We start from the raw sequence: 115343 nt of genomic DNA, 5'->3' as shown, positions 1-115343 counted from the left end.
GATGTGCCGCGCCGACGATCCGGCCCGCAGGGCCAGCTCCAGCTGGCTCACCCGCCGCTGCTCCCGCCAGCCGCGCAGCAGCGGACCCACCCCCTTGTCCGCGGCGGAAGCGGCTGCCGGGGCCGGGACCGGGGCGCCGCGCACGGCACCGGGGGAGCGGCCGGCGGATCCCCCGGCGGCGGACGCGGACGCGGCGGTGGTCATGCCCCCGACCGTAGCCGACGCGCCACCGGTGGGCCGACGCGCCGGCCCGCGGCCGATCGGTGGCACCGCCCCTCGCGTCATCCGTCCGGGGCCCTCCTGACCAGGGACGGGAGCCCCGGTCTGTGGGACGCTGAGGACGCTGAGGAGATCCGGACACCAGGGCCGGACGCCAGGGAAGGAACGCCGTCATGCCTCTCGAACCGCTGTCGCAGAAGGACGTCGAGGACCGGCTCACGGAGCTGCCCGGCTGGTCCCTGGACGGCGACAGCATCAGCCGCACCTACCGGCTCGGCTCGCACTTCGCCGCCGCCGCGCTGGTCGTGCACATCGCCCAGGTGCAGGACGAACTGGACCACCACTCCGACCTCACGCTCGGCTACCGGACCGTCGTCCTCACCGTGCACACGCACAGCGTGGGCGGCGCCGTCACCGAGAAGGACTTCGAGCTGGCCGTCCGGGTCGAACGGCTCGCCGCCGGGCACGGCGCGAGCTGAGCACACCGGTGTTCGACTACGACGAGGAAGCCGAGCGGTACGACGCGTCGCGCGGTGGCGAACCGCGGGCGGCCGCGGCCGCGGCCGCCGTACTGGGGCTGATACCCGAAGGCGCGGCCACCCTCCTGGACGTGGCCTGCGGCACCGGCACCGTGACCCGCCGGCTCGCGGCGGCCGACCTCGACGTGACAGGGGTCGACGCGGCGTGCGGCATGCTGCGCCAGGCCGCCGCACGGGTGCCGGGCCGGGTCGTGCTCGCCGACATCCGCCAACTCCCTTTCCCGCCCGCCTCGTTCGACGCCGTCTCGGCGATCTGGCTGCTGCACCTCCTGGACGACGCCGAACGGGTCGTCGCCGAGGCGGCCCGGGTGCTGCGCCCCGGCGGTGTCTTCGTCACGACCGTCGACAAGGCCGCCTCGCACGACGTGGGCAGCGACATCGACGCCGTGATGGCGCCGCGCCCCCGCCGCGCCGCCCGCGACCGCCCGGACCTGGTGGCCTCGTACGCCGCCCGGTACGCGCTGCTCCCCGCCGGAGCTGCGAGCTTCCGCGGCCGCGGTCAGGGCCGGACCCCGTCCCGGGCGGCGGCCGACGTACGCCGCGGCTGGTACACCCTGCTGCCGCCGGGCGAGCCGCTCACCGAGCGGCTCGCGGTCCGCCTGGAGCACCTCCCGGACCAGCACGTCCCGCGTGCTGAACCGGAGTTCAAGGTGCGGGCGTTCCGGAAGCCGGGGCCGGCCGACGGGTGAGGTCCATGACCCGGTCGGTCACCCGGCCCCTTTCCGCGCCTGGTCGGGCACGTCCGTGGCGCTCACGCGCGGTCTCCCGTCGTGCCCTCGGGCAGGCGGTCGGCGAGGTAGGCGTCGAGGCAGGGGGCGTCGGGCGCGAGCATGTGCCGTACCCAGGCGTCGCGTTCGTGCAGGATCGGCGGCAGCTCCCAGACGCAGCCGATCCACGGCCGCTCCAGGACGACGAAGTGCGTGGGCACGCGGTCCGGGCAGCCGAGCACGGGCTGGCCCGCCGCGGCGGCCCGGAAGTGCAGGACGTTGTCCCACACCCAGCTGTACGCGTTGAGGTACGCGCCGTCGTCGCCGCCCCGGTGCAGCACGACGAACGTGGCGGGCGGGGTGCCGTCCGCCTCCGGAAGCAGCTCCGGCAGCATCGCGTACGCCGCCTCCTCGACGTCGGGCGCGATACCGGCCGGGTCGGCGGTGACGTGGTAGCGCTTGATCCGCCGGCCCGCGACCTCGACGGGCGGCGGCACGGTCAGCAGTTTCTCCTCGAAAGCCATGAGGGGACGCTAAGCCCGCTCCACTGACACCTTCTGTCAGTGGAGCCTGTCATGGTGTCGGGATGAAATCGGCCCGCCTCGTCTCCATCCTGCTGCTGCTCCAGACCCGGGGCCGGATGACGGCCGCCGCCCTCGCGGCCGAGCTGGAGGTCTCGGTGCGCACGGTCTACCGGGACGTCGAGGCGCTGGGCGCGGCCGGGGTCCCGCTGTACGGGGACGCCGGGCACGCGGGGGGCTACCGGCTCCTCGACGGCTACCGCACCCGCCTGACCGGCCTCACCGTGGGCGAGACCGAGGCGCTGTTCCTGGCGGGTGCGCCCGGCCCCGCCGCCGAACTCGGGCTCGGCCCGCTGCTGGCCGCCGCCCAGCTCAAGGTGCGCGCCGCCCTGCCGCGGGAGCTGCGCGCGCACGCCGACCGGATCAGCGGCCGCTTCCACCTGGACGCGCCCGGCTGGTACGCCGACGCCGGCGGCGAAGCCACCGCGTACCTCCCGGCCGTGGCCGACGCCGTCTGGAACAGCAGGGTGCTGCACGTGCTGTACCGCCGCTGGCGCGAGCCGACCGACGTGCGGCGCCGCCTCGAACCGTACGGGCTGGTCCTGAAGGCCGGCCGCTGGTACGTGGTCGCGGGCCCGGGGCCGCGTACCTTCCGGGTCGACCAGATCCTCGCACTGGACACATCCGACGAGGAGTTCGCCCGGCCGGACGGATTCGACCTCGGCGCGTACTGGACCGGGTACCAGCGGGACTTCCACGACCGCCTGCACCGGGCCGAAGCGGTGGTCCGGCTCGCTCCCGGCGTCCGGCTCACCGGAGCGGCGGGTGAGGCGGTGCGGGCCGACGGCGTGACGACCGAAGGGGGTTGGGTCCGGGCCACGGTGCCCATCGAGTCCGTCGAGCACGCCCACGCCGAGTTCCTGCGGCTCGGTACGGACATCGAAGTGCTGGAACCCGCGGAACTGCGGACCCGGATCGCGGCCACGGCCGCGGCGCTGGCCCGCACGTACGGAACATAGAGAGCGCTTGCTGAAGGTCGGCAACTCCCGTGTCCGCGGCGGCGACTGAGAGGGCAGAACCCGTCTGCCCCTCCCAGGGAGGTATCCCACCGTGCAGCACCCGCATCGCAGACGCAGCAGGACCCGCCTCCTCCTGTCCACCGCGCTCGTCGGCGTCCTCGCCGCCGCCGGGCTCACCACGCTCACCGCCACGCCGGCCCGGGCCGCGACCGCGCGCCAGGCCGAGAAGCTCGACCGGGGCGTCGTCAGCGTCCACACCGACGCGGGCAACCTGGTCAGCTGGCGCTGGCTCGGCACCGACCCGAACGACGTGTCGTTCAACGTGTACCGGGCGGGTACGAAGGTCAATTCGGCCCCGGTCACCGGCTCGACGAACTACTTCCACTCCGGCGGGCCCGCCCAGGCCGACTACACGGTCCGCGCGGTCGTGGGCGGCGTCGAGCAGAGCGACTCCGTGCACGCGATCCAGTTCCGCACCGGGTACAAGGACGTCCCGATCACCCCGCCCGCCGGTGGCACGAGCCCCGACGGCGTGGCGTACACCTACGAGGCCAACGACGCCTCGGTCGGTGACCTCGACGGCGACGGCGCGCTCGACTTCGTCCTGAAGTGGCAGCCCACCAACGCCAAGGACAACTCGCAGTCCGGCTACACCGGCAACACGATCATCGACGGCGTCAAGCTCGACGGCACCCGGCTGTGGCGCATCGACCTCGGGCGCAACATCCGCTCGGGCGCCCACTACACGCAGTTCCAGGTGTACGACTACGACGGCGACGGCAAGGCCGAGGTGGCCGCGAAGACCGCCGACGCCACGGTCGACGGGACGGGCGCCGTCATCGGCACCTCCTCCGCCGACCACCGCAACTCCAGCGGCTACGTCCTGACCGGGCCGGAGTACCTGACCATGTTCAACGGTCAGACGGGCAAGGCGATGGGGACGGTGGACTACGTCCCGGCGCGCGGCACGGTCTCCTCGTGGGGCGACTCGTACGGCAACCGCGTGGACCGGTTCCTGGCCGGCACCGCCTATCTGGACGGCGCCCGGCCCTCGCTGATCATGGCGCGCGGCTACTACACGCGCTCGGTGATCGCGGCCTGGGACTGGCGGGGCGGGGCGTTCACCCGGCGGTGGACCTTCGACACCAACGCGTCGACCAACACGGGTAAGGGTTTCGACGGCCAGGGCTCGCACAGCCTCTCCGTCGGGGACGTCGACAACGACGGCAAGGACGAGATCGTCTACGGGGCGATGGCCGTCGACGACAACGGCAACGGCCTGTGGACCACGAAGACCGGGCACGGCGACGCCCAGCACCTGGGCGACCTCGACCCGGGGACCTCGGGCCTCGAGTACTTCAAGGTCTCCGAATCCGCCTCCCAGCCCGCCGAGCTGTACATCAACCCCGCGAGCGGCGCGATCCGCTGGCAGCTCGCCGCCTGCTGCGACAACGGCAGGGGAGTGGCCGGGGACGTCTACGCGGGCAACGACGGCGCGGAGGTGTGGTCCGCCTCCGACACGAACATCCGTGACGAGGCCGGCGCCGCCAAGGGCCGTGAACCGTCCTCCGTCAACTTCCTCTCCTGGTGGGACGGGGACACCACGCGCGAACTCCTCGACGGCACCCACATCGACAAGTACGGCACGTCGTCCGACACCCGCCTGCTGACGGGCGCCTCGGTCCACTCCAACAACGGCACCAAGGCGACCCCGGCCCTCTCGGGCGACCTCTTCGGGGACTGGCGCGAGGAGGTGGTCTGGGCGACCGGCGACAACACGGCACTGCGCATCTACTCGACCCCGACGGAAACCACCACGCGCATCACGACCCTGCTCCACGACACGATGTACCGCACGGGCATCGCGTGGCAGAACACCGCCTACAACCAGCCCCCGCACCCGAGCTTCTACCTGGGCAGCGGCATGCCGACGGCCCCGAGGCCGACGATCTACACACCCTGACCCGCGAAAACGCACATCGCCGCGTCGAGGAGCGGCCGCCCGCGCAGCGGACGGCCGCTCCACGCCGTGGAAACGGCAGAGACACCTTCGGTGTGTCTACGAACAGTTCTCCTCGAACTTGACCGCGGTCAGCGTCACCGGCCGGCCGTTCAGGGAGACCCCCGCGGCCGGCTTCTGGGAACACACCTTCCAGTTCGACTCCATCAGCACCCAGCGGTCCTCCGGCAGCGCGTCCTCGACGGTGACGGATGTGCCCGGGTCGAGAGCCGCCCGTGCCGCCTTCACCGACGTGCCCGCGAAGTCCGGCATCCTGCCGCCCGCCGCGGCCGGCGGCTTCTCGTCCTTCGCGGGACAGTTCTCCTCCCACTTCACCGCGCCGAGATCGAGACCGGTGTCTGTTGCCCTGGAGGCGCCGGCCCGGACGTTCTGGCTGCACACCTTCCAGTTCCGGTCGAAAGCCTGCATCCGATCCCTGCCGAGGGAGTCGTGCGAGGTGAGCCCGTGGAAACCCACGTCCTGGGCCCGGTCCTGCGCGGACTGCAACCCCATGCCCACGAAGTCCGGAACGGTCGCCTTCCTGTTCGCGGCCCCCGCCGGTCTGCCGTCCTTCACGACCTTGTCGTCCCTGCCCGGTTCCGCTTCGGCGCTCGCCGTGACGGTCACGGTGGCCTGCGGCGGGGACGACGACGCGCTTGCGCGCCCAGCCTTCCGGCCGGGGTGGCACGGGTGGCTGTGGCGGCAGTCCCCACTGCGGCTGTGGTGACTTGGTTGTGATCTAAACCAACAAAGGGGCGATGCCGGACACAGTGCCGTCGGACGCATCGAGGAGGGCGCGGGCCCCATGCGGCCCGCGCCCTCCCGTTCGTCCGGCCCGGGTGTGTCAGGTCACCGAGCAGGACTGGTCCGCCCGCTGGAACGCCGTCGGTTTTCCGTTCGCGCCGGACCAGCTGCCCGTGAAACCGAAGCTCACGGACGAGCCCGCCGCCACGTTCGCGTTCCAGTTCACGTTCTTCGCCGTGACCGCCGCTCCGGACTGCGTGGGCTCGGCGTTCCACGCCTGGGTGACGCTCTGGCCGTCGGCGAAGGACCAGGTGAGCGCCCAGCCCGTCCAGGCGGCCGAGCCGGTGTTGGTCAGCCGGACGTCCGCCTGGAAGCCGCCCGACCACTGGTTCGTGATCTTGTACGTGACCGCGCAGGCACCGGTCGGCGTCGGGTCCGTACCGCCGCCGCCGTCCCCGCCGCCGGTGCCGGACGAGTCGCCGTAGACGACCCCGCGCCCGTTCGTCGACACGTACACGCGCCCGTAGACGCGCGGGTCGCCGGTGATGGCCGCACCCGTCCAGCCCCACTGGTGGGCGTCGTCGTTGATACGGGTCCAGGTCGCGCCCTTGTCCGTGGAGCGGAAGATCCCGCGTACGCCGCCGATCTTCGCGCTCGTGTAGAGCGTCTGGTACGAGGCGCCGGCCGCCGCCTTGCCGAAGCCGATCGTGTCGGCCTGCTCGACGCCCGGCAGCTTGGTGAAGGTCGCGCCGGAGTCCGCGGAGTGCCACAGCCCGTACGCGCCGTCGCTCGCCCCGCCCGCGAGCCAGACGTCACCCTTCGTGCCGGGCAGCGCCTTGAAGCGGACGCTGTCGCCGCTCGGCAGTCCGGTCGCGGAGGAGGCGGTGAAGGTCGCCCCGCCGTCCGAACTCACGTAGAACTTGCCCGACTTGAAGCCGTAGAAGGTCTTCGGGTCGACCCGGTCCGACTCCACGACCGCGCCGGCCGGGATGCCGCTCGACGCCGACCAGGACGTGCCGAACCCGGTCGCGTAGTGCACACCCGCGCCCTCCGGACTCCACACGAACCGGCTTCCGTCGGAGGCCGAGGCGACCGTGCCGCCGCCGCTCACGCCCGAAGGGTCGGTGCCCGCGAACCAGTTGGCGCCGTTGTCCGTCGAGAACGCCACGTGCGGCCCCGAGTCCAGATTGCCGGCCCGCACCACGACGCCCGGGTTCGACTCCGCGAAGTCGAGGCTCGTCGTGGTGGTGAAGTTCGGCGAGGTGAACATCATCGAGGGGACCTTGGTGAGGTCCGTGTGCCGGAAGCCGCCGATGTCACCGAGGGCGCTCAGGAGTTGGGCGCCGCCGGACGGGGGAGCGGCCAGGTCGTTGACCGCCGTCTCCTCCAGCCCCTGCACCATCGGCTTGATGGTGAACTGGCCGCCGCTGTCCCACTGGCCGAGGTTCTCCGTCCCGTAGACCGTCGCACCCGTCCCGTACATCATCCGGGCCGAGTCGAACGGATCGATCTCCAACGCCTCGGTCATCCAGCCCAGTTTGGGCGTCTGCTCCGGCGGCGACGGATTCGCGCCCCACGTCAGCCAGGGCGAGGACGACACGTCCATGGTGTAGCGGTTCGAGCGGTCGGGGTACGACGTGTAGTCCCAGGCCTTCGTCCAGGTGCCGCCGCTGTCGGTCGAGCGGAAGATCTGCGTGTCCGGCCACCAGGAGCTGTACGCCGTCGCCATCACCGTCCCCGGCTTCTGCCGGTCGACCGTCAGCCCGCTGAAGCCGTAGTAGGTGTCGGCCTCCGCGACCGGGCTGATGTCCGTCCAGGCGCCGGTCGCCGTCGCGTACCGCCACAGCCGGCCCTTGCCGCCGTCGTACGGTCCTCCCTTGTCGCTGTACGCGAGGTACAGGTAGCCGTTCCGCGCGTCCAGGACGCCCTTGTGGGCCAGGTGTCCGGTGGGCTGCCCGGCCAGCCGCGACCAGGTCACGCCCGCGTCGGTCGAGCGGTAGACCGCGTTGTCCTTGTCGGCGACCCCGACATAGACGACGCGGGTGGCGTCCGTGCCGGTGGCGGTCGACTCGTCGAAGGTGACCCAGGCGATGCCCTGGTTGTCGGAGGTGTACCCGCTCGTGTCGGTCGGATCCTGCACGTAGTTCCCGGCGTTGGGGAAGCTCGTCACCTGCGACCAGGAGGCCCCCGAGTCCGTGGACCGCCACAGCCCCTTGCCGCTCGGCGCGCCCAGGTACAGGACGCTGTTCCTGTGCGGGTCGACCGCGAGCCGCTCACCCATGCCGCGCCCCGGCATGTTGCCGCCCAGCTTGAACGGCAGGTCGGCCTTCTGCCAGGTCGCGCCCCGGTCGGCGGACCTCAGCACGGCCCCGTTGCCGGGGTCCCAGCTGTTCGTGTACGTGCCGACGGCGGCGTACACCTTGCTGGGCGCCACCGGGTCGGAGGCGAGGCTCACCACCCCGGTGTGCCCCCAGCGGTCCCAGCCGACCGAGTCGAGCAGCGGCGTCCAGCTCTTCGACGCCTGCTGCCAGCGGTAGGCACCGCCGATGTCGGTGCGGGCGTAGGCGAGGTTCTTCTCGGACCGGTTGAACACGATGCCGGGCACGAAGCCGCCCCCGTCGATGCGGGCGTTCTTCCAGGTGTACGTGTCGGCGGCGACGGCCGCCGCCGGAGCCGCCTTCCCGACGGCGGGCTGTGCGGCCTGCGCGGCCAGTGCGGGCGGCGTACCGGCCAGCAGCCCGGCGGCGAGCCCGAGCACGGCGGTCAGGACGGGGGTTCTTCGCACGGTGACCCTCTCCTTGCGTGGGGGGGGAGGTAGTGGGGGGAGACGCGAAAGGCCGGGCGGCCCCCAGTGCGGGTGGGGACCGCCCACGGCACGTGCTGTCACTGCCCGAGCCCCGTCTCTGTTAGGGGCGCGAGGAACTGCGCGACCAGCCACGACCAAGCCGCAGCCGACGTACCGACCTTCCCGCGGAGCGACATGCGGGGGCTATTCGAGAAGCTCCGCGTACGCGCCCATGGCGAGCGCGATGTCCGCCTGGGCCCAGAACCGGTGGTACGTGAAGGAGGGCGCGGCCCCGCCCGCCAGGTACGACTCGATCTTCGACCAGGCGGGGTCGTCCTCGTAGAACGACCGGATCGAGTCGAACGTCGACGACGCGTTGACGGCGTCCCCGTTCGGCATCGTGCCGGACCAGCCGCTCGGGACGTACACGGCGTCGTCGAAGCGGTTGTAGTCGGAGCGGGTCTCCGGGACGGCGACGCCCAGCGCGTCCTGGTCGTTCGTCCACATGCCGTCCAGCAGCGCCTTCGCCGTGGTCCCCGCCTCGGTGTCCCCGGACCGGTCGGCGTAGTACGTCAGGGTCTTGGCGTACGCGGCCGCCACCCCGACGTCGTTCGTGTAGTCGGCCACGGTGACGTGAAGTCCCGTGTTGGCACCGGGAGTCGACGCGTTCCAGGTGTCGGGCTTGCCCGACCACTGGAGCGTGTTGGGGATCCGGAAGGAGCCGTCCGGGTTGACCGTGGTCTTCGACAGCGCCCAGTCGACCCACTTGTCGAGGACGAGCTTGGCGTCCGCGTCACCCGTCTGCTGGTAGTACTCGGCGACCCGCTCCATCGACCACGCCTGGAAGCCGAACCACTGGTTGGACGGCGGGTCGTGGTAGACGGGCTTCTCGTCGTAGAACATGCCGTAGAAGGTCGGCGTCCCGGACGGCGGCGTCGCGTAACGGCCCTGCCAGCTGTTGGTCGCGCCGCCCGCGATGGCCCCCTCACTGGACTGCAGCCAGCGGTAGAACTCCAGCTGCCGGTCCAGGGACTTGGCCCAGTCCGCCTGTCCTGTCGCCGACTTGGGCTTCAGGTCGGCGTACGAACTGAGCGCGTAGGCGGCCAGGGGGTTCTGGTAGCCGCCGTGCGTGTGGCTGGAGCCGATGCGCCAGGCCCAGCCGGCCGAGGCGTCGGTGGCGCCGCCCCACGCGTAGTACCAGTTCAGCAGGTAGTGCGAGGAGTCCTTGCCGGTGCCCGCCGGGCAGGTCGTCGGCCCCACGCAGTTGCCGATCTTCTTGAAGTACTTGTCGTACATCGAGTAGCGGAGGTAGTCGCCCATCTTGGCGGCCTTGCCGACGGTCGCCGACACCTCGGAACCCTTGCCCTGCGCCTCGGCCCAGACGTCCGCCCAGTACGCGGCCTGCACGGCACGCGCGTCGGCGTCGGGGGCGTTGGTGAACTTCCACTGCTTGGCGTACGAGGCGTCCTTGGTGAACAGGTCCAGGTAGCCGTTGGTGCCGCCGTACTTGAAGGCGTCGCAGGTCGGCTGCGGCACCGTCTCCCACACCGACTCCTGCACACCGCGCTGGAAGGTGTTGATGTAGGACGGCCCGGTGTCGGCCGGACCCGCCTCGCACTTGCCCGGCGCGTTGCCGTAGCCGTAGACGTTGTCCACGTCCTGCAGCCAGTGCATGCCGTACACGTCGTCCGTGCCGTACGCGCTCTTCAGCTCGGCGGCGATCGGGTCCGGGCCGACGGAGACACCCGAGTCGAGCTGCGACGGATACTCGTTCGGAGTGTCCAGCTCGGGCGCGTACGTGGCCGGCTTCGAGGCGTTGTAGAAGGAGTTGGTCGGCTGGTCGGCGTGGGTGGGGATCATGAACTTCTCCATGATGTCCCAGGCGCCGTTGAACTTCGTCCAGTCGCCCGTCACCTTGCCGTACATGGCCTGCAGCCACAGCAGGTAGCTGTACGCCTCCGAGGTCGTCTCATGGCCGTGGTCGGGCGCCTCGACGATCAGTGTCTCCACCGAGTGGTACGGGATGCCCTCCGGCGAGAAGTAGCCGTTCGCCGGATTGGTGATCTTCCCGTAGAGATCCAGGAAGCGGGCGTCGTACTCCTTCGACGCGGCCAGCTGCGTGACGGTGACCGCGGCCTTGGCGTGCCCGGTGGCCGTCGACTCGAAGACGGCCGAACCGGTGCCGGAGGCGGCGGCCGTGACGGTCACCTTCTGCGCCGTGTTCCAGTTCGAGGAGGTGAAGGTGAGCGATGCCCCGCCGGTGACGGACAGCCCCGTGTTGCCGCTCGCGCGAGCGGTCGCCACGGTCACGTTCGCCGACGGCTGGGTGGAGAGCTTCACGTCGTACGTGCCCGCCTTGCCCTGCTGGACGCCGAGTTGCGTCGGCGACACCACCACGGCGGGACCCGAGGCGACCGTGATGCCGACCGGGGTGGACTCCGCCGACGCGCCCAGGCTGTCGTACGCCTTCGCGAGCAGCGAATGACTGCCCACGGTCAAGCCGGTGGCCGAGAGCGAGTAGGGCGAGCTGGTGTCGGTGCCCAGCAGGGTCGTGTCGTCGTAGAACTCGACCTTGCTCACCGTCGCGCCGTCCGCCGCCGCGGCGGTCGCGGCCAGCGGGACCGCGGTGCCCTGCGAGTAGACGGCGCCCGCGGCGGGGCTGGTCAGCACCGTGATCGGCGGCTGGTGGGCGCCGGCGCAGGTCGTGCCGTTGATCGCGAACGAGGCGGGTGCGGCGTTGGTGCCGCTGTACGTGAACTGGGCGCCGGTCGTCACAGCGGCGCCGGCCGCGATCGTCCCGTTCCAGGACGCGTTCCGTGCCGTGACCGTCTTGCCCGACTGCGACCAGGTGCCGCTCCAGCCGCTGCTGAGCTGCTGGTTGCCCGCATAGGCATAGGTCAGGGTCCAGCCGCTGATCGCCTCCGCGCCGCGGTTGGTGAGAGTGAGCTCGGCGGTGAAACCGGAACCCCAGTCGTTCGTCCTGTAGTCGACGCTGCACTGAACAGCCGCCGCCTGTGCAGGAGTTGTACCGGTCGTCAGCATGGCCAGCGGAAGCGCGAGGGCCGCCACCACGGCGGTCCACATCCGCCGCGCACGGCGGTTGTGTCTGGGTGCCATGTTCTGGTTCCTCTCCTTGCGGCTCGGAGACGGGGGAGGGGCAACAAGCCTTGAACCAGTGGGAGCGCTCCCATACTGGGGAGAGGGGTGCGGGGGGTCAAGGTGCTTGAAGAGTCGAAATGATTCGATAGATCAACAGTGCGGCCCCTCTGTCGCTCCTCACCACTTGGCGCTACCTTCGTCCGCACCAGTGGGAGCGGTTCCACCAGTCGACGCGTCCGTCACGGCGCGACCGAACTGCAAGGAGTCCGCTCATGCGACACCCCCCGCGTTCACCTCTTTCCGTGGCCGGCGCCGCCGTACTCCTTCACCGGCCGCGTCATGACGTGCTTCGACGTGCGCCTCTCTTCGCCCGGACCGGCTCCGGAACACCTGGGACAGCACCACCTCCCGGCCGGTCCTGAACCTCCTCACGACGGCACACCCACGTCGTTCGGCATCGGGCCGCGTGTGCTCTGCGCGCCCTCGACGGATAGGACATCGTGCACATGAGCCGTACCAGAACCGCATTCCTCGCTGCCCTGGCGCTGGTCGCCGGGACCGCGGGCGCCGCCGTCGCGGCGATCCCCCCGGACGCCGGCGCGGTCGCCGCCGTCCCCTGCACCGTGGAGTACAAGGTGCAGAACCAGTGGGACACCGGCTTCACCACCTCGGTGACGGTCACCAACAACAGCGCGGCCAAGTCGAGCTGGGCCGTGAAGTGGTCGTACGCCGGGAACCAGAAGGTCGCCAGTGGCTGGAACGCGAAGTTCAGCCAGAGCGGGGCCGCGGTCACCGCCGCCAACGAGGGCTACAACGGCACGCTGGGGACCGGCGCCTCGGTCAGTTTCGGCTTCAACGGCACCTACAGCGGCACCAACGCGCTGCCCACCGCCTTCACCCTCGACGGAGTGACCTGCAACGTCGACGGAGGCACCGACCCCACCGACCCCACCGATCCCACCGACCCTGGAACGGGCAGCAGGGTGGACAACCCGTACGCCGGCGCCAAGGTGTACGTGAACCCGGAGTGGAAGGCGAAGGCCGCGGCCGAGACCGGCGGCAGCCGGATCGCCAACCAGCCCACCGGCGTGTGGCTCGACCGGATCGCCGCGATCAACGGCGTGAACGGCGGCATGGGTCTGCGCGCCCACCTGGACGCGGCGCTGGCCCAGAAGGGCTCGGACCAGCTGGTCGTCCAGCTGGTGATCTACAATCTGCCCGGCCGTGACTGCGCCGCACTGGCGTCCAACGGCGAGCTCGGCCCGACGGAGATCGACAAGTACAAGACCCAGTACATCGACCCGATCGCGGCGATCCTCAAGGACACCAAGTACGCGGGTCTGCGCATCGTCACCACCGTCGAGATCGACTCGCTGCCGAACCTCGTCACCAACGTCTCGCCGCGGGCCACCGCCACGCCCAACTGCGACACGATGAAGGCGAACGGCAACTACGTCAAGGGCGTCGGCTACGCGCTGAACAAGCTCGGCGACGTGCCCAACGTCTACAACTACGTGGACGCCGGACACCACGGCTGGCTCGGCTGGGACGACAACTTCGCGCCGTCCGCCGCGCTCTTCAAGGAGGCCGCCTCCGCCGAGGGCGCGACCGTCGCGGACGTGCACGGCTTCATCGTGAACACCGCCAACTACAGCGCCACGAAGGAGGCGTACTTCACGGTCAACGACTCGGTGAACGGGGCCTCGGTCCGTACGTCGAAGTGGATCGACTGGAACCGGTACGTCGACGAGCAGTCGTACGCGCAGGCCATGCGCAACCAGCTGGTCTCCATCGGCTTCCCCTCCGGGATCGGCATGCTGATCGACACCTCCCGCAACGGGTGGGGCGGCACGGCGCGGCCCACCGCCGCCGGGCCGACGACCAGCGTGGACACGTACGTCGACGGCGGGCGCTACGACCGGCGCATCCACCTCGGCAACTGGTGCAACCAGTCGGGCGCGGGCCTCGGCGAGCGGCCGCAGGCGGCGCCGGCGGCCGGGATCGACGCCTACGTGTGGATGAAGCCGCCGGGTGAGTCGGACGGGTCGAGCACCGCCATCGCCAACGACGAGGGCAAGGGCTTCGACCGGATGTGCGACCCGACGTACACCGGCAACCCGCGGAACAACAACAACATGTCCGGTGCGCTGGCGAACGCGCCGCTGTCCGGGCACTGGTTCTCCGCGCAGTTCCAGGAGCTCATGAAGAACGCGTATCCGGCTCTGTGACCTTCGCTCCTCGCACGGTCACCTGAAAGACGAATGAATGCGCCGTTCCCCGCGTCCCCGGCAAGGGGCGCGGGGAACTGTTGCCGTTTCCGCAAGGCGAGTGGCTGTTTCCGGGAGGTGCGATGCAGGCTGGACGCACCCGAACGAGAGGCTCACAGCCATGGCGCACGATCACGATCACGATCACGATCACGGTGGTCACACCCACATCGACTTCGCCGAGATGCTTCCCCTGCTGGAGCAGGAGGCCGAGTTGTTCACCCCGCTCTACGCGCAGGCGGCGGGGTGGCTGAAGGAACTGCGGACCGATCCGGAACTGATCGTGGACGCGGGCAGCGGTCCCGGCGTCATCTCCTGCCTGCTCGCCGATACGTTCCCGACGGCCCGGGTCGTCGCCGTGGACGGGGCCGGGCCCCTCCTGGAGGCGGCCGGTGCCCGGGCCGGCCGCCTCGGGCTCGGCGACCGCTTCAGCACACTGGAGGCCGAGCTGGGTGACGGGCTCGGCGACCTGGAGTACCCGGCCGACCTCCTGTGGGCCAGCCGCTCCCTGCACCACGTCGGTGACCAGCGCGGTGCCCTCGCCGGTTTCGCCGACCGGCTCGCGCCGGGCGGGACCCTCGCCCTGCTGGAGGGCGGCCTGCCCTCGCGGTACCTCCCGCGGGTCGTCGGCGTCGGCCGTCCGGGTCTGCAGGCCCGGCTGGACGCGGTCCAGGAGGAGTGGTTCGCCCGGATGCGGGCCGGGCTGCCCGGCGCCGTCGCCGAGGACGTCGAGGACTGGCCGGCCCTGCTGACCGCGGTCGGACTGCGCCACACCGGCACCCGCACCTTCCTGCTCGACCTGCCCGCCCCCGTCTCCGACGAGGCCCGCGCGTTCGTCGCCACCTCGCTGCGGCACCGCCGGGACGGCCTCGCGGAGGGGCTCGACGCCGACGACCTCGCCACCCTCGACCGGCTCCTCGACCCGGACGACAAGGTGAGCGTGCACCACCGGCCGGACGTGTTCGTACTGACCGCGCTGACGGTGCATGTCGGGGTGAAGCCCTGAACTGCGCGCCGTACAGCACCTGTTGACATCGAGTGTGCTCCAAGTGATGGACTCCGGGCACTTCGTCGCCCACGGTCCGTCCGTGGGGGCACACGACTGTCAACAGGGGGACCACATGACCGACTCACCGGTCGCACTCGTCACCGGCGGCGGCAGCGGCATCGGAGCGGCGGTGGCCCGGCAGCTGCTCGACGCCGGGCACCGGGTCACGGTGACCGGCCGCGGGGAGGAACGACTGCGGGGATTCGCCGAACAACTGGGCAAGCCGGAAGGGCTGTTGACCTTTCCGGGTGACGCGGCCGACTACGACCACGTCCGGGCCGCGGTCGAGGCGACGGTGGAGAGGTTCGGGCGGCTCGACACCGTGGTCGCCAACGCCGGATACGCCACGCACGACACCGTCGCCGAGGGCGATCCGGCCGGCTGGCGCGACATGGTGCTGACCAACGTGCTCGGGCCCGCGCTGCTCGTCCGCGCGTCGATCGGACAGCTGAAGGAGACCCGGGGGCGGATCGTGCTCGTCGGCAGCGTGGCCGGGCACATCCACGGCCCCGGCAACATCTACGGGGCGACCAAGTGGGCCGTCACCGGGCTCGCCGAGAACACCCGCCGCCAGGTCACCGAGTACGGCGTGGGCGTGACGCTCATCTCCCCCGGCCGGACGCAGACCCCGTTCTGGGACAGCTACGGCAGCCTGCCGCCCGGCCGTCTGCTCACCGCGGACCAGATCGCGCAGTCGGTGGTCTGGGCGATCCGGCAGCCGGACGGGGTCGACATCAACACCGTGGTCGTACGGCCGACCGGCCAGCCGGTCTGACCGGCCGCCGCAGCGGGTTCAGCCGCCGCGCAGGAACCGCCCCGATGAGGTGCGCGGGGCCGGTGTCCCCGACCACCGCGTACCGCAGCCTGTCCTGGTGGATCACCGCGGCCACGCTGCCGCCCCGGACGCCGGAGTCCGCGTAGTTCCACACGCGGCCGGGAGGGGGCGCGACGATGCAGGGCGGCTTCTGCGAGTTCAGCGCCCTGCCGTCGGACTGCGGGAAGGCGGTCCGGTCCTGGAACCACGGATCGGTGCGGCGGTTGCACCGGGCGGTGACCTGGCCGTCGCAGTCGATGTCCAGGTCGGCCTTCCGCAAGACCGCGCCCTTCCTGCCGCACACGGCGACGGTGGCCCGCTTTCCGGCGTCGGTGCGGTACCGGCCCCTGGAGACCTGTGAGCACCCGGTCGGCTCGATCGGCAGGGCCGCGGCGGCGAGCAGGGCGGCGCCGCCGCCGACCGCGGCGAGGGCCGGGGTCCGCATGCGCATGTGAGGCTCCTCCGGTGGATTCGTCGCGGTACGTTTCCCGCCGGATTCACCCGCGATGCACCGGTACGCCGGATCGGGCGAACGCGACGGAGCCGCCGTCCGTGTCGATCGGGCGGCGGCTCCGTCAGGCCGTACGGTGCGCGGTCGGCCGGTCAGTCGTTGACCGTCGCCGGGTCGGAGCCCAGCCGGCGGTCCTCGTTCAGGGCGCTGATCGCGGCGATGTCCTCGTCGTCGAGCGTGAAGCCGAAGACGTCGATGTTCTCCTTGATCCGGGACGGGGTCACGGACTTGGGGATCACCACGTTGCCCAGCTGGAGGTGCCAGCGCAGCACGATCTGGGCCGGCGTGCGGCCGTGCTTCCGGGCGATGGCCACGAGCGCCGGGACCTCCAGGAGGCCCTTGCCCTGGCCCAGCGGGGACCAGGCCTCGGTGGCGATGCCCTTCTCCGCGTGGTAGGCGCGGACCGCGGCCTGCTGGAGGTGCGGGTGCAGCTCGATCTGGTTGACGGCCGGGACGACGGAGGTCGCGTCGATCAGCCTGTCCAGGTACTCCGGGTGGAAGTTGGAGACACCGATGGACTTGGCGCGGCCGTCCGCGTAGATCTTCTCGAAGGCCTTGTACGTGTCGATGTACTTGTCCTTGGCCGGTACCGGCCAGTGGATGAGGTACAGGTCGACGTAGTCGAGGCCCAGCTTGTCCAGGGACTCGTCGAAGGCGCGCAGCGTGGAGTCGTAGCCCTGCTCCGCGTTCCAGAGCTTGGTGGTGACGAAGAGGTCCTCGCGGGCGACGCCGGAGGAGGCGAGGCCCTTGCCGGTGCCCGCTTCGTTGCCGTAGATCGCGGCGGTGTCGATGCTGCGGTACCCGGCCTCCAGCGCGGTGGCGACGGCTCGCTCCGCCTCGTCGTCCGGCACCTGCCAGACACCGAAGCCCAGCTGGGGCATCTCGACGCCGTTGTTCAGGATGATCGGGGGGACCTTGCTCACGAGCGGTTGATCCTTAGGTCGTCGGTGTGTGTCGGATGACCCCATCCTCAACGATCACGAGGCGTCGTGCATTCCTGTTCCGTGGGTTCGCTGCGCGAAGGGGGGGCGCGCCGAGGAGTACCCCCGCCGGGCCCGTCCGAACCACCGACCTCGTCCGTCGGGCGCGGGAGCGCATGACGTGCGGGGCCGCATGACGTGCGGGAACGCGTCACGCGCGGTACAGCGCCTCGACCTCCGTCGCGTACGCGTTCTCGATCGCCTTGCGCTTGAGCTTCAGGGAAGGCGTCAGCAGGCCGTGTTCCTCGGTGAACTGGTGGGCCAGTATCCGGAACGTGCGGATCGACTCGGCCTGCGAGACCAGGGTGTTCGCGGCCACCACGGCCCGTCGCACCTCGGTCTCCAGGTCGGGGTCGCGCACCAGCTCCGAGGGGGTGAGGCGGGACTTGCCCCGCATCTGCAGCCAGTGCTCGACGGCCTCCCCGTCGAGCGTGACGAGCGCCGCGATGTACGGCCGGTCGTTGCCGACGACGATGCACTGCGCGACCAGCGGATGGTCGCGCACCCGCTCCTCCAGGACCCCCGGCGAGACGCTCTTTCCGCCGGAGGTCACCAGGATCTCCTTCTTGCGCCCGGTGATGGTGAGGTAGCCGTCCTCGTCGAGCGACCCCAGGTCGCCGGTGGCGAGCCAGCCGTCCTGCAGGGCCGCGTCGGTGGCCTTGGTGTCGTTGAGATAGCCCTGGAAGACGTTGTCGCCGCGCAGCCACACCTCGCCGTCGTCCGCGATGTGCACGGTCGTGCCCGGGATGGGCTGACCGACGGTCCCGTACCGGGTGCGCTCGGGCGGGTTGGCGGTCGCGGCGGCCGTGGACTCGGTGAGCCCGTACCCCTCGTAGATCTGCACACCGGCGCCCGCGAAGAACAGGCCGAGTCGCCGGTCCATCGCGGAGCCGCCGGACATGGCGTGCCGCACGCGCCCGCCCATCGCGGCCCGGATCTTGGAGTAGACGAGTTTGTCGAAGAGCTGGTGCTGCATGCGCAGCGCGGCCGACGGGCCGGGTCCGGTGTCCCACGCCTTCGCCTCCACCGCGTCCGCGTAGCGCACCGCGACCTCGACGGCCTTCTCGAACGGGGCCTCCTTGCCCTCCTTCTCGGCCTTGCGGCGGGCCGCGTTGAAGACCTTCTCGAAGATGTACGGCACGGCCAGGAAGAACGTCGGCCGGAACGCGGCCAGGTCGGGCAGCAGGGCCGCCGCGCTGAGCTGCGGCTGATGGCCGAACTTGACCTTCCCGCGGACCGCGGCGACCTGCACCATCCGGCCGAAGACATGCGCGAGCGGCAGGAACAGCAGGGTGGCCGCCTCGTCACCGCGCCTGGAGTGGAAGAGCGGCTCCCAGCGCCCGATCGCCGTGTCCGTCTCGAACATGAAGTTGGCGTGCGACAGGACGCACCCCTTGGGACGGCCGGTGGTGCCGGACGTGTAGATGATCGTCGCCGTCGACTCCGGGGTGACCGCGCGCCGGTGCCGGTGCACCACCTCGTCGTCGATGTGCCCGCCGGCCTCGTACAACTCCTGCACGGCGCCCGCGTCGAGCTGCCACAGCTTGTGCATCGCCGGCAGCCGGTCGATGACGGTGGCGACGGTCATCGCGTGGTCCTCGTGCTCCACCATCGCGGCCGACACCTGCGCGTCGTGCAGCATCCAGAAGACCTGCTCGGCCGAGGAGGTCGAGTAGATCGGCACGACCTGCGCGCCGATGGACCACAGCGCGTAGTCGAAGAGGGTCCACTCGTAGCGCGTACGGGACATGATCGCGACGCGGTCGCCGAACCGGATGCCGTGGGCGAGCAGCCCCTTCGCCAGTGCCAGGACCTCGTCACGGAACTCGGCGGACGTCACGTCCCGCCAGGTGCCGGACTCGTCCTTGCGCCCCAGCGCGACGCGCAGCGGGTCCTCCTGGGCATACTCGAACACGGCATCGGCCAGACCGCCCACCGGCGGTGCCGACGCCAGGGGAGGGTTGGTGAACTCGCTCAATCCCGCTCCTCGTGTGCTCCGCAGCGCCGTGAAAGCTACCCCACGCGGAGCCGCCGCGGGAGGGGCGGCGAACCGTCCGCGAGTCGGGCGTCCGCGCTGGTCAACCCTGTAAATCCGGCCACAAGGGGGAAGGCCGGGACAGAATCCTTACTCATCCGTAAGTTTCGGTGCCGTAATCTCCACGGAATCTGTACGACCCGCTTACGCCGCCCCGCCGGCCCCTCAGCGGGTGCGGTGCAGCCGGTCGCCGGACGACAGGATCGAGGCCGCCAGCGCGTCCGCCGCGCCCCGCGCCGCCGTGTGGCGTCTGCCGTGGACCAGCACGAACTCCACCTCGCCCAGCTCCGGCAGGCCCGCCCGGTCGGGCACCCGCACGAGCCCCGGCGGGATCAGGTCCCGCGCGTGGGCCATCACCCCGAGCCCGGCACGGGCCGCCGCGATCAGACCGTTCAGGCTGCCGCTCGTGCACGCGATGCGCCACGGCCGGCCCTGGCGCTCCAGCGCCTCCAGGGCGAGGGCCCGCGAGATGCCGGGCGGCGGGTAGACGATCAGCGGGACCGGCCGGTCGGGGTCCAGGCGCAGCCGCTCCGCCCCGATCCAGACCATGCGGTCGTACCGGACCAGCTCGCCGCGCGGGTCCTCCGGGCGGCGCTTGGCCAGCACCAGGTCCAGCTTTCCGTCGGTCAGCTGTTCGTGCAGGGTGCCCGAGAGCTCGACCGTCAGCTCCAGGTCGACCTCCGGATGGTCGTGGCGGAAACCCTCCAGGACCTCGGTGAGGCGGGTCAGGACGAAGTCCTCCGAGGCACCGAACCGCAGCCGGCCGCGCAGCCGCGTCCCGCGGAAGAACGCCGCGGCCTGCTCGTGCGCCTCCAGGATCCGGCGCGCGAACCCGAGCATCGCCTCGCCGTCCTCCGTCAGCTCCACGGAGTGGGTGTCGCGGGTGAACAGCTGCCGGCCCGCGCCGGCCTCCAGACGGCGCACGTGCTGGCTGACCGTGGACTGGCGCAGCCCGAGCCGCCGGGCCGCCTGCGTGAAGCTCAGCGTTTGGGCGACGGCCAGGAAGGTACGCAGCTGCGAAGGGTCGTACACGGGCCCGAGGCTACCGCGTCATCACGTCTCGTGATGACAGTCAGAGCGGTATGACGGATTCCCGATCAAGGCCTCGAGGAGGACGATGGAGAGGGCACGCGCCATCGCACGCATCACCGCACCCCCCGTCGAACGACCCAGCTGCAGACCGAGTCAGTGACAAAGATGTCCGCGACGAAGACTGAGCGAACCGAGACTCAGCAACGGAGCACCGTGAAACGCCTCAAGTGGCCGTCCTGGATGCCGATCGACCCGTACATCCTGCTGCTGCTCGGGACGGTGGGCCTCGCCGCCCTCCTGCCCGCCCGGGGAACCGGCGCCGAGGTCGCGTCCGGCGCCTCCACCGCCGCGATCGCCTTCCTCTTCCTCCTCTACGGGGCACGGCTGTCCACCCGCGAGGCGATGGACGGCGTGCGGCACTGGCGCCTGCACCTCACGGTCCTGGCCTGCACGTTCGTGGTGTTCCCGCTGCTGGGCCTGGCGACCCGCGGGCTCGAACCGGTGTTCCTGGACCACTCGCTCCACACCGGGCTGCTCTTCCTCACCCTCGTGCCCTCGACGGTCCAGTCCTCGATCGCCTTCACCTCCATGGCCCGCGGCAACGTGCCCGCTGCGATCTGCGCCGGCTCCTTCTCCTCCCTGGTGGGCATCGTGCTCACCCCGCTGCTCGCCGCGGCGCTGCTCGGCGGCAGCGGGGGCGGTTTCTCCGCGGACTCCCTCGTCAAGATCGTGCTCCAGCTCCTCGTGCCGTTCCTGGCCGGACAGCTGCTGCGCCGCTGGATCGGCGGCTTCGTCGCACGCCACAAGAGGGTCCTCGGTCTCGTCGACCGCGGCTCGATCCTGCTGGTCGTCTACACGGCCTTCAGCGAGGGCATGGTGGAGGGCATCTGGCACCAGGTCAGCCCGCTGCGCCTGGGCGGTCTGCTGGCCGTCGAAGCCGTCCTGCTCGCGATCATGCTCGCGCTGACCTGGTACGGCTCGAAGGCCCTGCGGTTCGGCCGGGAGGACCGCATCGCCATCCAGTTCGCCGGCTCGAAGAAGTCCCTGGCGTCCGGCCTGCCCATGGCCAGCGTGCTCTTCGGCGCCCAGGCCTCGCTGGCCGTGCTGCCGCTGATGCTGTTCCACCAGATGCAGCTGATGGTCTGCGCGGTCATCGCCAAGCGCCGCGCCCGCGACCCCGAGGCGGCGGAACCGTCCCTCACCCCGGACCCAGCCGCAGCCTCACGAATCTCGGTCGGTACAGGGACACGTTCCGACTGAGGTTCGCCTGCGCCGTCACCCCGCCGTCCGCGTCCAGCCAGTTCACGTCGTAGCTCAGCACCAGCCCGTCCCCGCCCGTCGCGTCCGTGCCGATCGCGGGATGGAGCTGCGGGTTGTACGCCGCCACACCCGCCCGCCGCTCCGGCAGCGGCGGGCTGAAGTCCTCGCCCGGCCCGTGCCAGGGCCCGGTGGGGGAGCAGGCCCAGTACGAGGTGACGGTCGTCAGCCCCTCGGCCCCGGCCGCCATCGTGAACAGGACGTACGTCCCGCCGTCCCGGACCACGGTGAACGCGCTGCCCACCCCGGTACGCCCGCCCCGCCCGCCGTCCCCCAGCACGGGCCGCATGTGCGAGGGGATGCTCCACCGCTCGCCGTCCCAGTACCGCCACGCGGCCGGGTCGGCGAGCCGCCCCCGAGGCACGCGCGCGACGTACGCGTTCGACGCCGGCCGGGCGGCGGCCCGCGCGTCGTCACCCCCGAAGACGTACGTCCAGTCGTCGTCGTGAGTCAGCGCGGTCGTACCGAAGAGGACCCGTCGCGACGGGTCCTGGACCCCCTGCTGGTCGAGGATCCGCGTGATGCCCTCCGGCCGCAGCCCGGGCAGCGACAGCGTGGCGACCTCGGTGGCGGTGGGAATTCCGTAGATCCAGGGGTACGCGCCGGTCGTACGCGTCCACAGCACGACCCGCACCACCTGCTCGGACGAGCCGGGGGAACGGGGCTCGACCCGGGCCGCCACCGGCCAGCGCCACTGCCCGGGCGCCGGGTCCGCGAACAGCGGCGCGGGCAGGGTGCGCCGCAGACGCCCGTCCTCCATGACCACGGCCGAGTTGCGCACCAGCGGGGCCGTCGTGTCCCGCCAGGCGTAGGACTCGCCCGCCGGGTTGGGCGGACGGTGCACCTGGCCGAGGTAGGTGTCCGAGAACAGCCAGAGCACCCGTCCGTCCGGCAGCCGCACCGAGTGCGTACCGTCGCCGCCGGTCCAGTCGTCGGCCCGCGAGGCGTCGTCCCCGTACCGTGCGAACTCGTCCGTGACGTCCGCCTGCGTGGTCCACGACGCGACCGTACGGGCGCGGCAGGCATCCTTCCCGCTGTCGTCGCCGGGGACGGCGACGAGCAGCACCGCCCCGAGGACCAGGGCCAGGAGCAGACCGGCCCCGGTCCCCGCGCGCTGTCGTGCTCGTGCGTCGTCGGGCACGCCCGGGACGTTAGTGGCTCGCGCGCACCCGGTCCATGGGCAGCCACAGGACGGTGTCCGGTGTCACCGGCCCGGCCGGGGCCCGCTCCGCGGCCAGTTCGTCGTCGCCCAGCGCCCGGTCGTGCACCCGGACGTCGTCGATGGCGCCGGTGAAGTGGGCGCGGCTGTCGAGCTTCTGGCCGACGTGCACCCCGAACGGCGAGTTCCGGCTCACTGACCCCGGTACGTCGGCCGCCGTGCCGGCCGCGGTCCCGTCGACGAACAGCGCCAGCCGTCCCGCGCCCCGGCGCAGCGCCAGGTGGTGCCACCGCCCGTCGTTGTACGCGCCGTCCGTGCGCACGGACGCGGACCGCGGGGCGCCCGCGCCGTCCCGGACGGTGATCAGGCCCTGCAGCCGGTCGTCCGCGGGCTCGCCGCGCAGCCACACCTGCGGCTGGGTGGTGCCGACCCCGCCCATCCACAGCAACGGCTGCTCGCCCGTCGTCGCCGTGTAGCGGAACCACAGCGACGCCGTGAAGTCCGCGGCCCCGAGCCGCAGCCCGGCGCGGTACGGCAGGCGTACGGCGTCGTCGGCGCCGTCGAAGGCGAGGGCGCCGCCGTGCACGCCGTCCGTCCGCTTCGCCCCGCCGAGGACCGCGGCGCGGGGCGCGCCGGGGGCGAGGTCGGCGGTGGTCGGGTCCGGGCCGCGGCGGGGCGCGAGCCGGTCCTCGGTGAACCGCGCGAAGCGGATCTCGTCGCGCGCGTCCACCGCGCCGCCCTCGTACAGCAGGCCGATCGTGTCGCCGCCGATGCCCACCAGGTCCGAGTAGCCGGACCAGTCGGTGGTGACCACCGTGCCGCGGTCGACGCTGTCCCAGGTGCGCCCGCCGTCGTACGAGGAGCGGATCATCATCGTGCGGCGGCGGTCGGGGTCACCCGGGCAGGCGAGCAGCAGCCGGTCGCCCAGGCGCAGCGTGGAGCCCTGGACCTGGGGCGTGTAGAGGTCGGGCAGGGCGCGGAACGGCGCGGCGAAGCTCTCGCCGCCGTCGGTGCTGAACGCCTGGCTGCGGTGGCCGAGGTCGGTGCCGTCCTGCTCGCGCCCGCTGACGAGGACCGTGCCGTCGGCCCGCTCGGTCACGGTCACCTCGGACGGCTTCTGCCGGAACGTGCCGTCGGCCGCTGTCGGGTACGAGTCGGTCGCCCCGATCCGCCAGTGGTCGCCGCCGTCGTCGCTGACGACGAGCGCCGCGTGGTTGGCACCGACGCGGCTGCCGTCCCAGGTCTCGGTGTTGACGCCGAGGACCAGCCGGCCCGCGTGCCGGCCGCGGGTCAGCTGGATGCCGTGCACCGGGCCGGTCGCGTACCAGGAGTTCCAGTGCGCGGGCAGGATCTCGTCGCTGAGGTCGCGCGGCGCGGACCAGGTGCGGCCGTCGTCGTCGCTGTGCTGCAGGTGCGGGGTGCGGTCGCACGGGACGGCGCAGTTGCCGCCGTCGGTACGGCCCGTGTTGTACGTCTCGGCCAGCACGATCCGGCCCGTCCCGCGGTCCACGACCGGGGCGGGGTTGCCGTGGGTGTCGCCGGCGCCCTCGTTGATCACCTGGAGCGGGCCCCAGGTGCGGCCGCCGTCGGCGGAGCGCTTGAGCACGAGGTCTATGTCGCCGGCGTCGCTGCAGTCGTTCACCCGGCCCTCGGCGAACGCCAGCAGCGTGCCCTTCGTCGTCCGGACGACGGCCGGGATCCGGAAGCAGGCGTACCCGGGGTCCTGGGAGGCCTTGAAGAGCACCTGCTGCTCGAAGGCGGCGGCACCGGCGCTCCCGTCGGATGCGGGCGCGGAGGCGGAGGGGGAGGCGGGCCGGGCGTGGCCGGTGCCCGGCAGCGCGAGCAGCGCGGTGGTGGTGAGGACCGCCGTCAGCGCGGCGGTGACGGCGGTCCTCCCCGGCCTGTGCCGTCCGGCCGGGCCGGGGATGCGGGGGTGTGCGCGAAGGCTCGACGGCATGGTGCGACCTGCCCTTCATGCGTCCTGACATCCGGACATCCCATGTCCGGTGTGCGCGCGACAGACGGTACTGGGCTCCCAGGCACCTCACAAGAAGCGCGCACGGCCGTGGCGCGAGAACTTCACCCGTGGCGGCATCGCTACGGAGGGGCCCCTCCGGCGCAGGGGGCGCTCCCCGCCGGATCGGGGCCCCGCCGTCGTGTCGCGGGGAGACCGGTCAGCCCTGGGCGGCCGCGGCCTGCAGGGCGATGCGGTGCTCGCCCGCGTACACGTTCATGGAGGCGCCGCGGAGGAAGCCGACCAGGGTCAGGTTCGACTCGGCGGCCAGGTCGACCGCCAGCGAGGACGGCGCCGAGACCGCGGCGAGCACCGGGATACCGGCCATCACCGCCTTCTGGGCCAGCTCGAAGGAGGCGCGCCCCGAGACCAGCAGCACCGTGCGGGAGAGCGGCAGGGTGCCGTTCTGCAGGGCGCGGCCGATCAGTTTGTCGACCGCGTTGTGCCGGCCCACGTCCTCGCGGATGTCGACGAGTTCGCCGTCCTCGGTGAACAGGGCCGCCGCGTGCAGACCCCCGGTCCGGTCGAACACGCGCTGCGCCGCGCGCAGCCGGTCGGGGAGGCTCGCGAGCAGTTCGGGTTCGAGCCGTACCGGGGGAGTCGTGTCGCCGTGCGTGTCGTCGATCGGCCAGCGGGCCGTCGTGCGGACCGCGTCCAGGCTCGCCTTGCCGCACAGCCCGCAGGACGACGTCGTGTACACGTTGCGTTCGAGCGTGATGTCCGGCATGACGAGGCCGGGCGCCGTGCGCACGTCGACGATGTTGTAGGTATTGGAGCCGTCCACCGTCGCGCCCGCGCAGTAGACGATGTTCCGCAGCTCGTCGGCCCGGCCGAGAACCCCCTCGCTGACCAGGAAGCCCGCCGCGAGCGCGAAGTCGTCGCCCGGGGTGCGCATCGTGATCGCGAGGGGTTTCCCGTTGAGCCTGATCTCCAGTGGTTCCTCGGCGACGAGCGTGTCCGGACGGGCGGAGACCGCCCCGTCGCGGATGCGGATCACCTTGCGTCGTTCCGTGACTCGTCCCATGTCCTGATCAGTCCCGGTTCTGTACGTGCTGGTAGCCGAAGCGGCCCTTGATGCAGAGGTTGCCGTGGGTCACCGGGTTGTCGTGCGGTGAGGTGACCTTGACGATCTCATTGTCCTGTACGTGCAGGGTGAGGTTGCAGCCCACTCCGCAGTAGGCGCACACCGTGGTGGTCCCGGTCTGCGCCGACTCGTCCCACGTACCCGCCGCACGCATGTCGAACTCCGATTTGAACGAAAGCGCACCCGTCGGGCACACCTCGATGCAGTTGCCGCAGTACACGCACGCCGATTCGGTGAGCGGCCCGTCGTGCTCGACGGCGATGCGGGCGTCGAAACCACGTCCGGTGACCGAGATGGCGAAGCTGTTCTGCCACTGGTCGCCGCAGGCGTCCACGCACTTGTAGCAGAGGATGCATTTGCCGTAGTCCCGCACGTAGAGGTCGTTGTCGACCCTCGGCTCCTCGTCGACGCGGGCCGCGTCGGGGCCGAAGCGGTCGGGCTTCGCCTCGTACTCCTTCAGCCAGCCGGCCACCTCCGGGGTGGTGGAGAGGTCGACGGAGGACGCGAGGAGCTCCAGGACGACCTTGCGGCTGTGCCGGGTCCGCTCGGTGTCCGTGCGCACCTCCATGCCCGCCTCGGCCTTGCGGGAGCAGGCCGGGACCAGGGTGCGCGCGCCCTCCACCTCGACCACGCACACCCGGCAGGCGTTCTTCGGGGTCAGGGTGTCGCCCTGGCACAGGGTCGGGACGTCCTTGCCCGCCGACCGGCAGGCGTCGAGGAGCGTCGTGCCCTCCGGTGCCCGCACGGGCTCACCGTCGAGGGTGAACTCCAGCAGTCGGCGGGGGATCCCCAGCGTTGTCACGGTCATTCGTACGCCCCCAGGCGGTCGATGGCGGATTCCACGGCGTTCCACGCGGTCTGGCCCAGACCGCAGATCGAGGCGTCCTTCATGGCCCGGCCCACCTCCCGCAGCAGCGTGATGTCGGCCGCCGCGTCCGCGCCGGTCCGCTCGACGATGCGGTGCAGGGCCTCCTCCTGGCGCATGGTCCCGACCCGGCACGGCACGCACTGCCCGCACGACTCGTCCCGGAAGAACTCGGCGATCCGCAGCAGCAGGCGCGGCAGCGGCACCGTGTCGTCGAAGGCCAGCACGACCCCGGAGCCGAGCGTCGTGCCGGCCGCCCGCGTGCCTTCGAAGGTGAGCGGGATGTCCAGCTCGTCGGGCCGTACGAAGCCGCCGGCCGCGCCGCCCAGCAGGACCGCGCGCAGGCCGCCGCGTACGCCCGCCAGGTCCAGGAGTTCGCCGAGCGTCGCGCCGAAGGGCAGCTCGTAGATCCCGGGCCGGTCCACGCTGCCCGACACGCAGAACAGCTTCGGCCCGGTGGAGGCGCCGGAGCCGATCGCCGCGTACGCCGAGGCCCCGCCGGTGAGGATCGGCAGGACGTTGACCAGCGTCTCGACGTTGTTCTCGGCGGTCGGCTTGCCGAACAGACCCTTCTCCACGGGGAAGGGCGGTTTCGACCGCGGCTCTCCTCTGTACCCCTCGATGGAGGCGAAGAGGGCAGTCTCCTCACCGCAGATGTACGCGCCCGCGCCGCGCCGGATCTCGATGTCGAAGGCGTACCCCTGGCCGAGGACGTCGTCCCCGAGCAGTCCGCGCGCCCGTGCCTGTCCGACGGCGTGCTCCATGCGGCGCAGGGCCCGCGGGTACTCGCCGCGCAGGTAGAGGTAGCCCTTGTGCGCCCCGACCGCGTACGCCGCGATCGTCATCGCCTCCACCAGGGAGTACGGGTCGCCCTCCATGACCACGCGGTCCTTGAAGGTGCCGGGCTCGGACTCGTCGGCGTTGCACACCAGGTAGTGCGGGTGGTCGGGCTGGGACGCCGTGGCCTGCCATTTGCGGCCGGTGGGGAAGGCGGCGCCGCCGCGCCCGACCAGGCCCGCGTCGGTGACCTCGCGGATGACCCCGGCGGGGCCGATCGCGAAGGCCTGGCGCAGGGCCGTGTAACCGCCGTGCGCCCGGTAGTCGTCGAGCGACGCCGGATCGACCACGCCGACCCGGCCCAGCAGCATCAGGGAGGGGTCCCCGGCCTGCGGGACCGCCAGCGCGGCGGAGGGCTCCTCGGGCGCCGAGCCGGGCGAGCTCGCCGCGAGCACGGCCCGCTCGACGGTCGCGGGCGCCGACACGGCCGTACGCACCGGATCGCCCGCCTTGACGGCGAGCGCGGCCGGAGCCCGTTCGCACAGGCCGAGGCAGGGGCTGCGCTCGACGCCGACGCCGCTGCCGAGGCCGAGGCGGGCCTCGACCCCGGCGCACAGCTCCGAGGCGCCGGCCGCCGCGCACGCCAGGTCCGTGCACACCTGCAGGACCGTCGCCGGGCGCGGCTTCACCGAGAACATCGCGTAGAAGGTGGCGACCCCGTACGCCTCCGCCGGCGGCACCGTCAGCCGCCGGCACAGGTAGTCGAGGGCGCCCTCGCTGATCCAGCCGATCCGGTCGTTGACGGCGTGCAGCCCCGGCAACAGCAGGTCACGGCGTTCCCGGGCCGCCCGCCCGCCGCGTGCCCACCGGAGATCGGCGTCGCTGCGGTCGGCGCCCTCCCACGAGGACTCCGGAGGACCGAGCAGCGCGTCGACCGCCGCCCGTTCCTCGTCCGTCGGCTTGCTGTCACCGAAGTGCAGGTCCACTTGACATCACCTCACTTGAAGAGCGACCGGCAGTTTTTCGATCCGGATCGCCGACGCCTTGAACTCCGCCGTCCCCGCGATCGGGCAGTTCGCCTCGATCGTCAGCTGGTTGGTGTCCACCTCGTCGGGAAAGTGCATGGTCATGAACGCGAGGCCGGGCCGCAGCGCGGTGTCGACCCACACCGGGGCCGTCACCGAGCCGCGCCGCGAGGAGACCTGTACCTGCTCGCCGACCGTCACGCCGTAGCGCTCCGCGTCCTCCGGGCACAGCTCGACGAACTCGCCGCGCCGCAGCGGCGAGGCGAAACTGCCGCTCTGCACCCCGGTGTTGTAGGAGTCGAGCCGCCGCCCGGTGGTCAGCCGGATCGGGTACTCCTCGTCCGTCAGGTCGACGGGCGGGTCGTGCTGGACGAGTCCGAAGGGCGCGGGACGGCCCCGGGCGGCCGGATCGGACTCCCACAGCCTGCCGTGCAGGTAGGTCGGTTCGATCCGGTCCGTCTGCGGGCAGGGCCACTGGATGCCCTGGTGCTCCGCCAGCCGCTCGTACGTCATGCCGTAGTGGTCCGGGGACACCGACCGCAGCTCGTTCCAGACGGCCTCGGAGTCCGCGTACTTCCACTCGTGGCCGAGGCGGGAGGCCAGGTCGCAGAGGATGTCGATGTCCTCGCGGGCCTCACCGGGCGGGGTGACCGCCCGGCGCACCCGCTGAACACGCCGCTCGCTGTTGGTCGTCGTGCCCTCGGTCTCGGCCCAGCCGGCGGTCGCGGGCAGGACGACGTCCGCCAGCTCGGCGGTCTTTGTCAGGAAGATGTCCTGGACGACGAGGAAGTCGAGCTCCCCCAGACGGCGTACGGCCTGTCCGCTGTCGGCCTCCGACTGCGCCGGGTTCTCCCCGATGCAGTAGACGGCCTTGAGCGTGCCCTCCTCCATGGCCTCGAACATCTCCGTCAGGTTCAGCCCGTGGTGCGGCTGGATGACGGTGTCCCACGCGGACTCGAACTTCAGCCGGGTGCCCGGGTCGAGGATGTCCTGGAAGCCGGGCAGCCGGTTCGGGATGGCGCCCATGTCGCCGCCGCCCTGCACGTTGTTCTGCCCGCGCAGGGGCTGCAGCCCCGAGCCGAAGCGCCCGACATGGCCCGTCAGGAGGGAGAGGTTGATGAGCGCGCGGACGTTGTCCGTGCCGTTGTGGTGCTCGGTGATGCCGAGTGTCCAGCACAGCTGGGCGCGCTCGGCGCGGGCGTAGGCGTGCGCCAGGTCCCGTATCGCGGCGGCCGGTACGCCCGTCACCTTCTCCGCGAGGGACAGCGTCCACGGCTCGACGAGCTGCTTGTACTCCTCGAAGCCGGTGGTGGCCCGCTCGACGAACGCCTCGTTCGCGAGTCCCGCCCGGATGATCTCCCGGCCGATCGCGTGCGCCATCGGGATGTCCGTGCCGACGTTCAGCCCGAGCCAGCTCTCGGCCCACTCGGCCGTGGAGGTGCGGCGCGGGTCGACCGCGTACATCCGGGCGCCGTTCCTGATCCCCTTCAGGACGTGCTGGAAGAAGATCGGGTGCGCGAAGCGGGCGTTGGAGCCCCACATGACGACGAGGTCGGTGTGCTCGACCTCGGCGTACGAGGAGGTGCCGCCGCCCGAGCCGAAGGCCGCGGACAGGCCCGCCACGCTGGGCGCGTGACAGGTGCGGTTGCAGGAGTCGACGTTGTTGGTGCCCATGACCACGCGGGCGAACTTCTGCGCCACGTAGTTCATCTCGTTGGTCGCGCGGGCGCAGGAGAACAGGCCGAACGCGCCGCGCGCCGCGCCGAGGCCCCGGGCGACCCGGTCCAGGGCCTCGTCCCAGCCGGCGCGCCGGAAGGGCTCGTCACGGGAGTCGCGGACCAGCGGATACTGAAGCCGCTTGTACGTCCTGGGGGTTCGGTCTCGCTTCCTCATGCTGCGTTCCTCAGATTCTGCATGGTGCTCCTCATGCGGCGGTCCTCAGGGCGAGCAGGTCCGAGATGGCGTGGACGGTGCGGAGCGTGGGCACCGGGACGTCGGTGATCTCCGCGAGTTCGACGACGGCGGCGAGCAGCACGTCGAGTTCGAGCGGTTTGCCGCGCTCCAGGTCCTGGAGCGTGGAGGTGCGGTGGTCGCCGACACGCTCCGCGCCGGCCAGGCGCCGCTCGATGGAGACGCCCACCCGGCAGCCCAGGGCCTCGGCGACCGCGAGCGTCTCGGTCATCATGATCTCGATGACCCGGCGGGTGCCGCCGTGCAGGCACATCTGCCGCATGGTGGCGCGGGCCAGGGCGCTGATGGGGTTGAAGGAGATGTTGCCGAGCAGCTTGAGCCAGATGTCGTTGCGCAGGTCCGTCTCCACCGGGCACTTGAGCCCGCCGGCCACCATGGCCCCGCCGAACGCGGTGCAGCGCGCCGAGACCGTCCGGTCGGGCTCGCCGATGGAGAACCGGGTGCCTTCGAGGTGGCGGACCACTCCCGGTCCCGCCAGCTCGGTGGCCGCGTAGACGACGCAGCCGATGGCCCGGGAGGGCGCGATCACCGCACTGACCGCGCCGCCGGGGTCCACGCTCTCGACGCGGTGGCCGTCGTGCGGGCCGCCGTGCCGGTGGAAGTACCACCAGGGGATGCCGTTCTGGGCGGCGATCACCGCGGTGCCGTCGTGGAGCAGGGGCTCGATGAGCGGCCCGCACGCCGCGTACGAGTTGGCCTTCAGGCCCAGGAGGACGAAGTCGACCGGGCCGACCTCGGCCGGGTCGTCGGTGGCGTGGGTCCGGGCGGTGAAGTCACCGCGCGGACTGAGCACGCGCACTCCGTGCTGCCTCATGGCCGCGAGATGCGGTCCACGGGCGATGAGGTGCACATCGGCACCCGCGCGGTGCAGCGCGGCTCCGACGTAGGCGCCGATCGCACCGGCGCCGAGAACTGCGACCTTCACTTGAGGGCTCCGTTCGGTCGAGGGTACCGAGGAGACGCTGAGCAGCGTTGAACCATGGCGAACTGTGTCGACTGAATATTGTCTACAGTATGGGAGTTGGGGCAGCAAGGGTTCGCGCAGCACCTGGAACGTGCGGGCCGCCGGGCCGCAGTTCCGCCGGCGCCGGCCCGGAACTCGCTGAGGGTCGCCTTCCGAACACCCCCGGTACAGGTGCGCAGTTCGGCCGCGGATACCGTTCGTCGGCCGGAAACGACCGTTCACCGCACCCCGCATACCGTTCACCGCATACGGTCGACGAGTCGGGGTGGCCCGCCTTCCCAACCGGACCACCGCTTCCTATCGTCCGGATCATGAGTCCCCCCATAGCCCCACCGGGCTGGAGCCGCTGGCTGGTCCCGCCCGCGGCCCTGTCGGTCCACCTCTCCATCGGCCAGGCGTACGCCTGGTCCGTGTTCAAACCGTCCCTGGAGTCCGCGCTCGACCTCAGCGGCACCCAGAGCGCGTTGCCCTTCCAGCTCGGCATCGTGATGCTCGGCCTGTCCGCCGCGTTCGGCGGCACGCTGGTGGAGCGCAACGGGCCGCGCTGGGCGATGACGGTCGCCCTGGTCTGCTTCTCCTCGGGCTTCCTGCTCGCCGCCCTCGGCGCCGCCACCGAGCAGTACTGGCTGATCGTGTTCGGCTACGGCTTCGTGGGCGGCATCGGCCTCGGCATCGGGTACATCTCGCCCGTCTCCACGCTCATCAAGTGGTTCCCGGACCGGCCCGGCATGGCCACCGGCATCGCCATCATGGGCTTCGGCGGCGGCGCGCTGATCGCCTCGCCGTGGTCCGCGCAGATGCTCGACTCCTTCGGCTCGGACAGCTCGGGCATCGCGCTGGCCTTCCTCGTGCACGGACTGACGTACGCCGTCTTCATGTCGCTCGGTGTGCTGCTGGTGCGCGTCCCGCGGCCCGCGAAGACCGCGGCCGACGGCACCCCGGCCCCGCTGGAGGGTGTGCAGGTCTCCGCGAACAGCGCCGTGCGCACCCCGCAGTTCTGGCTCCTGTGGATCGTGCTCTGCATGAACGTGACCGCGGGCATCGGCATCCTGGAGAAGGCCGCACCGATGATCACGGACTTCTTCGCGGACACCTCGGCACCCGTCACGGTGTCGGCGGCGGCCGGCTTCGTCGCGCTGCTCTCGGCCGCCAACATGGCGGGCCGCATCGGCTGGTCCTCCACGTCCGACCTGATCGGGCGCAAGAACATCTACCGCGTCTACCTGGGCGTCGGCGCGCTGATGTACGCGCTCATCGCCTGGGTCGGGGACTCCTCCAAGCCGGTGTTCATCATCGCCGCGCTGGTGATCCTCTCCTTCTACGGAGGCGGCTTCGCGACCGTCCCCGCCTACCTGAAGGACCTCTTCGGCACCTACCAGGTCGGCGCCATCCACGGACGGCTGCTCACCGCCTGGTCCACGGCCGGGGTCCTCGGCCCCCTGATCGTCAACTGGATCGCGGACCGGCAGGAGGAGGCCGGGAAGTCCGGGGCGTCCCTGTACGGACTGTCACTGGTCATCATGATCGGCCTGCTCGCGGTCGGCTTCGTCGCCAACGAACTCGTCCGGCCCGTCGACGCCCGCCATCACGTCCCCGCCCGGAAGGAGGCCGCCGATGTCCACGAAGGACAGCAGTCCGCCTGACAGTGCCCTGCCGGACGGGCCGGTGCCCGACCGCCGCCCTTTGATCGTGTTCGCCTGGGTCTGGGTGGGTGCTCCGCTGGCCTATGGTCTGTACGAACTCGTGCGCAAAGCCACCCAGCTGTTCACGGGGTGATCGCGCCGCGGCCGCCCGAACGCCCGCAGGGTAGGTGTTCGGGCGTCCGAAGGCCTGACGGAAGCCGACAAGGGTGAACCGCCATTCCTGTGACTTTACGTGTCCCCGTACCCGTGGGTATCTGCACAGACTGGTGAGTCCCGCTACCCAGGCAACCAGGGGGACCGCCCATGAACGGCTCACGTATCACCGCCGTCGGCCACTACCAGCCCGCCAGGGTCCTCACCAACGAGGACCTGGCGGAGCTGGTCGACACCAGCGACGAGTGGATCACGAGCCGGGTGGGCATCCGTACGCGCCACATCGCCGGACCCGACGAACCCGTCGACGAGCTGGCCGCGCACGCCGCCGCCAAGGCCCTGGCGGCCGCGGGCCTCACCCCCGAGGACATCGACCTCGTCCTGGTGGCCACCTCCACCGCCGTCGACCGCTCGCCCAACATGGCCGCCCGGGTCGCCGCCCGCCTCGGCATCCCGTCGCCGGCCGTCATGGACCTCAACGTGGTCTGCGCGGGCTTCACCCACGCGCTGGCCACCGCCGACCACGCCGTACGGGCCGGTGGCGCGACCCGGGTCCTGGTGATCGGCGCCGACAAGATGTCCGACGTGGCCGACTGGACGGACCGTACGACCTGCGTGCTCGTCGGGGACGGCGCGGGGGCCGCGGTCGTCGAGGCGGCCGAGGAGAGTGCCATCGGGCCCGTGCTCTGGGGTTCGGTGCCCGGGATGGGGAACGCGGTACGCATCGAGGGCACCCCCGCGCGGTTCGCCCAGGAGGGCCAGAGCGTCTACCGGTGGGCCACCACCAAGCTGCCCGCCATCGCCCGCAAGGCCTGCGAGCGGGCCGGGCTCGCGCCCGAGGACCTCGCCGCCGTCGTGCTGCACCAGGCGAACCTGCGGATCATCGAGCCCCTCGCCGAGAAGATCGGCGCCGTGAACGCCGTCGTCGCCCGCGATGTCGTCGAGTCCGGCAACACCTCCGCCGCGAGCATCCCGATCGCCCTGTCCAAGCTCGTCGAACGCGGCGAGATCACCGCCGGCGACCGCGTGCTCCTCTTCGGCTTCGGCGGAAACCTGTCGTACGCGGGGCAGGTCATCCACTGCCCATGACCTGCGGTTTCGACGAAGTGTGACGAGGTCGACGCCCCCTCGGCCTGGCCATTGTGCGCCGTAGACTGTAGACGAAAGACAATTGATACTGGCTGTCAGGCCGCCGTGCCGCCGGTGCGCGAGCCGCCGCCCAGGAGGGGGACCGCGATGTTGTCGACCGGACTGCCGCAGGGGTCGGTGCCGAAGCTCGAACGGCCGGGCCCGCTCAGGGACCGCGTCTACGAGGCCCTGCTCGAACTGATCACCACGCGGTCCCTCCAGCCCGGCCAGCACCTCGTCGAGAGCGAACTGGCCGGGCACCTCGGCGTCTCCCGGCAGCCCGTGCGCGAGGCACTGCAGCGGCTGAACACCGAAGGCTGGGTCGATCTGCGGCCCGCGCAGGGCGCGTTCGTGCACGAGCCGACCGAGGCGGAGGCGGACCAGCTCCTCACCGTGCGCACGCTCCTGGAGGCCGAGGCCGCCCGGCTCGCGGCGGCCAACACGGGCACCTCGGGCATCGCCGTCCTGGAGGAGCTGTGCGCCCGGGGCGAGGAGGCGGTCGGCGCCGACGACGTGGACGCCGCGGTCGCGACCAACGCCCGCTTCCACGCCAAGGTCATGGAGCTCGCGGGCAACACGGTCCTGGCCGAGCTGGCCGCGCAGGTCGACCGGCGCGTGCGCTGGTACTACACACCGGTCGCCCGGCAGCGCGGCCGGCAGTCCTGGATCGAGCACCGCGACCTGATCGCTGCGATCTCGGCGCGCGACGAACAGCGCGCGACCGAGGTCATGCGCGCCCACACGGAGCACACCCGCGCGACGTACCACGCCCGCCCCCGCGACTGAGCCCCCGAAGGGGCGCGGGGAACCGCGCGGCCCGCCACGACGCACCCGCGGACGGCGAACCGGACGGCCGGGCGGGCCCCGCCCGCCCAAGGCGCCGCCGCACCTTCCTTTGTCCTCTCAGTGGAAAAAGTCGTGGGTAAATCCTGCGCAACTTCTTCCCAGGTTCGGCAGCCACTGCTACGTTCCCCTCGAAAGCAACGACAGCGGTGCCGATGAGGCGGGGAGGGGCTCGTGAGACGTATGACTGCGCGACCTGGGAACGCCCATCAGGCGCGGCTGCTCACACTGCTGCGTGACGGCGGCCCCAACTCACGGGCGCAGCTGGGGGACCAGGTGGACCTCTCGCGGTCCAAGCTGGCCGTGGAGGTCGAACGGCTCCTGGAGACGGGCCTCGTGGTGGCCGACGGCCTCGCCGCCTCGCGCGGCGGGCGCCGGTCCCACAACATCCGGCTCGCTCCCGCGCTGCGCTTCCTGGGCGTCGACATCGGGGCCACCTCGATAGACGTCGCCGTCACCAACGCCGAGCTGGAGGTGCTGGGACACATCAACCAGCCCATGGACGTACGCGAGGGACCCGTCGCGGTCTTCGAGCAAGTACTCGCCATGGCCGCGAAACTGAAGGCATCCGGGCTCGCGGAGGGTTTCGACGGCGCCGGCATCGGGGTACCCGGACCGGTCCGCTTCCCCGAGGGCGTCCCGGTCGCCCCGCCGATCATGCCGGGCTGGGACGGGTTCCCGGTGCGCGAGGCGCTGAGCCAGGACCTCGGCTGCCCCGTCATGGTCGACAACGACGTGAACCTGATGGCGATGGGGGAGCAGCACGCGGGCGTGGCCCGCTCCGTGGGCGACTTCCTCTGCGTCAAGATCGGCACCGGTATCGGCTGCGGGATCGTCGTCGGCGGTGAGGTCTACCGCGGTACGACGGGCAGCGCGGGCGACATCGGCCACATCCAGGCCGTGCCGGACGGCCGCCCGTGCGCGTGCGGCAACCGGGGCTGCCTGGAGGCCCACTTCAGCGGGGCCGCGCTGGCCCGCGACGCCACGGACGCCGCCCACCAGGGGCTTTCCCAGGAACTCGCGGCACGACTGGAGGCGGCGGGCGCCCTGAGCGCCGTCGACGTCGCCGCCGCCGCTGCCGCGGGTGACGCCACCGCGCTCGACCTGATCCGCGAGGGCGGCACCCGTACCGGCCAGGTCATCGCCGGACTCGTCAGCTTCTTCAACCCGGGCCTGGTGGTGATCGGCGGCGGGGTGACCGGCCTCGGCCACACCCTGCTCGCCGCGATCCGCACCCAGGTCTACCGCCAGTCGCTGCCCCTCGCGACCGGCAACCTCCCCATCGTGCTGGGGGAGTTGGGTCCCACCGCCGGAGTCATCGGCGCGGCCCGGCTCATCAGCGACCACCTGTTCTCACCCGCGTGACGCCCGCCTCCGCAGCCGCACCCACGCCACTCCTCCGACCCGCCCCGGCAAGCACCCCGTCCTGAGCCGCCCCACCGCACCTGCCCGCACGGCCGCTGCGGCACCTCACACCCGCACACCGGGCTTCCGCCCCCGCCTCTACTCCGCCCTGCCCTGAAACCGGCCCGCACGCCGACCGGCCACACGCCGAGGGGAACCGTCATGGCACCAGAACCACCCCTTCTCACGATGTCCGGCATCACCAAGTCGTTCCCCGGTGTCCGGGCCCTCGACGGCGTCGACCTCGACGTCCTGCCCGGTGAGGTGCACTGCCTCCTCGGCCAGAACGGCGCCGGAAAGTCCACGCTCATCAAGGTCCTGGCCGGCGCCCACCAGCCGGACGACGGCAGCATCGGCTGGCGCGGCGAGCGGGTCACGCTCCGCTCGCCGATCGCCGCCATGCGCCTGGGCATCGCCACCATCTACCAGGAACTCGACCTGGTGGAAGGCCTGTCGGTGGCCGAGAACGTCTACCTCGGCCATGAACCGACGTCCGCCGGATTCGTCGTACGCGGGAAGGAAGCACGCGCCTCGACCACCGCGCTCCTCAAGCGACTCGGCCACCCCGAGATCGATCCCGCCCGGCTGGTCGGCGAACTGTCCGCCGCCCACCAGCAGATCGTCTCCATGGCCCGGGCGCTCTCCCACGACGTCCGCCTCATCGTGATGGACGAACCGTCCGCGGCCCTCGACCCGGACGAGGTCGACAACCTCTTCCGCATCGTCGGGGACCTCACCGCCGAGGGCGTCGCCGTCGTCTACATCTCGCACCGCCTGGAGGAGATCCGCCGCATCGGCGACCGGGTCACGGTGCTGAAGGACGGCCGCGCGGTGGCGAACGGCCTGCCGGCGAAGTCGACGCCCACCCGTGAGGTCGTCGCGCTGATGACGGGCCGCAACGTCGAGTACGTCTTCCCGCCGCGACCGGGGCACCAGGACCTGCCCGAGCCGGTGCTGGAGGTCCAAGGCCTGTCGCGGCACGGCGAGTTCGAGGCACTCGACCTCACCCTGCGCCCCGGCGAGATCGTCGGCCTCGCGGGACTCGTCGGCTCCGGCCGCTCCGAGATCCTGGAGACCATCTACGGCGCCCGCAGACCGACTGCCGGACAGGTCCGCGTCGACGGCAGGCAGCTGAAGCCGGGCAGCGTCCGGGCCGCCGTCGCCGCCGGCCTCGGGCTCGCCCCCGAGGAGCGCAAGGCACAGGCCCTGCTGATGCTGGAGTCCGTCACCCGCAACGTCTCCGTGTCCTCCATGTCCCGCTTCAGTTACGGCGGTTGGCTGGACCGGAACGCCGAACGGGACGCGGCGCGCAAGGCGACCCGCGAGCTGTCGCTGCGCCCCGACAACCCGTCCGCCCTCATCCGCACGCTCTCCGGCGGCAACCAGCAGAAGGCGGTCCTGGCCCGCTGGCTGCTGCGCGGCTGCCGGGTGCTGCTGCTCGACGAACCGACCCGCGGCGTCGACGTCGGCGCCCGCGCCGAGCTGTACGCCGTCATCCGCCGCCTCGCCGACGACGGCCTGGCCGTGCTCATGGTCTCCAGCGAAGTACCCGAGGTCCTCGGCCTCGCCGACCGCGTCCTGGTGCTCCGGGAAGGCCGGGTCGTCCACACGGCGCCCGCCCAGGAGCTCGACGAACACCGCGTACTCGACCTCGTCATGGAAGGAAGCCCGGCGTCATGACGCAGCCCGTGTCCCCGCCCAGGGACGACACCCCGAAGCTGTCACCGCAGGTGGAACCCAGTCCGTGGCAGGTGGTCGTGGCCCGCGCCGACGTCCGCACCCTGTCACTGCTCGGGGTGCTCGCCGCCCTGATCCTCATCGGAGGCATCACCAGGCCCGACGAGTTCCTCGACACCCGCAACCTCCAACTCGTCCTCACCCAGGCCTCGGTGATCGGCGTCGTCACCGTCGGGATGACCTTCGTCATCACCTCCGGCGGCATCGACCTGTCCGTCGGCGCGATCGTGGCGCTCGCCTCCGTGTGGGCGACCACCGTCGCCACCCAGGAGTACGGCTTCGTGGGTGTCCTGTTCACCGCGGTGCTCGTCGGCGTCGGCTGCGGCCTGGTGAACGGGCTGCTGATCGCCTACGGCGCCATGGTGCCGTTCATCGCGACCCTCGCCATGCTCGCCTCGGCCCGCGGCCTCGCCCTGCAGATCACCGACGGCAACACCCAGGTCGTCACCATCGACGGCATCCTCGACCTCGGCGAGCGGGACTCCTACATCCTCGGTGTCCCGCCGCTGGTCCTGATGTTCGCGGTCGTGACGATCATCGGCTGGCTCGTGCTGAACCGCACCACCTTCGGCCGGCGCACGGTGGCCGTCGGCGGCAACGCGGAGGCGACCCGGCTCGCCGGCATCGACGTACGCCGCCAGCGCCTCTACCTCTACCTGCTCTCCGGACTGTGCTGCGGCATCGCGGCCTTCATGCTGATCATCCTGTCCGGCTCGGGCCAGAACACCAACGGCAACCTGTACGAACTCGACGCCATCGCCGCCGCGATCATCGGCGGCACCCTGCTCACCGGCGGGCGCGGCACCATCACCGGTTCGGTGCTCGGGGTCCTGATCTTCACCACGATCACGAACATCTTCGCCCTGAACAACCTGCAGAGCGACGTCCAGCAGATCGCCAAGGGCGCGATCATCGTCGCCGCGGTGCTCGTCCAGCGCCGCACCGCGAACACCACGTAGAGCCGCACGCGCAGGACCCGCGCAGTACGCGAAGCAGTACCCCCCGCACGACCCGGGGGACACGCCTTGAGGAAAGGGACCACCCACATGCCAGAGCTCACGAGCCGCAGAGGACTGCTCTTCGGCACCGCCGCCGTCTCGGCCGGCGTCCTGCTCACCGGTTGCACCAGCAACGAGTCCGACGACGAGCCGGCCTCCAACGACCAGCCCGCCGCCGACGACAAGAAGGGCAAGCAGGTCACCATCGGCTTCGCCGGCCCGCAGGCCGACCACGGCTGGCTCAACGCGATCAACGACAACGCGAAGAACCGCGCCAAGAAGTACGAGGACGTGACGCTGGAGATCACCGAGGGCTCCAACGACACCGCGGCCCAGATCGGCCAGATAGAGACGCTGATCAACAAGAAGGTCGACGTCCTGGTGATCCTGCCGGCCGACGGCAAGGCCCTCACCCAGGTCGGCCTCAAGGCCATGCGGGCCGGCATCCCGGTGGTCAACCTCGACCGCGTCTTCAACTCCCCGCAGGCGTACCGCTGCTGGATCGGCGGCGACAACTTCGGCATGGGTCTCAACGCCGGGCACTACATCGGCGAGCAGCTCAAGGACAAGAAGAACGCCAAGGTCATCGAACTGGCCGGACTCGACAACCTGGAACTCACCAAGCAGCGCACGGCCGGCTTCGACGCGGCGCTCAAGAACTACCCGAACATCAAGAAGGTGGCCCGCCAGGCCGCCGACTTCACCGTCGAGTCGGGACAGGCCAAGATGTCCCAGCTGCTGCAGGCCCAGTCGAAGTTCGACGCGCTGTGGAACCACGACGACGACCAGGGGGTCGGCGCCCTGCGCGCCATCGAGCAGGCCGGACGGGACGACTTCCTGATGGTCGGCGGGGCGGGCGCGCTGTCCGCCATGCAGGCCATCGAGGCGGGCAACAGCGTCCTCAAGGCCACCGTCCTCTACCCGCCCACCATGGCCGCCTCCGCGATCGACCTCGCCCGCGCGCTCGGTCAGGGCAAGGGGGTCGGCGGCCTCGCGGAGTTCGAGATCCCCTCGTCGCTGACGCTCTACTCGGCGGTCGTGGACAAGGAGAACGTCAAGACGTACCTGCCCACCGGCTTCAAGTAGGCCGTGCGCCTGTTCTTTCAGGGGCGCCCGGCAGGAGCGCCCCCCACCGCGCCACGACGAAGAGGAGGACCTCCCGATGGGACAGCCGCAGCAGCCCGACGAGGCACAGGCCGGGGCACAGGCCGAAGCGGTGGCCGCACGGCCCCCGCTGGGCGTGGGCATGGTCGGATACGCGTTCATGGGCGCCGCCCACTCCCAGGGGTGGCGTACCGCGGGCCGCGTCTTCGACCTGCCGCTCCGGCCCGTCCTCGCCGCCGTCTGCGGCCGTGACGCGGGAGCCGTACGGGTGGCGGCCGACCGGCTCGGCTGGGCGGCCGCCGAGACCGACTGGCGGGCCCTGATCGCCCGCGACGACGTCGACCTCGTCGACGTCTGCACCCCCGGCGACAGCCACGCCGAGATCGCCATCGCCGCGCTCGCCGCGGGCAAGCACGTGCTGTGCGAGAAGCCCCTCGCCAACACGGTCGAGGAGGCCGAGGCGATGGCCGAGGCCGCCGAGGCCGCCGCCGCCCGCGGCCAGGTGGCGATGGTGGGCTTCAACTACCGCCGGCTGCCCGCCACTTCGCTGGCCCGGCGGATGGTCGCCGAGGGCCGTGTCGGCGCCCTGCGCCACGTACGGGTGACATACCTCCAGGACTGGCTGGTCGACCGCGACTTCCCGCTGACCTGGCGGCTGCGCAAGGAGACGGCCGGCTCGGGGGCGCTCGGCGACCTGGGCGCCCACATCGTCGACCTCGCGCAGTACCTGGCGGGGGAGCCGGTGACCGGGGTGTCCGCCCTCACCGAGACCTTCGTACGGGAGCGGCCGCTGCTCTCCGGTGCCTCCAGCGGCCTCTCGGCGTCCGGCGGCGGCGAGCTCGGGGCCGTCACGGTCGACGACGCGGCCCTGTTCACCGGACGGTTCGCCTCGGGAGCCCTCGCCTCCTTCGAGGCCACCCGGTTCGCGACCGGCCGCAAGAACTCCCTGCGTATCGAACTCAACGGCGAGAAGGGCTCGCTGGCCTTCGACCTGGAACGCCTCAACGAACTCCACTACCACGACGGCACCGAACCCGGCACGCACGCCGGCTTCCGCCGCATCCTCGTCACCGAACCCGACCACCCCTACCTGGACGCCTGGTGGCCGCCGGGCCACGGCCTGGGCTACGAGCACACCTTCGTGCACCAGGCCCGCGACCTGGTCCACGCCGTCGCGGAGGGCGGGCGGCCGCTGCCCTCCTTCGCCGACGGACTGCAGGTGCAGCGCGTCCTCGCCGCGGTCGAGGAGAGCGCCGAGAAGAACTCCGTCTTCACCCCCATAGCCAGCTGAGGAAGGCCAGTCCCCATGCCGCGCACCTTCACGCTGTTCACCGGCCAGTGGGCCGACCTGCCCCTCGAAGAGGTCTGCCGCCTCGCCCGCGACTTCGGATACGAAGGACTCGAACTCGCCTGCTGGGGAGACCACTTCGAGGTCGACAAGGCCCTCGCGGACCCCGCGTACCTGGACTCCCGGCGGGAGCTGCTCGACAAGTACGGCCTCAAGTGCTGGGCCATCTCCAACCACCTGGTCGGCCAGGCCGTCTGCGACGCCATCATCGACGAGCGCCACCGGGCGATCCTGCCCGCGCGCATCTGGGGCGACGGCGAGGCGGAGGGCGTACGGCAGCGGGCGGCGGCCGAGATCGCCGACACCGCGCGCGCCGCGGCGGCCTTCGGCGTCGACACCGTCATCGGCTTCACCGGCTCCGCGATCTGGCACCTGGTGGCGATGTTCCCGCCAGCCCCCGAGTCGATGATCGAGCGCGGCTACGAGGACTTCGCCACGCGCTGGAACCCCATCCTCGACGTGTTCGACGCCGAGGGCGTGCGGTTCGCCCACGAGGTCCACCCCAGCGAGATCGCGTACGACTACTGGACGACGCGGCGCGCGCTGGACGCGGTCGGCAACCGGCCCGCCTTCGGGCTGAACTTCGACCCCTCGCACTTCGTGTGGCAGGACCTCGACCCGGTCGGCTTCCTGTGGGACTTCCGCGACCGGATCTACCACGTCGACTGCAAGGAGGCGCGCAAGCGGCTCGACGGCCGCAACGGCCGCCTCGGCTCGCACCTCCCGTGGGGCGACCCGCGCCGCGGCTGGGACTTCGTGTCCGCGGGCCACGGCGACGTCCCCTGGGAGGACGTCTTCCGGATGCTGCGCTCCATCGACTACCGGGGACCGATCTCGGTCGAGTGGGAGGACGCGGGCATGGACCGCCTCCAGGGCGCACCCGAGGCACTCGCCCGTCTGAAGGCCTTCGACTTCGAACCGCCGACCGCCTCCTTCGACGCGGCCTTCGGCGGCAACGACTAGCCATCCCCCGCACAGAGTTCCTTCCGGGGTGACGGCGCACCCCGGCGTATCGCACCCGCATGAACCACCAGCCCCATCACTGGAGGCACCCGTGCACGCGAACGACCCCACCAGCACCGACAGAACCGAGAGCACCGGAGCCGAGAGCACCGCGACGGGGAGCCACCGAGGCCGCCCGAAGGCACGGCTGCGCAAGACGCTCGCCCTGCTCACCGGCGCACTCCTCGCCGGCGCCTCACTCACCCTCGCCACACCCCCGGCGGGTGCGGCCACCGCGGACCCGGGCGCGGCCCCCGCCGCACCGGCCGCCGCGGAGGACTTCCAGCAGGTCACCCTCGCCAAGGGCGAGCCGGAGACCGGCGAGCCCATGTCGCTGGCCGTCCTCCCGGACCGCTCGGTGCTGCACACCTCGCGCGACGGCGAGCTGCGGATCACCGACAGCGCGGGCAACACCCGCCTCGCCGGCAAGCTCGACGTCTACTCGCACGACGAGGAAGGCCTGCAGGGCGTCGGCATCGACCCCGGCTTCGCCGACAACCGCTTCATCTACCTCTACTACGCCCCGCCGCTGGACACCCCGGCGGGCGACGCCCCCGAGACGGGCACCGCGGCCGACTTCGCGCCCTTCGACGGCGTCAACCGCCTCTCCCGCTTCGTCCTGAACGAGGACGGCACCCTCGACAACGCCAGCGAGAAGAAGGTCCTCGACGTCCCGGCGACCCGCGGCATCTGCTGCCACGTCGGCGGCGACATCGACTTCGACGCGGACGGCAACCTCTACCTGTCGACCGGTGACGACTCCAACCCGTTCCAGTCGGACGGCTACGCGCCCATCGACGAGCGCGCCGGCCGCAACCCCGTCTTCGACGCCCAGCGCACCTCCGGCAACACCAACGACCTGCGCGGCAAGATCCTGCGCGTCAAGGTGAACGCCGACGCCTCGTACTCGATCCCGGAGGGCAACCTCTTCGCGCCGGGCACGGACCGGACGCGCCCCGAGATCTACGCGATGGGCTTCCGCAACCCGTTCCGCTTCAGCGTCGACAAGAAGACCGGCATCCTCTACGTCGGCGACTACGGCCCGGACGCCGGCGCCGCCGACCCCGCGCGCGGCCCCGCCGGACAGGTCGAGTTCGCCCGCGTCACCAAGCCCGGCAACTTCGGCTGGCCGTACTGCACGGGCGACAACGACGCCTACGTGGACTACGACTTCGCGACGAAGACCTCGGGTGCCTCCTTCGACTGCTCCGCGCCGAAGAACACCTCGCCGAACAACACCGGTCTCACCGACCTGCCCCCGGCCCAGGCCGCCTGGATCCCGTACGACGGCGCGTCCGTGCCCGAGTTCGGCACCGGCTCCGAGTCCCCGATGGGCGGTCCGGTCTACCACTACGACGCCGCGCTCGACTCGCCGGTCAAGTTCCCCGAGGCGTACGACGGGGACTTCTTCGCCGGTGAGTTCGGCCGCCAGTGGATCAAGCGGATCTCGGCGGACGGCGACGGTACCGTGCGGTCCATCGCCGACGTGCCGTGGACCGGCACCCAGATCATGGACATGGCCTTCGGGCCGGACGGCGCGCTCTACGTCCTCGACTACGGCCTGGCCTGGTTCGGCGGCGACGAGAACTCCGCCCTCTACCGCATCGAGAACGCGACCGACGGCCACTCGCCCGTGGCGCAGGCCGCCGCCGACAAGACGTCCGGACAGGCGCCGCTGAAGGTCAAGTTCTCCTCGGCCGGCTCCACGGACGCCGACGGCGACTCCCTCACGTACAGCTGGGACTTCGGTGACGGCGGTACGTCGACGTCGGCCAACCCGACGCACCGGTACAGGACGAACGGCACCTACACCGCGACCCTGACGGCGAAGGACCCCGACGGCCGCACCGGCAGCTCCAGCGTGCAGATCGTCGTCGGCAACACCGCCCCCAAGGTGACGCTCCAACTCCCCGAGGACGGGCAGCTGTTCGCCTTCGGTGAGGCGGTGCCCTTCAAGGTGAGGGTGACCGACCCGGAGGACCGCACCATCGACTGCGCCAAGGTGAAGGTCACCTTCGTCCTCGGCCACGACAGCCACGGCCACCCGGTCACCTCGGCGAACGGCTGCTCCGGCACCATCCAGACCAGCGCCGACGGCGGCCACGACGAGGACGCCAACATCTTCGGAGTCTTCGACGCGGAGTACACCGACGGCGGTGGCGGCGGCCAGCAGGCCCTCACCACCCACGACCAGTCCGTCGTCCAGCCCAAGCACCGCCAGGCCGAGCACTTCGGCAAGTCCGCGGGCGTGACCATCACGGAGCGGGCCGGCGCGCACGGCGCGAAGACCGTCGGTGACATCAACAACAAGGACTGGATCTCCTTCGAGCCGTACGTCCTGAGCAACGCCACGAAGCTCACGGCACGCGTCTCCTCCGCCGGCACGGGCGGCAGGCTCGAAGTCCGCGCGGGCTCGCCCACCGGACGCCTCCTGGGCAGCGCGACCGTCCCGGTCACCGGCGGCTGGGAGACCTTCCAGGACGTCACCGCCTCCCTGTCCAAGGCGCCGCGCGGCACGACCACGCTCTACCTCGTCTTCAAGGGACGCGGCACCGGGGCCCTGTACGACGTGGACGACTTCACCTTCACGACCCGCTGACCCGCCGATCCGCTGATCCGCCGAGGGAGGTCTTTCATGCGAGCAACTGGCCGTACCGTGACCGCGGTGGCCGGCGCCGCCCTGCTCATCGGGTGTGTGTCGGGGCCGGCGGCGTCGAACGGGCCGAAGCCGAAGGGGCATCCGGCCGGCGACCGGGTCCTGGTGTTCTCCGAGACCGCCGGATTCCGGCACGACTCCATCCCGGAGGGCATCGCCGCGGTGAAGGCACTCGGGGCCGGACACGGCTTCGCGGTCGACGCCACCGAGGACTCGCGCGCCTTCTCCGCGCGAAACCTCGCCCGGTACGACGCCGTGGTGTTCCTCTCCACGACCGGGGACGTCCTCACCAACGGGCAGCAGAAGGCGTTCGAGCGGTACATCGGGCACGGCGGCGGTTACGTGGGCATCCACGCGGCCGCCGACACCGAGTACGACTGGGAGTTCTACGGCGGCCTGGCCGGCGCCTACTTCCAGTCGCACCCGGCGATCCAGCCCGCCCGCGTCGAGGTCGAGGACCGGGCCCACCCGGCCACCTCGCACCTCGGGGAGTCCTGGAACCGCACGGACGAGTGGTACAACTACCGCTCCAACCCGCGGGACCGGGCCCATGTGCTGGCCTCGCTCGACGAGTCGTCGTACACCGGCGGCACGATGAGCGGCGACCACCCGATCGCCTGGTGCCAGGAGTACAAGGGCGGCCGTTCCTTCTACACGGGCAGCGGCCACACCAAGGAGTCGTACGCCGATCCCGCCTTCCGGCAGCACCTGCTGGGCGGCATCCGCTGGGCCGTCGGTGACACACAGGCCGACTGCCGTCCGGAGAAGGGCTACACGCCGCTCTTCGACGGGAGTGCCGAGTCACTGGCGGACTGGAAGCAGGCGGGACCGGGTTCGTTCTCGCTCTCGGACGACGGGACACTCACGTCGTCCGGCGGCCTGGGCATGCTCTGGTACGGCGCCTCCGAGTTCAACTCGTACTCGCTGAAGCTCGACTGGAGGATGGCGAGTGCCTCCGGTGACGACAACTCCGGTGTCTTCGTGGGCTTCCCGGCCTCCGACGACCCCTGGTCGGCCGTCGACAACGGGTACGAGATCCAGATCGACGCGACCGACGCCCCCGACCGCACCACTGGGGCCGTGTACAGCTTCCGGTCCGCCGACATCGAGAAGCGCGACCGTGCGCTGAACCCGCCGGGGGAGTGGAACACGTACGAGATCCGCGTGGAGGGCGAACGCCTCCGCGTCCGGCTCAACGGCGTGAAGGTCAACGACTACACCAACACCGATCCGGCACGCAGCCTGCGGGACGGTCACGTCGGCATCCAGAACCACGGTGCCGAGGACCGGGTCTCCTTCCGTGACGTCCGGATCAGGCAACTGCCGGCGCGAGCCGCCGCGCAGGGCGATTGAGCGACGGCGGGCGGGGGACGCCGGACCCCCGCCCGCCGTCTTGTCCCCTCCACCCCTCCGGCACCGTCCCTGCCGTATCTTTCCCGGATTTTCCACCGTTCCCGGACCGCGTACGACCGCGCCTCCGGTTCGCGTACGAGTTCGCGCGTCAGTTCGCGTATGAGAGGGAGGCCGCCCATGTCCGCCGAACCGTCCGTTTCCCCTTCTCGGGTCGGAGTGTGGCTGATCGGAGCGAGGGGCTCCGTCGCCACGACCGCCGTCGCGGGCTGCGCGGCCGTCACGGCCGGGCTCCATCCGCCGACCGGCATGGTGACCGAGACCGGCGTCTTCCGGGACGCCGGCCTGCCCCCGCTGTCCTCGCTCGTCTTCGGCGGACACGACGTGGTCGACTGCCCGCTGCCGAAACGGGCCGAGTCCCTCGCCGCCGGTGGCGTCCTGCCGCACGACCTGCCGTCCGCCGTGAGCGCCGAACTGGCCGCCGCCGACCGGGAGATCAGGATCGGCGGCCCGCTGCGCGGCGACACCCGCAGCGAGGACGAACTGGTCGAGGACCTGGCCCGCGACCTCCGAGACTTCGTCCGCCGGGGCGCCCTGGACCGGGCCGTCGTGGTGAACGTGGCCTCCACGGAACCCGTCCCCGAGGGCACCGCCCTCCCTGCCAGCTCCCTGTACGCGGCCGCCGCACTGCGGGCGGGCTGCCCGTACGTCAACTTCACCCCCTCCGCGGGTCTGCACCACCCCCGGCTCGCGACGGAAGCCGCCGCATCCGGGCTGCCGTACGCCGGCCGCGACGGCAAGACCGGCCAGACCCTGCTGCGGTCGGTCCTGGGCCCGATGTTCGCGCAGCGCGCCCTGGCGGTCCGCGCCTGGTCCGGTACGAACCTGCTGGGCGGCGGTGACGGCGCAGCCCTCGCCGACCCGGCCGCCGCCGCCGCCAAGAACGCCGGCAAGGAACGCGCCCTCGCCGACACCCTCGGCACGGTCCCCGAGGGCGAGACCCACATCGACGACGTCCCGGCCCTCGGCGACTGGAAGACCGCCTGGGACCACATCGCCTTCGACGGCTTCCTCGGCACCCGGATGGTCCTGCAGACGACCTGGCAGGGCTGCGACTCCTCGCTGGCCGCCCCCCTGATCCTGGACCTGGCCCGCCTGGTGGCCCGCGCCCATGAGGCCGGCCTGTCCGGCCCGCTGTCCGGACTCGGCTTCTACTTCAAGGACCCGGTGGGGGACGGGCCGGCCGCCCTGGGCGAGCAGTACGCCGCCCTGGTCGACCTGGCGGGGCGGCTGCGGGCACCGGCCCGCCTCCGGGACGCGGAAGATTTCGCCGGGGAGCGCCGATGAGCACGCCGAACGGTTGGGGCGGCCTGAACGGCTTGGCCGCGCTGAGCGGGTTGATACGGGCAGAGCGGCGCGGGTCGCCCCGGCGGCGCCGGGGGCCTGCGGCGCGGGTGGCGCGGACCTCCGGGGCGGAAGCATCACCGGAGGGCACGGCGCGGCCGTCACGACCGCAGCCGCCGCGACCGGGACCGGGACCGGCGTCACGCGCGGCGGGCTCCCGACTCCGTGCCTGGGCCGAACTCCTACGTGTCCCAGCCCTGTTCACGGTCCCCGGTGACGCGCTCGCGGGCGCTGCCGCCGCCGGGGTCCGCCCGAACTCCCGCACCCTGCTCGCCATCGGCTCCTCCCTCTGCCTGTACGAGGCCGGTATGGCCCTCAACGACTGGGCCGACCGCGCGGAGGACGCTGTGGACCGCCCGCACCGCCCCCTTCCCTCCGGCCGCATCGGACCGGCCGCCGCACTGGTGGCCGCCGGAGGCCTGACGGCGGCGGGCCTGGCCCTGGCCTCCCGGGCGGGCCGCGGGCCACTCGCGGTGGCCGGCGCCCTGGCCGCCACGGTCTGGTCGTACGACCTGGTCCTCAAGCGCACGCCCGCCGGCCCCGTGGCGATGGCGGCGGCCCGGGGCCTGGACCTCCTCCTCGGCTCGGCGGCCTCCGGCGGTGACACCCGCAAGGCCGTGCCGTCGGCCCTGACCCTGGCCGCCCACACCCTGGCCGTCACCACGGTCTCCCGCCAGGAGACCCAGGGCGGCTCACCCTTGGCCCCACTGGCCGCCCTGGCCACGACAACGGCCCTGACCTGGTCGTTGACACGGGACACCGGGCCACGCGACACCGGGCCACGCGACACCCGGACACGCGGCACCCGGTCACGTGACACCGGGCCACGCGGCACCCGGACGAGGGACCTGCAACCGGGCCTCGCTCCCGAGCCGGTCGTCTCAAGACCCTCCGCCCTCCGAGCGGCCTCATCCTTCAGACCTCCCGACTCCAGGGCGGCCCCCTTCGGGGAGCCTGCGCGCAGAAGAATCACCCTGGACATCGCCACCCTGAGCGGAGCGCTCACCGCCCTCTACGCCGTGACCTCCGCCCGCCCCCTCCTCCACGCCGCCCTCAACCCGTCGCCCCCGCTCACCCAGCGGGCCGTCGGCGGCGGCATCCGAGCCATGATCCCGCTCCAGGCGGCCCTCGCCGCGCGGTCCGGAGCCCCCGTCACCGCCTTGCTGACAGCGGCCCTCGCACCGGCCGCCCGCCGGTTCGGCCGGAAGGTGAGCGTGACATGAACCCCCAGCCGAGCCCGCACGCCGCCCGACCTGCCCCCCACCCCCTCCGCTTCTCCTACGGCACCAACGGTCTGACCGATCTGCGCCTGGACGACGCCCTCTCCCTCCTCGCCGACCTCGGCTACGACGGCGTGGGGCTGACCCTCGACCACATGCACCTCGACCCGTTCGCCCCCGATCTCGCGGCCCGCACGAGCCGGATCGCCCGCAGACTGGACGAACTCGGCCTGGGCGTCACCCTAGAGACCGGCGCCCGCTACATACTCGACCCGAGGCGCAAGCACGGCCCGTCCCTCCTCGACCCGGACCCGGACCGACGGGCCCGGCGCGTCGACCTCCTCGTCCGCGCCGTCCGGATCGCGGAGGAACTCGGCGCCCACGCGGTGCACTGCTTCAGCGGCATCCTCCCGAAGGAGACGGCCGAGGTGGTCGGCGCGCCCGGCGCGGAGGACCCGGGCGGTGACCCGGGCGGTGACCCGGGCGCGGGCGAGGGCCCGGGCGGGGATCCGGGCGCGGGCGAGGGCCCGGGCGGGGATCCGGACGGGACGGTGGCTCGGGACGCCGCCTGGAAACGTCTGGCCGAAGCCCTCACCCCCGTCCTCGACGCGGCCACCGCCGCCGGCATCCCCCTCGCCGTCGAACCCGAGCCCGGTCACCTCCTCGCCACCCTCGACGACTTCCACCGCCTGCGCACCACCCTCGGCAGCCCGGACGCCCTCGGGCTCACCCTCGACATCGGCCACTGCCAGTGCCTCGAACCGCGCTCACCCGCCGACTGCGTACGCGAGGCCGCGCCCTGGCTGCGGCACGTCCAGATCGAGGACATGCGCCGCGGTGTCCATGAACACCTGCCCTTCGGCGACGGGGAGATCGACTTCCCGCCCGTACTCGAAGCCCTCGCCACCACCGGCTACCGGGGTCTGGTCTCCGTCGAACTGCCTCGCCACTCCCACGCCGGTCCGCACTTCGCCCAGGAGTCCCTCCCGTTCCTCCGGCACGCCGCCTCCGCCACCGTCCCCCAGGACACCCCCCGACCGGCCGTCCCCGGTGAGGACCCCGCCGCCTCCGAAGGGAGAACCCCGTGAACGACCTCCACGACGCCCCCGGCACCGCCCGCACAGCTCCCGCCTCCGCGATGGAGACCCCGCCCGTCCTCACCACCCTTCACACCCGTCTGAACTCCGCTCTCGGCGGTGCCGCCCGGGCCTGGCTGGACCAGGCCCTCGACGAGGCGGCCGCCCACCCCGGCACCCACGGCCCCCTCCCCGTGTGGGAGCTGCGGATCGCCGAGGCGGGTCGCCGCTGCGGACCCGAGCACGCGGAGGCGGCCCGCGTCCTGCTCCTGCACGCGGCCCGGGCCGACGCCCCGACCCTCGCCCGCGTCTACCGCCACGGCACGGCCGACGAACGCCGCGCCGTCCTGGGGGCACTGCCCCACCTCGTGGACGGCCCGGAGGCCCTGCCGGTCGTCGAGGACGCCCTGCGCACCAACGACACCCGGCTGGTGGCCGCCGCCGTCGGGCCCTACGCCGCCCGGCACCTGGACGCCCACAACTGGCGGCACGCCGTCCTGAAGTGTCTGTTCACCGGCGTCCCCGTGGACTCCGTGGCCGACCTGCCGCGCCGTGCCCGCGCCGACACCGAACTGGCCCGCATGCTCGGCGGCTACGCCGACGAGCGCCGGGCCGCCGACCGCCCCGTCCCCCGTGACCTGTACCGCGTCCTGGCCCTCACCGGCCACCCGGCCACCCCCACCGGAGCCGACGCGCCGGACGATCCGACCGCCCCTGGCAGCACGGGCGGAACAAGCGGAACGGACGGCACGCACGGCCCCGACGGCAAGGAGTCCTGATGCGCATCTTCGACCCCCACATCCACATGACGTCACGGACCACCGACGACTACGAGGCCATGCACGCGGCCGGCGTCCGCGCCGTCGTCGAACCCGCCTTCTGGCTGGGACAGCCCCGCACCTCTCCCGCCTCCTTCTTCGACTACTTCGACGCCCTCCTCGGCTGGGAACCCTTCCGCGCGGCCCAGTACGGCATCGCCCACCACTGCACCATCGCCCTCAACCCCAAAGAGGCCAACGACCCGCGCTGCGTCCCCGTCCTCGACGAACTGCCCCGGTATCTCGTCAAGGACCACGTGGTGGCCGTCGGCGAGATCGGCTACGACTCGATGACACCCGCCGAGGACACCGCCCTGGCCGCACAGCTCCAGCTCGCCGCCGAGCACGGGCTGCCCGCGCTGGTCCACACACCCCACCGCGACAAGCTGGCGGGCCTGCGCCGCACCCTGGACGTGGTCCGCGAGTCCGCGCTGCCCCTGGACCACGTCCTGATCGACCACCTCAACGAGACCACGGTCAAGGAGGCCAAGGACGGCGGCTGCTGGCTCGGCTTCTCGGTCTATCCGGACACCAAGATGGACGAGGAACGGATGGTCGCGGTCCTGCAGGAGTACGGGCCGGAGAAGGTACTGGTCAACTCCGCGGCCGACTGGGGCAAGAGCGACCCGCTCAAGACCCGCAAGGTCGCCGACGCCCTCCTGAAGGCCGGTTTCACCGAGGACGACGTCGACCGGGTGCTGTGGCGCAACCCCGTCGCCTTCTACGGCCTCAGCGGCCGCCTCGACCTCGACGTCGCCGGCACGGACGCCACCCACGAGGGCAACTCCGTCCTCCGCGGCGTCCCGAAGACCGCGACCGCGACCACGGAGGCGTGACCGATGCGCTTCCGGCACCCTGACGGCTCCACCGTCCACCTCGCCTACTGCACCAACGTGCACCCCGCCGAGACCCTGGACGGCGTCCGCGCCCAGCTCCGCGACCACTGCGAACCGGTACGCAGACGGCTCGGCCGCGACCGGCTCGGCATCGGCCTGTGGCTCGCCAAGGACGCCGCCCGCGCCCTCGTCACCGACCCGTCCGCCCTCCGCGGCCTGCGCACGGAACTCGACCGCCGGGGCCTCGAGGTCGTCACCCTCAACGGCTTCCCGTACGAGGGCTTCGGCGCCGAGGAGGTCAAGTACCGCGTCTACAAGCCGGACTGGGCCGACCCCGAGCGGCTCGACCACACCACCGCCCTCGCCCGCCTCCTCGCCGGACTGCTCCCCGACGACATCACCGAGGGCACCATCTCCACGCTCCCGCTCGCCTGGCGCACCGGGTACGACGACGTCCGCGCCGCCCGGGCCCACGCGGCCCTGCGCACCCTCGCCGAACGCCTCGACGCACTGGAGGAGCTGACCGGACGCTCCATCCGCGTCGGCCTGGAACCGGAACCCGGCTGCACCGTCGAGACCACGGCCGACGCCATCGCCCCGCTCACCGCCATCGCCCGTGACCGCATCGGCATCTGCGTCGACACCTGCCACCTCGCCACCTCCTTCGAAGACCCGCACACCGCCCTGGACCGGCTGGCCGCCGCCGGGATTCCCGTCGTCAAGTCCCAGCTGTCGGCCGCCCTGCACGCCGAACACCCCCACCTCCCCGAAGTCCGCGAGGCCCTCGCCGCCTTCGACGAACCCCGCTTCCTGCACCAGACCCGCACCCTCACCGCCGCCGGACTCCGCGGCACCGACGACCTCGGCGAGGCCATCGAGGAGGACACCCTGCCCGACGCCTCTCCGTGGCGCGCCCACTTCCACGTGCCGCTGCACGCGGCCCCCGCGCCACCCCTCACCTCCACGCTGCCCGTGCTCAAGGACACGCTGGCCCGGCTGGTCGGCGGCCCGCACCCGCTCACCCGCCATCTCGAGGTCGAGACCTACACCTGGCAGGCCCTGCCCCCGGAGCTGCGCCCTCGCGCACGGGCCCAACTCGCCGACGGCATCGCCGCCGAACTCACCCTCGCCCGGGACCTGTTGACGGACCTCGGCCTGAAGGAGCTGCCGTGAGCACCCCCGAGACCCCGGCCGAGACCTCCGCCGAGGCGCCGGCCCCGGCCCCCGCCGAGCCCGCCACCGCCGACGGCCCCGCGTCCCCCACCCCTCTCCTCGTCCTGGACGTGGTCGGCCTCACCCCCCGTCTCCTCGACCACATGCCGCACCTCAAGACGCTCGCCCGGTCCGGCTCACAGGCCCACCTCGGGACCGTCCTGCCCGCCGTCACCTGCGCCGCCCAGTCCACCTTCCTGACCGGCACCCACCCTTCCGAACACGGCATCGTCGGCAACGGCTGGTACTTCCGCGACCTCGGTGACGTCCTCCTGTGGCGCCAGCACAACGGCCTGGTGTCCGGGGACAAGCTCTGGGACGCCGCCCGACGCGCCCACCCCGGCTACACGGTCGCCAACATCTGCTGGTGGTACGCCATGGGCGCCGACACCGACTACACCGTCACCCCCCGTCCCGTCTACTACGCCGACGGCCGCAAGGAACCCGACTGCTACACCCGGCCCCCGGCCCTGCACGACGAACTCACCGAGAAACTCGGCACATTCCCGCTCTTCCACTTCTGGGGACCCGGCGCCGACCTCGTCTCCAGCCAGTGGATCATCGACGCCACCCGTCACGTCATCGCCACCCGCCGCCCGGACCTGGCCCTGTGCTACCTCCCTCATCTCGACTACGACCTGCAGCGCTTCGGCCCCGACGACCCGCGCTCCCTGAAAGCGGCCGCCGACCTGGACAGGGCCATGGCCCCCCTGCTCGACGACGCCCGCGCGGAAGGCCGTACCGTCGTCGCCCTGTCCGAGTACGGCATCACCCGCGCGGACCGCCCCGTCGACATCAACCGCGCACTGCGCCGCGCCGGACTCCTCGAGGTGCACACACAGGACGGCATGGAGTACCTCGACCCGATGGCCTCACGTGCCTTCGCCGTCGCCGACCACCAGATCGCCCATGTCTACGTACGCCGCCCCGAGGACCTGGAGGCCACGAGGGCGGCGCTCGCCGATCTGCCCGGCATCGAGCAACTCCTCGACGACGAGGGCAAGAAGGCCCACCATCTCGACCACCCGCGCTCCGGCGAACTCGTCGCCGTCGCGGAACCCGACGCCTGGTTCACGTACTACTACTGGCTCGACGACGCCCGCGCGCCCGACTTCGCGCAGCTCGTGGAGATCCACCGCAAACCCGGCTACGACCCGGTCGAACTCTTCATGGACCCGCTCGACCCGTACGTCAAGGTCAAGGCCGCGGGCGCACTGGCCCGCAAGAAGCTCGGCATGCGCTACCGCATGGCGGTCGTGCCCCTCGATCCCTCACCTATCCGAGGCAGCCACGGCCGCCTCCCCCTGAGCGACGACGAAGGTCCGCTCATCATCTGCTCCACCCCCCGCGCCGTCGGTGACCGGGTCGCGGCCACTGATGTGAAATCCCTGTTGCTCGACCTGGCCGGCCTCGGGTGACAGCACCCGGGACCGGCCGGACGGGCGATCACGAAAAGTGAACCACACGGCACCGACAGTGTGCCCGGCCTGTGGACAACCCCGCACGACACGGCACCCGCCGAGGCCGGACACCTACCGCACCCGGTCGGACACCTACCCGAAAGAGAGACACCGTGACCGCGTTCAACGACGAATCCGGAACCGGCGACGCCCTGCGTCGCACCCTCGGCGTCAACCGCCGCAGCTTCCTCAGCACCTGCACGGCCGTCGCCGCCGGCGCGGTCGCCGCCCCGGTGCTCGGCGCCTCACCCGCCCTGGCGCAGGACCGGGGCAGAGGTCACGGTCACGGCCACGACCACGGCCGGGGCCACGTCCTCGTCCCGCCGGGCAAGCGCGGCATCATCCTCTACACCGTCCGCGACGCCACGGCACGCGACCCGCTCGCCTCGGACCTGCCCTCCGGCTTCCGCGAGGTCTTCAAGCAGCTGGCCCGCCACGGATACCGCCAGGTGGAGTTCGCCGGCTACAACCAGCACGCCAACGCGCCCGGCGGCGCCAGCCTGGAGTCGGCCGCGGGCGCCAAGCTGCTCCGCTCCTGGCTCGACGACTACGGACTGCGCGCCCAGGGCAACCACGGTTTCATACCGCCCTCCTGGCCGCTGAGCAGCACCGACCTGGACACCTTCAAGAAGCACCTGGAGATCGCCAACATCCTCGGCATGGACCACATGGGCACCGGCGGCGACCCCACCGGCAGCTCCTACCGGGCCGACTGGGACGTGGCGGCCGACAAGTGGAACGCGCTGGGTGCGATCGCCCGCCGCGAGGGCATCAAGCTGTACACGCACAACCACGACGCGGCCTACGGCTTCCTGCTCGACGGGGGACCGCTGGACGACCAGGGCCGGCCCACCCGAAGCTCCGGCATCCGCAAGCTGGAGTACTTCCTCAAGGTCACCGACCCGAAGCTGGTCTGGCTGGAGATGGACATCTTCTGGGCGCACGTCGCCCAGTACAAGTTCCACACCTACACCGCCCACGACGGCTCCACCCGCGAGAAGGTCTTCGACCCGGCCGGGCTCGTCGCCCGCCACAACAAGCGCTACCCGCTGTTCCACGCCAAGGACGGTGTCGTGAGCACCACCAACGGCATGGGCTACGACATGGTGCCCTTCGGAACGGGCGTCATCGACTACACCACGTTCTTCTCACGGGTCGGGGAGCGGAACTACCACAATCCGATGGTCGAGGACGACAACTCGCCCAGCGCCACCGACCCCGCGCAGTCGCTGCGCGAGGCCAAGATCAGTTACGACAACCTGGCGGCCCTCCGCTCGAAGCGCCACTGAACCAGGACACACCACGGGCGGTCCTTCCCACACCGTGTGGGAAGGACCGCCGTCGTTCTCGAGGACTCGAAGCGGATCGCGGGGATCCCCAGGACGCCGGGGACAGGGATGGGGACGGGGACGGGGACTGGGACGAGTGCGGGGACGGGGACGAGTGCGGCGTGGACGGTACGGCTCAGGCCATCTCCTCCCCGATCGGATGCGGGTTGGGCACGACGCGCTTGGCACCGGGCCGGCCGGGCGCGCGGAGGAAGAGCGCCAGCACCGCGGAAGCGAGACCGATGCTGCCGGCCAGCGCGAAGGCGCCTCCGTAGCCCCAGGAACTCACCACGACGGCTCCCACACCCGAGCCGACGAGACCCGAGATGAGCTTGGAGCTGTAGACCATGCCGTAGTTGGAGGCGTTGTTGTTCTCCCCGAAGTAGTCCGCCGTCATGGCCGCGAACAGGGGGAAGATCGCACCGCCGCCGAAACCGGAGACCATCGAGCAGATCAGGAAGAACGGCATCGAGCCCATGTTGCCGGAGAAGAACACGCCGAACTGCGAGCAGCCGAGGACGACGCAGACGATGACGAGGGTGTTCCGGCGGCCGTAGCGGTCCGAGATCCAGCCGATGACACCCCGTCCGGTGCCGTTGACGATGGCCTTGAGCGACATGGCCGTGGCCACGATGCCGCCCGCGAAGCCCATCTCCTTTCCGAAGGGGACCTGCATGGCGATGCCGAAGATGTTGATGCCGGCCGTGCACAGCAGGCAGAACCACATCATCCACAGCACAGGCGTCCTGGCCGCCTCGCGCGGTGTGTACTGCTTGACCGCCGGCGGGTTCTTCGCCAGTGCCCGCACGACCCGCGGGTCGGTCGACGTCTTCAGCGGGTCGACGTCTCCGGGCCACCAGTTCTTCGGCGGGTCCTTGAAGAACCAGCCGGCCGAGGCGACGACCGCGCAGCAGATCACGCCGACCATGACCAGTACCGTCTTGTAGTTGGACAGGTCCATGTACGAGGTGAACAGGAACACGAAGGGCACGGAGCCGTAGGCGAAACCGCCGTTGACCATGCCGGTCTTGCCGCCCTTGCGCTCCGGGTACCACTTGCCGACCATGTTCACGCAGGTCGCGTAGACGAGTCCGGCGCCGATGCCGCTGAACATGCCGAAACCTATGTAGGCGACGATCACGTGCGGCGCGAACGCCAGCGAGAGGTAGCCCAGGAGCGTGCCGAGTGCGCCGAGCATCATGGCGTACCGCGCGGGCAGCCGTCCGCTCTCGCGCAGCTGGCCGGCCGGGAAGGCCACGGCCGCCTGGAAGAAGATCCAGACGCCCATCAGCCAGAAGATGTGCCCACTGTTCCAGAGGTGGGCGTCGTGCAGTGTCTCCTCGGCGGAGGTGAACGCGTACTCCGAGGAGCTGATGCCCATCATGCCGATCCAGGGGAAGAGCACCATGGTCCAGCGTGGTCGCCCCATGATGTCCCGGTCGGTCTCTCCGAGCCGGTACAGGCGGCCGTTGCGGTCCGTCACCTCCCTGTAGGGGACGGATGTCGTGATGTCGGTGGTGGTCATGTCGTGTAGCACCCCTCGCGTCGAAAGATCTGGCCAGCGCCCCCTGTCCAAATGCCTTTCGTGTGCGCACGGGTCCCGGGGCGGGCCGACGCGCACCGTCGGCCCGCCCCCGCACGGGGTCACGTCATGAACCGCCTCCCAGCAACCCGGCCGCCCGGGCCCACCGGTACTTCGCGCCGAGCACCGCCACCGGCTTCTCGGTCGTGTACGGGTAGGCCACGACCCCGTGCTCGAAGAGGTACTGGCAGGCCTCCTCGACCTCCACGTCGCCCGCCAGCGACGCCACGACGGGCTTCTCGATCCCGCGCTCCCTGAACTCGGCCACCACGCGCGCGGTGAGCTCGGCGAAGACCATGGGAGGGGTCACGATGGTGTGCCAGTAGCCGAGGACCAGCGCGTGGATCCGCGGGTCCTCGAGACCCAGCCGGATCGTCGCCTCGTACGTCGACGGCGGTTCGCCACCCGTGATGTCCACGGGGTTGCCGGCGGCTCCGAAGGGCGGGATGAACGTCCTGAAGGACGCGTCCAGGTCCGGCGGGATCTCCATCAGGGACAGGCCGTTGTCGGTCACCGCGTCGGACAGCAGCACGCCGCTGCCGCCGGCGCCCGTGATGATCACGATGTTGTCGCCCCGCGGCGCCGGAAGCACCGGCAACGCGCGCGCGTACTCCAGCATCTCGTTCAGGCCGGGCGCCCGGATGACCCCGGCCTGCTTGAGGATGTCCTCGTACACGGCGTCGTCGCCCGCGAGGGCGCCCGTGTGCGAGCCGGCGGCCCTGGCCCCGGCCGCCGTACGGCCCGCCTTGAGGACGATCACCGGCTTCTTGGGGACGGTTGCCCGGGCGGCCTCCACGAAGGCGCGCCCGTCCTTGAGGTCCTCCAGGTGCATGGCGATGCACTTCGTGTTGGGGTCCTCGCCGAACCAGGTCAGCAGGTCGTCCTCGTCGAGGTCCGACTTGTTGCCGAGCCCCACGATCGCGGAGACACCCGTCTTCGTGGTGCGCGCGAACCCCAGGATGGCCATGCCGATGCCACCGGACTGCGAGGTGAGGGCGACGCCGCCCTTGACGTCGTAGGGCGTGCAGAACGTGGCGCACAGGTCGTGCCACGTCGAGTAGTAGCCGTAGATGTTCGGCCCGAGCAGCCGCACGCCGTACCGCTCGCCGATGGCCACGAGCTCGTCCTGGAGCCCCTGCTCACCGGTCTCCGCGAACCCGGAGGGGATCAGTACGGCGTTGGGGATCCCCTTGCGGCCCACCTCCTCCAGGGCCGCGGCCACGAACTTGGCCGGGATGGCGAAGACCGCCACATCCACCTCACCGGGAACGTCGGTGACACTCTTGTACGCCTTGCGGCCGAGAATGTCATCGGCCCGGGGGTTCACCGGATGGATCTCTCCGGAGAAACCGCCGTCGACGAGGTTGCGCATGACAGAGTTGCCGATCTTGCCCTGCTCGTTGGAGGCGCCGATCACGGCCACCGACGAGGGCTGCATCAGCCGGCGCATCGAGACCAGGATCTCGTCGCGGCCGTACTTGCGGCGGGGCTTCGGCACCGACTCGGCGAGGATGACCCGGATGTCCGCGGCCATCGCGCCCTCCGGGGTGGCGATCACCGGGTTCAGGTCCACCTCGGCGATCTCCGGGAAGTCCGAGACCAGTTCGGAGACCCGGCGGATCTGCTCGGCGACCGCCCACCGGTCCACCGCCGGCGCGCCCCGCACCCCGCGCAGGATCTCGGCCGCCCGGATCGAGTCCAGCATCGACAGCGCCTCGTCCGGATCGACGGGCGCCAGCCGGAACGTGACGTCCTTCAGGACCTCGACCAGCACACCGCCCAGCCCGAACGCCACGACCTTCCCGAACGTCGGGTCGGTCACCGCGCCGACGATGACCTCCTGCCCCTGGGGCAGCAGTTCCTGCACCTGTACGCCCTCGATGCGGGCCTTCGCGTCGTAGGCCCGGGCGTTGTCGATGATCTTGTGGAAGGCGGCGCGTACGTCCGCAGCCCCCTCCACGCCGACGATCACACCGCCCGCGTCGGTCTTGTGCAGGATGTCCGGGGAGACGATCTTCATCACGACGGGACCGCCGAAGCGCGCCGCGTACGCGACCGCCTCGTCGACGTCGGTCGCCAGCTCCTCACCGGGGACGGCGATCGCGTACGCGTCGGCGACCACCTTGCCCTCGGGCGCGGTCAGCGCCGTCCGTCCTGAAGCCCGTACGGAGTCGAGGAGCGCACGCACCCTCAGCACCCGGTCTTCGGCCATCAATCAGATCACTCCGTTCGACTTGAGCAGGCGCAGTTCCTCGTCGCCGAGCCCGAGCTCGCCGACGTACACCTCTTCGTTGTGCTCGCCGAGCAGCGGCGAACTGGTCACGTCCACGGGCGAGTCGGAGAGCTTCAGCGGGCTGCCCACGGTCACGAAGTCGCCGCGCTCGGGGTGCGGCACCGTCACGACCATGTCGTTGGCGATCAGCGAACGGTCCTCGATGATCTCCTTGGTGGAGAGGATCGGGCCGCACGGGATGTTGCGGGCGTTGAGCTGCTCCAGCACCTGCAGCTTCGGGAGCGTGGACGACCACTCCTCGATCAGCTGGAACATCTTGGTGAGCTGCGGCAGGCGTGCCTCCGGGGTCGCCCACTCGGGGTCGTCCGCCAGCTCCGGCCGGCCGATGAGCTCGGTGATCGGCCGCCAGCCGACGGGCTGCACGATGACGTACACGTAGTCGTTGGGGCCGCCCCGCGCGCACTTGACGGCCCAGCCGGGCTGGCCGCCGCCGGACGCGTTCCCGGACCTGGGAACCTCGTCGCCGAAGTCGTCGTTGGGATATTCAGCCAGCGGCCCGTGCCCGAGGCGCTGCTGGTCCCGCAGTTTCACCCGGCACAGATTCAGCACGGCGTGCTGCATCGCCACGTTCACCCGCTGCCCGCGCCCGGTGTTCTCCCGCTGGAACAGGGCGGCGAGGATCGCGGCCACCGCGTGGATGCCCGTGCCCGAGTCACCGATCTGGGCCCCCGTCGCCAGCGGCGGCCCGTCCTCGAAACCGGTGGTCGACATCGACCCGCCCATGGCCTGTGCGACGACCTCGTACGCCTTGAAGTTGGTGTACGGGCCGTCCCCGAACCCCTTGATGGAGGCGTAGACGATCCGCGGATTGATCTCCTGGATGCGGTCCCAGGTGAAGCCCATGCGGTCGACCGCGCCCGGTCCGAAGTTCTCGACCATGACGTCGGAGCGCCGGATCAGCTCGGTGAGGATCTCCTTGCCACGCTCGGTCTTGGTGTTGAGGGTGATGCTCCGCTTGTTGCAGTTGAGCATCGTGAAATAGAGGGAGTCGACGTCCGGCAGGTCACGCAGCTGCTTGCGCGTGATGTCCCCGGTCGGCGCCTCCAGCTTGACGACGTCCGCGCCGAGCCAGGCGAGCAGCTGGGTGGCGGAGGGACCGGACTGGACGTGCGTCATGTCGAGGACGCGGACGCCTTGGAGAGCCTTGGCCGAGGTCGCCGATGCCGCTGTGGTCGTCGTCGTGGCTGTCGTCGCTGTCGTTGCTGTCAACGGGCCCACCTCACTTGTACATCGTCTGGTTCATGGTTCCGGGGGCGTACGCGTCCGGGTCGACCCAGACGTTGATGAGCGACGGCTTGCCCGACTCACGGGCGCGCTGGAGCGCCGGGCCGATGTCGGCGGGGTCGCGGACCTCCTCGCCGTGACCGCCCAGCATCTGCGCGAACTTGTCGTAGTGGACGTCGCCGAGGGTGTTGCCGACCCGCTCGCGCTCCAGGCCGTACTTGGCGGCCTGGCCGTAGCGGATCTGGTTCATGGAGGAGTTGTTGCCGACGATGCCGACGAAGGGGAGGTCGTAGCGGACGAGGGTCTCGAAGTCCCAGCCGGTGAGGGAGAAGGCGCCGTCCCCGAAGAGGGCGACGACCTCCTTGTCGGGCCGTGCCTTCTTGGCGGCGAGCACGAAGGGGATGCCGACGCCGAGCGTGCCGAGCGGTCCCGGGTCCATCCAGTGCCCGGGTGACTTGGGCTGCACGACCTGACCGGAGAAGGTGACGATGTCGCCGCCGTCGCCGATGTAGATGGAGTCCTCGGTCAGGAAGTCGTTGATCTCGCTGACCAGCCGGTACGGGTGGATCGGCGAGGCGTCCGACTTCAGGCTCGGCAGCCGCTTCTCGATGGCGGTCTGCTCGGCGGCGCGCAGCTCGTCGAGCCACTCCTTGCGCCTGGACGCACCCCCGTTGAGGCGTCCGGAGGCGGCCTCGGCGACCGACTTCAGGACGAGCCCGGCGTCCCCGACGATGCCGAGGTCGATGTCCCGGTTCTTGCCGACGGTCCGGTAGTCGAGGTCGATCTGCACGACGGTCGCGTCCGGCGACAGCCGCTTGCCGTACCCCATGCGGAAGTCGAAGGGGGTGCCGACGATGACGATGACGTCGGCGTTGGAGAAGGCGTACCGGCGTGAGAGCTGGAAGTGGTGCGGGTCGCCGGGCGGCAGTGTGCCGCGTCCGGCGCCGTTCATGTAGGCGGGGATGTTGAGGGTGCGTACGAGGTCGATGGCGGAGGCGGTGCCGCGGGTCGTCCACACCTGGCTGCCCAGCAGGATCGCCGGCTTCTCGGCGTGCACGAGGAGGTCGGCGAGCTTCTCGACGGCCTCGGGGTCACCGGCCGAGCGGGTGGAGGCCCGGTACCGGCCGGCGGTGGGGATGCGGGCCTTGTCCACCGGCACCTTGGCGTCCAGGACGTCGCGCGGGATCTCCAGGAAGGACGGGCCGGGCGCCCCGTGGTAGCACTCGCGGAACGCCATGGACACCATGTCGGCGACCCGCGCGGTGTCCGGCACGGTCGCCGCGAACTTGGTGATCGGCGTCATCATGTCGACGTGCGGCAGGTCCTGCAGGGATCCCATCTTGTGCTGCGCGAGGGCTCCCTGGCCGCCGATCAGCAGCATCGGGGACTCCGCACGGAAGGCGTTGGCGACACCCGTCACGGCGTCGGTCGTGCCGGGCCCCGCGGTGACGACGGCGCAGCCGGGCTTGCCGGTGATGCGCGCGTAACCGTCGGCGGCGTGGGCGGCGACCTGCTCGTGGCGTACGTCGACCACCTCTATGCCTTCGTCGACGCAGCCGTCGTAGATGTCGATGATGTGGCCGCCGCAGAGCGTGTAGATGACCTCCACACCCTCCGCTTTGAGTGCCTTGGCGACCAGGTGCCCACCGGAGATGAGGTTCTGGCTGGTGTCGTCGGGCATGGCGAAGTCCTGTCCCTTCGTAGGGGATTGGGCGCGCGGAAACGCAGTTCGTACGGGGTGCGCGCACTGTTCGTGGATGCCGTCGCGGTACATTGCATACAGTCGACGAATACTGTATGAAGCTTGTTATCCCGCATCCGGTGGGTGGTGTCCAGGGGGCGTGCGGCACTTTTCAGAGGGAGCCGAGATGGACCTGTTCGAGCACCAGGCAAGGGAACTCTTCGAAGAACACGGCATCTTGGTGCCGCGGGCGGAGGTCACCGACTCACCCAAGGAGGCGCGCGGGATCGCCCGCAGGCTGGGCGGACGCGTCGTCGTCAAGGCCCAGGTCAAAACCGGCGGACGAGGCAAGGCGGGCGGTGTGAAGCTCGCCGCCGATCCCGCCGCCGCCGAGCTGACGGTGCGCCAGATGCTCGGCATGGACATCAAGGGCCACACCGTCGGCACAGTGATGCTGGCCCAACCGGTGGACATCGAGAGCGAGTTCTACGTCAGCTACGTACTCGACCGGGCAGCCGGCCGGTTCCTCGCCATCGCCTCGGCCGAGGGCGGCATGGACATCGAGGAGGTCGCCGCCACCCGGCCGGACGCCGTGGCACGCGTCCACATCGACCCGGCCGAGGGTGTCACCTCGGCGAAGGCCGCCGAGATCGCCGAAGCGGCCGGCCTGCCCCCGCGCACCGTCGACGTCCTGGTCAGGCTCTGGGACGTCCTCGTCCGCGAGGACGCCGTCCTCGTCGAGGTCAATCCCCTCGTCCGTACGGCTCAGGGGCAGATCCTCGCTCTCGACGGCAAGGTCACGCTCGACGACAACGCCCGTTTCCGGCAGTCCCGTTGGGGAGACCAGGAGTCGGCCCACGGCGACCCGCTGGAGGCGGCCGCCGCGGCCAAGGGCCTCAACTACGTGAAGCTGGACGGCGAGGTCGGCATCATCGGCAACGGCGCCGGCCTCGTCATGTCGACCCTCGACGTCGTCGCGGACTGCGGCGCGCGCCCCGCGAACTTCCTGGACATCGGCGGCGGAGCCTCCGCCCAGATCATGGCCGACGGCCTCTCCGTCATCCTCTCCGACCCGGCCGTCAGGTCGGTCTTCGTCAACGTCTTCGGCGGCATCACCGCCTGCGACGCGGTCGCCGACGGCATCGTGCAGGCCCTGGACACCGTCCGGTTGACCAAGCCCCTGGTCGTCCGGCTCGACGGCAACAACGCCGTCCGCGGCCGGGCGATCCTCGACGAACGCGCGCACCCCCTGATCCAGCAGGCCACCACCATGGACGGCGCCGCACGCCGCGCCGCACAACTCGCCGACGCAGTCTGAAGGAGCGGGACATGGCCATCTACCTCACCAAAGAGAGCAAGGTCCTCGTCCAGGGCATGACCGGCGGCGAGGGCATGAAGCACACCCGGCGCATGCTGGAGGCGGGCACCGACGTCGTCGGAGGCGTCAACCCGCGCAAGGCGGGCCGGAGCGTCGACTTCGACGACCGCGCCGTCCCCGTCTTCGGCTCGGTGCGCGAGGGCATCGAGGCGACCGGCGCCGACGTCAGTGTCGTCTTCGTGCCACCCGCCTTCGCCAGGGCGGCGGTCGTGGAGGCCGTCGACGCCGGCATCGCGCTCGCCGTCGTCATCACGGAGGGCATCCCGGTCCACGACTCGGTCGCCTTCACCACGTACGCGCGGACGAAGGGCACCCGGATCATCGGCCCCAACTGCCCCGGCCTGATCACCCCCGGCCAGGCCAACGCGGGCATCATCCCCGCCGACATCACCAAGCCCGGCCGCATCGGCCTGGTCTCCAAGTCCGGCACACTCACCTACCAGCTCATGTACGAGCTGCGGGACATCGGGTTCTCGACCTGCGTCGGCATCGGTGGCGACCCGGTCGTCGGCACCACCCACATCGACTGCCTCGCCGCCTTCCAGGACGATCCCGACACCGAGCTCATCGTCCTCATCGGGGAGATCGGCGGCGACGCGGAGGAGCGCGCCGCCGCGTACGTCCGCGACCACGTCACCAAGCCCGTCATCGGCTACATCGCCGGTTTCACCGCCCCCGAGGGCAGGACGATGGGCCACGCCGGCGCCATCGTGTCCGGCTCGTCGGGCACGGCCGGGGCCAAGAAGGAAGCCCTGGAGGCGGCGGGCGTACAGGTGGGCGGCACCCCGACCGAGACGGCCCGGCTGGTCCTGGCCCGCCTCGGAACCCGCCTCGAAACACGACGTGACGTCACTCATAGCTGACCTGCCGTGACTTACGGACGCCGCCCGGGCTCGCTAGCGTCCCCGGTACGACGTCCCCGTGCCGGGCACGCACCGTCAGTGCTCCGGTATGCGGGACGAGCCATGAACGACCGCCCCCGACTGTGCACCGAGAGCGGAGCAACCGAATGGCACCCACCCGTACGCCCACCCACAGCCCCACCCTCACCCTCAAGTCCCACACCTCGTGGACCGACGCCTGGCAGCGCTGTCTGACCGTCGCGCCCGAGGCGTTCCGGGACGACCGTGTCCTCAACCTCTGGGGCGCCGCCTGGCAGGCGGACGGCCGGGCGCTGCCCGCCACCAGCCCCGTCGACGGCAGTCCCGTCGCGGGCCCGCCGCGGCTGGACGGAGCCACGGCCCACCAGGCCGTCCGCGCCGCCCTCGACCACCACCGTGCCTGGCGGCACGTACCTCTCGACGAACGCCGGGCCCGCGTCGCGGCCACCCTCGACGCACTCACCGAACACCGCGAACTGCTCGCCCTCCTCCTCGTCTGGGAGATCGGCAAGCCCTGGCGCCTCGCGCAGGCCGACGTCGACCGGGCCATCGACGGTGTGCGCTGGTACGTCGACGGAATCGAGCCCATGGTCGCGGACCGGGTCCCGCTGGACGGGCCCGTGTCCAACATCGCGAGCTGGAACTACCCGATGAGCGTGCTCGTCCACGCGGTACTGGTACAGGCATTGGCGGGCAACGCGGTCATCGCCAAGGCCCCGACCGACGGCGGCGTCGCATGTCTCACCCTGGCCTGTGCGCTCGCCGCCCGCGAGGGGATCCCCGTCACCCTCGTCAGCGGCAGCGGACGTGAGCTGTCCCAGGCGCTCGTGCGCGCGCCCGAGATCGGCTGCGTCTCCTTCGTCGGCGGCCGCGACACGGGCGCCGCGGTGGCCACCGCCGTCGCCGACCTGGGCAAACGACACGTGCTGGAACAGGAGGGCCTGAACACCTGGGGCATCTGGAACCACACCGACTGGGACACGCTGACCGCCGTCATCCCGAAGTTGTTCGACTACGGCAAGCAGCGTTGCACGGCCTATCCGCGCTTCGTCGTCCAGCGTGAGCTGTTCGACGAGTTCCTGACCGCGTACCTCCCGGCGGTCCGGACCCTCCGCGTCGGCCATCCCCTGGCGGTCGAGCAGCCGGACGACCCGTACCCGCAGCTGGACTTCGGGCCGGTGATCAACGCGGCCAAGGCGAAGGAACTGCACGACCAGGTCGCCGAGGCGATCGACCGCGGCGCCGTCCCCCTGCACCGCGGCAAGCTCGCCGACGCCCGCTTCCTGCCCGGCCAGGACACCTCGGCGTACGTCCAGCCGGTCACGATCCTGAACCCGCCCCCGTCCTCCCCGCTGCACCACGCGGAACCCTTCGGCCCGGTCGACACCATCGTCCTGGTCGACACGGAGGCGGAGCTGCTCGCCGCCATGAACGCGTCGAACGGCGCGCTGGTCGCCACCCTGTCCACGGACGACGAGGCCACGTACGACCGCCTGGCCCCGCAGATCCGCGCCTTCAAGGTCGGCCACGGGAGGCCCCGGTCCCGGGGCGACCGCGACGAGCTCTTCGGCGGCTTCGGCGCGTCCTGGCGGGGCGCGTTCGTGGGCGGGGACCTGCTGGTCCGCGCGGTCACGCAGGGCCCGGCGGGGGAGCGGCTGCCGGGGAACTTCCCGGAGTACCACCTGATGCCGTGACGGAGCGCCGTCCGGGCACCCCGGGGTGACAGTCTTCTCACGCAGAGTTACGCCCTGGAGCCCCTCTCCGCGCCCCGTGCGGCACCCCGCCGGGGCGCGGAAACGCAGGTGAAAGCCACTCCGAAAGCTTGGTATTGTTGTCCATGTCGCCCCGGGGAACACTCCCGTCCAGGCGGCAGACACCTGGTCCGGGTGGCGGAATGGCAGACGCGCTAGCTTGAGGTGCTAGTGCCCTTTAACGGGCGTGGGGGTTCAAGTCCCCCCTCGGACACAACCATCGAAGATGCGCATTGAGGGCCTCGACCTTAGGGTCGTGGCCCTTTTTCCGTGCCGGTCAACGCGTTTCCGCCCAAGCGCGGACAGGGCGGGCGTCCGGGCCAGGAAGAGAACTTGCACGGCACCTGCCGCCCCAAGGACCTCATCCTCGACGCCTACGACCTTATGGCCGCGGCCCGTGAAACCGGCGGCGCGTATCAGACGCTGCTGGACCCGCCGCCGGGCAAGGGCCCACGCCAGACGGCCTGAGCGTGGAGCTGACGGGCGGGGCGGTCAGCTCGACCGGTCCCGCCCGAGGCCGGTGACGAACCCGGCCCACGTGGCGCGGGCGAAAGCGAGTTGCGGGCCGCCGCGCTCCTTCGAGTCGCGTACGTGGATCGCGGTCTGGCCGGCAGCTATCTCGACGCACTCGCCGCCTTCGCCACTGCTGTACGTGCTCTTGAACCACTGGAGCTGTGTGGGCTGTTCGGTGGTCATTGATCTCCCAGCAACTTCTCGATCAAAGCCAGGGACTCGTTCGGTGTGAGGGCCTGGGCGCGGATACTGCCGTAGCGCGCGGCCAGCATACGTACCTCTTCCGGGTCCGTCACGAGGCGGCTGACGTTCTGTACCTCCACATACCCGACCTGTGGTTTCCCTTTCGGCGTGAGCAGAGTGAAGGGGCCGCCCAGACTTGGATGATCCTCGCGGTCAGTAGGCATGATCTGAAGTTCCACGTTACGGAGCGAGGCCACCTGGCGCAGCCGCTGCATCTGTTCGCCCTGTACACGCGAACCGCCAGTAGGTCTCTGAAGCACTGACTCCTCGATGGTGAATGTCACGAGGGGCGGTGGCCAGCCTGTGAGGATCCCCTGTCTGGCCAACCGAGCCGCTACTCGTTGCTCAATGGTCTCCTCGTCGAGCAACGGTCGGCGACTGGTGAACACCGCCTGGGCATGTCCTTGGGTCTGTAGGAGGCCTGGCAGCGCGAGCGCCGCGTAGTAGTGCAGCTCAACCGCCTCCGCCTCCAGCCGCGCATAATCCCGGAACCACTCCGGATGCCGCACCCGTCTCCGGGACTTCGCCCGCTCCACGTCCTCCGCCGTCACCGCCAACAGGCCGCCGCACCCGAGCAGATCGTCCACCGCCGTCAGGAACTCCGGCTGCGGAGTCCGACGGCCCCGCTCGACCGACGAGATCTGCTCCTCGCCGTAACCGACCCGCTGGCCCAGCTCCTTCTGGCTGAGTCCGGCCCGTTCCCGCGCGGTCTTGATCTGGCGTCCGACGGCACGGAAGAGGTCCGATGCCTCCTCCGTACCCTCCGACTCCCCGTCGCTCGTCTCAGGTCGACCCGCCATCGCGCACCACCGCTCTCGTCCTGGTCACCGGTCCCGCCGGAGTTCACCGACCGCCGGGTGCCCGAGGCCACGGCCGTACGCCCGTACAACCGCCACGGCCACCCGTACAGCTCGATCCGTACCGTCGGACAGTGACCCTCCGTACACTCTTCATCACTCCCCAGGGTAGGGCGGATCGGCCACGCTCTGTGACGTGAACAAGGAATCAGCCGCCGTGACCCACGAACCGCTCGTGCACACCGGCCACTTCAGTTTTAGCAGCCTCTTCGCCACCACCGAGTACGGGGCGCACGCGGTCCGCCACGACGCCGAACGCTGGCTCACCGACCGTCTGCCGCTCGCTGTCCCGGGCGGGGGAGCGGACGCCGACGCCGCGAGTCTCCTCATCGCCGAACTCACCGCGAACGCGGCCCTGCACGGCCGGGCCCGAGGGCGTGACGCCCGTCTGGACCTCGTGCTCGGCGCCGCGTCCCTTCTCATCGAGGTGACCGACGCCCGGGGTGACCGTCTCCCCGGGCGGTCTGCGGTGACGGCCGGGCGGGGTCTGCTCCTTGTCGAGTCCCTCGCCGACAGCTGGGGCACTCGCCCCTACCGCCCCTCCGGCAAGACGGTCTGGGCCACTCTCACGCTGTGACGGGTGGGGAAGCGGGCCGGAACCGACCGAGGTGCGTCCGGCCGCGCTTCGCCGTGACCGACAGTGTCAGTGCTCGTCCAGGCACGCGCACCACAGGGCGTACGCGCGGTCGGCCCCGTCCAGGGCGGCCCGGGTGCGCGGATCGGTGAACGAGCGGTCCGCGGCCCGTTCGACCACGTCGAGGAGGTGCGCCACGGACTTCTCGACGCGTTCCCGGTGGGTTCGTTGTCGGGTGCTGTTCAGTCGGGGGCGGTCCCAGAGGTCGGCGAGGCCGGAGCCGTCTCGGCCTTGGGCCGAGGCGGGTGCTTTTCGCTGTCCGCCTCCTGTCGCCGCGGGCGCGGACGGCCGGGCGATGGACCCGCAGTATCCGGAACCGGACTTCTCCTGTCGCCGCGCGCGTGGACGGCCGGTTCAGTGCGGCCCTCCGTCGTCCGGCCTGTCATCGCCGCCCGTGTTCATGCCGTCGGGCTCGGGCTGGATGACGCCGTGTTCGTCCAGGAGCGGGCGGATCCGCATCGGCTCGGTGGTCTCCGGGTCCGAGCGGCGGGGCGGCTCGGGGCCGTCGGGGCCGGTGCGCAGCATGCGTTCGACCCGGCAGATGCGGTAGGTGTCGCCCTGGACCGTCACCTCGTTCACGTGCGGTGCGAATTCCAGGCGTTCGGCGGCGCGTGCGTAGGCGTCGCAGGACGCGGCGTCCAGGTCGTACATGTCGGCCCAGGTCCCGGCCAGGCCGTTGTGGAGGACGCGGCGAGCGTCGTGCGGGGTCGGCTGGAGGCGGCCGACCGGCGTCCAGCCGGTCCCGGTGCGCTTGACGACGCCGAATCCGACCGGGAGCAGGACGAGTTCGGGGTGGTCGTGGACAGCCTGCCGGGATTCGGCACGTATGGCGGGCGGGACGTGCTCACCCTCGTAGGTGAAGTCCCGAAGGGCCTGGCGGTTGCCTTCGGCCATGACGCCGACCGACACCGTGGGATCGTCGATCAGGGCATCAAGGGGGTGGCCGATGTCGGGCAGGGTCTGGGCGCGGCCGGGCTGGTGGCGCCAGGAGCGGTCGGCTGGTTCGGGGTCGGTGGGGCGGGGCGGCTCCGGGCCCTCGGTCAGGCCGCAGCGAGCGTACTCGTCGCCGCGCACGACGCGGTAGCGGGTGCCGAGGACGGTGAGCTCGTCGATCCGGTCGCACTCCAGGAGGCGCACGGCCACGAGGAGTTCGCGGCGCTCGGCGACGGTGCCGGCCTCGTCCTTGGCCTGGAACCACAACAGCGAGTTGAGGGCGTCCCGGGCTTCTTGCGGGGTGCCGTCGGTGGCCTCGGACACCAGCCGCCAACAGGCACCGGGTTGCGGGCCGAGCGCGGCCACGCCGAACACCGGGCCGCGTGGCCACACATAGGGGTAGCGGCTTGAGGCGTCGAGTGCGTCAACCTCGCGGACCAGGGCCACCGGGTCGTCCCTGTGCAGCAGTTCGACCGCGGCCCGTTCCATTCGTCGCTTCCAGTCATCACTCACGTACACATTGTTGCCGCGGGTGGCGTGCGGTGTCAGAGGGTTCACGAACATCACCCTCCGCTCCCTGCGCCCGGCCGTCGTGCACCATGGGCCCGACCGCCCATGCGGCGCGCAGGCGGACCGTCCGCGCTCCACCGACTGGGCCACCGACTGGGCCACCGTGCGTCGCAGTGCGGCCTCCGGGCCGCCCTCGCCTTCCGCACCCCCCCATGACCGTGAGTAGGGTGCGGGAGCGTGAGCGAGTACCAGTACTACGAGTTCCTGGCCGTCGACCGGCCGCTGACCCAGGACGAGCAGGCGCGGGTGCGGGCACTGTCGACGCGTGCGGAGATCACCTCGACACGGTTCGTCAACGAGTACCACTTCGGGGACTTCCACGGAAACACCACGAAGATGGCGGAGCAGTTCTACGACGCACACCTCTACTTCGCGAACTGGGGCTCGCGCCGTCTGCTGCTGCGGCTGCCCACCGCGGCCCTGGCCGAGAAGACGGTCGAGCCGTACACGTTGGAGGAGTCCCTCACCGTCCATGTCAAGGGAGGCTTCACCCTGGTCGATTTCTGTCTGGACGCAGCCGGGGACGGTGGGGCGGAGTACGAGGACTGGGACGCCATGGAGTCCTGGACGCTGGGGAGCTTCGCGCAACTGCGCGTCGATCTCGCCGCCGGGGACCTGCGGCCGCTGTATCTGGCGTGGTTGGCGGGCCTGCGGATGTGGGAGCTGGCCGAGGACGACGAGGAGGAGTACGTCCGCGCAGTGGAGCCGCCGGTGCCGGCCGGACTTGGTGAGTTGACAGGGCCGCAGCGGATGCTCGCCGACTTTCTGCGGGTGGACGAAGACCTGCTGGCCGTCGCAACCGAGGCCTCCGCCTCCCTCGCGGGTGCCGCCCCGGCCGACCAGGACAAGGCGCTGGCGGCGTTCGTCGCTGCCCTGCCCGTCGCGCAGAAGGAGGCTTTGCTGGTGGAGGTCGCCCTCGGCGGAGCGGCTCATGTGGGGCCACAACTGATGAGACGGTTCCGCGCCGCTCACGCTCGCGCCGACGACACCACTGCCCACGCACGCCGCAACGCCGCCGAGCTGCTCGACGCTGCTCACCGGCACCGCACCGGACGGATCGAGCGCGAACGGCGGGTCCGTGCGGCGGCACAGGAGGAGCGGCGTCTGGCAGCCGAGGAGCAGCGTGCCGCGCACCTGGACAAGGTCGCCACCGCCCCCGGACCGCTCTGGGAAGAGATCGACAACCTGATCGGGCAGAAGAAGCCCGCCGCCTACGACCGGGCGGTCACCCTTCTCACCGACCTCCGGGACGCAGCGGCCCGTACTTCCCAGGCGTCGGCCGACTACCACCGCCGAACCAGGGCGCTGCGCGAGGCCCACCGGGCCAAACCGGCGCTCATGGGCCGTTTGGACAAGATCGGTATTCCCCACCTCTGATCCGGGGCCCTGCCCATACGGGCCCGTACCGGTCCGGTCGCATGCTGGCTGGAAGGCCAGGCCGCGGGTGCCCCTCTCGTCCACCGGGTGCCGGCCGAACGGCGGGGGCGGCCCACGGTGTCCTTCGTCGCCGTCGCCTTGCCGACGGTGGCTGGTTCGGTGAAGGTGACCAGTTCGCGAGCTGTTGGGCAATCATGGTGTCGGGCATGAAGGGCCCTGTTTCCTGCGGGGATGAAACGGGTGAGGCGCGTGCGCATCGCGGGTGTTCCGGGCGGACATGGTCGACCGCGTGGGTGATCGGGATGGGCGGTGGTCGCTTGGCGGGTCGGTCGCGACCATGGAGGCTCGGATGCGGGCATGAGTCAAGCGGCGGCAGCCGATCGGTGTCGGCCCGGGTCAGAACGGTTCGTCGGGCGCTGCTGTCGGTGTCGAGGTGCCGAGGTGTCGGCGGACGGCGAGCCGCTCGTGGATCCGGGCTGCTGAGTGCGGACCGACGCGCAGCTCCTGGTGCTGTCGCTGGACACTGACGGCGTTTCGGCTGATGTCCAACCCGGAGAGCTGGTAGCTGAGTTCGGGAAGTGCGGGAGCCGCGGTAGCGGATCTCGTGGCGTAGCCGGATGTTGTGGCTGAGCTGACCGTCGCAGGCTGCCAGTATGCGCGTCGTCACGCGCGGCCCGGCCGGCTTCCAGTCGGCTGGAGCCTTCCCCGCGCGATTACGACCGTATCGCCAGTGGTCGAATCGCCCCTCGGACACTCTCAGTAGTGATGTGGACGAAGGTCCCGACCTGACGGTCGGGACCTTCGTCATGTGCACAGGACCTTTTCCACGGGATAACAGGCCCTTGGTGTATGTGCGCCTCTCAGTAATAACAGGCCCTTAGGGTCGATCCCTGAACGATCATCCAAAGAATTCGCACCAGCGGGAGGAGGAGTCAGTCGGGAGGTGCGGCGAGGGAAACGGGCGGGGTCTGGTCGAGGACGGCGCGGCGCAGTTGTTCCAGTTTCGGCGGCAGCAGGGTGGTCAGGTCGTAGCGGGCCCGGCCCGCACGGTAGCTGAGGAGCAGACCCTTTTCCTCCAGGGGCAGGCCGGGCGGGCGCAGGACGGCTCGGCCCTGCTGGTGAAGGGTGCCGTCGTGGTTGACGAACAGGCTCACCCACAGCCGGCTGGTGCCGTGGGCGCGGGCGACCAGCTCGGCGCGGACCGCGAGCCAGCGGTCCAGCGCGGCCCGGGTGAGGGGGGAGAGGGCGTACCAGACGTCGTCCGCCTGGTCGCCGCCGTTCTGGGGGCGCCGCTGTATGTACACCGCTGTGTGACCGGGGGTGAGGTGGGACAGGCGCAGCGCGGTCAGCTCCCCGGCGCGCGGGGCCGTGTCCAGGACCAGGGACAGGAGCGCGGTGAGTCGGGTGTGTCCCGGCGACATCGCGGTGGCGAGATCCTGGTCGAGACGGCGGCGCAGGGCGGTGAGGGTGCCGTGGTCGGGGGTGGGGCGAGGCGGGATCCGTCCCCCGCCGCCCAGGTGCAGCGGGGGCAGCCCGTGGGCGGCGCGCAGCAGGTGCAGGCATCTGTACCGGGCCGCGTTGGTGGCCTGTGAGGTGGGCGGACGGACGCCGTTCACCTGGCGCTCGCGCAGTGCCCCGGACTCGGCGAGGCGCAGGTAGGTGGTCAGCGCCTCCTTCTCCAGGAGGCGTCGCAGGCTGCGCCGGGCGCCCACCGGCAGCCCGCCCCGGTCCAGCGCCCGGTGCAGTTCCCCGCGGACCATGGCCAGTTGGCGCCGCCGCGCCTCGCCGACCCGCAGGTCGTCGAGGAGCGCGTCGAGCGTGGTGATCGAGGTGTACTCCGGCACGTACCCGATTGTCCCGTACGTGTGTCCCGTACGCGGCGCCGCGGTGGTGGGCCGGACCTGGACGGCGGACCCCCGCGGCCATGAGGGCGGTGAGTGGTTCCGCCGGGGATCCCGGGGTAGTGGGAACGGGGTCCCGACCCCTGATCCCGGACAGGAGCACCCGTGGACTGGCTGTTCATCGTGAAACCCGCGGATGCCTCCGCGGACGGCGGCTCCTCGGCGAAGGACCACATGCTGGCACTCGCCGAGACCGCGCCCCGCCGGGAGTGGTGCTTGTCCAGGTGGCGGCGCATGGCGCCTGGCGACCGCCTCTGGATCTACTTCGCCTCACCGGTACGGGAGATCGCGGCGGTGGCCGACATCGAGGACGAGCCGTACGAGGTGACCGGAAGTCCTCGCCAGCCGTGGAAGTTCACCGCGACCCTGAACCCGGCCGCGACCCGTCGGCTGCACCGCGACCCCGTGCCGCTGCACGTCCTGTCCAACCGGAACCCGCAGGGAGTCACCCGGGTGAAGGACGGCGATCTGGGGTTGCTGCTGGATCACGCGGGTCTGTGACGGCCTTTCCCGCGGGACCGGGCCGCGTTGACGACGCGGCGTGACGGTCCGCCGTTCAAAAGGAGTTCTACGCTGCAATCGAACGCTGATCATGACGGCGTGAGGTAGCGCTCCGTGAGCAACACCTCACGCCTGCCCGGGTGTGAGGATGAACCAGAATGGCCGAAGAGGTCCACGACACCGATACGTCCGTGGTGTTGATAGAGAGCATTCCCCTGGTCCTGAGCGGCTTGCGTTCCGCGCTCGAGGACGGCGGGATCAGCGTTGTCGCGGGGACCCATGACCCGCACGCCGGCGTCCAAGCGGTCCGGGAGGAGAAGCCCGACGTGGTCCTCGTCGACCTCGATCTGCCGGCCCACGCGGGGATCGGGCTGCTCCAGCGGCTGCGCAGGCAGGGCCCGGCACCGCGGCTGGTCGCGATGGTCTCCCCGGACCACGACGACGACAAACTGCTGCTGACGGCGCTGATGGCGGGGGCCACGGGCTACCTGCTCAAGAACACGCAGACGGCGGACCTGCTGCGCACCGTGCGCGCCGTGCGACGCGGGTACGTGACGCTGGGGCCGCGGTCCGGCAGCGAACTCTTCGCCCTGCTGAAGCGCCTGGCGGAGGCCGACGAGACACTCCCGTTCCCGGCCCTGACGAACCGGGAACGGGAAGTGCTGCGGCTGGTCTCGCTCGGCTACCGGAACCGCCGGATAGCCCAGGAACTGTTCATATCGGAGAAGACCGTACGCAACTACGTCTCCGCCATCCTGCCGAAGATCAACGTGTCGAACCGGCTGGAGGCCATCGTGTCCGCCCGGCTGACCGGCCTGGAAACGGCCTACCCGGACACGGGCGCCGCGAGGCCGGCGCCCGAACGGTGAACGTCACCCGTCCTGGGTGACCAGGCCGGAGGCCACGAGCAGGCGCAGGCTGTCGCCGACCTGCCGACCGGCCTCCTCCGAGCCGGGCGTGAGACCCGCCGCCCGCGCGTAGGCCGTGTGCAGTGAACCGAGGTCCCGTCCGTCGCACAGGGAGTAGACGGTCCACGAGCGCGCGTTCAGCCAGTGCATCCGCGCCGACCGCGCCGGGCTGACGACCAGTTGCCCGAGGCCGGGCAGGGCGCACGCGTCCACCGGTGTGACGCGCCGGAGGGCCCCTGCCGGGGAAAGCTCCTGGGACCGCTCCGGTCCGGACGGCCGAGTCGTCGCCGCGGTCCGGTCACGGGGCTGCGGCGCGTCCTCGTCCACCAGGCGCAGGGCGGTGAGGAGCCAGCGGGCGAACCGGTGCCCGTGCTCGGTGAGCGCCTCGTCCGGCAGCGACAGTACGCACTCGGCGAGGTAGCGGGCCCTCTCCGCACTGGTGCGGTACTCGCCGTTCAGGGCGGCCGGGGTACCCGGGCTCGGTTCGTCGAGGTCCTCGGCGGGCGGGGGCGCGCCGAACCTCTCCCGGACCGCTTCCCCCGCCGTGTCGGCCGCGGCGCGGAAGACCAGCAGGTGCACGTAGAAGTGCAGGGCGACGAACACCCGGATGACCGTCCAGGAGCCGATCCGCCACGGGATGGGGACCTGCTCGGTGGCGTTCCTGACCACGGAGCCCGTCCGGAGCGCGTCGAAGAGCTTGAGGTGGGCGCCCTCGTGCAGCAGGCTCTCGGCCGCGAGCCACGCAGACGTGCAGCGTTCGGGCGCGAGCAGCACGGTCGAGGGGAGCGGGTCGCCGCCCGACATGGACTGCAGAGGGCCCTCCTCGCTCTCCCGGCTGGTGAAGCCGACCATGGTGACGTGCCCGAGCACGCCGGCTCCCGCCGAGGGCAGCAGCGTCGCGAGGAGTTCCGCGCCGTCCCGCAGGCCGGCGAGGACTTCGTCCGTGGGTGCCACGGGGCCTGTCGCCCGGTTGTCACCGAGTGCGTCCCGGTACAGCTGCACGAGACGCTCGGCCAGCATCTTCTCCGCCCCGCCGTCCTCCGGCGCGGGTTCGGCCAGCACCCAGGCGTCCCCGAGACCGGGCCAGGCCGGCCGGTGAGGACGCATGAGGGCTTCGCAGGGACCTGTGGAGGACGACGGGGCGCCGGAACCCGAGGCGGCCATGTGACCGCTCAGGTGGGCGGCGAGCGAACTGCGTTCGAGCCGGCCGCTGTCCAGTTGTGCCAGGTCGACCTCGAAGCAGTTGCGCAGCACCGGGTCGTACAGCAGCGGGCGCAGACGTTCGTCGGGTGCGGCGGCCGTCTCCCGCAGCACGTCCGCCGCTTCGCCGTCATGCCGCGCCAGCATGGTGAGACCCAGCCGGAACCGGGCGAGGTTGCGCTCTCCGATGGCGGGGGAGTCGCCGAACTGCCGATCGGCGCACAGCAGGGTGTCGGCCTGCGCCACCCGGTCGGCGACCGGTTCGGCAGAGGCGGGTGTGACCGGCGCGGCGGCGGGGGCTGAGGAGGACAACGACGGACCGTCCTTCGAAATCACGGGTTCGCGGGGCGCGGAGGGGCGCGATGGCGCAAGGGCGAGTGGCGGACGCCGACACGGACGCGGGTGTGGAGGTGGGAAGACCGGCACCGAACCCGCTCACGGGTCCGATGCCGACCGAGCGCGCCGCGGGTCAGGCGGCGCGGACCGCCTGGTACGACGGCAGCCAGGCGCGCTCCTCCGGTGCGTCGACGGCCACCAGCGGCGACTCGTCGTCGAGGTACGTCTGCGGAGCCAGCTCGGGGGTCTCGATGAGGTCCACCAGCATGTGTCTTCAGTCCCTTCGGTCGGGTGCGGGCAGGGCGGTCCCGGAAGAGGATCACCCTGCCGGGAACATCATCTTCCGGTACGCCACGTCCCACGCCGGGGGGAGCGATGTCCCGAATGCTGTCCCGCACGGCGGCCGACCTTCTTCCGTTCTTCCTCCCGTTCTTCTTCCCGTTCCTCCTCCTTGCCCTTCCCTCCCGGCCGTCGTTCCGCCGCCGGTTCCCGGCGCTATGCTCGCCGGTGTTCGAGTGGTACATGGGGCCGGTGGCGGGGAAGCCGCCGGGAGGGGCGTGAGGCGGGCGTGATGTCCGGCAGTGATGATCAGCAGGCGGCGTACACGGCACGGGGTGCCGGGCGTCTGATCGCCGGTCGCTACCGGTTGGGCGAGCAGCTCGGCCGGGGTGGCATGGGCACGGTCTGGCGGGCCCACGACCAACTGCTCGCGCGGGACGTCGCGGCCAAGGAACTGCACGTCTTCACCCAGGGCGACGAGGACCACCGCGTATGGCTGCGCCGTGCCGTGCGCGAGGCGCGCGTGGTGGCCCGGGTGCCGCACCCGCACGTGGTCGGCGTGCACGACCTGGTCGAGTACGAGGACCGGCTCTGGATCGTCATGGAGCTCGTCGACGGCCCGTCCCTCGCCCAACTCGTCGCCGAAGAAGGCCCGTTGGAGCCGACGCGTGTCGCCGTGATCGGGGCGCAACTGCTCGGCGCGCTGGACGCCGTCCATGCCGCCGGAGCCCTGCACCGCGACGTCAAGCCGGCCAACGTCCTGCTGCGCCGCGACGGCAGCGCCGTACTGACGGACTTCGGCATCGCCGTCCTGGACGACGGCGAGATGCTGACCAACTCCGGTGAATTCGCCGGTTCCATCGAGTACATGGCGCCCGAACGCGTCAACGGCGGTGTGGTCGGGCCCGCTTCGGACCTGTGGTCGCTGGCCGCGACACTCGTCACGGCCGCCACCGGATCGTCGCCGTTCCGCCGGTCCGCGTACGCGGCCACCCTGCACGCGGTCGCGTACGAAGAGCCGAGACTTCAGGCGGAGTTGGGGCCACTGCTGCCGGTCGTCGAGGCGCTGCTGCGCAAGGCGCCCGAGGAGCGGCCCTCCATTCCCGACGCGACGACCGCCCTGCGGCACGCCGCCGAGGGGGTCGCGGCGGATCCCAGGTCCCTGCCGTCGGCCACCGTCCGGGTCGCGGTACCGGCGACCGTGTCCCTCGTGGACACGGAGACCCGGACGCGGCAGCACGTTCCGTGGGCGGACCCGGGATCGCCGACCGCGCGGTACGACGCCCGGACCGCGTCCGAGCTGATGCGCCGGGACGCGAGACAGCGTGACAGGCGGCTCGTGGGCTGGGTGGCCTCCGCGCTCGCCCTCCTCGTCGTGGGGACCGGTCTGGGCCTGTTCGTCGCCGGGGCCCCGCCCTTCGGCCGGACCGCCGAGGCCGACGCCGCGGACCCCGAGGACCGTGCGAAGGACCAGGAGGGCGGGCAGGCGGGCGCCGACCGGCCGTCCGCCACCCCGCTGACGCCGACACCGACGCCCGCCGTCAACGACTCGGTGGTCCATGCCGCCGAGGGCTGGCAGCGGGTCACCGAAACACTCATCCAGGCCGGCGACACGGTCACCGTCCGCTACACGTCGGGGGAGTGGACCGTCGACGACCCCGATATGCCGCTGACCGGCCCCGACGGCTACGACGCCGAGACCGACAAGTCGCTGGAGTTCGCGGCGCAGAGCTGCAAGGTCAACGGCTCGGCACCCTTCGGCGCGCTCCTCGGACGTTTCACCGAGGGAGGGGAGGGCGAGGAGAGCCGGCTCGTCGGCAAGGAGTGGACCTTCGAGGCGGCTGCCGGTGGCACGCTCGAACTGCGCATCAACGACGGCGACGCCGGCTGCCTGACCGACAACTCGGGGGACCTCGACGTCTCGGTGACCGTCACCAGTGAGGCGTAGATGAACGACGCTCCGGCTTCCTGCCGGCTCGTGCCGGGCGCGCCCGACTCACCCGTGATCCTGCACGTGCCGCACTCCTCGCGGACCGTTCCGGCGGACGTGCGCGACGGGATCGTGCTCGACGACGCCGCGCTGGAACGGGAGCTGGACCACATCACCGACTCGCACACCGCCCGGATCGCCGCGGAGGCGGCCGCCCGGCTCACCCCGGCACCCTGGCAGTTCGTCAACCGGCTGTCCCGTCTGGTCGTCGACCCCGAACGCTTCCCGGACGAACGGGAGGAGATGCGGGCCGTCGGCATGGGAGCCGTCTACACACGGACCACCCACGGGGAGCCACTCCGGCCGGACGGCCATCCTGAAGAGCCGCTCCTCGACCGCTACTTCCGCCCCTACGCCGCCGCCATGACCGACGCCGTGACCGAGCGGCTGGCAGCCGCCGGACGGGCCGTGATCATCGACGTGCACTCCTACCCGAGCGAGCGGCTCCCGTACGAACTCCACGGCGACGGTCCCCGGCCGCCGATCTGCCTCGGGCACGACCCCTTCCACACCCCGCCCGACCTGCTCGCCCACGCCGAGAAGGCCTTCGCGCACTTCGGCGGTACGGGCGTCAACAGCCCCTTCGCCGGTACGTACGTCCCGCTGAAGTACTACGGCGACGACCGGCGGGTCGGCGCCCTGATGATCGAGATCCGCCGGGACGTCTACATGACCGAACCGGGCGGGCCGGCCGGGCCAGGCCTCGACCGGGTGGCCGCCGCGCTGGCGGAACTCGTCGACGCGGTGACCGGCGGGTCCGGTTCGTGCTCTCTCTGATACCACCGACCCATGAGCATCGAGCGGTTCATCGGTATCGATCTGGCCTGGGCCCAGGGCGGGGTCCGCAGGGCCAATGAGACGGGCGTCGCCGCCGTCGACGGCTGCGGCGCGGTCGTCGACTGCGGCTGGACCCGTGGTCTCGACGAGACGGTGGAATGGCTGACCGGGGCCGCCGCCGGCGGATCGGCCCTCGTCTTCGTCGACGCGCCGTTGGTCGTCGACAATCCCGCGGGCCAGCGGACGTGCGAGCGGCAGGTCGGGCAGCGGTACGGCCGTTGGAAGGTGAGTGCGAACAGCACGAACCAGGGCTCGCCGCGTCTGGCGGGGGTACTCCTGCGCGAACGGCTGCGGGAGGCGGGCTGGACCTACGACGACGGCAGGGAAGGACCGCCGGAAGGCGGCCGCGTCCTGTCCGAGTGCTATCCGTACACGACCCTCGTCGGAGCGGCCGAACTGGGCTACGACCTGGAACGGCCGACCTACAAGCGCCGGCCGGCGCGGGTGCCGGCGGCCGACTGGCGTGCGGTACGGGCGCAGGCGTGCGACCTGGTGATCGCGCGCATGGCAGGTCTGGCCACCGCCGACCCACCCCTCCTGCTCTCCTCGCACCCGGTCTCCCGGCGGCTGACCGAGGAGCCCTCACCCCGGCGCGCGGCCGACTACAAGCACCGGGAGGACCTCATCGACGCCCTGCTCTGCGCGTGGACGGCCGCGCTGTGGTCCCGGCACGGGCACGCGCGCTGCCAGGTGCTCGGGGCGGGCGGCCCGGCCCCGCGCGGCTTCGCGCCGACCATCGTCGCCCCGGCCCGCCCGGAACAACGCGGAGAGGGGGACCGGCCGCAGGCGTCGAAAACCTGATGCCGCGGCCCGATCCGGTTCCCTACACTCGCCACACGACGCCCGCCGCGCACCACCGCGACGCCCGCCGTGACCACTGAGGACCGTCCAGCAATCTTGAGGGGAGCCCGGCCATGCGGTACCGCACCGCTGTCGTCGTTCCCCTGTCGCGGTACGAGGTGATCCTCGTGTCTCCGTGGCACCGGTGCGCGCTGCGCGGCCCGCACCGGATGCCCGTTTCGAACGTCTGACCTGAACTCCGCACCTCTTCTGGCGGGTCCACAGGTCAGCCACCGCTTCGTACGGGAATCGCGCCGACCCCTCCGGATACCTGATCGATCAATTCCGATCAGTTCTGAAAGGCCACGGGCCGTGCGTACCGAACTCCACCTCCACCATGACAACTACTCCGCGCCGTTCGCCCGCAACCCGCTGGGTGCCGTCCGCAATCTCGGCATCCTCGCCCACGTCGACGCGGGCAAGACCACCGTCACCGAGCGGATCCTCTACGCCACCGGGACCACGCACAAGCGCGGTGAGGTCCATGACGGCACGACCGTCACCGACTTCGACCCGCAGGAGCGCGACCGCGGGATCACCATCTTCGCCGCCGCCGTCAGCTGCGACTGGGACGGGCACCGGATCAACCTGATCGACACCCCGGGGCACGTCGACTTCTCCGACGAGGTCGTCCGTTCGCTGCGCGTGCTCGACGGGGCGGTCGCGGTGTTCGACGCCGTCGCCGGGGTCGAACCGCAGAGCGAGTCCGTGTGGCGGCAGGCCGACCGGTTCGGCGTACCGCGGATCGCCTTCGTCAACAAGCTGGACCGGACCGGGGCCGACCTCGACTCGGCGGTCGCGTCGATTCGGGAGCGCCTGCATCCGGCGCCGCTGGTCGTCCAGTTGCCCATCGGCTCGGAGGACGGCTTCGAGGGCGTCGTCGACCTGCTGCGTATGCGGGCCTTGGTCTGGACCGAAAGGCGTGACGGACACGACGGGCGCGACGGATCGGGTGAGGTGCGGGAAGGGCCCGTGCCCGAGGCGCTGCGCGCGGAGGCCGGGCGGCGGCGACGGCTGCTGGAGGAGGCCGTCGCGGAACTCCATCCCGGCGCGCTGGAGGAGTTCTGCACCCGGTCCACGGTCTGCGCGGACACGCTCGCCGGCGCGCTGCGCGACCTGACCCGTACCGGGGACGGTGTGGTCGTGCTGTGCGGCTCCGCCTACCGCGACCGGGGGATCGAGCCGCTGCTCGACGCCGTGGTGGCGTACCTGCCCTCACCGCTGGACGTGCCCGCCGTACGCGGCACGCTGGACGGTGCCGGGCAGGAGCGGGCCGCCGATCCGGCGGCGCCCTTCGCCGCCCTGGCGTTCAAGGTGAACGCGACCGCCACCGGGCGGCTGACCTACCTGCGGGTGTACTCGGGAACGATCCGGAAGGGAGAGACCGTGTGGGACGCGGGCGCGGCACGCACCGAGCGGATCGGGCGGATCCTGCGGGTCCAGGCCGACCGGCACGCCCAGGTGGACCGGGCGGTGGCCGGGGACATCGTCGCCGTGGTCGGACTGAAGTCCGCCCGCGCGGGATCGACCCTGTGCGCGCCGGGTGCTCCGCTGGTCCTGGAACCGCCGGACACGGCCGAACCCGTCGTCTCCGTCGCGGTCGAGGCCGGCACGAACGCGGACACGGAGCGGCTGGTGGCGGCGTTGGGCCGGCTCGTCGAGGAGGACCCGTCGCTGGTCGTCCGCACCGACGGCGAGACCGGCCAGACCGTGCTGTCGGGCATGGGCGAACTGCACCTGGAGGTGGCGGTGGAGAAGATCCGCCGCGCCCAGGGCCTGGACGTCCGGGTCGGCCGGCCGAAGGTGGCGTACCGGGAGACCGTCGTGCGCGGAGTCGCCGGGCTCGTCCACCGGCACGTCAAACAGGACGGCGGGGCCGGGCAGTTCGCCCAGGTCGTGCTCGATGTGGAGCCGCTGGAGCCGGTGGAACCGTCGGATGCGGCCGGTGAAGGTGCGGGCGCCGGACCCGGTGGCAGCGCGACCGGGTTCGAGTTCCGGTCGGCCGTCGTCGGCGGGCGGGTGCCGCAGGAGTACGTGCGGGCCGTCGAGGCCGGTTGCCGGGACGCACTCGGCGAAGGCCCGCTCGGCGGTCATCCCGTGACCGGGCTGCGGGTGGTCCTGCGGGACGGGGCGACCCACGTGAAGGACTCCTCGGAGCTGGCGTTCCGGACGGCCGGACGGCTCGCGCTGCGGGAGGCCCTGCGGGCGAGTGCGATGGCGCTGCTGGAACCGGTGGCCGAGGTGACGGTCACCGCCCCCGGCGATGCCGTCGGCGGGGTCCTCGGCGACCTGGCCGCACGCCGGGGAAGGGTCACCGGGTCGAGTACGCGGGCGGGTTCGGCGGTCGTCACGGCGACCGTTCCGCTGGCCGAACTGTTCGGGTACGCGACGCGGTTGCGGAGTCGGACGCAGGGCCGGGGGGTCTTCACCACCCGGCCGACGGGGTACGCGCCGGCGCCGGCGTCGAGCCGGTAGTCCGCCGGCCCGCATGAGGGCTCGGGGGCGGTCCTGACTGTTCCCGGGCAGGGCCGCCCCCGGGTGACCTGCCGGTCGGTTCCCCGGCGCCCGGTGCCCCGCGTCCCGGGTCCCCGGCGCCCTCAGGCCTCCGTGAGCATGCCCGGCCGCAGCGGACGGGGCTCCAACAGACCGGCCCCCAGCAGACCGGCCTCGTCCGATGTCGGTCCCGGTCCCGGTCCCGATTCCGCCCCCAGCTCGGTCAGGACCTCGCGGGCGTAGTCGGCCACCGGCGCCGGCCGGTCCAGCAGGGCCTGATGCTGCCGCACCATGAGGGCGTTCTCGTCCGGCGTGGGGGCCAGGGCACGCAGGAACGCCAGCGTTTGTGCGGGATCCGTGGCTGAGGCGGCTGAGGCGGACGAGGCGGCTGAGCGGGTACGCGTCCCCACCGGCCCGCCGTCCTCGAGCAGGAGCCCGAGGAGGTGCTCGACCAGTGCGGCGCGGGCGGGGGCGACCCGGGCGTGTTCGGCCGGGGTGAGGGCGAGCGCCGTCAGCACGGGCACCGCGTGCGTCGCCCGGGGCGGGGCGCCGGCCATGTCCGCGAACAGGTTCCGGACCAGCTCGGCGCGGTCGGCGACACCCTCGGCGGCAAGGGCGAGCAGTGCCCCCAGCAGCCATCCCGGCCGGCCGAGGACCAGGCGCCCCGGTCGTGCCACGGCCGGCGGGACGAGCACCGGGGTGAAGGGGTCGGCGCGCAGTCGCGCCGGCAGGTCGGCCCCCGGCACCCCACCGAGTACGCGCGCGGGTCGCGCCCGGTTCCTGGCGCGGTTGAAGAACCACGCCAGGACGAACTCGTGCGAGGCCGGCACCGGACAGCCGGTGTCATGGACGAGGTGTTCGGTGATCGTGAACACGGTGTCCGAGGCGGTCGCCCGTGCGCCGAGCCGTGCGGCCAGCTCCGCCCGCCAGGCCGTGGGACGCAGGTCGAGGATCTCCACCGTCCAGGTGTCCGGCGTGAGGTACCGGTGCTGCAGGAGCCAGGCCGCCGCGGCTTCGGGGGTGACCCGGCATCCCAGTTCGGCGGCGGACAGCGCGGCCTTCTCCGACGGAGCGACCGTGCGCCGGCCGGCGGCCGACTCGCGATGTCCGAGCAAACCGGTCTGGGCGAGGACGCGTTGGCGCGGGGTCATCCCGCCCAGTTCGCGGACCACTCCGCAGAGGTCGCGGGCCCGCACGAGTTCGACCAGTCTCATCGTGCCGCCTTCATCGTCCGGGGGCGGGCGGTGGGCGTGCGTCCGGTCGTGGACCTGTACGCGGTCGAGGGCGGTAAGTAAGCCTGGGATTGAGCGACTTGGATCACGCGGACACGTTAAGGCCGGGCGCCGGCAGGATGAAGGAAACGTTCAGACGGCAACCAGTGGGAGACCCCGGGCGGGTGTGCCGGCATGCTGCCGGCATGCCCGGGAGCGGCGCCCGGCAACGACGCCTGACGGCACGGGTTTCTTTCGCTCACCCCGGTACGCGGCCGCGGAGCTGTGGTTAGACTCGCGCCCCATGCGCACCTCCGGACCCGTCAGCCAGCGCCGGCACACCCTCCTCGTGGCACCGGCCCACGGGGGGCGGGGCCGGAGAGGAGCCGCCGCCGTCCATGAGGGGGACGGCCTTCGGTGAGGGCCCGGCACAAGCAGTCCCGGGATCCGCGCGGGCACTGGCTGCTGCTGGCACTCGTCCTGCCCGCTGTGTTCGCTGCCCTCTTCTTCCAGGGGTGGACCGATCACGAGGTCGATGCCGCGGACACCCGGTCCGCCTGCACCTCGCCGGCGCCCGACGCCGTCGTCCGCGGCGGGCCCGTCATCGGCATCAACCGCAACGGCGTGCAGACCGCCTCGATGCCCGCCCGCACCGTCGCGCTCACCTACGACGGCGGGCCCGATCCCGTCTGGACCCCGCGCCTGCTCGACCTGCTGAAACAGCACAGGGCCCGCGCGACCTTCTTCCTCCTGGGCTCCCAGGCGGCCCGCCATCCGGACCTCGTGCGGCGGATCCGCGCCGAGGGGCACGAAATCGGATCCAACACCTACACCGGTGCCGTCCTCGGGGAGACGTCGAGCATCCGCTTCGACACCGAACTGGAGCTGACGCAAGCGGTGCTGGCGGGCAGTTCCGGTCTGCGTACCAATCTCCTGCGGATGCCGCGGACCACCTCGCCCGACACCCTGTGCGGGCGCGAGTGGACGGCGGCCCGGCGTGCCACCGCCCGGGGGTACGTGCTCGTCACGGCCGACAAGGCGTCCCGCAAGCCCGCGCAGGGGCTGGTCCGGCAGTTCAGCCAGACGGCCACCGCCTACCGGGAGACGCGCAAGCTGCTCCGGAACCAGGGCATCGACCGCTTCACCACCGTCTCGGCCGGGCTGCGGCTGATCCCGTACGAGCCCGTGTCGGCCGCCGAGCGGTGGCGCGGCTCCGCCCTCATCCAAGCCGTCCGCCTGGGGCGCGCGTTCTCGGACACGATGACCTGGGTCCTCGGCATCGCGGGCGCGCTCGGCGTGCTGCGGCTGGTGCTGCTCGTCCTCTTCGCCCGCGCCCACGTGCGGCGGCTCGAACGCTCCCGGCCCGGCGCGCCCTGGCTGGCGGAGGTGACCGAGCCCGTCACCGTGCTCGTCCCCGCCTACAACGAAGAGGCCGGCATCGAGTCCACCGTCCGCTCGCTGCTCGCCTGCGACTACCCGCGGCTGCAGATCGTCGTCATCGACGACGGCTCCACGGACCGTACGGCGGAACTCGCCGAAGGCGCCGGCGCCGGTGACCCGCGGGTGCTGGTCGTCCGCAAACCCAACGGAGGCAAGGCCGCCGCCCTCAACACCGGCCTGGAGCACGCCCGTCACGACATCCTGGTCATGGTGGACGCCGACACCGTCTTCGAACCCGACGCCGTCCACCACCTCGTCCAGCCGCTTGCGCACCCGGCCGTCGGCGCGGTCAGCGGCAACACCAAGGTCGGCAACAGGCGGGGGCTGCTCGCCACCTGGCAGCATCTGGAGTACTGCTTCGGCTTCAACCTCGACCGCCGGATGTTCGAGGTGCTGGAGTGCATGACCACCGTTCCCGGTGCCATCGGGGCCTTCCGCCGGGCCGCGCTGGTGGGCGTCGGCGGGGTCAGCGACGACACCCTCGCCGAGGACACCGACCTCACGATGGCCCTGTGGCGGGCGGGCTGGCGCGTCCTCTACGAGGAGTCCGCCGTCGCCTGGACCGAAGTCCCCACCTCACTGCGGCAGTTGTGGCGCCAGCGCTACCGCTGGTGCTTCGGCACGATCCAGGCCATGTGGAAGCACCGCGGTGCCGTCCTGGAGACGGGCGTCGCCGGACGGTTCGGCCGGCGCGGACTCACCTACCTCGCCCTCTTCCAGGTCGCCCTCCCGCTGCTCGCCCCGGTCATCGACGTCTTCGCCCTGTACGGCCTGCTGTTCCTCGACCCGTTCGGCTCGGCCGCCGTGTGGTTCGGCTTCATGGCCGTGCAACTCGTCTGCGCCGGATACGCGTTGAGGCTGGACGGGGAGCGCGTACGCACCCTGTGGTGGATGCCGTTCCAACTGGTCGTCTACCGGCAGCTCATGTATCTCGTCGTTCTCCAGTCCGTGGTCGCCGCGCTGCTCGGCAGCCGGCTGACGTGGCAGCGCATGAAGCGTTCCGGCACCGCCGCTGAACAGATCGGCGGCCCGGCCCCGTATAAGAGCGTGCCCACGCGATGACCCGTACGGAGGGAACGTGCCGAGGAACCGGACAGGCCGATGCCGAAGAGGCCGATGAACGACGGGACCCGCCCCCCGACCCATGGCGGCGCAGGTGCAGGCATCGGCATCGGTACACGCATCGGTACCGCCACCGGCGCCCCGCCCTCGACCCGGACCGCGCCCCTGCCCGGCATGCCCTCGCCCGCCACACCCGGCCGCACCGACGACGGGAACCGGCCCCGCCGGGGCGCGGGCGGCGGCCGTTCCCCCAAGCCCCGCCCGACCCGGGGCCGTAGAGCGGTACGGCTGACCGGCCTGCTGCTCGCCGTGCTGGCCGCCTCCTGCGTCGGCACGTACGTGTGGGCCGACACCGAACTGGCCCAGGAGGTCGACCTCGGCGCGCTGCCGGACCGGCCGCGGGGCGGTCCGGGCACCAACTACCTGATCGTGGGCTCCGACAGCCGGGCCGGTCTGTCCGAACAGGCCAGGAAGGACCTGAGCACCGGCTCGGCCGAGGGCCGCCGCACCGATTCGATGATCCTGCTGCACACCGGCGCGCACGGCACCACCATGCTGAGCCTGCCGCGCGACTCCTGGGTCACCGTCCCGGCGTACGTCCGCCCCGAGACCGGCCGCGGCTACCGCGCCGAGCCGAACAAACTCAACGCCGCGTTCTCCCTCGGCGGCCCCGGCCTGCTCGTACGGGCCGTGGAGCGCAACACCGGGCTGCGCGTCGACCACTACGCGGAGATCGGCTTCGCGGGCTTCGTCGGGGTGGTCGACGCGGTCGGCGGCGTGGACATGTGCCTGGACCGGGACGTCAGGGACAAGAGCTCCGGCGCCGACCTGCGCAAGGGCTGCCAGACCCTCGACGGCACCGAGGCGCTGGCCTTCGTACGCCAGCGCAAGCAGGAGGCCCGGGGCGACCTGGGTCGTACCCGCAACCAGCAGAAGTTCCTGACCGCCCTGGCGAGGAAGGCGGTCACTCCCGCCACCCTCCTCAACCCCGCCACGGCCTTCCCGGCCCTCGGCGCGGGCCTCGACACCCTGGTGGTCGACAAGGACACCGGGTTGCGGGACCTGATGACGCTGTTCCGGGCCATGCAGGGCGTCACCGCGGGCGGCGGCAGGCAGCTCAACGTGCCCGTCTCCGACCCCGGTCTCGCCACCTCCAAGGGCAGCGCCGTGCAGTGGGACGAGGACCGGGCACGGACACTCTTCGCGCAGCTGCGGGAGGACCGGCCGGTGACGCTCCCGCGGGAGAGGTGACGGTCAGACCGGCTGCGGGAGGGAGGCCGGCTCCCGGGTGACGGCGGGAGCGGGGGCCGGCAGGGCGTGCGGGTACTCGGCCGGCCGGTTCTGGAAGGAGAGGATCTTGGGATTCAGCACGACCCCGTCGCGGATCTCGATCGCCTTCCTGACCGTGACGTCGCCGTCCCAGGACGCCGGGCCGCTCATGACCGTGCGCAGGTACGGCAGGAGCGCCTCGCTGATCTCCCAGGTGGCCGAGTTCCACAGGTACGACGGGCTGTGGTCCACCCCGTAGTAGTGGCAGCCGTCGCCCACCGTGGGCATCGGGTCCTCGAAGGTGGTCGGGCGGGCCCAGGCGAAGCCCATGCCCTCGTCGCAGGAGACGTCGACGAAGAAGGTCCCCGGCCGGAACAGGGCGAGTTCCTCGTCGGTGACGAACATCAGCGGCGCGTCGGTGTCCTGCCGCACGCAGTTGACGATGATGTCGAACCCGGCCAGGTACTCCGCGAGCGGCACGGTGCCCGATCCCGTGAGCGCCTCCAGGCGGGACGGATCGTCCTCCCGCTCCGCGAAGTGGTTCATCACGACCGACGGCATCGGGGAGGCCACCGCGGCGGCGGCCCGCTGGGTCAGCACCGTGACGTCGGAGACACCCATGGCACCGAGACCGGTGACCGCCCCGCGCGCAGTGGCGCCGAAGCTGATGACCACCGCGCGCATCCGGCGGCCGTAACTGCCGGTCAGTCCGCCGAGCTGCAGTGCCTGCAACACGGAGGAGTAGCCCGCGAGTTCGTTGTTCTTGTGGAACACGTGGACGCTGAAGGCACCCGTGGAGGTCCAGTGGTTCATGGCCTCCCAGGCGATGAGTGTGAGCCGCTTGTCGATGCCGAGCTGCGTCATCCGCTCGTCCTGCACGCAGTGCGGCCAGCCCCACAGCACCTGGCCCTCGCGCAGCTCGGCGACGTCCTCGTGCATCGGCTTGGGCAGCAGCAGCACGTCGCACTCGGCGAGGAGCTGCCCGCGCGAGCGCAGCCCGGCCACCAGCGGACGCAGCGTGTCGTCGCCGACGCCGAAGCGCTCGCCGTAGCCCTCCTCGAGGAAGATCTTCGCGCGTACGTCGGGTGCGATCCGGTCGAGGTGACCGGGATGCAGCGGCAGCCGGAACTCGTTCTCCTTGCGGGAGGAGGCGAGTACTCCGAGACTCAGCAGACTCATTGCGCGTCCTTCTATCTCGTTCATCTATTTGGTTGTCGTGGTGCGTGGTGCGTGGTGCGGTCGCCGGGGCGTCCGGTTCAGGGACGGTCGCCCTGGTGCCCGCGGACGCGCTCCTCCAGCGGGAGGGGTGTCTCGCCGAGGCCGTCGACCGATCCGCAGGCCATGCGCGCGCACGTGCCGCGGCAGGCCAGCAGCTGTCCGCCGGCACGGTGGGAGACCACCACGGCCTCGGGGCCGGGTGTCTTGCGGTAGTCGGTGCCGCACGTCAGGCAGGCCAGTCCCGAGAGCATCTCGGCGCTCGGTTCGGGCCGCCCCCGGCGGTGTCCGGAGATGGCGTCCTGTGAGTACATGTGTCCCGCATCCTCTGAGGTCGAGTGGGGCCGGTCCGCCGGCGTCAGGCGCGGAAGAGGGTGCGGGAGACGGCGGAAGGGTACGAGCCAGAAGGCATCGTGCGGCTCATTTCCGGCCGGATCCGGCATGTGCCGGCCTGGCCGTTCTCTGCCGTTCCCCGAGTGCGACGCCGCGACGGGTGACGGCATACGAGGTGCGCCCGGTGACGCCACGGTACTCCCTTCCGCTCCCGGCTCCGACCTGTCCGCCGTCCTGACCTGTCCGCCGTCCGGGCCGTGCGCCCGTCACCGCCTGCCGCGCGGCACCACCAGTCCGCAGTCGTACGCGAGGATGACCGCCTGCACCCTGTCGCGCAGCCCGTACTTCTCCAGGATGTGCGCGATGTGCGTCTTGACCGTCGTCTCGCCCACGCCCAGTTCGAGCGCGATCTCCGCGTTGGACAGTCCGCGGCTCAGGGCGCGCAGGACGTCGAGCTCGCGGCCGGTGAGGGCGCCGAGGCGGGACGGCACGTCCGGGGTCGCGGGTGCGGCGAGGTGGGCGAAGCGGTCGAGCAGGCTGTGGGTGACGCGCGGCGAGAGCACGGCGTCACCGGCGGCCACCGTGCGGATGGCGCCGACCAGCGAGTCGGCGGGCCCGTCCTTGACGAGGAAGGCGCTGGCCCCCGCGCGCAGGGCGTCCACCACGTGCGCGTCCAGGTCGAAGGTGGTCAGGATGACGATGCGGCTCGGCGATCCCGCCGCCACGATGCGGCGCGTGGCCTCGACGCCGTCCATGTGCGGCATCCGGATGTCCATCAGGACGATGTCCGGACGCAGGGACCGGGCACCGTCGACGGCCCCGGCGCCGTCCGACGCCTCGCCCACGACCTCGATGTCCGGTTCGGCCTCGAGGATGAGCCGGAATCCGGTCCGGATCATGGGCTGGTCATCGACCAGCAGGACGCGGATCGCGTGCATACGGGGGGTGCCCTTCGTGGCGGAGGTCGTGGCTGTCGTGGTGCGGCGGGTCGTGGTGGGGCGGGTCGTGGTGCAACGGGTCGTCGTGCGGGACGGCCGGGGAGCGGGGCAGCGGCACCACCGCGTGGACGCAGTAACCGCCGCCCGGCCGCGGACCGGTGTACAGGGAACCGCCCACGGCGAGGACACGTTCCCGCATGCCGACCAGTCCGTGACCGCGGCCGTCGGCAGGGGCGGGCGGCCGCGCTGCCGGCTCCCCGTCCGGCCGGGGGCCGTCGTCGCAGATCCGGACGGCGAGCCGCCGGTGCTCCGGTTCCCAGGCCACGGTGAGACCGGTACGGGTGCGGCCGGCGTGCTTGAGCGTGTTGGTGAGGGCCTCCTGCACGACGCGGTAGACGGTCAGGTGTGAGCCGGCCGGCAGCTCGACGGGCGTCCCGGTCGTCGAGCAGTCGATGGTGAGGCCCGTCGCGCGCACCGCGTCCAGCAGGGCGGGAACGGCCTCGACGGTGGGCTGCGGCGGCTCCTTGTTCGGATCGGAGTCCGCCTCGTCCTCCGTGCGCAGGACGTCGAGCAGCCTGCGCAGTTCGGTGACGGTCGCCCGGCCGGTCTCCTCGATGGTGCCGTGCAGTTCGTGGGCCTTGTCGCCGTCGCGGTCCTGCACCCGGTCGGCGGCGATCGTCTGGACGACCATGAGGCTGACGTTGTGCGCGACGATGTCGTGCAGCTCGCGGGCGATCCGGGCCCGCTCCTCCATGACGGCGGCGCGCGCGTTGGCCGCCTGCGCGCGTTCCAGCGCCGCGGCCCGCTCCAGGGCCTGGTCGCGGATGGCGGAGCGGGCCCGGGTGAGCCGGCCGAGCGCCCACGCCGCGACCAGCAGCACGGCCTCCGTCAGGAACGTGGCGAGGCGGTGGCCGGCCGCGGCGAGGACCGCCTCGGTGACGGCCGCGGCCGGGATGACCACGGCCACGACCAGGGTGGCCGTCCTGGGCGTGCCCCGCAGGGCGGTCAGCAGGACGGCCGTGGCCACGCCGATGTAGGCGGGCCCGATGGAGGTGCCCTGCGGGCCCGACAGCTGCGGGATGAAGTGCCGTCCCTGGAGCGCGGCCGCCGCCGCCGTCATGACCAGCAGGACCGGCAGGGGGAACCGCCGGTGGACGGCCAGCGGCAGCGCGGACAGCAGGGCGAGTACGGCGAACAGGGCGTCCGGGGTGCGCAGTACGGGCGCTTCGGGCGGCATCGGCCCGAGCGGGGCGAACGCCCCCGCGGTGAACAGCAGGGCCAGACCCGCGTCGGTGACGGCCCGGGGCACCCGCCGTCCCGCGAACGAGTCCATGAAGTCCATGGCCCCACGGTAGACGGATCACCGGGGCCGCCCCTCTGACCTGGGGAGGAACGGCTCCGGCCGGTCTCCTCCGTGAAGGCATCCTCCGCAGGGAGGAGGGGCGGGGGCGAGCGGCGCGGAACGGGAGGGGACAGAAGCGGCTCCGCGACCGGCGGGTCAGTGGGTGACGCGTACGCCGTCGAGGGCGATGGACATGACCCGGTCGCGCTGCGCGTCGTTCTCGAACGTCGTCGCGGTGATGCCCGCGACCATGCGCAGCAGGTCGACGAAGTCCATGTCCGTACGCGCCTCACCGGCCCGCTGCGCCCGCTCGAACAGCGGGGTGCCGGCCGCGTACATCGAGTCGCGGCAGGCGGCGAAGATCTCCGACTCGTCGTTGAGCGCCTCACGGACGGCCCGCTTGGTCACCATGTAGCCGGCGAACCGGTCCAGCCATGTGGTCAGCGCCTCCCACGGTTCCAGGCCGGCGACCTCCCCGGCCACCTGGCACAGGGCGTCGACCTCGTCCGCGTAGAGGCTCTCGAAGAGGTGCCTGCGGGTCGGGAAGTTGCGGTACAGCGTGCCGATGCCGACGCCCGCCCGGCGGGCGATGTCCTCCAGGGAGGCGTCCGCGCCCTGCTCCGTGAAGGCCTCGCGCGCCGCGGTGAGCAGCGCGTCGTAGTTGCGCGCCGCGTCCTTCCGGTGCGGCCGCCGGCTCGCGACGATCTCACTGACGGGGAACGACTGGGCGGTCACTGCGCCTCCCGGGGCGGGACGAGGTTGAATCGGAGGTGTGCCTCCGCTACAGTGGAGGGGTACCTCCACTTTAGCAGTGCGGGGTGTGTCCACCGGGGACGCGTGCGGCCGCACGCGCCGTCGGAGCGACGCCCCTCGTCTGCGTACGGGCCCCGCGCCGAGCGCACCGCCCGTCTCCTGACACTCCCTGACACCTTCCGCGACCACCCCTGCCCGCCGCTGCCGCCGTCGGCCGCGTCCGGACAGGGCCCCGTCCCACGGTCACCGCCGCCCCGCGCCGCCCCGGCACGCGCGGAACCCGTGCGCCCGCGGTCCGGGTCCCGGCCGCACCCAGTTCGGAGAGGCTCTCCATGCCCCGCAAGTCCACCCGCCTCACCTTCGCGGTCCTCGCGACCGGTGCGGGCGTCTTCTCCATGCTCCAGTCGCTGATCGCGCCGGCCCTGCCGACCGTCCAGCACGAACTGCACACCTCGCAGTCCACCGCGACCTGGGTGATGACGGCGTACCTGCTGTCCGCCTCGGTCTTCACGCCGATCCTCGGCCGGGTCGGCGACCTGATCGGCAAGAAGCGCACCCTCGTCGCGGTCCTGGTGACCGTGCTGATCGGCTGTCTGATCGCCGCGCTCGCCCCGACCATCGGCGTACTGATCGTCGCCCGGGTCGTGCAGGGCATGGGCGGCGCGCTGTTCCCGCTGTCGTTCGGCATCATCCGGGACGAGTTCGACGCGGCCCGGGTGAGCCCCAGCATCAGCAACCTGTCCGCCGTCATCGCCGCCGGCGGCGGTGTCGGCATGGTCGCGGCCGGTCCCATCGTGACCGCGCTCGGCTACCGGTGGCTGTTCTGGCTGCCCGTCGGCGTCGTCGCGGTCACCGCGCTGATCGCCCTCCGGTACGTCCCCGAGTCGCCCCGGCGCGCGAAGGGCCGCGTCAACTGGCTCGGCGCCGTCCTGCTGTCGGCATGGCTGGTGGCCCTGCTGCTGCCGCTCAGCCAGGCGACCCGGTGGGGCTGGGGCTCGTCCCGGGTGATCGGGCTGTTCGCCGCGGCCGCCGTCCTCTTCGTCCTGTGGCTGCTCTCCGAGGCGCGTTCCCGCTCGCCGCTGATCGACCTGAAGGTCATGCGGCTGCCCGCCGTGTGGACCACCAACACCGTGGCGCTGCTGTTCGGCGCGGGCATGTACTCGATCTGGTCCTTCCTGCCCGCCTTCGTCCAGACACCCGGCTCCGCCGGATACGGATTCGGGGCGAGCGTGACCGCGTCCGGCCTGCTCATGCTGCCGATGCTCGTCGCGATGTTCTTCTCGGGCGTCCTGAGCGGCCGGCTCGAGCCCGTCGTCGGCGCGAAGAGGCTGCTCACGACCGGCGCCGCGCTCGGCGCGGTCGCCTGCGGGTTCCTCGCCCTGTGGCACGACGAGCAGTGGCAGGTGGCCTTCGTGTCCGGTGTGTTCGGCCTCGGCATCGGCCTGGCGTTCGCCTCGATGGCCAACCTGATCGTGGGCAGTGTCCCGGCCGAGCAGACTGGGGCCGCGACCGGTATGAACGCCAACATCCGCACCATCGGCGGCTCCGTCGGCGCCGCGGTGACCGGCGTCCTGGTGACCGGCCACCTGCAGCCCTCGGGCCTGCCCGAGGCCGCCGGCTACACGCACGGATTCACCCTGCTGGCCCTGCTGTGCCTCGCCGCGGCACTGGCGGCGCTGCTCGTCCCGGTCCGGCACGTGCGCCGGATGTCCGGCGTGCCGCGGGCCGCCGCCGACCGCGACCCGGCGCACCCGGACCGGGAGACCGCGGCGGTCACTCCCGGCGTACGGGGCTGACGCGTCCGGGCTCCGGGGGACCGGCCGTCACCGCTCCCCGGCCGGCCGATGTTCCCCGGACCCGGACCCGGACCCGGACCCGGACCCGGACCCGGACCCGGACCCGGACCCGGACCCGGACCCGGACCCGGACCCGGACCCGGACCCGGACCCGGACCCGGACCCGGACCCGGACCCGGACCCGGACCCGGAGCCGGAGCCGGACGTGGGGTGGGAGGCCGGCCCGGAGCCGGCGCGGTCCGGGCCGTCGCCGGCCTTCGGGTGACGCAGCCGCAGGACCCGTGACTGCGTGGGGTGCACCTCGTGCCGGCCCCACAGCCGCCGGAAGCGCTCGCTGCGTACGGACAGCTCGCCCACCGGCTCCACCAGCCGGGGGTCGTCGACGTCGGGCCCGACACCGGCCCGCAGGAGGTTGGAACCGGGGGTGTGGTTCGGGGACAGGGCCCTGGCCGGGTTGCGGAAGGAGGGGCTGATCCGCGGTCTCGGGCTCAGTTCCGTCTTCGACGCCCGGCTGACCGAGGCGCAGTCCATCGCGCCCGTCGTCACCGTGCAGAACCTGTACGACCTGGCCGTCCGCCGGGACGGCGCCGTGGAGGCCTCGCCGCAGCAGGTCGCCCCGGCGTGGCTGCTGCAGCGCTCGGCGACGACCGTGCTCGTCCCGGGGCGCGCCCGGTTACGGGGCGCCGACCGTCGCCGTCTCGCGGGGGCGGTCCACCGCGACCCGCTCCACCTCGTGCCCGGCGGAGTCGCGCGTGCGCCGCAGCCAGCCGATGTCCCGGCCGAACGACCAGGTCAGCAGGGCCAGCGCCAGGGCGACGACCCCGGACGTCAGGGCGTACGGAAGGATCCCCGAGCCGGCGAGCAGCAGCAGGACGCCCTGGAGGGCGGCCACGGTCTTGCGGGCGGTGCTCGGCGGGAGCGCGTTGTTCAGCCAGGGCAGGAACCTGGCGGCGGCCACGAAGGCGTACCGCATACCGCCGATGACGAGGGCCCAGGGCCCCACCGCCGCGGCGACGTACACGCTGAGCACCAGGATCAGGAACGCGTCGACCTCCATGTCGAAGCGCGCGCCCAGCGCCGTGGAGGAACCGGTGCGGCGGGCGACCTTGCCGTCGACCGCGTCGAGGATCAGGGCCGTCGCGGTGAGCGCGACCAGGACCGTGACCGGCGGCGGGCTCTGGAACGAGTCGGCGACCAGGGCGGTCACCCCGCCGACGAGGGTCGCCCGGCCCAGCGTCACGCGGTTGGCGGCTCCGAAGGAGCGGGGCCGCGTGCGGTGCAGGGCGCGTGAGAGCACCGCCCAGGTCGCGAGTCCGAACGCCAGCCCGGTGAGCCAGCCCGCGGGGCCCAGGCCGATCGCCGTGCCGAGCACGGTCAACAGCAGAAGCTGTACGCCCGCTCCCACGGCGGTCTCCTGCTGCAAGAGCCTCGCGTCGTACGTGTTGTTCAGGGCCACCGCACATCCTCCGGCCAGGTGACAGGGACGATCATTGCCGCGTACCTTGTGCGCGGCTTCGCAAAGGTCGGTACGTGGCCCGTCGCCCGATCGTTCAGCCGCCCCGCTCAGCCGATTCACATGAATTCCTCAGGAGGATGCCGAATGGACCGCTCCGCCCGCGCCTTCTGGCTCGGCTCTCCCGGCCGTGGCGAACTCCGGGACACCCACCTGCCCGAACCCGCCGAGGACGAGGTCGTGGTGCGCACACTCTTCTCGGGGGTGAGCCGCGGAACCGAGACGCTCGTCTTCCGCGGCGGGGTCCCGCAGAGCCAGTACGCCGCCATGCGGGCACCCTTCCAGGACGGCGACTTCCCCGGCCCCGTCAAGTACGGGTACCTGAACGTCGGGACGGTGGAGGAGGGGCCCGCCGGCCTCGTCGGACGGACCGTCTTCTGCCTCTACCCGCACCAGAGCCGCTACGTCGTCCCCGCGAGCGCCGTCACACCCGTACCCGGGAACGTGCCCGCCTCGCGCGCCGTGCTCGCCGGCACGGTGGAGACCGCCGTCAACGCCCTCTGGGACGCGGTGCCCCTGATCGGCGACCGGATCTCCGTGGTCGGCGCGGGCATGGTCGGCGCGAGCGTCGCCGCACTCCTCGCCCGGTACCCCGCCGCCCGCGTCCAGCTGGTCGACGCCGACCCGGCGCGCGCGGAACTCGCACGGGCGCTGGGCATCGACTTCGCGCTCCCCGCGGACGCCGCGGGCGAGCGCGACCTCGTCGTCCACGCGAGCGCCACCGAGGCGGGGCTCTCCCGCGCCCTCGAACTCCTCGCCCCGGAGGGGACCGTCCTCGAACTGAGCTGGTACGGCGACCGCAAGGTCGCCCTGCCGCTCGGCGAGGCGTTCCACTCCCGCCGGCTCGTCATCCGCAGCAGCCAGGTCGGGTCCGTCTCACCGGCCAGGAGCTCCCGCCGCACGTACGCCGACCGGCTCGCCCTCTCCCTCGAACTCCTCGCCGATCCCGCCTTCGACGCCCTGATCACGGGCGAATGCGCCTTCGAGGACCTGCCGGAGACGATGGCCCGGCTCGCCACGGGGGAGACGACGGCGATGTGTCACCTGGTGCGGTACGAGCCATGAGAGGCGACGCCGCCCGCGAAACGGTCACGTCCGCACACCGAGTGACCAAACCCCAACGCCGGTAACCAAGTTCGCACCACGTGTCGTCCTGACGACCCTGCCGAGGGAAACCCGTCCGAAACTCCGACCCGAACGCTGTGAACACGGAGAACGGACCGGCCGTAATACAGGGCACGCCCCGGCAGAGGGGTCAGACGCACCGCACCTGGAGGGTCGTCCGTTGTTCAGCATCACCGTCCGCGATCACCTGATGATCGCCCACAGCTTCCGCGGAGAGGTCTTCGGACCCGCGCAGCGCCTGCACGGAGCGACGTTCCTCGTGGACGCCACATTCCGCCGCGCCGAGCTGGACGACGACAACATCGTCGTCGACATCGGACTGGCCACCAAGGAACTCGGGGAGGTGGTGGCCGAGATGAACTACCGGAACCTCGACGACGAGCCGGTGTTCGCGGACACCAACACCTCGACGGAGTTCCTGGCGAAGGTCGTCGCCGACCGCCTCGCCGAACGCGTCGAAAAGGGAGCACTGGGCGAGGGCGCCCGCGGCCTGGCCGGCATCACCGTCACCCTGCACGAGTCGCACGTCGCCTGGGCGAGTTACGAGCGTGCCCTGTGAACCCGTACGCCGACATCATCCCCATGTCCCTGCGCGCCCTGCACTTCGTGATGCCCGGCGCGGTGGACGACCCGACCGTGCCGAGCGGCGGCAACGTCTACGACGCCCGGGTCAGCCTCGACCTGCCCGGCTTCGGCTGGCAGGTCCACAAGCACGCCATCGACGGCAGCTGGCCCCAGCCGGCCGCCCCGGCCCGCGACGAACTGGCCCGCACCCTCGCCGCACTGGACGACGGCACCCCCGTCCTCCTCGACGGCATCGTCGCCTGCGCGGCCCCCGAGATCGTCATCCCGGAGGCCGGACGGCTGCGGCTGGTCGTCCTGGTGCACCTGCCGCTCGGCGACGAGGTCGGACTCACGCCCGAACTCGCCGCGGACCTGGACGCCCGCGAGCGCCACGCCCTGCGCGCCGTACCGGCCGTCGTGGCCACCAGCGAATGGGCGGCCCGCAGACTCGTCGCGCACCACGGGCTCGCGCCCGACCGCGTCCACGTCGCACCCCCCGGCGCCGACATCGCGCCGCTGGCCCCCGGCACCGACGGCGTCTCGCGGCTGCTCTGCGTCGCCTCGGTCACCCCGCGCAAGGGACAGCACCGGCTGGTCGAGGCCCTCGCGGAGGTCACCGACCTGCCCTGGAGCTGCGTGCTGGTCGGCGGCCTCAACCAGGACCCCGGGTACGTGGCCGAACTGCGGGACCTGATCGCCCGGCACGGCCTGGGCGACCGCGTGGAACTCGCCGGGCCCCGGTCCGGTGCCGCACTCGACGCGAGCTACGCCTCGGCCGACCTGATGGTCCTCACCTCGTACGCCGAGACGTACGGCATGGCCGTCACCGAGGCGCTCGCCCGCGGCATCCCCGTACTGGCCACGGACGTCGGCGGGCTGCCCGAGGCGGTCGGGCGCGCGCCCGACGGCGGGGTGCCCGGCCTGCTCGTACCGCCGGAGAACCCCGCGGCCCTGGCCGCGGAGCTGCGCGGCTGGTTCGGCGAGGCCGACGTGCGCCGGCGCCTCAAGGCCGCCGCGCGGGCCCGCCGGGCGTCCCTCGGAGGCTGGGCCGCGACGGCCCGGAGTCTGTCAGGTGTCCTGGGGCGACTGAAGAGCGAGGCAAGGAGGGGGGCGGCATGAGCGGCACGAGCACCAGCACCGGTACGAGCACGACGCCGACGGAGGCTCCGGGGAGCGATACCGGTTCCGGCACCGGGACCGCGGAGCCCGGCCGGGACACAGGAACGATTCGGCTCGGCGACCGCACCCGCGGCGAGGCCGCCGACGACACCACCGACGACACCACCCGTTACGCCCCCGAATGGCTCCAGCTGCGGGAGGGCGTCGACGCCTCGGCGCGCTCGTCCGAACTGCTCGACCCCCTGCGGATCCGCCTCGCGAACCTGCCGCGCAGGTCGAACGGGTTCGTCATCCACGACCTCGGCTGCGGCACCGGGTCCATGGGCCGGTGGCTCGCGCCCCGGCTGGACGGGCCCCAGCACTGGGTGCTGCACGACCGCGACCCGTACCTGCTGCACTTCGCCGCCGTCGGGTCGCCCCGTTCGGCCGCCGACGGCAGCCGGGTCACGGTGGAGACACAGCGCGGCGACGTGGGCCGGCTGACCGCCGACGCCCTGGCCGGCGCCTCGCTGGTGACGGCCTCCGCCCTGCTGGACGTGCTCGACGCCGACGAGATCGAGGCACTGGCCGCGGCCTGCGCCGGAGCCGGCTGCCCCGCCCTGCTCACCCTCTCGGTGGTCGGCCGGGTCGAACTGACGCCGGCCCGTCCGCTGGACACCGAGATCGCCACGGCGTTCAACGACCACCAGCGACGCGGGGACCTGCTCGGCCCGGAGGCGGTCAGCGCGGCCTGCGACGCCTTCTCGCGGCACGGCGCGACGGTACGGGTGCACCCGAGCGCCTGGCGGCTCGGTCCGGCCGAGTCCGCGCTGACGGCGCAGTGGCTGCGCGGCTGGGTCGGCGCGGCCGTCGAACAGCGCCCCGAGCTGGCCGACCGGGCCGCGGACTACCTCGACGAGCGTCTCGCGGCCTGCGCGGCGGGGGAGCTGAACGTGGTGGTCCACCACAGCGACCTGCTGGCGCTGGCCCGTCCGGTCGGGGGCGTGTGATGGGCGGCGCGGGGGCCATGACGGCGAAGGAGCGTTCCCTGACCACTGTGGCCACTGTGCCCGCTGTGGTCGTTCCGTCCGCCCTGGACGAGAAGCTGCCGGCGGAGCCCTCGGCACGGGCCGGGAACGACGGCGCAGCATCCGCCGCACGTCCGGACGGCGGCCGGGCCGGCGTGCTGGGCCGGGTCCGTGCGCGCCTCGACTCCCGGCTCCTGCGCACCCACTTCGGCACGATCGCCGGCGTCGTCATCCTCACCGTGCTGACCTGGCGCCTGGGCACCGGCGTCTTCCTGGACGGCCTGCGCCGCATCGACGGGGCCACGCTCCTCGCGGCGCTCGGCATCGGCGTGCTCACCACGGTGTTCAGCGCCTGGCGCTGGTGCGTGGTCGCCCGGGGCATGCGGCTCAGGCTGCCGCTGGCCCCGGCGGTCGCGGACTACTACCGCGCGCTGTTCCTCAACGCGGCGCTCCCCGGCGGCGTACTCGGCGACGTGCACCGGGCCGTACGGCACGGCCGCAGCGCCGGCGACGTCGGCCGCGGAGTGCGCGCGGTCGTCTTCGAACGCGTCGCGGGCCAGGTGGTCCTCGCCGTGGTCGGGGTGGCGGTCCTGCTCACCCAGCCCTCGCCGGTCCTCGACGAGACCCGGCACCTCGTCGTGCTGCTGGCCGCGGTCTCGCTCTGCGGGGTCGTCACCGCGGGCACCGTCCGCGGCAGGAACAGGGCGCCGCGCACCTCCCGCCGCCACCGGGCGGTGCGGACCGCGCTCACCGAGGCCCGCGGGGCGCTGCTGGCACGTGGCAGTTGGCCGGGCGTGGTGGTCTCGTCCGTCGTCGTCCTCGCCGGGCACGTCCTGATGTTCCTGCTCGCGGCCCGGGTGGCCGGATCGGACGCGTCCGCCGCCGAGTTGGTGCCGCTGGCGCTGCTGGCCCTGATCGCGATGGGGCTGCCGCTGAACGTCGGCGGCTGGGGGCCGAGGGAGGGCGTCACCGCGTGGGCGTTCGGCGCCGCGGGCCTGGGCGCGGCCCAGGGCCTGACCGTCGCCGTCGTCTACGGCGTGCTCAGCTTCGCCGCGAGCCTGCCCGGGGTCGCCGTACTGGTGGCCCGCTGGTACATGGGACTGCGCGGCCCGCGCGAGGAGGGCGCGGCGGCCGGACCCGGCCCGGACGCGCGGGAGACCGGGGACGCTCAGCGCGCATCCCTGGCCGTCGGATCACCGGCCTCCGGCCCGGCGTTCGTCGGGACGGCGTTCGTCGCGACGCCGCTCCCCGGGACGCCGGACTCCGATGTCAGGAGCGAGAAGTACGCTCCGAAGGAGTCGGCGAGCGAGGCCAGGAGTTCCTTCCCCTTCTCTGCGGACGCCTTCGAAGGACGGCCGATGACACCGGATCCGGTATAGGCGGACATGCCGAGGGAGAGCAGATGCCGGCGGTCGTCGGCGACGAAGTCGGAGGTCTCGTACCCAGGTTTGAGGAATTCCGGATGGGCGTGCAGGAGAATGGAGGTCTCGATTTCACCCGCATGCATATCGGTGAGCAGCGAGGTCTCCACCCCGGCCGCCTCCCGCGCCGCCTCCCAGTCCTCGACCGCCGGGAACAGGGCCATTCGAGCACCGGCGGCGGAGGATTCCTGGACGACATTGCCCAGCACGTAATTGCCGCCATGACCGTTGACCAGTACGAGGGTGTCGACACCCGACCGGCGCAGTGAATCGGCTATGTCCCGCACCACCGCATGGAGTGTCACGGAGGAAATGCTCACCGTTCCCGGCCAGGCCGCGTGTTCGTGGGAGCAGGAGATCGTCACCGGAGGAAGGAGATGAACGGGGAATGCGGCAGCGACCTCCCGGGCGATGGCGCACGCGATCAGCGTGTCGGTCGACAGCGGAAGATACGCCCCGTGCTGCTCGAAGCTGCCCACGGGGAGCACGGCGACCTGCCGGGCGACACCGGCGCCCCGTGCCCGTACGTCCTCCGTGGTGTCCGCCGGCAACGGCCCCGACACCGTGAGCCGTATTTCCGAACCGCCCGAATTGACCATGTTCTCGCGACCTTTCGTCTCTGCTTAGGAACCAGAATCATGACAGAAATAGATGGCGTACCGACCGGGAAATCCCAGTCCTCAGGTGTCGAACGGGTCGTGAATGCCCCACTGCCCACCGTGTACGGCGATTTCCAGGCCATCGGTTACCTGGACCGTACCCGCGGAGACGAACAAGTGGCGCTGGTGCACGGTGACATCCGGGAAGAGGGAATGCTGACCCGGCTGCACTCCGAGTGCCTGACGGGCGACGCGTTCGGCTCCCGGCACTGCGAGTGCGGTCCCCAACTGTCCACCGCGCTGCGGGAGATAGCGGCGGAGGGCCGCGGCATCCTGATCTACCTCCGGGGGCACGAGGGCCGGGGCATCGGCCTGCTGGCCAAGCTGCAGGCGATGAAGCTCCAGGCGGAGGGGCTCGACACGGTCGAGGCGAACCTCGCGCTCGGACTGCCCGTGGACGCCCGCGACTACAAGGTGGGCGCGGACATCCTGCACGACCTCGGTGTCCGCTCGGTGCGGCTGCTGTCCAACAACCCACGCAAGCGGGAGGCGTTGATCCGCAACGGCATCCGCATCGACGCGCAGGTCCCGCTGCTGATCCCGCCCTGCGACGACAACATCACGTACCTGCGCACCAAGCGGGAGCGCCTGGACCACGACCTGCCCCACCTGGACGCCGTGGTGGGCCACCGCGTCTGACCCTCTTCACGCCCACCCGCAGCCGCCCCCACCCGCAGCCGCCCCCGCGCGCCGCCGTCCTCCGCGGCGCGCGGCGGCCGGGAGGCGCCTGCGAGGCCGCCGACGTCTGCCGCCGCCCGGCGGCCGGGGGACGGCCGCCGATCGCGGGGCGCAGCGGGCGGGCCGCGCCGCGCGCCGCCGCGCGTTCTTGCCGGACGCCTGCAGGATCCCCGCTCCCGGCGACCCGCCGCGCCTGCGCCGCGCGCCGGCCACCGCAGCCGTGTTCCGGGGGCAACAACCGTCACAAGAAGGGGAGTTGGCCGCGGCGACGGAGGAAACCCGTCAACCGGGACAGATCGCCCGGCCGGTCGTTTCCCGGCAGGGTCGCGCGGACCGCACGGCGTGAGATGTGCGCCACACCCGGGGTGGGTCATGCGGAGCGGGTATGCAACAGGTCGCCCCGCGTGCGGTTGTTTATGCAACTGGCGGGTAACCGGATCGCGCGGGGTCCGCGCCGCCGTTCAGGGCCGGCCTCGACCGTTCATGCTCCTTGCTCCGACTTGCTCCAGCCGGCCCTCGGCATGCCCCTGCTCGATGGCCGAACGCGGTACGAGGGAGGTGCTCGCCGAGTGAAGTCCATGGTCACAGCCGCGTGTGCGCGAAGTCGCGCACCCCGGCGCGCTCCGACGCCGACGATTTCGGCCCGCCCGAAGGGGGTGCGAGTCATCGGTGCGGCACGAGTGCGCGCGGGATGCCGGCTCGTGGCCGGGCCCCGGATCCGCAGACCCGGGGCACGCGTCATGCGCGGCGGATGGCTGCCCTATGCAGGAAAGATCGGCCGATCCTCAACGAGTCACGGACCATACCGGTTCCGTGACTACGCAGCGTGAGGCAACCATTCTCCAGTTCGATTCGTATATCTCGGTGGAAGCCCTGCGAACCCGACGGGCGCGTGATGCCGGAGCGTCACGATCCGCTTGAATGGGTCCGCACCGAGCAAGGAGAACCGATGCGACCGTTCGCGCTCAACTATGCCCGTCCGGCCCAGGTGTTGGAGGTCAGCGCTCCGTATGCCTATGACTCCGGACTGCAGTTGAACGTCCTTCCGGACGGGCGGCTCGCCGCCCATGATTACGCCCTGTTGCGGGAGTTGGGGGCCACGACCTCCACCGCGGGCTCGAAGACCCACTTCGACGACTGAATCCGGACCCCCGAAAATGACGGTTCTGATCCTGACGTGCGAACAGGATGTGACCGCGGACATGGTGGTGGCCGAACTCGACGGGACCGGCGTCCCGGTCGTCCGCCTCGATCCCGCGGACCTGCCGGGCCCCGTGGCCCTGTCGGGCGAGTACGTGCGCGGCGGCTTTCACGGACATCTGTCCGTCGGCGGCCGGCTGGTGAGCATGGGCGGACTGCGGTCCGTCTGGGTCCGCAGGCCGGGTGTGCCCGCGACGCACGCCGCCGAGCCCTCCGACTGGCTGACCCAGGAGTCCGCGCAGGCGCTCTACGGCATGCTCCGCTCCACCGACGCACGCTGGATGAACCACCCCGACGCGGCCCGCCGGGCCCGCCACAAGCCCTGGCAGCTCCACCTCGCCCAGCGCAGCGGCCTGCCCGTGCCCGCCACCCTGATCACCACGTTCCCGCAGGCCGCCCGCGACTTCGCCGGCCGCTTCCCGGACCTGGTGGTCAAGCCCGTCTCGGGCGCGCACCCGCAGGAGCCGCCCCGGGCGGTGCCCACCAGCCGGGTCGCGCCCGGCACCGACTTCACGGCCGTCGCGTACGGCCCGACCCTGCTGCAGCGGCGCGTGGCCAAGCGGGCCGACATCCGGCTGACCTGTGTCGGCGATCGGATCTTCGCCGCCCGCAAGGCGGTCGCGCCGGACGCCGACCCCGACGAGGTGGACGTACGGTTCGCCGTCTCCGACGCGCTGTGGCACGCGGTGGACGCGCCGTCGTCCGTCGCGGCGGGGGTGCGCAGCTACCTCCGCGAGGCCGGGCTGGCCTACGGCGCCTTCGACTTCGCCGAGGACGCCGAGGGGATGTGGTGGTTCCTGGAGTGCAACCAGTCCGGCCAGTTCGGCTTCGTGCAGATCGAGTCGGGCCAGCCGATCGCGGCCGCCCTGGCCGACTGGCTGGCCGCCCCCCTCCGCCCCGGCTCGCTGCCGAACGGGAGCCGGACATGGGCGATCGAGGGCCACTGACGCAGCCCCGGCCTCCTGTGAGGGGCACGGGGAACCGCGCGCCGCGACGACCGGAGGGACGCCCGGGCAGCCGGACGCCCGGCCGGCCGGGCAGCTGAACAGGCGGACAACCGGCCAGGCGGACAACCAGCCAGGCGGGCAACCGGCCGGGCGGACAACCGGCCGGGAGAACTCAGGCGGACACCTTCGACCGGTCCGGTGACTCGTGTCGGACCTGCTCGCCCAGCTGCTCCGTCGGTGTCCGGTGCGTTTCGCGGGCCGTCAGCACCGCGATGACCGGAGGAACGCACAGGGCGGCGGTGAACAGGGCCACCGAGAGCCAGTCGTCTCCGTCCGGGCCCGCGATCTGCGCCGCGAAGGTCACCGCGAAGCCGGCCACCGCGAAGCCGATCTGGGTGCCGATGGCCATGCCCGACAGGCGGACACGGGTGGAGAACATCTCGCCGTAGAAGGACGGCCAGACGCCGTTCGCGGCGCTGTAGACGACTCCGAAGGTGACGATGCCGAGGACCAGGACCAGCGGGTACGAGCCCGTGGAGATCGCCCACAGGTAGAGGAACATCAGTACGCCGCTGCCGGCGGCGCCGATCAGGAAGACCGGGCGGCGGCCGATGCGGTCGGACAGGGTGGCCCACAGCGGGATCGCGCCGAGCGCGACGAGGTTGGCCAGCGCGCCCACCCACAGCATCGACGTGCGGTCCATGCCCACCGAGTCGCTGGTCGCGTACGCCAGCGCCCACACCGTGAAGATCGTGCTGACCGAGGCGACGAGGGCGGCCGCGACCACCCGCAGGACGTCCGCCCAGTGCTCGCGCATCAGCACCGCGAGCGGCATCTTCGGGACGCCCTCGGTGGCGGCCTGCCGGGTGAAGGTCGGCGTCTCCTCCAGGGTGCGGCGGATGACGTAACCGACGACGGCGACCGCGATGCTCATCCAGAAGGGGACCCGCCAGCCCCAGGACAGCAGCTGGTCCTCGGGCAGGGCGGCGACCGGGATGAACACCAGCGTGGCGAGCAGCTGGCCGCCCTGGGTGCCGCTGAGCGTGAAGCTGGTGAAGAACCCGCGCCTGTCCGGTGGCGCGTGCTCCAGCGACATGGAGTTGGCGCTGGCCTGCTCGCCCGCGGCCGAGATGCCCTGCAGGACCCGGCACAGGACCAGCAGCACGGGCGCCAGTGTGCCGACCTGGTCGCGTGTCGGCAGGCAGCCGATGAGGAAGGTGGAGAGACCCATCAGGATCAGGGTGAAGACCATGATCTTCTTGCGGCCGAGCTTGTCGCCGAAGTGCCCGAGGAACAGCGCCCCGACCGGGCGGGCCGCGTACGCCACCCCGAACGTGGCCAGCGACAGCAAGGTCGCGGTGGCCGGGTCCGACTCGTCGAAGAAGACCTCGGGGAAGATCAGCGCGGCCGCGCTGCCGTAGATGAAGAAGTCGTAGTACTCCAGCGCGCTGCCGATCCAGGCGGCGGTCGCGGCCTTCCTCGGCTGGCCGGGCGGCGCGTCGGCGGGTGCTGCGGGGACGGACACGGCGGTGCTCCTTCGGGGGAACTCCAACGTAGGTGGAGTGAGCGGAAGGGGAGAAGGGAGGGGGGGAGAAGGGGGAGAGGGGGAGAAGGGGGAGAGGGGGCAAAAGGGGAGCAGGCGGAAGGGTGGGGACGGGGCGCGGAGTGGGCGCAGAAGGAAGTGCCGGATCCCTCGGGTGGTGGGACGGCCGCGCTGGATGTCATCCGACTAATTAACCCACTGGATAGTTAGTAGCGGTTGGCTACGGATGTTGCGCCCACGTTTCCCGGGTGTCAAGAGGTCGCGCCGAGGGAACTCCTGCCGCCGTGCTCCGGCTCGGGCCCCGCGCTCAGCGGGTCGCGCGGTCCGCCGTCAGGTAGGCGATGACCATGTCGCCCAGCATGCTGCGGTAGTGCTCCCGCTGGGCGGGGTCGACCAGGTCGCGGCCGAACAGCGCGCCGAAGGTGTGCCGGTTGGCGACCCTGAAGAAGCAGAACGAGCTGATCATCGCGTGCAGGTCCACGGCGTCCACGTCGGCCGTGAACAGGCCCGACTCCCGCCCCGATTCCAGGATGCGGCGGATCACGTCCAGCGCGGGCGAGCCGATCCTGCCGAGTTTCCCGGAGGCGGCGATGTGCTCCGCGCCGTGGATGTTCTCGATGCTGACCAGGCGGATGAAGTCCGGATGCGCCTCGTGGTGGTCGAAGGTCAGCTCGGCCAGCCGCCTGATGGCCGCGACCGGGTCCAGGTGTTCGACGTCGAGCCCCTGCTCGGCCTCGCGGATGACCCCGTACGCCCGCTCCAGCACGGCCGTGAACAGCTGCTCCTTGCCGCCGAAGTAGTAGTAGATCATCCGCTTCGTGGTCCGGGTGCGGGCGGCGATCTCGTCGACCCTGGCCCCGTCGTAGCCGGCCCGGGCGAACTCCTGGGTCGCGACGTCCATGATCTCGGCCCTCGTGCGGGCGGCGTCACGGATGCGGCCGTTGGGCCTTGCCGGTTCTTCGACGCTGGTCATCGGACTTCCTTCGGGCGGGAGCGAGGGGTGCGGGGCGGGGGAGGGGGCGGATCGGGGGCAGTGTCCGAGATTCTAGAAGCAGGCGCCGGAGCGGGATCGCGGGTGTGCCGTGGGACCTTCCGGTCGGCGGCGGATGCTGGTATAGCTAACGTACTAGTTCGTACATTAGTGAGTGCTCTGGAGGTCCGCCGTGGTCGCCGTGGTCAAGGACTCGTATCTCGTCGGACTGATCGGCGCCGGTGTCGGTCCGTCGCTCAGCCCCGCCCTGCACGAGCGGGAGGCCGACCGGCAGGGGCTGCGCTACCTGTACCGGCTCATCGACATCGATGAGCTCGGCGTGGCGCCGGACGCGGTGGGGGACCTGGTACGGGCCGCCCGCGACCTCGGCTTCGACGGGCTGAACATCACCCACCCGTGCAAGCAGCTCGTCATCGAGCACCTCGACGCGCTCGCTCCGCAGGCCGAGGCGCTCGGGGCGGTCAACACCGTCGTCTTCGACGCGGGGCGGGCGGTCGGGCACAACACCGATGTCACCGGATTCGCGGCGTCCTTCGCCCGGGGGCTGCCCGACGCTCCGCTGGAGCGGGTGGTGCAGGTGGGGGCGGGGGGCGCGGGAGCCGCCGTCGCGCATGCGCTGCTCACGCTCGGGGCGGGACGGATCACCGTCGTGGACGCGCTGCCGGAGCGGGCGGGGGCGCTGGCCGCCGAACTGAACCGGCAGTTCGGGGGCGGGCGGGTGGCCGGCGGTGGTCCGGAAGGGCTGGCTTCGCTGCTGGCCGGAGCGGACGGGGTGGTGCACGCCACGCCCACGGGGATGGCCGCGCATCCCGGGATGCCGTTCGAGAGGTCGTTGCTGCACCCCGGACTGTGGGTGGCCGAGGTCGTCTACCGGCCGCTGGAGACCGAGTTGGTACGGGCCGCCCGGGAGGCGGGGTGCGCGGTGCTCGACGGCGGGGGGATGGCCGTGTTCCAGGCGGCGGACGCTTTCGGGCTGTTCACGGGACGGAAGCCGGACGTGGGACGGATGCATGCGGACATCTCCGAACTGGCGGCCGTCGCCGGTGTTCGGGCCTGAGCCGTGTCGTGCACCTGAGCCGTGTCGTGCAGGTGAACCGGAGGAGGAGTACACGTGCGTACATCCATTGCCACTGTTTCTCTCAGTGGGGCGCTGACCGAGAAGCTCACCGCCGCCGCGCGGGCCGGGTTCGACGGCGTGGAGGTCTTCGAGAACGACCTGCTCGCCAGCCCGCTCGCGCCGGAGGAGATCCGGGCCCGGTGCGCCGACCTCGGGCTGAGCATCGACCTGTACCAGCCGATGCGGGACATCGAGGGCGTGCCGGAGGCGGAGTTCGCACGCAACCTGCGCCGGGCCGCGCACAAGTTCCAGGTCATGCGACGGCTCGGCGCGGACACCGTCCTCGTGTGCTCCAGCGTCTCACCCCTCGCCGTGGACGACGACGCGCTCGCCGCCTCCCAGCTGCGCCGGCTCGCCGAACTGGCCGACGACTTCGGCATCCGCGTCGCCTACGAGGCGCTGGCCTGGGGGCGGCACGTCAGCACGTACGACCATGCCTGGCGCATCGTCGAGGCCGCCGGCCACCCGGCGCTCGGCACCTGCCTGGACAGCTTCCACATCCTCGCCCGGGGGTCCGATCCCAAGGGCATCGCGGACATCCCCGGTGAGAAGATCTTCTTCCTCCAGCTGGCCGACGCCCCGCTCATGGCGATGGACGTACTGCAGTGGAGCCGCCACTACCGCTGCTTCCCCGGGCAGGGCGGCTTCGACATCGCCGGGCTCGTCGGGCAGGTGCTCCGGACCGGGTACCGGGGGCCGCTCTCCCTGGAGGTCTTCAACGACGTCTTCCGGCAGGCCGAGGCGGGGCCCACCGCCGTCGACGCGCTGCGCTCGCTCCTCGTCCTGCAGGAGAGCGTGGGCCTCACCGAACCGCCCCCGCCCGTCGTGCCGACCGGCATCGCCTTCGCCGAACTGGTCACCCCCGACGCCGAACCGGTTTCGGAGATCCTCGAAGCGCTCGGCTTCGCCCGGACCGCCCGCCACCGCAGCAAGCCGGTCGACCTGTGGCAGCAGGGCGAGGCCCGGGTGCTGCTGAACACGGGCCCGGGCGCCCGCCGCGACGGTACGCAACTGGCCGCCGTCGGGCTCGAGTCGCCCGACCCCGCCGGTGCGGCCCGGCGCGCCGAATCGCTGCTGGCACCCGTACTGCCGCGCCGCCGCGCACCGCGGGACGTCCCCCTGGACGCGGTCGCCGCGCCCGACGGCACGGAACTCTTCTTCTGCGCCACCGACCGGCCCGGACTGCCCAGCTGGACGGGCGACTTCGAGTCCGCCGAGGGTACGCAGCGCCCGGCACCCGGCGCCGGTGGCGTGCGCCGCGTCGACCACCTGGCGCTGACCCAGCCGTGGCACCAGTTCGACGAGGCAGCCCTCTTCCACCGCAGTGTCCTCGGGCTCGGCGCCCAGGAGAGCGTGGACGTCGCCGACCCGTACGGGCTGCTGCGCAGCCGTGCCGTCACCGATGCCGACGGCACCGTCCGTATCGCCCTCGGTGTCGGCCCGGCCCCGAGCGCCGACGAGGGCGGCCGGGCCCAGCACATCGCGTTCGCCACCGACGACCTCGTGACGGCCGCCCGCCGCTTCCGCGCCGCGGGCGGCCGGCTGCTGCCCATCCCCGCCAACTACTACGACGACCTCGCGGCCAGGTACGAGTTCGAGGAGGGTGAGTGGGAGACCCTGCGGGAACTCGGCATCCTCTACGACTACGACCGGGAGGCGGGTGCCGCCTTCCGCCACTGCTACACGGAGACGGTCGGCCGGGTCTTCTTCGAACTGGTCCAGCGGGATCCCGGCTACCGCGGCTACGGAGCGCAGAACGCCCCGGTGCGGCTGGCGGCCCAGCGGGCCCGTGCCCTTTGAAGGGCGGGGCCGCGGGTTGTTCGTCGGCTGCCGGCCGGCGGGGGTGGGCCGTGCGGTTCCCCGCGCCCCTGAGAGACGGGGCTGCGCCCCTGTCTTTCCTCGGGGGCGGTAGCCCTTGCCTTTGAGGGGCGCGGGGAACCGCGCGCCCAGCCCCCACCGGCCCGCAGCCGAATCCACCGGCTTTCTACGGCTTCGCGTTCCATTCCGCCAGCACAGGGCGCCCGTGCTCCAGGGAGAGCCGGCTCACGGTGGCCGTGTCCAGCCGGAACAGGCGTCCGTCGGAGGCGGGGAGGCCGAGCCGGCGGGCGGTCAGGACGCGCAGGAAGTGCGAGTGCGCCACGAGGACCACGTCACCGTCGTCGAGCGACCGCGCCGCGTGGGCGAGCACGCGGTCGGCCCGCTCACCCACCTCGGCCGGTGACTCGCCCGGGTGTCCGTCCGGCCCCGGCGGCACCCCGTCGTTCCACAGGTACCACTCGGGACGGGTGCGGTGGATGTCGACGGTCCTGACGCCCTCGTACGCCCCGTAGTCCCACTCGTGCAGGTCGGGGTCGACCACGGCCCCGGTCAGACCGGCCAGTTCGGCGGTCCGTATCGCACGCCGGAGCGGGCTGGTGAGCACGAGGACGCAGGAGCGCCCGGCGAAGAGCGGGAGGAGGGACTTCGCTTGTTCCTCGCCGTGCGCGGTGAGGGGCAGGTCGGTCCAGCTGGTGTGCTGACCCGACCTGCTCCACTCAGTCTCGCCGTGCCGGACGAGCAGGAGATCGCCCATGACTTCCTACTTCGCGGACTCGACGGCGTGGCCGCCGAACTGGTTGCGCAGTGCCGCGATCATCTTCATCTGCGGCGAGTCGTCCTGCCGGGACGCGAAGCGGGCGAACAGTGACGCGGTGATCGCGGGCAGCGGCACGGCGTTGTCGATGGCCGCCTCCACGGTCCAGCGGCCCTCGCCGGAGTCCTGCGCGAAGCCGCGCAGCCGCTCCAGGTGCTCGTCCTCGTCCAGTGCGTTGACCGCCAGGTCCAGCAGCCAGGAGCGGATGACCGTGCCCTCCTGCCAGGAGCGGAAGACCTCGCGCACGTCCGTGACGGAGTCGACCGCCTGGAGGAGCTCCCAGCCCTCGGCGTAGGCCTGCATCATCGCGTACTCGATGCCGTTGTGGACCATCTTGGAGAAGTGCCCGGCGCCGACCTTGCCCGCGTGGACGAACCCGGCGTCGCCCTCGGGCTTGAGGGCGTCGAAGACGGGCTGGACCTTCGCGATGTGCCCGGCGTCGCCGCCGACCATGAGCGCGTAGCCGTTCTGCAGGCCCCACACGCCCCCTGAGACGCCCGCGTCGACGAAGCCGATGCCCTTGGCCTTCAGCTCCCCGGCGTGCTTCTCGTCGTCCGTCCAGCGGGAGTTCCCACCGTCCACGACCACATCACCGGGCTCGAGGAGCTCACCGAGCTCGTCGATGGTGGACTGGGTCGCGGCGCCGGCCGGGACCATCACCCACACCACCCGCGGGCCTTCGAGCTTGCCCACGAGCTCGCTCAGACTGCTCACGTCGGCGAGGTCAGGATTGCGGTCGTATCCGATGACGGTGTGGCCCGCGCGGCGGATGCGCTCGCGCATGTTGCCGCCCATCTTGCCGAGGCCGACGAGGCCCAGTTGCATGGCTGTCATGTCAGGTCACTTCTTCCGGAGAGTGCGGTACGTGGCCACGAGGGCGCTGGTGGAGGAGTCGAGGCCGTGGACGTCGGCGCCCTCGGTCAGGGCGGGTTCGACGCGCTTGGCGAGGACCTTGCCGAGTTCGACGCCCCACTGGTCGAAGGAGTCGATGTTCCAGATCGCGCCCTGCACGAACACCTTGTGCTCGTAGAGGGCGATCAGCTGACCGAGGACCGAGGGGGTCAGCTCGGCGGCCAGGACGGTCGTGGTCGGGTGGTTGCCGCGGAAGGTGCGGTGCGGCACCTGCTCCTCGGGCACCCCCTCGGCCCGTACCTCGTCGGCCGTCCTGCCGAACGCCAGCGCCTGGCCCTGGGCGAAGAGGTTCGCCATCAGCAGGTCGTGCTGCGCGGCGAGTTCGCCGCCGAGTTCGGCGACCGGGTTGACGAAGCCGATCAGGTCGGCCGGGATTGTCTTCGTGCCCTGGTGGATGAGCTGGTAGTAGGCGTGCTGGCCGTTGGTGCCGGGCGTGCCCCACACCACCGGTCCGGTCTGCCACTGCACCGGGTTCCCGTCGCGGTCCACGGACTTGCCGTTGGACTCCATGTCCAGCTGCTGCAGATACGCCGTGAACTTCGACAGGTAGTGCGAATACGGCAGCACCGCGTGCGACTGGGCGTCGAAGAAGTCGCCGTACCAGACGCCGAGCAGGCCCAGCAGCAGCGGTGCGTTGGCCTCCGCGGGGGCCGTGCGGAAGTGTTCGTCGACGAGGTGGAAGCCGTCGAGCATCTCGCGGAAGCGCTCCGGGCCGATCGCGAGCATCAGCGACAGGCCGATCGCGGAGTCGAACGAGTAGCGTCCGCCGACCCAGTCCCAGAACTCGAACATGTTGGCCGTGTCGATGCCGAAGTCGGCGACCTTCTCCGCGTTCGTCGACAGCGCCACGAAGTGCTTCGCCACCGCGTCCGCGTCACCACCGAGCCCCGCGAGCAGCCAGGACCGTGCCGAGGTCGCGTTGGTGATCGTCTCGATGGTGGTGAACGTCTTCGAGGCGACGATGAACAGCGTCTCGGCCGGATCCAGGTCCCGCACGGCCTCGTGCAGGTCGGCCCCGTCCACGTTCGACACGAAACGGACCGTCAGGTCCCGGTCGGTGAAGGCGCGCAGCGCGTCGTACGCCATCGCCGGGCCCAGGTCGGAGCCGCCGATGCCGATGTTGACGACGGTGCGGATGCGCCGGCCGGTGTACCCGGTCCAGGCGCCCGAGCGGACCTGCCCGGCGAAGCCGGCCATCTTGTCGAGCACGGCGTGCACCTTCGGCACGACGTTCTCGCCGTCGACCTCCACGACCGCGTCGCGCGGGGCGCGCAGCGCGGTGTGCAGGACCGCCCGGTCCTCGGTGACGTTGATCCTCTCACCGCGGAACATCGCGTCCCGCAGGGCGAACACCCCGGTGGCGGTGGCGAGTTCCTGCAGCAGCGCGAGCGTCTCATCGGTGATGAGGTGCTTCGAGTAGTCGATGAGCAGGTCGCCCACGCGCACGGTGTACCGCCCGGCGCGCTCCGGGTCCGTGGCGAACAGCTCACGCAACTGCGGATGCAGCAGGGGCCCGGCGCGGTGGTCCTCCAGGGCCGTCCACTCGGGGCGGCGGGTGAGCCTCGGTGTGTCAGACACGGCTCACCCCCTCGGTGTCCGCGCCGCGCAGGGCGACGGCGTACATCTCGTCCGCGTCGAGGCGGCGCAGTTCCTCGGCGATCAGCTCGGAGGTGCTGCGGACCTTCAGCGCGAGGGTGCGCGAGGGCTGGCCCGGCAGGGACAGCGTCGCCAGCGGGCCCTCGGGACGGTCGATGACGATCTCGCCGCCCGCGGTACCGAGCCGCACGGCGGTCACCACGGGTCCCGCGGTGACGATCCGCTCGACCGACACCTCCAGGCGCGCCTCCAGCCAGCGGGCCAGCAGCTCGGCGCTCGGGTTGTCGGCCTCGCTCTCCACGGCGGCCGAGGTGATCTTCGTCCGGGCCTGGTCGAGGGCGGCGGCGAGCATCGAGCGCCAGGGCGTCAGCCGGGTCCAGGCCAGGTCGGTGTCGCCCGGCGCGTACGCCGCGGCGCGCGCCCGCAGGGCCCGCAGCGGGGCCTCCACGGCGTACATGTCGGTGATCCGGCGCTGCGCGAGGGCACCGAGGGGATCCTTGACCGGGACCTCGGGCGCGTCCACCGGCCACCAGACGACGACCGGCGCGTCGGGGAGCAGCAGCGGCAGGACCACCGAGTCGGCGTGGTCGGACACCTCGCCGTACAGCCGCAGGATGACCGTCTCACCGGTGCCCGCGTCCGCGCCGACCCGCACCTCGGCGTCGAGGTGCGAGTTCGTGCGGTCGCGAGGACTGCGGGCGTGCCGCTTGATGACGACCAGGGTGCGCGAGGGATGCTCGTGCGAGGCCTCCTCGGCCGCCTTGATCGAGTCGTAGGCGTTCTCCTCGTCCGTCACGATGACCATCGTCAGGACCATGCCCACGGCAGGCGTCCCGATGGCGCGGCGCCCCTGTACGAGGGCCTTGTTGATCTTGCTTGCCGTGGTGTCGCTCAGGTCGATCTTCATGGCCTGCGCCAGCTCCGTCCGTCTCGTGCGAGCATCTCGTCGGCTTCCCGGGGGCCCCAGCTGCCCGAGGCGTACTGCGCGGGCCTGCCGTGCTTGTCCCAGTACTCCTCGATCGGGTCGAGGATCTTCCAGGACTCCTCCACCTCCTGGTGACGGGGGAAGAGGTTGGCGTCGCCGAGCAGTACGTCCAGGATCAGCCTCTCGTACGCCTCCGGGCTGGACTCCGTGAACGACTCGCCGTACGCGAAGTCCATCGACACGTCCCGGATCTCCATCGACGTACCCGGCACCTTCGATCCGAAGCGCACCGTCATGCCCTCGTCCGGCTGGACGCGGATGACGATCGCGTTCGCGCCGAGTTCCTCGGTGGCGGTCGAGTCGAAGGGGGAGTGCGGGGCGCGCTGGAACACGACGGCGATCTCGGTGACGCGGCGGCCCAGGCGCTTGCCGGTCCGCAGGTAGAAGGGGACGCCCGCCCAGCGGCGGTTGTCCAGCTCCAGCTTGACCGCGGCGTAGGTGTCGGTCGTCGACCCGGGGTCGATGCCGTCCTCCTCGAGGTAGCCCACCACCTTCTCGCCGCCCTGCCAGCTCGCCGCGTACTGGCCGCGCACGGTGTGCTCGCCCAGGTTCTCCGGC

Annotated in this window: 96 protein-coding genes, 1 tRNA gene and 1 pseudogene (2 of these 98 running past the window's edge); 55 read left to right on the top strand and 43 right to left on the bottom strand. The window is 71.8% G+C overall.

All coding sequences use genetic code 11. The features are described from left to right. Positions 1-204, bottom strand: partial view of a helix-turn-helix domain-containing protein gene (locus QFZ75_RS07510; RefSeq protein WP_307534887.1) — the 5' portion only. 693 nt of this gene lie to the left of the window's left edge; 204 of the gene's 897 nt are visible here — the first part of the coding sequence; it begins with the start codon at positions 202-204; the stop codon falls past the left edge of the window. Positions 205-392: 188 nt separating this feature from the next. On the opposite strand from QFZ75_RS07510, the gene QFZ75_RS07505 reads away from it, so the two are divergent. Further along, positions 393-698 (top strand): 4a-hydroxytetrahydrobiopterin dehydratase, encoded by a 306-nt coding sequence (locus QFZ75_RS07505; protein ID WP_307534886.1) that lies wholly within the window; start codon positions 393-395, stop codon positions 696-698. Between the two features lie 8 nt (positions 699-706). Continuing rightward, on the top strand, positions 707-1447 hold the full coding sequence (locus QFZ75_RS07500) for a class I SAM-dependent methyltransferase (protein ID WP_307534884.1): 741 nt from the start codon (positions 707-709) through the stop codon (positions 1445-1447). 62 nt (positions 1448-1509) lie between these two features. Here QFZ75_RS07500 and QFZ75_RS07495 read toward each other — a convergent pair whose 3' ends face one another. Further along, positions 1510-1989: a hypothetical protein gene (locus tag QFZ75_RS07495; RefSeq protein ID WP_307534883.1), complete on the bottom strand. Its 480-nt coding sequence runs from the start codon at positions 1987-1989 to the stop codon at positions 1510-1512. Between the two features lie 62 nt (positions 1990-2051). Here QFZ75_RS07495 and QFZ75_RS07490 point away from each other — a divergent pair, with 62 nt between their 5' ends. Then, positions 2052-3005, top strand: a complete 954-nt coding sequence (locus QFZ75_RS07490; RefSeq protein WP_307534882.1) for a YafY family protein — start codon at positions 2052-2054, stop codon at positions 3003-3005. Positions 3006-3096: 91 nt separating this feature from the next. Beyond that, on the top strand, positions 3097-4968 hold the full coding sequence (locus tag QFZ75_RS07485; RefSeq protein ID WP_307534881.1) for a rhamnogalacturonan lyase: 1872 nt from the start codon (positions 3097-3099) through the stop codon (positions 4966-4968). Positions 4969-5064: 96 nt separating this feature from the next. On the opposite strand, the gene QFZ75_RS07480 is transcribed toward QFZ75_RS07485, so the two are convergent. Continuing rightward, positions 5065-5517, bottom strand: a complete 453-nt coding sequence (locus QFZ75_RS07480; protein ID WP_307534879.1) for a PASTA domain-containing protein — start codon at positions 5515-5517, stop codon at positions 5065-5067. Between QFZ75_RS07480 and QFZ75_RS07475 the strand changes: the two genes are divergently transcribed. Further along, positions 5516-5731, top strand: coding sequence for a hypothetical protein (locus tag QFZ75_RS07475; protein ID WP_307534878.1), 216 nt, complete (start codon positions 5516-5518; stop codon positions 5729-5731). The genes QFZ75_RS07480 and QFZ75_RS07475 overlap by 2 nt on opposite strands. Positions 5732-5848: 117 nt before the next feature. On the opposite strand, the gene QFZ75_RS07470 is transcribed toward QFZ75_RS07475, so the two are convergent. Both QFZ75_RS07470 and QFZ75_RS07465 read right to left on the bottom strand, forming a co-directional pair. Continuing rightward, positions 5849-8533 carry a cellulose binding domain-containing protein gene (locus tag QFZ75_RS07470; RefSeq protein WP_307534877.1) on the bottom strand — a complete coding sequence of 895 codons (2685 nt, stop codon included), beginning with the start codon at positions 8531-8533 and terminating at the stop codon, positions 5849-5851. Positions 8534-8737: 204 nt separating this feature from the next. Next, complete coding sequence (locus tag QFZ75_RS07465) at positions 8738-11650, bottom strand: glycoside hydrolase family 48 protein (protein ID WP_307534876.1); 2913 nt, start codon at positions 11648-11650, stop codon at positions 8738-8740. A 488-nt stretch (positions 11651-12138) separates the two neighbouring features. On the opposite strand from QFZ75_RS07465, the gene QFZ75_RS07460 reads away from it, so the two are divergent. From QFZ75_RS07460 to QFZ75_RS07450, 3 genes are all read left to right on the top strand, one after another. Continuing rightward, positions 12139-13860: a glycoside hydrolase family 6 protein gene (locus QFZ75_RS07460; RefSeq protein ID WP_307534875.1), complete on the top strand. Its 1722-nt coding sequence runs from the start codon at positions 12139-12141 to the stop codon at positions 13858-13860. A 160-nt stretch (positions 13861-14020) separates the two neighbouring features. Continuing rightward, positions 14021-14905, top strand: a complete 885-nt coding sequence (locus QFZ75_RS07455; protein WP_307534873.1) for a trans-aconitate 2-methyltransferase — start codon at positions 14021-14023, stop codon at positions 14903-14905. 115 nt (positions 14906-15020) lie between these two features. Next, the gene (locus QFZ75_RS07450) at positions 15021-15722 is read left to right on the top strand and encodes an SDR family oxidoreductase (protein ID WP_307534871.1); all 702 of its coding nucleotides are present in this window, start codon (positions 15021-15023) and stop codon (positions 15720-15722) included. On the opposite strand, the gene QFZ75_RS07445 is transcribed toward QFZ75_RS07450, so the two are convergent. The 4 genes from QFZ75_RS07445 to QFZ75_RS07430 all read right to left on the bottom strand — a co-directional run bounded on the left by QFZ75_RS07445 (position 15682) and on the right by QFZ75_RS07430 (position 20319). Further along, on the bottom strand, positions 15682-16212 hold the full coding sequence (locus QFZ75_RS07445; protein ID WP_307534870.1) for a glycoside hydrolase family 75 protein: 531 nt from the start codon (positions 16210-16212) through the stop codon (positions 15682-15684). The genes QFZ75_RS07450 and QFZ75_RS07445 overlap by 41 nt on opposite strands. A gap of 152 nt (positions 16213-16364) precedes the next feature. Continuing rightward, positions 16365-17153: an aldo/keto reductase gene (locus tag QFZ75_RS07440; RefSeq protein ID WP_373466029.1), complete on the bottom strand. Its 789-nt coding sequence runs from the start codon at positions 17151-17153 to the stop codon at positions 16365-16367. A 250-nt stretch (positions 17154-17403) separates the two neighbouring features. After that, positions 17404-19230: a long-chain fatty acid--CoA ligase gene (locus QFZ75_RS07435; protein ID WP_307534867.1), complete on the bottom strand. Its 1827-nt coding sequence runs from the start codon at positions 19228-19230 to the stop codon at positions 17404-17406. 222 nt (positions 19231-19452) lie between these two features. Further along, entirely contained in the window at positions 19453-20319 is an 867-nt protein-coding gene (locus tag QFZ75_RS07430) for a LysR substrate-binding domain-containing protein (protein WP_307534865.1), read from the bottom strand. 240 nt (positions 20320-20559) lie between these two features. Between QFZ75_RS07430 and QFZ75_RS07425 the strand changes: the two genes are divergently transcribed. Next, positions 20560-21579 (top strand): bile acid:sodium symporter family protein, encoded by a 1020-nt coding sequence (locus QFZ75_RS07425; protein ID WP_307544276.1) that lies wholly within the window; start codon positions 20560-20562, stop codon positions 21577-21579. On the opposite strand, the gene QFZ75_RS07420 is transcribed toward QFZ75_RS07425, so the two are convergent. The 7 genes from QFZ75_RS07420 to QFZ75_RS07390 form a co-directional block, all read right to left on the bottom strand. After that, positions 21518-22777 carry a DUF4185 domain-containing protein gene (locus QFZ75_RS07420; RefSeq protein ID WP_307534863.1) on the bottom strand — a complete coding sequence of 420 codons (1260 nt, stop codon included), beginning with the start codon at positions 22775-22777 and terminating at the stop codon, positions 21518-21520. The genes QFZ75_RS07425 and QFZ75_RS07420 overlap by 62 nt on opposite strands. Positions 22778-22787: 10 nt before the next feature. After that, on the bottom strand, positions 22788-24752 hold the full coding sequence (locus tag QFZ75_RS07415; protein ID WP_307534862.1) for an exo-alpha-sialidase: 1965 nt from the start codon (positions 24750-24752) through the stop codon (positions 22788-22790). A 217-nt stretch (positions 24753-24969) separates the two neighbouring features. Beyond that, positions 24970-25833: a formate dehydrogenase accessory sulfurtransferase FdhD gene (gene fdhD / locus QFZ75_RS07410; protein ID WP_307534860.1), complete on the bottom strand. Its 864-nt coding sequence runs from the start codon at positions 25831-25833 to the stop codon at positions 24970-24972. A gap of 7 nt (positions 25834-25840) precedes the next feature. Further along, entirely contained in the window at positions 25841-26701 is an 861-nt protein-coding gene (locus tag QFZ75_RS07405) for a 2Fe-2S iron-sulfur cluster-binding protein (protein WP_307534858.1), read from the bottom strand. Then, a complete protein-coding gene (locus QFZ75_RS07400; protein WP_307534857.1) occupies positions 26698-28521 on the bottom strand; it encodes an NAD(P)H-dependent oxidoreductase subunit E in 1824 nt (607 codons plus the stop codon). Before QFZ75_RS07400 ends, QFZ75_RS07405 begins: the two co-directional genes overlap by 4 nt. Before the next feature lie 6 nt (positions 28522-28527). Then, positions 28528-30453 (bottom strand): molybdopterin oxidoreductase family protein, encoded by a 1926-nt coding sequence (locus QFZ75_RS07395; RefSeq protein WP_307534856.1) that lies wholly within the window; start codon positions 30451-30453, stop codon positions 28528-28530. Between the two features lie 31 nt (positions 30454-30484). Beyond that, a complete protein-coding gene (locus QFZ75_RS07390) occupies positions 30485-31456 on the bottom strand; it encodes a 2-dehydropantoate 2-reductase (RefSeq protein WP_307534855.1) in 972 nt (323 codons plus the stop codon). A 350-nt stretch (positions 31457-31806) separates the two neighbouring features. Here QFZ75_RS07390 and QFZ75_RS07385 point away from each other — a divergent pair, with 350 nt between their 5' ends. The 20 genes from QFZ75_RS07385 (at position 31807) to QFZ75_RS07290 (ending at position 56176) form a co-directional block, all read left to right on the top strand. Continuing rightward, entirely contained in the window at positions 31807-33138 is a 1332-nt protein-coding gene (locus tag QFZ75_RS07385) for an OFA family MFS transporter (RefSeq protein WP_307534853.1), read from the top strand. Continuing rightward, a complete protein-coding gene (locus QFZ75_RS07380; protein WP_307534851.1) occupies positions 33110-33271 on the top strand; it encodes a hypothetical protein in 162 nt (53 codons plus the stop codon). Before QFZ75_RS07385 ends, QFZ75_RS07380 begins: the two co-directional genes overlap by 29 nt. Before the next feature lie 170 nt (positions 33272-33441). Beyond that, positions 33442-34380 (top strand): beta-ketoacyl-ACP synthase III, encoded by a 939-nt coding sequence (locus tag QFZ75_RS07375; protein ID WP_307534849.1) that lies wholly within the window; start codon positions 33442-33444, stop codon positions 34378-34380. A gap of 147 nt (positions 34381-34527) precedes the next feature. After that, positions 34528-35205 carry a GntR family transcriptional regulator gene (locus QFZ75_RS07370; protein ID WP_307534848.1) on the top strand — a complete coding sequence of 226 codons (678 nt, stop codon included), beginning with the start codon at positions 34528-34530 and terminating at the stop codon, positions 35203-35205. 240 nt (positions 35206-35445) lie between these two features. Then, a complete protein-coding gene (locus tag QFZ75_RS07365) occupies positions 35446-36627 on the top strand; it encodes an ROK family protein (RefSeq protein ID WP_307534846.1) in 1182 nt (393 codons plus the stop codon). 201 nt (positions 36628-36828) lie between these two features. Next, the gene (locus tag QFZ75_RS07360) at positions 36829-38346 is read left to right on the top strand and encodes a sugar ABC transporter ATP-binding protein (RefSeq protein WP_307534844.1); all 1518 of its coding nucleotides are present in this window, start codon (positions 36829-36831) and stop codon (positions 38344-38346) included. Continuing rightward, on the top strand, positions 38343-39362 hold the full coding sequence (locus QFZ75_RS07355; RefSeq protein WP_307534842.1) for an ABC transporter permease: 1020 nt from the start codon (positions 38343-38345) through the stop codon (positions 39360-39362). Before QFZ75_RS07360 ends, QFZ75_RS07355 begins: the two co-directional genes overlap by 4 nt. A gap of 87 nt (positions 39363-39449) precedes the next feature. Further along, on the top strand, positions 39450-40487 hold the full coding sequence (locus tag QFZ75_RS07350; protein ID WP_307534841.1) for a substrate-binding domain-containing protein: 1038 nt from the start codon (positions 39450-39452) through the stop codon (positions 40485-40487). 76 nt (positions 40488-40563) lie between these two features. Continuing rightward, positions 40564-41796, top strand: a complete 1233-nt coding sequence (locus QFZ75_RS07345) for a Gfo/Idh/MocA family protein (RefSeq protein ID WP_307534839.1) — start codon at positions 40564-40566, stop codon at positions 41794-41796. A gap of 15 nt (positions 41797-41811) precedes the next feature. Beyond that, the gene (locus tag QFZ75_RS07340) at positions 41812-42816 is read left to right on the top strand and encodes a sugar phosphate isomerase/epimerase (RefSeq protein ID WP_307534837.1); all 1005 of its coding nucleotides are present in this window, start codon (positions 41812-41814) and stop codon (positions 42814-42816) included. Positions 42817-42907: 91 nt separating this feature from the next. Continuing rightward, on the top strand, positions 42908-45454 hold the full coding sequence (locus QFZ75_RS07335) for a PQQ-dependent sugar dehydrogenase (protein WP_373465821.1): 2547 nt from the start codon (positions 42908-42910) through the stop codon (positions 45452-45454). Positions 45455-45490: 36 nt separating this feature from the next. After that, on the top strand, positions 45491-46864 hold the full coding sequence (locus QFZ75_RS07330; RefSeq protein ID WP_307534836.1) for a ThuA domain-containing protein: 1374 nt from the start codon (positions 45491-45493) through the stop codon (positions 46862-46864). 177 nt (positions 46865-47041) lie between these two features. Beyond that, complete coding sequence (locus tag QFZ75_RS07325; protein ID WP_307534833.1) at positions 47042-48208, top strand: inositol-3-phosphate synthase; 1167 nt, start codon at positions 47042-47044, stop codon at positions 48206-48208. After that, on the top strand, positions 48205-49488 hold the full coding sequence (locus tag QFZ75_RS07320; protein WP_307534832.1) for an SCO3242 family prenyltransferase: 1284 nt from the start codon (positions 48205-48207) through the stop codon (positions 49486-49488). Before QFZ75_RS07325 ends, QFZ75_RS07320 begins: the two co-directional genes overlap by 4 nt. Continuing rightward, positions 49485-50573: a sugar phosphate isomerase/epimerase gene (locus QFZ75_RS07315; protein WP_307534829.1), complete on the top strand. Its 1089-nt coding sequence runs from the start codon at positions 49485-49487 to the stop codon at positions 50571-50573. Before QFZ75_RS07320 ends, QFZ75_RS07315 begins: the two co-directional genes overlap by 4 nt. Before the next feature lie 50 nt (positions 50574-50623). After that, positions 50624-51340 (top strand): EboA domain-containing protein, encoded by a 717-nt coding sequence (locus QFZ75_RS07310; protein ID WP_307544272.1) that lies wholly within the window; start codon positions 50624-50626, stop codon positions 51338-51340. Next, positions 51340-52215 (top strand): TatD family hydrolase, encoded by an 876-nt coding sequence (locus QFZ75_RS07305; RefSeq protein WP_307534828.1) that lies wholly within the window; start codon positions 51340-51342, stop codon positions 52213-52215. The genes QFZ75_RS07310 and QFZ75_RS07305 overlap by 1 nt, the downstream gene beginning before the upstream one ends. A 3-nt stretch (positions 52216-52218) precedes the next feature. After that, on the top strand, positions 52219-53388 hold the full coding sequence (gene eboE / locus QFZ75_RS07300) for a metabolite traffic protein EboE (RefSeq protein ID WP_307534826.1): 1170 nt from the start codon (positions 52219-52221) through the stop codon (positions 53386-53388). Next, positions 53385-54845 (top strand): alkaline phosphatase family protein, encoded by a 1461-nt coding sequence (locus QFZ75_RS07295; protein WP_373465820.1) that lies wholly within the window; start codon positions 53385-53387, stop codon positions 54843-54845. Before eboE ends, QFZ75_RS07295 begins: the two co-directional genes overlap by 4 nt. Positions 54846-55000: 155 nt before the next feature. Beyond that, positions 55001-56176, top strand: coding sequence for a sugar phosphate isomerase/epimerase (locus QFZ75_RS07290; protein WP_307534825.1), 1176 nt, complete (start codon positions 55001-55003; stop codon positions 56174-56176). A 175-nt stretch (positions 56177-56351) separates the two neighbouring features. On the opposite strand, the gene QFZ75_RS07285 is transcribed toward QFZ75_RS07290, so the two are convergent. The 4 genes from QFZ75_RS07285 to QFZ75_RS07270 all read right to left on the bottom strand — a co-directional run bounded on the left by QFZ75_RS07285 (position 56352) and on the right by QFZ75_RS07270 (position 62995). Continuing rightward, on the bottom strand, positions 56352-57740 hold the full coding sequence (locus tag QFZ75_RS07285) for an OFA family MFS transporter (protein ID WP_307534824.1): 1389 nt from the start codon (positions 57738-57740) through the stop codon (positions 56352-56354). Positions 57741-57864: 124 nt separating this feature from the next. Continuing rightward, complete coding sequence (locus QFZ75_RS07280) at positions 57865-60009, bottom strand: acetate--CoA ligase family protein (protein WP_307534823.1); 2145 nt, start codon at positions 60007-60009, stop codon at positions 57865-57867. Positions 60010-60012: 3 nt separating this feature from the next. After that, positions 60013-61299 carry a formyl-CoA transferase gene (gene frc / locus QFZ75_RS07275; RefSeq protein WP_307534821.1) on the bottom strand — a complete coding sequence of 429 codons (1287 nt, stop codon included), beginning with the start codon at positions 61297-61299 and terminating at the stop codon, positions 60013-60015. Positions 61300-61309: 10 nt separating this feature from the next. Then, the gene (locus QFZ75_RS07270) at positions 61310-62995 is read right to left on the bottom strand and encodes a thiamine pyrophosphate-binding protein (protein WP_307534819.1); all 1686 of its coding nucleotides are present in this window, start codon (positions 62993-62995) and stop codon (positions 61310-61312) included. 187 nt (positions 62996-63182) lie between these two features. Between QFZ75_RS07270 and sucC the strand changes: the two genes are divergently transcribed. The 5 genes from sucC (at position 63183) to QFZ75_RS07245 (ending at position 67473) form a co-directional block, all read left to right on the top strand. Beyond that, entirely contained in the window at positions 63183-64313 is a 1131-nt protein-coding gene (sucC, locus tag QFZ75_RS07265; protein ID WP_307534818.1) for an ADP-forming succinate--CoA ligase subunit beta, read from the top strand. An 11-nt stretch (positions 64314-64324) separates the two neighbouring features. Beyond that, positions 64325-65236, top strand: coding sequence for a succinate--CoA ligase subunit alpha (sucD, locus tag QFZ75_RS07260; RefSeq protein WP_307534816.1), 912 nt, complete (start codon positions 64325-64327; stop codon positions 65234-65236). A 146-nt stretch (positions 65237-65382) separates the two neighbouring features. Next, on the top strand, positions 65383-66948 hold the full coding sequence (locus tag QFZ75_RS07255) for an aldehyde dehydrogenase family protein (RefSeq protein ID WP_307534815.1): 1566 nt from the start codon (positions 65383-65385) through the stop codon (positions 66946-66948). A gap of 186 nt (positions 66949-67134) precedes the next feature. Beyond that, positions 67135-67219, top strand: a tRNA-Leu gene (locus QFZ75_RS07250). Between the two features lie 56 nt (positions 67220-67275). Next, positions 67276-67473 (top strand): hypothetical protein, encoded by a 198-nt coding sequence (locus QFZ75_RS07245; protein ID WP_307534814.1) that lies wholly within the window; start codon positions 67276-67278, stop codon positions 67471-67473. A 24-nt stretch (positions 67474-67497) separates the two neighbouring features. On the opposite strand, the gene QFZ75_RS07240 is transcribed toward QFZ75_RS07245, so the two are convergent. After that, positions 67498-67701, bottom strand: a complete 204-nt coding sequence (locus QFZ75_RS07240) for a DUF397 domain-containing protein (RefSeq protein ID WP_307534812.1) — start codon at positions 67699-67701, stop codon at positions 67498-67500. Beyond that, positions 67698-68561, bottom strand: coding sequence for a helix-turn-helix transcriptional regulator (locus tag QFZ75_RS07235; protein WP_307534811.1), 864 nt, complete (start codon positions 68559-68561; stop codon positions 67698-67700). The genes QFZ75_RS07240 and QFZ75_RS07235 overlap by 4 nt, the downstream gene beginning before the upstream one ends. Positions 68562-68754: 193 nt before the next feature. Between QFZ75_RS07235 and QFZ75_RS07230 the strand changes: the two genes are divergently transcribed. Beyond that, positions 68755-69195, top strand: coding sequence for an ATP-binding protein (locus QFZ75_RS07230; protein ID WP_307534810.1), 441 nt, complete (start codon positions 68755-68757; stop codon positions 69193-69195). Between the two features lie 66 nt (positions 69196-69261). Here the strand turns inward: QFZ75_RS07230 and QFZ75_RS07225 are convergent, their stop codons facing one another. Both QFZ75_RS07225 and QFZ75_RS07220 read right to left on the bottom strand, forming a co-directional pair. Then, the gene (locus tag QFZ75_RS07225; protein WP_307534808.1) at positions 69262-69390 is read right to left on the bottom strand and encodes a hypothetical protein; all 129 of its coding nucleotides are present in this window, start codon (positions 69388-69390) and stop codon (positions 69262-69264) included. Between the two features lie 216 nt (positions 69391-69606). Further along, positions 69607-70698 carry a DUF5954 family protein gene (locus QFZ75_RS07220; RefSeq protein ID WP_307534807.1) on the bottom strand — a complete coding sequence of 364 codons (1092 nt, stop codon included), beginning with the start codon at positions 70696-70698 and terminating at the stop codon, positions 69607-69609. A 234-nt stretch (positions 70699-70932) separates the two neighbouring features. Here QFZ75_RS07220 and QFZ75_RS07215 point away from each other — a divergent pair, with 234 nt between their 5' ends. Further along, positions 70933-72132, top strand: a complete 1200-nt coding sequence (locus tag QFZ75_RS07215; RefSeq protein WP_307534806.1) for a hypothetical protein — start codon at positions 70933-70935, stop codon at positions 72130-72132. 932 nt (positions 72133-73064) lie between these two features. Here QFZ75_RS07215 and QFZ75_RS07210 read toward each other — a convergent pair. Beyond that, positions 73065-73976, bottom strand: a complete 912-nt coding sequence (locus tag QFZ75_RS07210) for a hypothetical protein (RefSeq protein ID WP_307534804.1) — start codon at positions 73974-73976, stop codon at positions 73065-73067. A 162-nt stretch (positions 73977-74138) separates the two neighbouring features. On the opposite strand from QFZ75_RS07210, the gene QFZ75_RS07205 reads away from it, so the two are divergent. Together QFZ75_RS07205 and QFZ75_RS07200 are read left to right on the top strand one after the other, a co-directional pair. Then, positions 74139-74534 carry a hypothetical protein gene (locus tag QFZ75_RS07205; protein WP_307534803.1) on the top strand — a complete coding sequence of 132 codons (396 nt, stop codon included), beginning with the start codon at positions 74139-74141 and terminating at the stop codon, positions 74532-74534. Positions 74535-74692: 158 nt separating this feature from the next. After that, the gene (locus QFZ75_RS07200) at positions 74693-75403 is read left to right on the top strand and encodes a response regulator transcription factor (RefSeq protein WP_307534802.1); all 711 of its coding nucleotides are present in this window, start codon (positions 74693-74695) and stop codon (positions 75401-75403) included. Positions 75404-75406: 3 nt separating this feature from the next. Here the strand turns inward: QFZ75_RS07200 and QFZ75_RS07195 are convergent, their stop codons facing one another. Then, the gene (locus QFZ75_RS07195) at positions 75407-76954 is read right to left on the bottom strand and encodes an HEXXH motif-containing putative peptide modification protein (protein WP_307534800.1); all 1548 of its coding nucleotides are present in this window, start codon (positions 76952-76954) and stop codon (positions 75407-75409) included. Positions 76955-77111: 157 nt separating this feature from the next. Then, positions 77112-77246 carry a hypothetical protein gene (locus tag QFZ75_RS07190; RefSeq protein ID WP_263973071.1) on the bottom strand — a complete coding sequence of 45 codons (135 nt, stop codon included), beginning with the start codon at positions 77244-77246 and terminating at the stop codon, positions 77112-77114. 303 nt (positions 77247-77549) lie between these two features. Between QFZ75_RS07190 and QFZ75_RS07185 the strand changes: the two genes are divergently transcribed. From QFZ75_RS07185 to fusA, 4 genes are all read left to right on the top strand, one after another. Continuing rightward, entirely contained in the window at positions 77550-79205 is a 1656-nt protein-coding gene (locus tag QFZ75_RS07185) for a serine/threonine-protein kinase (protein WP_307534797.1), read from the top strand. Beyond that, positions 79206-80024 (top strand): N-formylglutamate amidohydrolase, encoded by an 819-nt coding sequence (locus tag QFZ75_RS07180; protein ID WP_307534796.1) that lies wholly within the window; start codon positions 79206-79208, stop codon positions 80022-80024. Between the two features lie 12 nt (positions 80025-80036). Next, positions 80037-80885: a DUF429 domain-containing protein gene (locus tag QFZ75_RS07175; RefSeq protein WP_307534795.1), complete on the top strand. Its 849-nt coding sequence runs from the start codon at positions 80037-80039 to the stop codon at positions 80883-80885. A 351-nt stretch (positions 80886-81236) separates the two neighbouring features. After that, positions 81237-83399 (top strand): elongation factor G, encoded by a 2163-nt coding sequence (fusA, locus tag QFZ75_RS07170; protein ID WP_373465819.1) that lies wholly within the window; start codon positions 81237-81239, stop codon positions 83397-83399. Between the two features lie 122 nt (positions 83400-83521). Here fusA and QFZ75_RS07165 read toward each other — a convergent pair whose 3' ends face one another. Continuing rightward, entirely contained in the window at positions 83522-84631 is a 1110-nt protein-coding gene (locus QFZ75_RS07165; RefSeq protein ID WP_307534794.1) for a hypothetical protein, read from the bottom strand. Positions 84632-85045: 414 nt separating this feature from the next. Between QFZ75_RS07165 and QFZ75_RS07160 the strand changes: the two genes are divergently transcribed. After that, the gene (locus QFZ75_RS07160) at positions 85046-87130 is read left to right on the top strand and encodes a bifunctional polysaccharide deacetylase/glycosyltransferase family 2 protein (protein ID WP_307534793.1); all 2085 of its coding nucleotides are present in this window, start codon (positions 85046-85048) and stop codon (positions 87128-87130) included. 39 nt (positions 87131-87169) lie between these two features. Then, a complete protein-coding gene (locus QFZ75_RS07155; protein ID WP_307534791.1) occupies positions 87170-88381 on the top strand; it encodes an LCP family protein in 1212 nt (403 codons plus the stop codon). 3 nt (positions 88382-88384) lie between these two features. On the opposite strand, the gene QFZ75_RS07150 is transcribed toward QFZ75_RS07155, so the two are convergent. From QFZ75_RS07150 to QFZ75_RS07130, 5 genes are all read right to left on the bottom strand, one after another. Further along, complete coding sequence (locus QFZ75_RS07150; RefSeq protein ID WP_307534790.1) at positions 88385-89578, bottom strand: N(5)-(carboxyethyl)ornithine synthase; 1194 nt, start codon at positions 89576-89578, stop codon at positions 88385-88387. Positions 89579-89655: 77 nt separating this feature from the next. After that, positions 89656-89928: a hypothetical protein gene (locus QFZ75_RS07145; protein WP_307534788.1), complete on the bottom strand. Its 273-nt coding sequence runs from the start codon at positions 89926-89928 to the stop codon at positions 89656-89658. Between the two features lie 285 nt (positions 89929-90213). Next, positions 90214-90885, bottom strand: a complete 672-nt coding sequence (locus tag QFZ75_RS07140) for a response regulator transcription factor (protein WP_307534787.1) — start codon at positions 90883-90885, stop codon at positions 90214-90216. Continuing rightward, complete coding sequence (locus tag QFZ75_RS07135) at positions 90854-92227, bottom strand: sensor histidine kinase (RefSeq protein WP_307534785.1); 1374 nt, start codon at positions 92225-92227, stop codon at positions 90854-90856. Before QFZ75_RS07135 ends, QFZ75_RS07140 begins: the two co-directional genes overlap by 32 nt. A gap of 156 nt (positions 92228-92383) precedes the next feature. Beyond that, positions 92384-92962 carry a TetR/AcrR family transcriptional regulator gene (locus tag QFZ75_RS07130; RefSeq protein WP_307534783.1) on the bottom strand — a complete coding sequence of 193 codons (579 nt, stop codon included), beginning with the start codon at positions 92960-92962 and terminating at the stop codon, positions 92384-92386. 350 nt (positions 92963-93312) lie between these two features. On the opposite strand from QFZ75_RS07130, the gene QFZ75_RS07125 reads away from it, so the two are divergent. Then, entirely contained in the window at positions 93313-94776 is a 1464-nt protein-coding gene (locus tag QFZ75_RS07125) for an MFS transporter (protein ID WP_307534781.1), read from the top strand. A 27-nt stretch (positions 94777-94803) separates the two neighbouring features. Here the strand turns inward: QFZ75_RS07125 and QFZ75_RS41080 are convergent, their stop codons facing one another. Further along, positions 94804-95322, bottom strand: a complete 519-nt coding sequence (locus QFZ75_RS41080; RefSeq protein ID WP_373465818.1) for a hypothetical protein — start codon at positions 95320-95322, stop codon at positions 94804-94806. A 127-nt stretch (positions 95323-95449) separates the two neighbouring features. Continuing rightward, on the bottom strand, positions 95450-96232 hold the full coding sequence (locus tag QFZ75_RS07115; RefSeq protein ID WP_307534778.1) for a CDP-alcohol phosphatidyltransferase family protein: 783 nt from the start codon (positions 96230-96232) through the stop codon (positions 95450-95452). Between the two features lie 144 nt (positions 96233-96376). Between QFZ75_RS07115 and QFZ75_RS07110 the strand changes: the two genes are divergently transcribed. The 5 genes and pseudogenes from QFZ75_RS07110 to QFZ75_RS07090 form a co-directional block, all read left to right on the top strand. Continuing rightward, positions 96377-97354: a zinc-binding alcohol dehydrogenase gene (locus QFZ75_RS07110; protein ID WP_307534776.1), complete on the top strand. Its 978-nt coding sequence runs from the start codon at positions 96377-96379 to the stop codon at positions 97352-97354. Positions 97355-97574: 220 nt separating this feature from the next. After that, on the top strand, positions 97575-97973 hold the full coding sequence (locus QFZ75_RS07105) for a 6-carboxytetrahydropterin synthase (RefSeq protein ID WP_307534774.1): 399 nt from the start codon (positions 97575-97577) through the stop codon (positions 97971-97973). Positions 97974-97996: 23 nt separating this feature from the next. Further along, a complete protein-coding gene (locus QFZ75_RS07100; RefSeq protein WP_307544267.1) occupies positions 97997-99097 on the top strand; it encodes a glycosyltransferase family 4 protein in 1101 nt (366 codons plus the stop codon). Beyond that, entirely contained in the window at positions 99094-100086 is a 993-nt protein-coding gene (locus tag QFZ75_RS07095; RefSeq protein WP_307534773.1) for a class I SAM-dependent methyltransferase, read from the top strand. Before QFZ75_RS07100 ends, QFZ75_RS07095 begins: the two co-directional genes overlap by 4 nt. Further along, positions 100086-101153, top strand: a pseudogene (locus tag QFZ75_RS07090) (lysylphosphatidylglycerol synthase transmembrane domain-containing protein); the annotation flags it as partial. The gene QFZ75_RS07095 and the pseudogene QFZ75_RS07090, both read left to right, overlap by 1 nt. A gap of 119 nt (positions 101154-101272) precedes the next feature. Here the strand turns inward: QFZ75_RS07090 and QFZ75_RS07085 are convergent. Then, positions 101273-102124 carry a creatininase family protein gene (locus QFZ75_RS07085; RefSeq protein WP_307534772.1) on the bottom strand — a complete coding sequence of 284 codons (852 nt, stop codon included), beginning with the start codon at positions 102122-102124 and terminating at the stop codon, positions 101273-101275. A 39-nt stretch (positions 102125-102163) separates the two neighbouring features. Here QFZ75_RS07085 and ribA point away from each other — a divergent pair, with 39 nt between their 5' ends. The 3 genes from ribA to tgmB all read left to right on the top strand — a co-directional run bounded on the left by ribA (position 102164) and on the right by tgmB (position 105009). Then, positions 102164-102823, top strand: a complete 660-nt coding sequence (ribA, locus tag QFZ75_RS07080; protein WP_307534771.1) for a GTP cyclohydrolase II — start codon at positions 102164-102166, stop codon at positions 102821-102823. A 988-nt stretch (positions 102824-103811) separates the two neighbouring features. After that, complete coding sequence (gene tgmA / locus QFZ75_RS07075) at positions 103812-104003, top strand: putative ATP-grasp-modified RiPP (protein ID WP_149516121.1); 192 nt, start codon at positions 103812-103814, stop codon at positions 104001-104003. A gap of 16 nt (positions 104004-104019) precedes the next feature. Further along, complete coding sequence (gene tgmB, locus QFZ75_RS07070) at positions 104020-105009, top strand: ATP-grasp ribosomal peptide maturase (RefSeq protein ID WP_307534767.1); 990 nt, start codon at positions 104020-104022, stop codon at positions 105007-105009. 172 nt (positions 105010-105181) lie between these two features. Here tgmB and QFZ75_RS07065 read toward each other — a convergent pair whose 3' ends face one another. Both QFZ75_RS07065 and QFZ75_RS07060 read right to left on the bottom strand, forming a co-directional pair. Beyond that, positions 105182-106534: an MFS transporter gene (locus QFZ75_RS07065; protein ID WP_307534765.1), complete on the bottom strand. Its 1353-nt coding sequence runs from the start codon at positions 106532-106534 to the stop codon at positions 105182-105184. A gap of 325 nt (positions 106535-106859) precedes the next feature. After that, entirely contained in the window at positions 106860-107525 is a 666-nt protein-coding gene (locus QFZ75_RS07060) for a TetR/AcrR family transcriptional regulator (protein ID WP_307534763.1), read from the bottom strand. A gap of 199 nt (positions 107526-107724) precedes the next feature. On the opposite strand from QFZ75_RS07060, the gene QFZ75_RS07055 reads away from it, so the two are divergent. Then, complete coding sequence (locus QFZ75_RS07055; protein WP_307544265.1) at positions 107725-108600, top strand: shikimate dehydrogenase; 876 nt, start codon at positions 107725-107727, stop codon at positions 108598-108600. A 54-nt stretch (positions 108601-108654) separates the two neighbouring features. Further along, positions 108655-110460, top strand: a complete 1806-nt coding sequence (locus tag QFZ75_RS07050; protein ID WP_307534761.1) for a bifunctional sugar phosphate isomerase/epimerase/4-hydroxyphenylpyruvate dioxygenase family protein — start codon at positions 108655-108657, stop codon at positions 110458-110460. 184 nt (positions 110461-110644) lie between these two features. On the opposite strand, the gene QFZ75_RS07045 is transcribed toward QFZ75_RS07050, so the two are convergent. The 5 genes in view from QFZ75_RS07045 to zwf are tightly spaced (at most 15 nt apart) and all read right to left on the bottom strand, a layout consistent with a single transcriptional unit that may run on beyond the window. Continuing rightward, on the bottom strand, positions 110645-111232 hold the full coding sequence (locus QFZ75_RS07045; RefSeq protein WP_307534759.1) for a histidine phosphatase family protein: 588 nt from the start codon (positions 111230-111232) through the stop codon (positions 110645-110647). A gap of 6 nt (positions 111233-111238) precedes the next feature. Then, entirely contained in the window at positions 111239-112117 is an 879-nt protein-coding gene (gene gnd / locus QFZ75_RS07040; RefSeq protein ID WP_307544263.1) for a phosphogluconate dehydrogenase (NAD(+)-dependent, decarboxylating), read from the bottom strand. 15 nt (positions 112118-112132) lie between these two features. Next, positions 112133-113782, bottom strand: a complete 1650-nt coding sequence (gene pgi, locus QFZ75_RS07035) for a glucose-6-phosphate isomerase (RefSeq protein WP_307534757.1) — start codon at positions 113780-113782, stop codon at positions 112133-112135. Continuing rightward, positions 113775-114707: a glucose-6-phosphate dehydrogenase assembly protein OpcA gene (gene opcA / locus QFZ75_RS07030; protein ID WP_307534755.1), complete on the bottom strand. Its 933-nt coding sequence runs from the start codon at positions 114705-114707 to the stop codon at positions 113775-113777. Before opcA ends, pgi begins: the two co-directional genes overlap by 8 nt. Continuing rightward, positions 114704-115343 carry the end of a glucose-6-phosphate dehydrogenase gene (zwf, locus tag QFZ75_RS07025; protein WP_307534753.1) on the bottom strand. Its footprint extends 1103 nt past the window's final position, so only the last 640 of its 1743 coding nucleotides appear in the window; its start codon lies beyond the right edge, outside the window; it ends in the stop codon at positions 114704-114706. Before zwf ends, opcA begins: the two co-directional genes overlap by 4 nt.

Origin of the sequence: Streptomyces sp. V3I8, assembly GCF_030817535.1 — a bacterium.
Lineage (GTDB): Bacteria > Actinomycetota > Actinomycetes > Streptomycetales > Streptomycetaceae > Streptomyces.
This window is presented reverse-complemented; position numbering and strand designations above follow the sequence as displayed.

Bases quoted from the DNA above. Each gene is read 5' to 3' on its own strand.
- QFZ75_RS07425 (WP_307544276.1), top strand. From the start codon at position 20,560: ATGCCGATCGACCCGTACATCCTGCTGCTGCTCGGGACGGTGGGCCTC.
- QFZ75_RS07495 (WP_307534883.1), bottom strand. From the start codon at position 1,989: ATGGCTTTCGAGGAGAAACTGCTGACCGTGCCGCCGCCCGTCGAGGTC.
- QFZ75_RS07405 (WP_307534858.1), bottom strand. From the start codon at position 26,701: ATGACCGTGACAACGCTGGGGATCCCCCGCCGACTGCTGGAGTTCACC.
- QFZ75_RS07370 (WP_307534848.1), top strand. From the start codon at position 34,528: ATGTTGTCGACCGGACTGCCGCAGGGGTCGGTGCCGAAGCTCGAACGG.
- QFZ75_RS07315 (WP_307534829.1), top strand. From the start codon at position 49,485: ATGAACCCCCAGCCGAGCCCGCACGCCGCCCGACCTGCCCCCCACCCC.
- QFZ75_RS07175 (WP_307534795.1), top strand. From the start codon at position 80,037: ATGAGCATCGAGCGGTTCATCGGTATCGATCTGGCCTGGGCCCAGGGC.
- QFZ75_RS07180 (WP_307534796.1), top strand. From the start codon at position 79,206: ATGAACGACGCTCCGGCTTCCTGCCGGCTCGTGCCGGGCGCGCCCGAC.
- QFZ75_RS07460 (WP_307534875.1), top strand. From the start codon at position 12,139: ATGAGCCGTACCAGAACCGCATTCCTCGCTGCCCTGGCGCTGGTCGCC.
- tgmB (WP_307534767.1), top strand. From the start codon at position 104,020: ATGACGGTTCTGATCCTGACGTGCGAACAGGATGTGACCGCGGACATG.
- QFZ75_RS07375 (WP_307534849.1), top strand. From the start codon at position 33,442: ATGAACGGCTCACGTATCACCGCCGTCGGCCACTACCAGCCCGCCAGG.
- fdhD (WP_307534860.1), bottom strand. From the start codon at position 25,833: ATGGGACGAGTCACGGAACGACGCAAGGTGATCCGCATCCGCGACGGG.
- QFZ75_RS07060 (WP_307534763.1), bottom strand. From the start codon at position 107,525: ATGACCAGCGTCGAAGAACCGGCAAGGCCCAACGGCCGCATCCGTGAC.
- QFZ75_RS07475 (WP_307534878.1), top strand. From the start codon at position 5,516: ATGCCCACGAAGTCCGGAACGGTCGCCTTCCTGTTCGCGGCCCCCGCC.
- QFZ75_RS07360 (WP_307534844.1), top strand. From the start codon at position 36,829: ATGGCACCAGAACCACCCCTTCTCACGATGTCCGGCATCACCAAGTCG.
- eboE (WP_307534826.1), top strand. From the start codon at position 52,219: ATGCGCTTCCGGCACCCTGACGGCTCCACCGTCCACCTCGCCTACTGC.
- QFZ75_RS07270 (WP_307534819.1), bottom strand. From the start codon at position 62,995: ATGCCCGACGACACCAGCCAGAACCTCATCTCCGGTGGGCACCTGGTC.
- QFZ75_RS07330 (WP_307534836.1), top strand. From the start codon at position 45,491: ATGCGAGCAACTGGCCGTACCGTGACCGCGGTGGCCGGCGCCGCCCTG.
- QFZ75_RS07350 (WP_307534841.1), top strand. From the start codon at position 39,450: ATGCCAGAGCTCACGAGCCGCAGAGGACTGCTCTTCGGCACCGCCGCC.
- QFZ75_RS07505 (WP_307534886.1), top strand. From the start codon at position 393: ATGCCTCTCGAACCGCTGTCGCAGAAGGACGTCGAGGACCGGCTCACG.
- QFZ75_RS07355 (WP_307534842.1), top strand. From the start codon at position 38,343: ATGACGCAGCCCGTGTCCCCGCCCAGGGACGACACCCCGAAGCTGTCA.
- opcA (WP_307534755.1), bottom strand. From the start codon at position 114,707: ATGAAGATCGACCTGAGCGACACCACGGCAAGCAAGATCAACAAGGCC.
- QFZ75_RS07255 (WP_307534815.1), top strand. From the start codon at position 65,383: ATGGCACCCACCCGTACGCCCACCCACAGCCCCACCCTCACCCTCAAG.
- QFZ75_RS07125 (WP_307534781.1), top strand. From the start codon at position 93,313: ATGCCCCGCAAGTCCACCCGCCTCACCTTCGCGGTCCTCGCGACCGGT.
- QFZ75_RS07415 (WP_307534862.1), bottom strand. From the start codon at position 24,752: ATGCCGTCGAGCCTTCGCGCACACCCCCGCATCCCCGGCCCGGCCGGA.
- QFZ75_RS07165 (WP_307534794.1), bottom strand. From the start codon at position 84,631: ATGAGACTGGTCGAACTCGTGCGGGCCCGCGACCTCTGCGGAGTGGTC.
- QFZ75_RS07200 (WP_307534802.1), top strand. From the start codon at position 74,693: ATGGCCGAAGAGGTCCACGACACCGATACGTCCGTGGTGTTGATAGAG.
- QFZ75_RS07095 (WP_307534773.1), top strand. From the start codon at position 99,094: ATGAGCGGCACGAGCACCAGCACCGGTACGAGCACGACGCCGACGGAG.
- QFZ75_RS07235 (WP_307534811.1), bottom strand. From the start codon at position 68,561: ATGGCGGGTCGACCTGAGACGAGCGACGGGGAGTCGGAGGGTACGGAG.
- QFZ75_RS07310 (WP_307544272.1), top strand. From the start codon at position 50,624: ATGGAGACCCCGCCCGTCCTCACCACCCTTCACACCCGTCTGAACTCC.
- QFZ75_RS07340 (WP_307534837.1), top strand. From the start codon at position 41,812: ATGCCGCGCACCTTCACGCTGTTCACCGGCCAGTGGGCCGACCTGCCC.
- QFZ75_RS07365 (WP_307534846.1), top strand. From the start codon at position 35,446: ATGACTGCGCGACCTGGGAACGCCCATCAGGCGCGGCTGCTCACACTG.
- QFZ75_RS07240 (WP_307534812.1), bottom strand. From the start codon at position 67,701: ATGACCACCGAACAGCCCACACAGCTCCAGTGGTTCAAGAGCACGTAC.
- QFZ75_RS07480 (WP_307534879.1), bottom strand. From the start codon at position 5,517: ATGGGGTTGCAGTCCGCGCAGGACCGGGCCCAGGACGTGGGTTTCCAC.
- QFZ75_RS07490 (WP_307534882.1), top strand. From the start codon at position 2,052: ATGAAATCGGCCCGCCTCGTCTCCATCCTGCTGCTGCTCCAGACCCGG.
- QFZ75_RS07155 (WP_307534791.1), top strand. From the start codon at position 87,170: ATGCCGAAGAGGCCGATGAACGACGGGACCCGCCCCCCGACCCATGGC.
- QFZ75_RS07185 (WP_307534797.1), top strand. From the start codon at position 77,550: ATGTCCGGCAGTGATGATCAGCAGGCGGCGTACACGGCACGGGGTGCC.
- sucD (WP_307534816.1), top strand. From the start codon at position 64,325: ATGGCCATCTACCTCACCAAAGAGAGCAAGGTCCTCGTCCAGGGCATG.
- QFZ75_RS07325 (WP_307534833.1), top strand. From the start codon at position 47,042: ATGTCCGCCGAACCGTCCGTTTCCCCTTCTCGGGTCGGAGTGTGGCTG.
- QFZ75_RS07045 (WP_307534759.1), bottom strand. From the start codon at position 111,232: ATGGGCGATCTCCTGCTCGTCCGGCACGGCGAGACTGAGTGGAGCAGG.
- sucC (WP_307534818.1), top strand. From the start codon at position 63,183: ATGGACCTGTTCGAGCACCAGGCAAGGGAACTCTTCGAAGAACACGGC.
- tgmA (WP_149516121.1), top strand. From the start codon at position 103,812: ATGCGACCGTTCGCGCTCAACTATGCCCGTCCGGCCCAGGTGTTGGAG.
- QFZ75_RS07440 (WP_373466029.1), bottom strand. From the start codon at position 17,153: ATGCCCCAGCTGGGCTTCGGTGTCTGGCAGGTGCCGGACGACGAGGCG.
- gnd (WP_307544263.1), bottom strand. From the start codon at position 112,117: ATGCAACTGGGCCTCGTCGGCCTCGGCAAGATGGGCGGCAACATGCGC.
- QFZ75_RS07100 (WP_307544267.1), top strand. From the start codon at position 97,997: ATGTCCCTGCGCGCCCTGCACTTCGTGATGCCCGGCGCGGTGGACGAC.
- QFZ75_RS07135 (WP_307534785.1), bottom strand. From the start codon at position 92,227: ATGGACTTCATGGACTCGTTCGCGGGACGGCGGGTGCCCCGGGCCGTC.
- QFZ75_RS07305 (WP_307534828.1), top strand. From the start codon at position 51,340: ATGCGCATCTTCGACCCCCACATCCACATGACGTCACGGACCACCGAC.
- QFZ75_RS07285 (WP_307534824.1), bottom strand. From the start codon at position 57,740: ATGACCACCACCGACATCACGACATCCGTCCCCTACAGGGAGGTGACG.
- QFZ75_RS07145 (WP_307534788.1), bottom strand. From the start codon at position 89,928: ATGTACTCACAGGACGCCATCTCCGGACACCGCCGGGGGCGGCCCGAA.
- QFZ75_RS07445 (WP_307534870.1), bottom strand. From the start codon at position 16,212: ATGCGCATGCGGACCCCGGCCCTCGCCGCGGTCGGCGGCGGCGCCGCC.
- QFZ75_RS07110 (WP_307534776.1), top strand. From the start codon at position 96,377: ATGGACCGCTCCGCCCGCGCCTTCTGGCTCGGCTCTCCCGGCCGTGGC.
- QFZ75_RS07150 (WP_307534790.1), bottom strand. From the start codon at position 89,578: ATGAGTCTGCTGAGTCTCGGAGTACTCGCCTCCTCCCGCAAGGAGAAC.
- QFZ75_RS07190 (WP_263973071.1), bottom strand. From the start codon at position 77,246: ATGCTGGTGGACCTCATCGAGACCCCCGAGCTGGCTCCGCAGACGTAC.
- QFZ75_RS07085 (WP_307534772.1), bottom strand. From the start codon at position 102,124: ATGGTCAATTCGGGCGGTTCGGAAATACGGCTCACGGTGTCGGGGCCG.
- QFZ75_RS07395 (WP_307534856.1), bottom strand. From the start codon at position 30,453: ATGAGGAAGCGAGACCGAACCCCCAGGACGTACAAGCGGCTTCAGTAT.
- QFZ75_RS07380 (WP_307534851.1), top strand. From the start codon at position 33,110: ATGTCCACGAAGGACAGCAGTCCGCCTGACAGTGCCCTGCCGGACGGG.
- QFZ75_RS07450 (WP_307534871.1), top strand. From the start codon at position 15,021: ATGACCGACTCACCGGTCGCACTCGTCACCGGCGGCGGCAGCGGCATC.
- QFZ75_RS07345 (WP_307534839.1), top strand. From the start codon at position 40,564: ATGGGACAGCCGCAGCAGCCCGACGAGGCACAGGCCGGGGCACAGGCC.
- QFZ75_RS07465 (WP_307534876.1), bottom strand. From the start codon at position 11,650: ATGGCACCCAGACACAACCGCCGTGCGCGGCGGATGTGGACCGCCGTG.
- QFZ75_RS07385 (WP_307534853.1), top strand. From the start codon at position 31,807: ATGAGTCCCCCCATAGCCCCACCGGGCTGGAGCCGCTGGCTGGTCCCG.
- ribA (WP_307534771.1), top strand. From the start codon at position 102,164: ATGACAGAAATAGATGGCGTACCGACCGGGAAATCCCAGTCCTCAGGT.
- QFZ75_RS07280 (WP_307534823.1), bottom strand. From the start codon at position 60,009: ATGGCCGAAGACCGGGTGCTGAGGGTGCGTGCGCTCCTCGACTCCGTA.
- QFZ75_RS07455 (WP_307534873.1), top strand. From the start codon at position 14,021: ATGGCGCACGATCACGATCACGATCACGATCACGGTGGTCACACCCAC.
- QFZ75_RS07140 (WP_307534787.1), bottom strand. From the start codon at position 90,885: ATGCACGCGATCCGCGTCCTGCTGGTCGATGACCAGCCCATGATCCGG.
- QFZ75_RS07320 (WP_307534832.1), top strand. From the start codon at position 48,205: ATGAGCACGCCGAACGGTTGGGGCGGCCTGAACGGCTTGGCCGCGCTG.